The sequence below is a fragment of the Paenirhizobium daejeonense genome, assembly GCF_014280875.1.
GTDB classification, from domain to species: Bacteria; Pseudomonadota; Alphaproteobacteria; order Rhizobiales; family Rhizobiaceae; genus Allorhizobium; species Allorhizobium daejeonense.
Window position 1 is genome coordinate 574,927 of record NZ_JACLAL010000002.1, and the last position, 113,240, is coordinate 688,166.

Annotated in this window: 103 protein-coding genes and 1 pseudogene (2 of these 104 only partly in view); 50 read left to right on the forward strand and 54 right to left on the reverse strand. The window is 60.6% G+C overall.

Going from position 1 to position 113,240, the window contains the following annotated elements; translation table 11 throughout:
* The 4 genes from H4I99_RS06290 to H4I99_RS06305 all read left to right on the forward strand — a co-directional run.
* A protein-coding gene (locus tag H4I99_RS06290) for a DUF58 domain-containing protein (protein ID WP_163900164.1) crosses the window boundary here: on the forward strand, positions 1–495 show its 3' portion. 426 nt of this gene lie to the left of the window's left edge; 495 of the gene's 921 nt are visible here — the last part of the coding sequence; its start codon lies beyond the left edge, outside the window; the stop codon is at positions 493–495.
* Positions 492–3,293, forward strand: a complete 2,802-nt coding sequence (locus H4I99_RS06295) for a DUF4159 domain-containing protein (protein ID WP_163900166.1) — start codon at positions 492–494, stop codon at positions 3,291–3,293. The genes H4I99_RS06290 and H4I99_RS06295 overlap by 4 nt, the downstream gene beginning before the upstream one ends.
* 1 nt (position 3,294) lies before the next feature.
* Positions 3,295–5,367: a hypothetical protein gene (locus H4I99_RS06300; protein WP_163900168.1), complete on the forward strand. Its 2,073-nt coding sequence runs from the start codon at positions 3,295–3,297 to the stop codon at positions 5,365–5,367.
* Positions 5,368–5,475: 108 nt separating this feature from the next.
* Positions 5,476–5,895, forward strand: a complete 420-nt coding sequence (locus H4I99_RS06305) for a GNAT family N-acetyltransferase (RefSeq protein ID WP_163900170.1) — start codon at positions 5,476–5,478, stop codon at positions 5,893–5,895.
* Here the strand turns inward: H4I99_RS06305 and H4I99_RS06310 are convergent.
* On the reverse strand, positions 5,879–6,442 hold the full coding sequence (locus H4I99_RS06310) for a GNAT family N-acetyltransferase (protein ID WP_163900171.1): 564 nt from the start codon (positions 6,440–6,442) through the stop codon (positions 5,879–5,881). The genes H4I99_RS06305 and H4I99_RS06310 overlap by 17 nt on opposite strands.
* 259 nt (positions 6,443–6,701) lie before the next feature.
* Between H4I99_RS06310 and H4I99_RS06315 the strand changes: the two genes are divergently transcribed.
* On the forward strand, positions 6,702–7,682 hold the full coding sequence (locus H4I99_RS06315) for a glutathione S-transferase family protein (RefSeq protein WP_163900173.1): 981 nt from the start codon (positions 6,702–6,704) through the stop codon (positions 7,680–7,682).
* Between the two features lie 9 nt (positions 7,683–7,691).
* Here the strand turns inward: H4I99_RS06315 and H4I99_RS06320 are convergent, their stop codons facing one another.
* Positions 7,692–8,183, reverse strand: coding sequence for an NUDIX domain-containing protein (locus H4I99_RS06320; protein ID WP_163900175.1), 492 nt, complete (start codon positions 8,181–8,183; stop codon positions 7,692–7,694).
* A 41-nt stretch (positions 8,184–8,224) separates the two neighbouring features.
* On the opposite strand from H4I99_RS06320, the gene H4I99_RS06325 reads away from it, so the two are divergent.
* Positions 8,225–9,133, forward strand: a complete 909-nt coding sequence (locus H4I99_RS06325; RefSeq protein ID WP_163900177.1) for a metallophosphoesterase family protein — start codon at positions 8,225–8,227, stop codon at positions 9,131–9,133.
* 57 nt (positions 9,134–9,190) lie between these two features.
* Here the strand turns inward: H4I99_RS06325 and H4I99_RS06330 are convergent, their stop codons facing one another.
* The 4 genes from H4I99_RS06330 to H4I99_RS06345 all read right to left on the reverse strand — a co-directional run bounded on the left by H4I99_RS06330 (position 9,191) and on the right by H4I99_RS06345 (position 14,090).
* Entirely contained in the window at positions 9,191–9,859 is a 669-nt protein-coding gene (locus H4I99_RS06330) for a CerR family C-terminal domain-containing protein (RefSeq protein WP_163900179.1), read from the reverse strand.
* A 162-nt stretch (positions 9,860–10,021) separates the two neighbouring features.
* Entirely contained in the window at positions 10,022–10,804 is a 783-nt protein-coding gene (locus H4I99_RS06335) for an alpha/beta fold hydrolase (RefSeq protein ID WP_163900181.1), read from the reverse strand.
* Positions 10,805–10,807: 3 nt separating this feature from the next.
* Complete coding sequence (leuA, locus tag H4I99_RS06340; protein ID WP_163900182.1) at positions 10,808–12,532, reverse strand: 2-isopropylmalate synthase; 1,725 nt, start codon at positions 12,530–12,532, stop codon at positions 10,808–10,810.
* Between the two features lie 373 nt (positions 12,533–12,905).
* A complete protein-coding gene (locus H4I99_RS06345; RefSeq protein WP_163900184.1) occupies positions 12,906–14,090 on the reverse strand; it encodes a benzoate/H(+) symporter BenE family transporter in 1,185 nt (394 codons plus the stop codon).
* 370 nt (positions 14,091–14,460) lie between these two features.
* Between H4I99_RS06345 and H4I99_RS24675 the strand changes: the two genes are divergently transcribed.
* The 5 genes from H4I99_RS24675 (at position 14,461) to H4I99_RS06365 (ending at position 18,652) form a co-directional block, all read left to right on the forward strand.
* A complete protein-coding gene (locus H4I99_RS24675) occupies positions 14,461–14,592 on the forward strand; it encodes a hypothetical protein (protein WP_257791081.1) in 132 nt (43 codons plus the stop codon).
* Positions 14,593–14,720: 128 nt separating this feature from the next.
* Complete coding sequence (locus H4I99_RS06350) at positions 14,721–15,821, forward strand: carboxynorspermidine decarboxylase (RefSeq protein WP_163900186.1); 1,101 nt, start codon at positions 14,721–14,723, stop codon at positions 15,819–15,821.
* A 38-nt stretch (positions 15,822–15,859) separates the two neighbouring features.
* On the forward strand, positions 15,860–17,098 hold the full coding sequence (locus H4I99_RS06355) for a saccharopine dehydrogenase family protein (protein ID WP_163900188.1): 1,239 nt from the start codon (positions 15,860–15,862) through the stop codon (positions 17,096–17,098).
* 320 nt (positions 17,099–17,418) lie between these two features.
* The gene (locus H4I99_RS06360; protein ID WP_163900190.1) at positions 17,419–18,069 is read left to right on the forward strand and encodes a DUF5343 domain-containing protein; all 651 of its coding nucleotides are present in this window, start codon (positions 17,419–17,421) and stop codon (positions 18,067–18,069) included.
* Positions 18,062–18,652 carry a Swt1 family HEPN domain-containing protein gene (locus H4I99_RS06365; protein ID WP_163900192.1) on the forward strand — a complete coding sequence of 197 codons (591 nt, stop codon included), beginning with the start codon at positions 18,062–18,064 and terminating at the stop codon, positions 18,650–18,652. Before H4I99_RS06360 ends, H4I99_RS06365 begins: the two co-directional genes overlap by 8 nt.
* A 519-nt stretch (positions 18,653–19,171) precedes the next feature.
* Here the strand turns inward: H4I99_RS06365 and H4I99_RS06370 are convergent.
* Together H4I99_RS06370 and H4I99_RS06375 are read right to left on the reverse strand one after the other, a co-directional pair.
* Positions 19,172–19,756 (reverse strand): ATP-dependent Clp protease proteolytic subunit, encoded by a 585-nt coding sequence (locus H4I99_RS06370; RefSeq protein ID WP_163900194.1) that lies wholly within the window; start codon positions 19,754–19,756, stop codon positions 19,172–19,174.
* A 171-nt stretch (positions 19,757–19,927) separates the two neighbouring features.
* Positions 19,928–20,359, reverse strand: coding sequence for an Lrp/AsnC family transcriptional regulator (locus tag H4I99_RS06375; protein ID WP_163900195.1), 432 nt, complete (start codon positions 20,357–20,359; stop codon positions 19,928–19,930).
* Between the two features lie 123 nt (positions 20,360–20,482).
* On the opposite strand from H4I99_RS06375, the gene H4I99_RS06380 reads away from it, so the two are divergent.
* Entirely contained in the window at positions 20,483–21,586 is a 1,104-nt protein-coding gene (locus H4I99_RS06380) for a saccharopine dehydrogenase family protein (RefSeq protein WP_163900198.1), read from the forward strand.
* A 153-nt stretch (positions 21,587–21,739) separates the two neighbouring features.
* Here H4I99_RS06380 and H4I99_RS06385 read toward each other — a convergent pair whose 3' ends face one another.
* Positions 21,740–22,855, reverse strand: a complete 1,116-nt coding sequence (locus H4I99_RS06385; RefSeq protein WP_163905765.1) for an acyl-CoA dehydrogenase family protein — start codon at positions 22,853–22,855, stop codon at positions 21,740–21,742.
* 233 nt (positions 22,856–23,088) lie between these two features.
* Between H4I99_RS06385 and H4I99_RS06390 the strand changes: the two genes are divergently transcribed.
* Entirely contained in the window at positions 23,089–23,781 is a 693-nt protein-coding gene (locus H4I99_RS06390; RefSeq protein WP_163900199.1) for a winged helix-turn-helix transcriptional regulator, read from the forward strand.
* A gap of 98 nt (positions 23,782–23,879) precedes the next feature.
* Here H4I99_RS06390 and H4I99_RS06395 read toward each other — a convergent pair whose 3' ends face one another.
* Together H4I99_RS06395 and H4I99_RS06400 are read right to left on the reverse strand one after the other, a co-directional pair.
* A complete protein-coding gene (locus H4I99_RS06395; protein WP_163900201.1) occupies positions 23,880–26,447 on the reverse strand; it encodes a GcvT family protein in 2,568 nt (855 codons plus the stop codon).
* Between the two features lie 180 nt (positions 26,448–26,627).
* Positions 26,628–28,091 (reverse strand): protein adenylyltransferase SelO, encoded by a 1,464-nt coding sequence (locus H4I99_RS06400; RefSeq protein ID WP_163900203.1) that lies wholly within the window; start codon positions 28,089–28,091, stop codon positions 26,628–26,630.
* Between the two features lie 303 nt (positions 28,092–28,394).
* Here H4I99_RS06400 and H4I99_RS06405 point away from each other — a divergent pair, with 303 nt between their 5' ends.
* Positions 28,395–28,892 (forward strand): hypothetical protein, encoded by a 498-nt coding sequence (locus H4I99_RS06405; protein WP_163900205.1) that lies wholly within the window; start codon positions 28,395–28,397, stop codon positions 28,890–28,892.
* 264 nt (positions 28,893–29,156) lie between these two features.
* The gene (locus tag H4I99_RS06410; RefSeq protein WP_163900207.1) at positions 29,157–29,729 is read left to right on the forward strand and encodes a HupE/UreJ family protein; all 573 of its coding nucleotides are present in this window, start codon (positions 29,157–29,159) and stop codon (positions 29,727–29,729) included.
* 172 nt (positions 29,730–29,901) lie between these two features.
* On the opposite strand, the gene queF is transcribed toward H4I99_RS06410, so the two are convergent.
* On the reverse strand, positions 29,902–30,366 hold the full coding sequence (gene queF / locus H4I99_RS06415; RefSeq protein ID WP_163900209.1) for a preQ(1) synthase: 465 nt from the start codon (positions 30,364–30,366) through the stop codon (positions 29,902–29,904).
* Positions 30,363–31,280, reverse strand: a complete 918-nt coding sequence (locus tag H4I99_RS06420; RefSeq protein ID WP_163900211.1) for a cation diffusion facilitator family transporter — start codon at positions 31,278–31,280, stop codon at positions 30,363–30,365. The genes queF and H4I99_RS06420 overlap by 4 nt, the downstream gene beginning before the upstream one ends.
* 274 nt (positions 31,281–31,554) lie before the next feature.
* Between H4I99_RS06420 and H4I99_RS06425 the strand changes: the two genes are divergently transcribed.
* Both H4I99_RS06425 and H4I99_RS06430 read left to right on the forward strand, forming a co-directional pair.
* Positions 31,555–32,121, forward strand: a complete 567-nt coding sequence (locus H4I99_RS06425) for a dual specificity protein phosphatase family protein (protein ID WP_163900213.1) — start codon at positions 31,555–31,557, stop codon at positions 32,119–32,121.
* Positions 32,122–32,346: 225 nt separating this feature from the next.
* Positions 32,347–32,808, forward strand: a complete 462-nt coding sequence (locus tag H4I99_RS06430) for a hypothetical protein (protein WP_163900215.1) — start codon at positions 32,347–32,349, stop codon at positions 32,806–32,808.
* A gap of 33 nt (positions 32,809–32,841) precedes the next feature.
* Here H4I99_RS06430 and H4I99_RS06435 read toward each other — a convergent pair whose 3' ends face one another.
* The gene (locus tag H4I99_RS06435; RefSeq protein ID WP_163900217.1) at positions 32,842–35,031 is read right to left on the reverse strand and encodes an anthranilate synthase; all 2,190 of its coding nucleotides are present in this window, start codon (positions 35,029–35,031) and stop codon (positions 32,842–32,844) included.
* 181 nt (positions 35,032–35,212) lie between these two features.
* Here H4I99_RS06435 and H4I99_RS06440 point away from each other — a divergent pair, with 181 nt between their 5' ends.
* Positions 35,213–36,229 carry an extensin-like domain-containing protein gene (locus H4I99_RS06440; RefSeq protein WP_244624929.1) on the forward strand — a complete coding sequence of 339 codons (1,017 nt, stop codon included), beginning with the start codon at positions 35,213–35,215 and terminating at the stop codon, positions 36,227–36,229.
* A 60-nt stretch (positions 36,230–36,289) separates the two neighbouring features.
* On the opposite strand, the gene H4I99_RS06445 is transcribed toward H4I99_RS06440, so the two are convergent.
* The gene (locus H4I99_RS06445) at positions 36,290–38,473 is read right to left on the reverse strand and encodes a TonB-dependent hemoglobin/transferrin/lactoferrin family receptor (RefSeq protein WP_163900219.1); all 2,184 of its coding nucleotides are present in this window, start codon (positions 38,471–38,473) and stop codon (positions 36,290–36,292) included.
* Positions 38,474–38,724: 251 nt separating this feature from the next.
* Positions 38,725–40,404 (reverse strand): formate--tetrahydrofolate ligase, encoded by a 1,680-nt coding sequence (locus H4I99_RS06450; RefSeq protein ID WP_163900221.1) that lies wholly within the window; start codon positions 40,402–40,404, stop codon positions 38,725–38,727.
* A 234-nt stretch (positions 40,405–40,638) separates the two neighbouring features.
* On the opposite strand from H4I99_RS06450, the gene H4I99_RS06455 reads away from it, so the two are divergent.
* Positions 40,639–41,154 carry a TIGR00645 family protein gene (locus H4I99_RS06455; protein WP_163900223.1) on the forward strand — a complete coding sequence of 172 codons (516 nt, stop codon included), beginning with the start codon at positions 40,639–40,641 and terminating at the stop codon, positions 41,152–41,154.
* Positions 41,155–41,185: 31 nt separating this feature from the next.
* Here the strand turns inward: H4I99_RS06455 and H4I99_RS06460 are convergent, their stop codons facing one another.
* A complete protein-coding gene (locus H4I99_RS06460) occupies positions 41,186–42,181 on the reverse strand; it encodes a COG3904 family protein (RefSeq protein ID WP_163900225.1) in 996 nt (331 codons plus the stop codon).
* A gap of 201 nt (positions 42,182–42,382) precedes the next feature.
* The gene (gene putA / locus H4I99_RS06465) at positions 42,383–45,502 is read right to left on the reverse strand and encodes a bifunctional proline dehydrogenase/L-glutamate gamma-semialdehyde dehydrogenase PutA (protein ID WP_163900227.1); all 3,120 of its coding nucleotides are present in this window, start codon (positions 45,500–45,502) and stop codon (positions 42,383–42,385) included.
* Between the two features lie 110 nt (positions 45,503–45,612).
* Here putA and H4I99_RS06470 point away from each other — a divergent pair, with 110 nt between their 5' ends.
* From H4I99_RS06470 to H4I99_RS24435, 3 genes are all read left to right on the forward strand, one after another.
* Positions 45,613–46,074 (forward strand): Lrp/AsnC ligand binding domain-containing protein, encoded by a 462-nt coding sequence (locus H4I99_RS06470; protein ID WP_099058513.1) that lies wholly within the window; start codon positions 45,613–45,615, stop codon positions 46,072–46,074.
* A 149-nt stretch (positions 46,075–46,223) separates the two neighbouring features.
* Entirely contained in the window at positions 46,224–46,955 is a 732-nt protein-coding gene (locus H4I99_RS06475) for a helix-turn-helix transcriptional regulator (protein WP_163905769.1), read from the forward strand.
* Positions 46,956–47,004: 49 nt separating this feature from the next.
* On the forward strand, positions 47,005–47,463 hold the full coding sequence (locus H4I99_RS24435; protein ID WP_163900228.1) for a PAS domain-containing protein: 459 nt from the start codon (positions 47,005–47,007) through the stop codon (positions 47,461–47,463).
* Positions 47,464–47,547: 84 nt separating this feature from the next.
* On the opposite strand, the gene H4I99_RS06485 is transcribed toward H4I99_RS24435, so the two are convergent.
* The 7 genes from H4I99_RS06485 to H4I99_RS06515 all read right to left on the reverse strand — a co-directional run bounded on the left by H4I99_RS06485 (position 47,548) and on the right by H4I99_RS06515 (position 55,371).
* Entirely contained in the window at positions 47,548–48,657 is a 1,110-nt protein-coding gene (locus H4I99_RS06485) for a DUF2333 family protein (protein WP_163900231.1), read from the reverse strand.
* Complete coding sequence (locus tag H4I99_RS06490) at positions 48,650–49,948, reverse strand: DUF6638 family protein (RefSeq protein ID WP_163905771.1); 1,299 nt, start codon at positions 49,946–49,948, stop codon at positions 48,650–48,652. The genes H4I99_RS06485 and H4I99_RS06490 overlap by 8 nt, the downstream gene beginning before the upstream one ends.
* On the reverse strand, positions 49,945–51,867 hold the full coding sequence (locus tag H4I99_RS06495) for an AAA family ATPase (RefSeq protein WP_163900233.1): 1,923 nt from the start codon (positions 51,865–51,867) through the stop codon (positions 49,945–49,947). Before H4I99_RS06495 ends, H4I99_RS06490 begins: the two co-directional genes overlap by 4 nt.
* Before the next feature lie 4 nt (positions 51,868–51,871).
* Complete coding sequence (locus H4I99_RS06500; protein ID WP_163900235.1) at positions 51,872–53,020, reverse strand: hypothetical protein; 1,149 nt, start codon at positions 53,018–53,020, stop codon at positions 51,872–51,874.
* 108 nt (positions 53,021–53,128) lie between these two features.
* On the reverse strand, positions 53,129–54,217 hold the full coding sequence (locus tag H4I99_RS06505; protein WP_163900237.1) for a hypothetical protein: 1,089 nt from the start codon (positions 54,215–54,217) through the stop codon (positions 53,129–53,131).
* A gap of 153 nt (positions 54,218–54,370) precedes the next feature.
* Complete coding sequence (locus H4I99_RS06510; protein WP_163900239.1) at positions 54,371–54,823, reverse strand: pseudoazurin; 453 nt, start codon at positions 54,821–54,823, stop codon at positions 54,371–54,373.
* A 161-nt stretch (positions 54,824–54,984) separates the two neighbouring features.
* Positions 54,985–55,371 (reverse strand): c-type cytochrome, encoded by a 387-nt coding sequence (locus H4I99_RS06515; protein ID WP_163900241.1) that lies wholly within the window; start codon positions 55,369–55,371, stop codon positions 54,985–54,987.
* Between the two features lie 374 nt (positions 55,372–55,745).
* Between H4I99_RS06515 and H4I99_RS06520 the strand changes: the two genes are divergently transcribed.
* The 7 genes from H4I99_RS06520 to H4I99_RS06550 all read left to right on the forward strand — a co-directional run bounded on the left by H4I99_RS06520 (position 55,746) and on the right by H4I99_RS06550 (position 61,784).
* Positions 55,746–56,627, forward strand: a complete 882-nt coding sequence (locus H4I99_RS06520) for a choline ABC transporter substrate-binding protein (RefSeq protein ID WP_244624956.1) — start codon at positions 55,746–55,748, stop codon at positions 56,625–56,627.
* Between the two features lie 95 nt (positions 56,628–56,722).
* Positions 56,723–57,583 carry a choline ABC transporter permease subunit gene (gene choW / locus H4I99_RS06525; RefSeq protein WP_163905773.1) on the forward strand — a complete coding sequence of 287 codons (861 nt, stop codon included), beginning with the start codon at positions 56,723–56,725 and terminating at the stop codon, positions 57,581–57,583.
* On the forward strand, positions 57,580–58,629 hold the full coding sequence (choV, locus tag H4I99_RS06530; RefSeq protein ID WP_163900244.1) for a choline ABC transporter ATP-binding protein: 1,050 nt from the start codon (positions 57,580–57,582) through the stop codon (positions 58,627–58,629). Before choW ends, choV begins: the two co-directional genes overlap by 4 nt.
* Positions 58,630–58,672: 43 nt before the next feature.
* Positions 58,673–59,422: a HugZ family pyridoxamine 5'-phosphate oxidase gene (locus tag H4I99_RS06535; protein WP_163900246.1), complete on the forward strand. Its 750-nt coding sequence runs from the start codon at positions 58,673–58,675 to the stop codon at positions 59,420–59,422.
* Between the two features lie 115 nt (positions 59,423–59,537).
* On the forward strand, positions 59,538–59,855 hold the full coding sequence (locus tag H4I99_RS06540) for an ArsR/SmtB family transcription factor (RefSeq protein ID WP_099058525.1): 318 nt from the start codon (positions 59,538–59,540) through the stop codon (positions 59,853–59,855).
* A 172-nt stretch (positions 59,856–60,027) separates the two neighbouring features.
* Positions 60,028–60,552: a ClbS/DfsB family four-helix bundle protein gene (locus H4I99_RS06545; RefSeq protein WP_163900248.1), complete on the forward strand. Its 525-nt coding sequence runs from the start codon at positions 60,028–60,030 to the stop codon at positions 60,550–60,552.
* A 125-nt stretch (positions 60,553–60,677) separates the two neighbouring features.
* Positions 60,678–61,784 (forward strand): branched-chain amino acid ABC transporter substrate-binding protein, encoded by a 1,107-nt coding sequence (locus H4I99_RS06550; protein ID WP_163900250.1) that lies wholly within the window; start codon positions 60,678–60,680, stop codon positions 61,782–61,784.
* Between the two features lie 116 nt (positions 61,785–61,900).
* Here the strand turns inward: H4I99_RS06550 and H4I99_RS06555 are convergent, their stop codons facing one another.
* Both H4I99_RS06555 and H4I99_RS06560 read right to left on the reverse strand, forming a co-directional pair.
* Positions 61,901–63,067 (reverse strand): DUF3095 domain-containing protein, encoded by a 1,167-nt coding sequence (locus tag H4I99_RS06555; RefSeq protein WP_163900252.1) that lies wholly within the window; start codon positions 63,065–63,067, stop codon positions 61,901–61,903.
* A 185-nt stretch (positions 63,068–63,252) separates the two neighbouring features.
* Positions 63,253–64,092 (reverse strand): alpha/beta fold hydrolase, encoded by an 840-nt coding sequence (locus H4I99_RS06560; RefSeq protein WP_244624958.1) that lies wholly within the window; start codon positions 64,090–64,092, stop codon positions 63,253–63,255.
* A gap of 290 nt (positions 64,093–64,382) precedes the next feature.
* Here H4I99_RS06560 and H4I99_RS06565 point away from each other — a divergent pair, with 290 nt between their 5' ends.
* The 3 genes from H4I99_RS06565 to H4I99_RS06575 all read left to right on the forward strand — a co-directional run bounded on the left by H4I99_RS06565 (position 64,383) and on the right by H4I99_RS06575 (position 67,564).
* Positions 64,383–64,826, forward strand: a complete 444-nt coding sequence (locus H4I99_RS06565; protein WP_163900256.1) for a MarR family winged helix-turn-helix transcriptional regulator — start codon at positions 64,383–64,385, stop codon at positions 64,824–64,826.
* Between the two features lie 141 nt (positions 64,827–64,967).
* Positions 64,968–66,662 carry an adenine deaminase gene (gene ade / locus H4I99_RS06570; protein WP_163900257.1) on the forward strand — a complete coding sequence of 565 codons (1,695 nt, stop codon included), beginning with the start codon at positions 64,968–64,970 and terminating at the stop codon, positions 66,660–66,662.
* Between the two features lie 113 nt (positions 66,663–66,775).
* On the forward strand, positions 66,776–67,564 hold the full coding sequence (locus H4I99_RS06575; RefSeq protein ID WP_163900260.1) for a potassium channel family protein: 789 nt from the start codon (positions 66,776–66,778) through the stop codon (positions 67,562–67,564).
* 26 nt (positions 67,565–67,590) lie between these two features.
* On the opposite strand, the gene H4I99_RS06580 is transcribed toward H4I99_RS06575, so the two are convergent.
* Both H4I99_RS06580 and H4I99_RS06585 read right to left on the reverse strand, forming a co-directional pair.
* Positions 67,591–67,962 carry an Atu4866 domain-containing protein gene (locus tag H4I99_RS06580; RefSeq protein WP_425314359.1) on the reverse strand — a complete coding sequence of 124 codons (372 nt, stop codon included), beginning with the start codon at positions 67,960–67,962 and terminating at the stop codon, positions 67,591–67,593.
* Positions 67,955–68,092, reverse strand: a complete 138-nt coding sequence (locus tag H4I99_RS06585; RefSeq protein ID WP_163900262.1) for a hypothetical protein — start codon at positions 68,090–68,092, stop codon at positions 67,955–67,957. The genes H4I99_RS06580 and H4I99_RS06585 overlap by 8 nt, the downstream gene beginning before the upstream one ends.
* 207 nt (positions 68,093–68,299) lie before the next feature.
* On the opposite strand from H4I99_RS06585, the gene H4I99_RS06590 reads away from it, so the two are divergent.
* Positions 68,300–69,202: an AraC family transcriptional regulator gene (locus H4I99_RS06590; RefSeq protein WP_163900264.1), complete on the forward strand. Its 903-nt coding sequence runs from the start codon at positions 68,300–68,302 to the stop codon at positions 69,200–69,202.
* 22 nt (positions 69,203–69,224) lie between these two features.
* Here H4I99_RS06590 and bglA read toward each other — a convergent pair whose 3' ends face one another.
* Positions 69,225–70,925: a beta-galactosidase BglA gene (gene bglA / locus H4I99_RS06595; protein WP_163900266.1), complete on the reverse strand. Its 1,701-nt coding sequence runs from the start codon at positions 70,923–70,925 to the stop codon at positions 69,225–69,227.
* A gap of 136 nt (positions 70,926–71,061) precedes the next feature.
* Here bglA and H4I99_RS06600 point away from each other — a divergent pair, with 136 nt between their 5' ends.
* The gene (locus H4I99_RS06600) at positions 71,062–72,069 is read left to right on the forward strand and encodes an Ldh family oxidoreductase (protein WP_163900269.1); all 1,008 of its coding nucleotides are present in this window, start codon (positions 71,062–71,064) and stop codon (positions 72,067–72,069) included.
* 147 nt (positions 72,070–72,216) lie between these two features.
* Complete coding sequence (locus H4I99_RS06605) at positions 72,217–73,284, forward strand: glycosyltransferase family 4 protein (RefSeq protein ID WP_163900271.1); 1,068 nt, start codon at positions 72,217–72,219, stop codon at positions 73,282–73,284.
* Between the two features lie 9 nt (positions 73,285–73,293).
* Here the strand turns inward: H4I99_RS06605 and der are convergent, their stop codons facing one another.
* The 3 genes from der to H4I99_RS06620 all read right to left on the reverse strand — a co-directional run bounded on the left by der (position 73,294) and on the right by H4I99_RS06620 (position 76,144).
* Positions 73,294–74,718 (reverse strand): ribosome biogenesis GTPase Der, encoded by a 1,425-nt coding sequence (gene der / locus H4I99_RS06610; RefSeq protein WP_163900273.1) that lies wholly within the window; start codon positions 74,716–74,718, stop codon positions 73,294–73,296.
* A gap of 38 nt (positions 74,719–74,756) precedes the next feature.
* On the reverse strand, positions 74,757–75,428 hold the full coding sequence (locus H4I99_RS06615) for a tetratricopeptide repeat protein (RefSeq protein ID WP_163900275.1): 672 nt from the start codon (positions 75,426–75,428) through the stop codon (positions 74,757–74,759).
* Between the two features lie 137 nt (positions 75,429–75,565).
* Positions 75,566–76,144, reverse strand: a complete 579-nt coding sequence (locus H4I99_RS06620) for an NnrU family protein (RefSeq protein ID WP_163900277.1) — start codon at positions 76,142–76,144, stop codon at positions 75,566–75,568.
* A 127-nt stretch (positions 76,145–76,271) separates the two neighbouring features.
* Here H4I99_RS06620 and H4I99_RS06625 point away from each other — a divergent pair, with 127 nt between their 5' ends.
* The gene (locus tag H4I99_RS06625) at positions 76,272–77,321 is read left to right on the forward strand and encodes a polysaccharide deacetylase family protein (protein WP_163900279.1); all 1,050 of its coding nucleotides are present in this window, start codon (positions 76,272–76,274) and stop codon (positions 77,319–77,321) included.
* Positions 77,322–77,699: 378 nt separating this feature from the next.
* Here the strand turns inward: H4I99_RS06625 and sbmA are convergent, their stop codons facing one another.
* The 4 genes from sbmA to H4I99_RS06645 all read right to left on the reverse strand — a co-directional run bounded on the left by sbmA (position 77,700) and on the right by H4I99_RS06645 (position 82,261).
* Complete coding sequence (gene sbmA / locus H4I99_RS06630) at positions 77,700–78,977, reverse strand: peptide antibiotic transporter SbmA (protein ID WP_163900281.1); 1,278 nt, start codon at positions 78,975–78,977, stop codon at positions 77,700–77,702.
* Between the two features lie 149 nt (positions 78,978–79,126).
* Entirely contained in the window at positions 79,127–80,308 is a 1,182-nt protein-coding gene (locus tag H4I99_RS06635) for a YbfB/YjiJ family MFS transporter (RefSeq protein WP_163900282.1), read from the reverse strand.
* 84 nt (positions 80,309–80,392) lie between these two features.
* Positions 80,393–81,142, reverse strand: a complete 750-nt coding sequence (map, locus tag H4I99_RS06640) for a type I methionyl aminopeptidase (protein WP_163900284.1) — start codon at positions 81,140–81,142, stop codon at positions 80,393–80,395.
* A gap of 72 nt (positions 81,143–81,214) precedes the next feature.
* The gene (locus H4I99_RS06645; RefSeq protein ID WP_163900286.1) at positions 81,215–82,261 is read right to left on the reverse strand and encodes an LLM class flavin-dependent oxidoreductase; all 1,047 of its coding nucleotides are present in this window, start codon (positions 82,259–82,261) and stop codon (positions 81,215–81,217) included.
* Positions 82,262–82,495: 234 nt separating this feature from the next.
* Here H4I99_RS06645 and H4I99_RS06650 point away from each other — a divergent pair, with 234 nt between their 5' ends.
* The 4 genes from H4I99_RS06650 (at position 82,496) to xdhC (ending at position 88,427) form a co-directional block, all read left to right on the forward strand.
* Entirely contained in the window at positions 82,496–83,269 is a 774-nt protein-coding gene (locus H4I99_RS06650) for a 3-hydroxybutyrate dehydrogenase (protein WP_163900288.1), read from the forward strand.
* 78 nt (positions 83,270–83,347) lie between these two features.
* A complete protein-coding gene (gene xdhA, locus H4I99_RS06655; RefSeq protein WP_163900289.1) occupies positions 83,348–84,817 on the forward strand; it encodes a xanthine dehydrogenase small subunit in 1,470 nt (489 codons plus the stop codon).
* A gap of 161 nt (positions 84,818–84,978) precedes the next feature.
* Complete coding sequence (gene xdhB, locus H4I99_RS06660; protein ID WP_163900291.1) at positions 84,979–87,315, forward strand: xanthine dehydrogenase molybdopterin binding subunit; 2,337 nt, start codon at positions 84,979–84,981, stop codon at positions 87,313–87,315.
* A 251-nt stretch (positions 87,316–87,566) separates the two neighbouring features.
* Entirely contained in the window at positions 87,567–88,427 is an 861-nt protein-coding gene (xdhC, locus tag H4I99_RS06665) for a xanthine dehydrogenase accessory protein XdhC (protein WP_163900293.1), read from the forward strand.
* On the opposite strand, the gene H4I99_RS06670 is transcribed toward xdhC, so the two are convergent.
* The gene (locus H4I99_RS06670; RefSeq protein ID WP_163900295.1) at positions 88,400–88,630 is read right to left on the reverse strand and encodes a hypothetical protein; all 231 of its coding nucleotides are present in this window, start codon (positions 88,628–88,630) and stop codon (positions 88,400–88,402) included. The genes xdhC and H4I99_RS06670 overlap by 28 nt on opposite strands.
* Before the next feature lie 109 nt (positions 88,631–88,739).
* Here H4I99_RS06670 and H4I99_RS06675 point away from each other — a divergent pair, with 109 nt between their 5' ends.
* Both H4I99_RS06675 and H4I99_RS06680 read left to right on the forward strand, forming a co-directional pair.
* Positions 88,740–89,669 carry a LysR family transcriptional regulator gene (locus tag H4I99_RS06675; protein ID WP_163900297.1) on the forward strand — a complete coding sequence of 310 codons (930 nt, stop codon included), beginning with the start codon at positions 88,740–88,742 and terminating at the stop codon, positions 89,667–89,669.
* Between the two features lie 403 nt (positions 89,670–90,072).
* On the forward strand, positions 90,073–90,972 hold the full coding sequence (locus H4I99_RS06680; protein WP_163900299.1) for a LysR substrate-binding domain-containing protein: 900 nt from the start codon (positions 90,073–90,075) through the stop codon (positions 90,970–90,972).
* Here H4I99_RS06680 and H4I99_RS06685 read toward each other — a convergent pair.
* Positions 90,963–91,193: a hypothetical protein gene (locus H4I99_RS06685; protein ID WP_163900301.1), complete on the reverse strand. Its 231-nt coding sequence runs from the start codon at positions 91,191–91,193 to the stop codon at positions 90,963–90,965. The genes H4I99_RS06680 and H4I99_RS06685 overlap by 10 nt on opposite strands.
* 94 nt (positions 91,194–91,287) lie before the next feature.
* Here H4I99_RS06685 and H4I99_RS06690 point away from each other — a divergent pair, with 94 nt between their 5' ends.
* Positions 91,288–92,208: a LysR substrate-binding domain-containing protein gene (locus tag H4I99_RS06690; protein ID WP_163900303.1), complete on the forward strand. Its 921-nt coding sequence runs from the start codon at positions 91,288–91,290 to the stop codon at positions 92,206–92,208.
* A gap of 21 nt (positions 92,209–92,229) precedes the next feature.
* Here H4I99_RS06690 and H4I99_RS06695 read toward each other — a convergent pair whose 3' ends face one another.
* Complete coding sequence (locus H4I99_RS06695) at positions 92,230–92,565, reverse strand: hypothetical protein (RefSeq protein WP_163900305.1); 336 nt, start codon at positions 92,563–92,565, stop codon at positions 92,230–92,232.
* Between the two features lie 230 nt (positions 92,566–92,795).
* Here H4I99_RS06695 and H4I99_RS06700 point away from each other — a divergent pair, with 230 nt between their 5' ends.
* The 4 genes from H4I99_RS06700 to H4I99_RS06715 are packed head-to-tail and all read left to right on the forward strand — an operon-like array spanning position 92,796 to position 96,988.
* On the forward strand, positions 92,796–94,031 hold the full coding sequence (locus H4I99_RS06700) for a urate hydroxylase PuuD (protein WP_163900307.1): 1,236 nt from the start codon (positions 92,796–92,798) through the stop codon (positions 94,029–94,031).
* Positions 94,028–95,335 (forward strand): guanine deaminase, encoded by a 1,308-nt coding sequence (gene guaD / locus H4I99_RS06705; RefSeq protein WP_163900309.1) that lies wholly within the window; start codon positions 94,028–94,030, stop codon positions 95,333–95,335. Before H4I99_RS06700 ends, guaD begins: the two co-directional genes overlap by 4 nt.
* 27 nt (positions 95,336–95,362) lie before the next feature.
* Positions 95,363–95,803: a potassium channel family protein gene (locus tag H4I99_RS06710; RefSeq protein WP_246225615.1), complete on the forward strand. Its 441-nt coding sequence runs from the start codon at positions 95,363–95,365 to the stop codon at positions 95,801–95,803.
* A 39-nt stretch (positions 95,804–95,842) separates the two neighbouring features.
* Entirely contained in the window at positions 95,843–96,988 is a 1,146-nt protein-coding gene (locus H4I99_RS06715; RefSeq protein ID WP_163900311.1) for an alpha-hydroxy acid oxidase, read from the forward strand.
* 21 nt (positions 96,989–97,009) lie between these two features.
* On the opposite strand, the gene H4I99_RS06720 is transcribed toward H4I99_RS06715, so the two are convergent.
* The 9 genes and pseudogenes from H4I99_RS06720 to H4I99_RS06760 all read right to left on the reverse strand — a co-directional run bounded on the left by H4I99_RS06720 (position 97,010) and on the right by H4I99_RS06760 (position 102,646).
* A complete protein-coding gene (locus H4I99_RS06720) occupies positions 97,010–97,798 on the reverse strand; it encodes an anti-sigma factor family protein (protein WP_163900312.1) in 789 nt (262 codons plus the stop codon).
* Positions 97,795–98,397 (reverse strand): RNA polymerase sigma factor, encoded by a 603-nt coding sequence (locus H4I99_RS06725; protein ID WP_163900314.1) that lies wholly within the window; start codon positions 98,395–98,397, stop codon positions 97,795–97,797. The genes H4I99_RS06720 and H4I99_RS06725 overlap by 4 nt, the downstream gene beginning before the upstream one ends.
* Before the next feature lie 170 nt (positions 98,398–98,567).
* Entirely contained in the window at positions 98,568–99,125 is a 558-nt protein-coding gene (locus tag H4I99_RS06730) for a tetratricopeptide repeat protein (RefSeq protein WP_163900316.1), read from the reverse strand.
* A 180-nt stretch (positions 99,126–99,305) separates the two neighbouring features.
* Positions 99,306–100,046 carry a metallophosphoesterase family protein gene (locus tag H4I99_RS06735; RefSeq protein WP_163900318.1) on the reverse strand — a complete coding sequence of 247 codons (741 nt, stop codon included), beginning with the start codon at positions 100,044–100,046 and terminating at the stop codon, positions 99,306–99,308.
* A gap of 3 nt (positions 100,047–100,049) precedes the next feature.
* The gene (gene uraH, locus H4I99_RS06740) at positions 100,050–100,406 is read right to left on the reverse strand and encodes a hydroxyisourate hydrolase (protein ID WP_163900320.1); all 357 of its coding nucleotides are present in this window, start codon (positions 100,404–100,406) and stop codon (positions 100,050–100,052) included.
* Positions 100,403–100,894, reverse strand: a complete 492-nt coding sequence (locus H4I99_RS06745; protein ID WP_425314365.1) for an ureidoglycolate lyase — start codon at positions 100,892–100,894, stop codon at positions 100,403–100,405. Before H4I99_RS06745 ends, uraH begins: the two co-directional genes overlap by 4 nt.
* Before the next feature lie 15 nt (positions 100,895–100,909).
* Positions 100,910–101,275 carry a HepT-like ribonuclease domain-containing protein gene (locus tag H4I99_RS06750; RefSeq protein ID WP_163900323.1) on the reverse strand — a complete coding sequence of 122 codons (366 nt, stop codon included), beginning with the start codon at positions 101,273–101,275 and terminating at the stop codon, positions 100,910–100,912.
* A 5-nt stretch (positions 101,276–101,280) separates the two neighbouring features.
* Positions 101,281–101,379: pseudogene (locus H4I99_RS06755) on the reverse strand (nucleotidyltransferase); the annotation flags it as partial.
* Between the two features lie 232 nt (positions 101,380–101,611).
* Entirely contained in the window at positions 101,612–102,646 is a 1,035-nt protein-coding gene (locus tag H4I99_RS06760; protein WP_163900325.1) for a glutamine synthetase beta-grasp domain-containing protein, read from the reverse strand.
* A gap of 404 nt (positions 102,647–103,050) precedes the next feature.
* Here H4I99_RS06760 and H4I99_RS06765 point away from each other — a divergent pair, with 404 nt between their 5' ends.
* The gene (locus H4I99_RS06765) at positions 103,051–103,233 is read left to right on the forward strand and encodes a DUF2735 domain-containing protein (RefSeq protein WP_163900327.1); all 183 of its coding nucleotides are present in this window, start codon (positions 103,051–103,053) and stop codon (positions 103,231–103,233) included.
* A gap of 342 nt (positions 103,234–103,575) precedes the next feature.
* Here the strand turns inward: H4I99_RS06765 and uraD are convergent, their stop codons facing one another.
* From uraD to H4I99_RS06785, 4 genes are all read right to left on the reverse strand, one after another.
* Positions 103,576–104,076, reverse strand: a complete 501-nt coding sequence (uraD, locus tag H4I99_RS06770; protein WP_163900329.1) for a 2-oxo-4-hydroxy-4-carboxy-5-ureidoimidazoline decarboxylase — start codon at positions 104,074–104,076, stop codon at positions 103,576–103,578.
* Between the two features lie 4 nt (positions 104,077–104,080).
* Entirely contained in the window at positions 104,081–105,001 is a 921-nt protein-coding gene (gene puuE, locus H4I99_RS06775; RefSeq protein ID WP_163900330.1) for an allantoinase PuuE, read from the reverse strand.
* Positions 105,002–105,229: 228 nt separating this feature from the next.
* Positions 105,230–105,937, reverse strand: coding sequence for a DUF1045 domain-containing protein (locus H4I99_RS06780; RefSeq protein ID WP_163900332.1), 708 nt, complete (start codon positions 105,935–105,937; stop codon positions 105,230–105,232).
* A gap of 106 nt (positions 105,938–106,043) precedes the next feature.
* A complete protein-coding gene (locus H4I99_RS06785; RefSeq protein ID WP_163900334.1) occupies positions 106,044–107,240 on the reverse strand; it encodes an NAD(P)/FAD-dependent oxidoreductase in 1,197 nt (398 codons plus the stop codon).
* On the opposite strand from H4I99_RS06785, the gene mnmC2 reads away from it, so the two are divergent.
* Complete coding sequence (gene mnmC2 / locus H4I99_RS06790) at positions 107,239–107,976, forward strand: tRNA (5-methylaminomethyl-2-thiouridine)(34)-methyltransferase MnmC2 (RefSeq protein WP_163900335.1); 738 nt, start codon at positions 107,239–107,241, stop codon at positions 107,974–107,976. The genes H4I99_RS06785 and mnmC2 overlap by 2 nt on opposite strands.
* Before the next feature lie 6 nt (positions 107,977–107,982).
* Here mnmC2 and H4I99_RS06795 read toward each other — a convergent pair whose 3' ends face one another.
* Positions 107,983–112,023 carry a PAS-domain containing protein gene (locus tag H4I99_RS06795; protein ID WP_163900337.1) on the reverse strand — a complete coding sequence of 1,347 codons (4,041 nt, stop codon included), beginning with the start codon at positions 112,021–112,023 and terminating at the stop codon, positions 107,983–107,985.
* Between the two features lie 226 nt (positions 112,024–112,249).
* Between H4I99_RS06795 and H4I99_RS06800 the strand changes: the two genes are divergently transcribed.
* Positions 112,250–113,240, forward strand: the 5' portion of a protein-coding gene (locus tag H4I99_RS06800) for a trimethylamine methyltransferase family protein (RefSeq protein ID WP_163900339.1). Its footprint extends 596 nt past the window's final position; the window shows 991 of its 1,587 coding nt (coding positions 1–991); the start codon lies at positions 112,250–112,252; its stop codon lies off the right edge, out of view.

Here is a 113,240-nt window from a genome sequence, read left to right on the forward strand (position 1 = left end):
GGCGTCATGGAGCCGGTTTCCGCCCGCAACGCCGCCGAACGGCTCGCCGCAGCGCTCATTCATGCGCCGGCGACCAGCGGCCTGCCGGATACCGGCATGATCCGCGGCATGAGCGATATCGTTCTGATCGGCGACTTCCTCGATGACGCCGACCGCATCATGGATCGTATCGGCCCGCTTGCCCGTCGCGGCCTGCGTGGCCACGTGGTCGAGATCGCAGACCCGGCAGAGGAAAGCTTCCCCTATACCGGCCGCACCGAGTTCACCGACCCTGAAACCGGCGAAAAGCTGACATCCGGACGTGCCGAGAGCCTGCGCGAAGATTACCGCCGCGCCTATCTCGCCCGCCGCGACAATCTCGGCGAAGCGCTGCGTCGATTGGGTTGGAGCTTCGTGCCCCACCGCACCGACCGCCTGGCCTCCGAGGCACTGGTCGCCGTTCACATGTATCTCTCGGGCACGCCGCCACGCGTGAGTAGGAGCAATGCCTCATGAGCGCTTTGCCCTTTGCCTTCGCCGCCCCTGCCGTTCTGATTGCCCTTGCCGCCCTGCCATTGATCTGGTGGCTGCTCAAGCTCACCCCGCCGCGCCCCAAGGCGGAGGTGTTTCCGCCGCTCGGGATTTTGGCCTCGGTCCTCAAGCGGGAGGAAACGCCGTCGAGAAGCCCGTGGTGGCTGACCCTGTTGCGTATGGCGATTACCGCGCTTGCGATCTTCGCGCTCGCCGATCCGGTGATGAACCCTCGCAACGCCTCCGTATCGGGCGATGGCCCGCTGGTTCTCGTCATCGACAACGGCTGGTCGACATCGACCGACTGGGACCGCCGGATCGCGACCGCCGAGGCGCTGATCGGTGACGCGTCCGACGCGAGCCTGCCGGTATCGCTCGTATTCACCGCCGATCCAAGTCACGATCCCGTGCCCGTTGCCGCCAGCACCGCGCTCGAAAGACTGCATGCAGCCGCGCCGAAGCCTTTGCGGCCCGACCGCGAGCGCGCCATCGGTGCGCTCAGAGAAGCACTCCAGTCCACCCGCCCCGGCACGCTTGTCTTCTTCTCCGACGGCCTTTCGTCGCGTGAGAATGACACGACCATGGCCGACCTCGCGGCCCTTTCGCCCTATCAGTTCAGGCTGGCCGAGGGTGACGGCAAGGCAGCAGTCGCCATCACCGGCGCGACCAACGGATCCAACGCTCTGGAAGTCAACCTTTCCCGGCTTTCAACGAATAGCGCGGCCAGCGTGAACATCGAGGCGCAGGATAGGCAGGGCCGCGTGATCGCTACCGGCATGGCCAATTTCCGCAGTGGAGAAAACGTGGCAAAGGCTGCGGTAAACGCACCGTTCGAACTGCGTAACGATTTCGCCCGGCTCTCCGTCGTCGGCCTCGGCACCGCCGGCGCCACGCATCTGCTGGACGACGGCTTCCGCCGTCGCCGTGTCGCGCTGATCTCCGGCGAGGCAGGCGACGAATTCCAGCCGCTGCTTTCGCCGCTCTATTACATCGAACGCGCGCTTGCCCCCTATGCCGATCTGATGAAGCCCGACGTCACGGATCTTGCCGTGTCGATTCCGGAGTTCCTGTCGCGCAATCCCTCCGTCATCGTGCTCGCCGATGTCGGTCGTCTGCCTGCTGAAGTCTATGATCCGCTGCAGCGCTGGATTTCGCGCGGGGGAACGCTGATCCGCTTTGCCGGCCCGCGTCTTGCCGCCGCCCCCTCTGGCGACCCCCTGCTTCCCGTCATCCTGCGTCAGGGCGAGCGCGCACTCGGCGGCGCCCTGTCATGGGCAGAGCCCCAGCCACTGGCGGATTTCCCGCGCTTTGGTCCCTTCGCCGGCATGGCCCGCCCGCAGGACATCCTCGTCAAGCGACAGGTGCTTGCCGAGCCTACGCCCGACCTCGCGGAACGCACCTGGGCAAGCCTTGCCGATGGAACGCCGCTCGTCACCGTCCGGGAAAACGGCGCAGGCCGCATCGTGCTTTTCCATGTCAGCGCGGAAGCCACATGGTCGGATCTTCCGATCTCCGGCCATTTCGTTGAAATGCTCCGCCGCCTCATTCAGCTTTCCCGCGTCGGCACCGCCGCCGAAGGCGGCGACGCGACCGCTCCGGCCCTTCCGCCCTATCGCCTGCTGACGGCTTCGGGCACCATGACCAGCGAAGCCGGAACCGCCCGCCCCTTAAGCCTTGGCAACAAACGTCCTCTGGCATCTACCTTCGACAATCCGCCGGGCCTCTATGGCACCGAGGACGGCTTCGTCGCCCTGAACCTTCTGCCTTCGGACAGCGAACTGACCCCGCTTCCTCAGGATGCCAATGTGCAGGTCTCGCGCGAGCGACTTGCCGGCTCTGCCGCCAAGCCGCTGAAACCGGCGCTCCTGTCGATCGCCTTTGCCCTGCTCGTGCTGGATAGTGTTGTGGTGCTTTTCATGAACGGCGTCTTTGCCCGCCTTCCCGGCCGCACCACCACGACCGGTATAGCCATGACGATAGCCGCATTGCTGATGCTCCCTGACGACCTGCTCGCTGCCGATGCGAAACCCGGCGACGAACTGATCCTCGAGCGGCTCGACAACACCCATCTCGCCTATGTCATCACCGGCGAGCCGGAAGTGGACCGTATCTCGGAACGCGGGCTTATAGGCCTCACCGATTTCCTCACCTACCGGACGACGCTCGAACCCGCCCCTCCGGTGGGCCTCGACATTTCCAAGGACGAGCTGTCCTTCTACCCGATCATCTTCTGGCCGGTATCGGCGACCGCACCCATGCCCTCGGCCGCCGCCATCAGCCGCATCGACGCCTATATGCGCGCCGGCGGCACGGTGCTCTTCGATACCCGCGACCAGATCTCCGCCCTTGGGGGAGATGCCGGCCCGAGCGCCAATGGAGAGCGTCTCCAGGCGATCCTCGCCACCATCGACATTCCGCCGCTGGAACCCGTTCCGTCCGACCACGTACTGGCGCGGTCGTTCTATCTTCTATCGAATTTCCCCGGCCGCTACACCGGCAGCCCCCTCTGGGTCGAGGCAAGGCAGGAAGCGAAAAAAGCGGATAGCGCCGTCGCCTCCGCAGGCGATGGCGTCTCTCCGATCCTGATTACCGGTAACGACATGCTCGCCGCCTGGGCAATCGAGGACAACGGCGCCCCGATGATGCCGACCGTCCCTCCGGACGAGATGCAGCGGGAAATGTCTTACCGCGCCGGGGTGAACATCATGATGTACATGCTGACCGGCAACTACAAGGCCGATCAGGTGCACATTCCCGACCTCCTGGAACGGTTGGGCCAGTGACATGACGATCGAATTCGCCCCCTTCATTCCTTGGTCCGTTCTGGTAATCCTCGCAGTGCTGATCGCGCTGCTGCTGGGGGTTGGCCTCCTGAAACGGGTGCGCGGCACGGTCCTCCGCTTCGTCGCCTCCGCCGCCGTGCTTGCCGCTCTCGCCAATCCGCTGCTGTTGCAGGAAGAGCGCGAGCCGCTGAGCACCATCGTCCCCGTCATCGTCGACCGCAGCCAGAGCCAGGAAGCGCCCGGACGCACGGCCATGACCGACGAGGCGTTGAAGGCATTGACCGATCGCCTGTCTCGCTTTGCCCGCATCGAGCCGCGTATCATCGAGGTGAAGAACCCGCCAACCAACGATTCTCCCTCAACAAGGCTTTTCGAGGCGCTGGCGTCTTCCATCACGGACGTTCCGCCGACCCGCGTCGGCGGCGCGATCATGCTGACAGACGGTCAGGTGCACGACATTCCGGCAATCGGCCAGTCCCTCGGCTTCGAGGCCCCCCTGCATGCGCTGATAACCGGCAAAGCGGATGAATTCGACCGCCGAATCGAAGTCCGTCAGGCCCCGCGCTTCGGCATTGTCAACGACCCGCAGGAGCTAACCTTCCGCGTTTTCGACGATGGCAAGAAGACGGATGCGCCGGCGGAAGTCACAGTACTGATGAACGGCGAGGAGATCGCAAGGCTCAATGCTGTTCCGGGCGTTGATACGCCGCTTTCCTTCAAGGTGCCCCGCGGCGGCACCAATGTGCTTGAGTTCGATGTCGCCGGTGCGCCGGGCGAAGTCACCGACATCAACAACAAGGCCATCCACCTGATCGAAGGCATTCGCGAAAACCTGCGGGTGCTTCTGGTATCAGGTTCGCCCCATGCCGGCGAACGCGCCTGGCGCAACCTGTTGAAGTCGGACGCCTCCGTCGATCTGGTGCACTTCACCATTCTTCGCCCGCCGGAGAAGCAGGACGGCACGCCAATCAACGAATTGTCGCTGATCGCCTTCCCGACCCGCGAACTGTTCGTCGAGAAGATCAACGATTTCGACCTGATCATTTTCGACCGTTATCAGGACCGGAAAAACGTCCTGCCGATCCTCTACTACGACTACATCGCCGAATATGTGAAGCGCGGCGGCGCTCTGCTGATCGCGGCCGGCCCGGAACTGGCAAGCGAGGATTCGATTGCACTGACGCCGCTCTCCTCCGTCATTCCCGCCACCCCCACCGGCGAGATGCACGAGGCGGCCTTCTATCCGCGCCTTTCCAAGGAAGGCGAACGCCACCCGGTCACCCGTGGCCTCGATGGCTCCGCAAGCGAACCGCCGGCCTGGGGTCGCTGGTTCCGCAGCGTCGATGTGGCCAATCCCGATGGGGAAACCGTCATGACGGCGGATGGCGGTCGTCCGCTGCTGGTGCTCAACCGCTCCGGCGAAGGCCGCGTCGCCATGCTGCTGTCGGATCAGGGCTGGCTCTGGGCGCGCGGCTTCGAAGGCGGCGGCCCGCATGTTTCGCTCTACCGGCGCATCGCCCACTGGCTGATGAAGGAACCGGAACTGGAAGAAGAAGCGCTGAAGGCGCGCGCCATAGGCCGCACGCTGGAAGTGACGCGCCAGACCATCGGCGACAAGCCGGGTCCAGCCACCATCCGCACACCCTCGGGCAAGACCGAAACGCTCGACCTGACGGAAACCATTCCCGGACTCTATCGCGGCGAACGGCGGATGGACGAAATCGGCCTGTTCACCGTCAGCAACGGCGATTTCTCGACGCTGGTGCATGTAGGTGCGGTCGATGCGCAGGAATTCAAGGCCATGGTTTCCACCACCGAGGCGCTGGCGCCCGTTGCTGCCGCCGCCAAGGGCATGGTCGCGCGCCTCGATAATGGCAATGGTGGCATCCGCGTGCCGGACATTGTTCCGGTCAGCAGCGAGGTCCGGGTGACCGATAACCGGCGCATGTTGATCCGCCTCACGGATGAAACCGTGCTCAAGGGCGTAAACACCCTGCCCCTGTTTGCCGGCTTTGCGGGCCTTGCCGTCCTGCTCTTCGCAGTCTCCGCCATGTGGTGGCGCGAAGGACGATAGTCCTTCCGCCGTTTTCGGATCACTTTAGAGACCCGCTGCTCTTGTCATCCTGCATGCCGCCGTCGCAAAACGGTGAGCAAGACTGCACGACATGACCCGGGATTAGCCATGCCTTTGGAACTGGAAGTATTCGACAGTGCCGCAGACGAGGATCGCGCCACCATCCGCAAGGGAATTCTCGACTACAATGAGGGAATGCTCGGCCCGACGGACCGGAAAAACATATTCATCCCGTTGAAGGATGGCGAGGGCAAGATCGAAGGCGGCCTGATCGGCTATACGGGGCGCGGCTGGCTTTATACCGAAATGCTGTTCGTACCCGAGCATATGCGCGGTCAGGGCCTTGCCGGAAAGCTGCTGGAGCGGGCGGAAATAGAAGCAAGGGAGCGCAACTGCGTCGGCGCCTATATCGACACCATCAATCCGGAAGCCTGCCGCGTTTATCAGCGGCAGGGCTACGAGATCTGTGGCAGGATCGAGAATTTCAGCGGCGAATACGCCATCACCTGGCTCAGGAAGCGATTTTGAGAGCTTCCGTCTCGGTTTCAGCTTCGGACGCCGGCTCTTTCCACTGGCATTCCCGCCAGGCGATCACACCCTTCAGGCGCTCATGCACGCCTTCCGCCATCGGCACCACCAGAACCCGCGCGGGATCGACCGGACCCGGAAAATCAAGCGCCTTCCACGCCACCTTCTCGAAGCCGAGCGGCATGTAGTACGGCGGATCACCGACGAGAATGACCGCCTCGGAACCCTTCCGCCGGGCAGCCTCGATGGCGATACGGACCAGTTCGCGCCCGATGCCCTTGCTCTTGTGCGAGGGCCGCACGGCAAGAGGTCCGAGCAGATGGCCTTTAACGTCGCCAGCTATCACCGGCGTCATCCGAACCGATGCGATGGTCTCGCCGTCGTCGGCGCAAATGAAGGAAAGCGACCGGTCGTGCGGTCCCTGCTCCCGAATGCGGGCGGCAGCGCGGGTGAACCGGCCGGGACCGAATGCTTCTTCGTTGATGAGTTCGATTACGGCGTCGTGCGACGCATCCTCAGTGAGGTAGACGAGGTCGTGATTTTTCATGAAATGACCGAAACCAGCAGAGCAGACGTAGATATGGGTTCTCGTTAACGCCTAGGGGCGTTCGGGAAGCATCAGCGTCGTCGCAGGGTCCGTGGTACGGTCATGGGGCCTTCATCCTTGAGGTGGAAATCCGGATAGCAGCATTTTTTCTCTCCGTCCAACGGAAAAACACACCGTTCATCCTTTCGCGTCTCGCAATCGCGGCGCCAAACCGTATTTTCAGCCCACGACACGGGAAGAAACTAGAAGGAGTTACCCGATGGGCATGCTGATCGAAGGTACCTGGCATGACGTCTGGTACGACACCAAGGCAACCGCTGGACATTTCCGTCGCGGCGATTCGACTTTTCGCAACTGGGTCACCGCAGACGGCAGTGCCGGCCCGACCGGACGCGCAGGCTTCAAGGCAGAGGCCGACCGCTATCATCTTTATGTCTCCTACGCCTGTCCCTGGGCGCACCGCACGCTGATCTTCCGCAAGCTCAAGGGCCTTGAGGACCTGATTTCCGTCTCGGTGGTGGATCCGCTGATGCTGGAAAACGGTTGGGAATTTCATGACCGCGACGGCGCAACCATCGACCACCTCTTCGGCTCGCGCGCGCTCTGGGAAATCTATGTGAAGGCCGATCCCGCCTATAGCGGTCGCGTCACCGTTCCTGTCCTCTGGGACAAGCAGACGGGCACTATCGTCTCGAACGAGTCCTCCGAGATCATCCGCATGTTCAACAGCGCCTTTAACGGCCTGACCGGCAACACGCTGGATTTTTACCCGGAGATACTGCGCGGCGAGATCGACGAACTCAACAAGCGCGTCTACGATACCCTCAACAACGGCGTCTACAAGTCGGGCTTCGCCACCACGCAAGCCGCCTATGAGAGCGCCGTCTATCCACTGTTCGAAACCCTCGACTGGCTGGAAGAGCGGCTGGCCAGACAGCGCTACCTGTTCGGCAACAGCCAGACGGAAGCCGACTGGCGGCTGTTCACCACCCTCGTCCGCTTCGACGCTGTTTATGTCGGTCACTTCAAATGCAATATCCGCAGGATCGAGGATTATCCGAGCCTGTCAGCCTACCTCCGCGATCTCTACCAGACGCCGGGCGTGGCGGAGACGGTCAACATGCGCCACATCAAGGACCACTATTACCGCAGCCACAAGACCATCAACCCGACAGGCGTCGTGCCGGTCGGCCCGGCTCTTGATTTCAATCGCCCGCATGCGCGAGAAAAGCTCGCCTGAGTTTTCCGGTCACCAGATATCGGCGGGGTTTACCTCGCCGTTGATCTCCGCCAGACGCCGCAAGGTCGCGGTGGTGGTATCGACCGGAAGATCATGGAGATCGAAGAAACCGGATTCGGCGATCTCGCGATCCGGCCGGCGTGGAGCAGTTTGCCTCACCTTCGCCCGGTAGAGCATGACGTGATCCCGCACGCTCGCCTTGCTGTTGTAGTAGACATGAAAGAGCTGCGGTGGCTCGGTCATCACCAGATTGCCCTCTTCACGCAATTCCTTTTCCAGCGCCTGCGGCACTGTTTCCCTGCGCTCCACCCCACCGCCCGGCATGTACCAGCCGGGCACATAGGTGTGGCGCACGAGGAAGATCCGGCCCTCTTCGTCGAAACAGGCCGCCCGGACACCCAGCGTCATGCCGCGCGAGATTGCGAAGTAACTGTGCAGAATACGCAACACGAACCGGGTAGTTGTCCCGGATACTTCTTCTGTTCCTTGCTGTTGCGTCATTGTCCTTGCCCGCAGGAAGTGCGCTCTTTAAGAGAAGCACCATGTTCAAGCTCGCGCATATATCCGACGTTCACCTTGGGCCATTGCCGAACCTGACGATCCGTGAACTCGCTTCCAAGCGCATTACCGGATATGTGAACTGGCACCGCAACCGGCGCAAGCACCTTTTTGCCAATGCGCTCGATCTTGTGATCGATGACCTGCGCCGACAGGAGCCCGATCATCTCGCCATCACCGGCGACCTCGTCAATCTCGCCTCGGGCATCGAGATCCGCCGCATAGCGGAATGGCTCCACGAGACCGGCGCACCGCTCGATACTTCCGTCGTTCCCGGCAATCACGATGCCTATGTGCCCGGCGCTCACGACAAGGCGGTGCAGGCCTGGTACGACTACATGCGCGGCGACGACGACCCGATGATCTGGCGCGAAGGCCACAAGCTCTTTCCCTATATCCGCCGGCGTGGGCCTGTGGCGCTTATCGGCTGTTCCACCTCCATCGCGACGCCGCCCTTTTCCGCCAGCGGCTTCTTCAGCGCCCGACAGGCGCGGGAAACCTCCGACCTGTTGAAGGCGGCCGGCGAGGAAGGCCTCTTTCGGGTAGTGATGATCCATCACCCGCCCATTCGCGGCGCCACCTCCTCCTACAAGCGGATGATCGGCATCCGGCGTTTCGCGGCCGCCATTTCCACGGGCGGCGCGGAACTCGTATTGCACGGCCACACCCATCTCAATACGCTCTACTGGCTCGACAACGGACAACAGCGCGTGCCGGTGGTGGGTATTGCGTCTGCCTCCCAAGGCCCGGGCGGTCATAAGCCCCCAGCAGGCTACAATCTTTTCACCATCAACGGAGAACCCGCCAACTGGCGCCTGCAGTGGGACCGCTACGGCCTTACAGAGAGCGGAACCGAACTACGCCGTGATCATCACCAGTTTCTGACTGGATAGGTCCCGGCCTGTTTGATGTGTGTTTGCACAGGCGCATCGCGCAAGCACGCGTCCGCTTCAGGTCTCGAACCCGTTCAGCTTGCGGTGATAGGCGACGATCGCCTTGAGGTTCTGCGAGATGATGACGTTTGCAGCCTGCGCCTGTTCCAGCCCGAAACCCGGCCAATCCATATGTTTGACGATGACCGGCTTGCACAACCGGAAGAACATCGATTGGCCGAACAATGAAAACACCGTCAGGGCAAGATCCTTGCCCTCGCCCGGTTGGCCGATGGCGATGGCGAGCAATTGCGAGAAACGTTCGTGCAGGGGTTCGGCCAGTTTGTCGTAAAGCAACGCGTCGAACGTCCCCGGCATCACCAGTTCCCGGGTCATGAAATTCGAGATCTGGTCAGCATCCGGCCGCGTCGAACCGATCAGCAGCAAGGTCGAGAACATGCGGTCCATCATGTCAAGCGCATCGTCTGGACTGAGATTGACCGGGAGCGGCTGCCATGCAGCCGGGCCGAGCGTCTCCTTCACCACCGCGATCACATATTCGATGCAGGCGATCCGAAGTCCTGGCTTGCTTCCGAAATGATAGGCTATGCTGCCAATATTGGCGGCCGCATGATCGGCGATCTGGCGTGTTGACACGGCATCGTAGCCGTAGTCGCCGAAAAGTTCGAGCGCTGCGAATACCAGGGATTCGCGCGTGGCAGCCGCGCCGGAAGCCTGCCTTGCCATCTACATCCTGCCTTAAAGCTGTCAGATCATCCGCCGACCTTGTTCGGACACATGATGACCTATGAAATCAATACGTTACTTCCCGCAATCGCTCAAGGCGCTCAATCGAGTTAGAACCTGTCGGTTAAGAGAAAATGCTCAGGTAGAATGTCAATAATCGGATCAGTCCGTGCGTTTAACTGTCTGAAGGATTTCTTCGGCCACGATATCAGGGCATTCATCGACCAGCATATGACCGCCCCCCGGAAGACGATGAACGGCGAGATTGCTGCCGGACACCGCGCTTTGATGCGGCGGCAGGATGCAATCCTCAAGGCCCCAGAGCAATGCCTTCGGCATCGGCAAAGCGAGGATATCGGCAAGCGGCAACTGACCTTGAGCCGTTCCAGCCTCGCCATGGACTGAGACGATTGCCGAAAAGACGGCGCTCAAGGCCTCCCGCGCACCTTTCCCACGGCGCGCATCGAGCGTGGTCTCAACCATGGTCTCGGGGATATCGAAGTTATAGCCGACCATGATCTCTAAGGCAGAGCGGAGCTCTTCAGCCGTATCGGCAAGACCGAAGCGCTTAAGGACCCGGTGATTGATTTCCGGTCCGAAGCCGCCGGGCGCGACCATGGTCAGGCTCGGCACCGCCTGCGGCTGGCGAAGGGCAATCAGCGCTGCGGCCGCTCCGCCGAGCGAATGGCCGGCAAGATGAAAGGCGCCGATGCCCCGTCTGTCGAGATCGGAGAAGATGGCTCTGGCCATGCGGCCCGCGCCACCGATGCCATCAGCATGCAGCGAACCCGCATGCCCCGGCAGATCGTAAGCGATCACCGGCAGGTCTGCCGGCAACCGGTCAATCACGTCACGCCAGACAAAGGCACCGCCGCCGAAACCATGCAGCAGCACCAGAGGCACTGCTGCATGAGGATCACCGGTAATGACGGCGTGAAGCGTCACGTGTCAGGCCTTCGCAGCCCGCTCTTCGAGCACCCGGTTGGCAGCCGAAACGATCGCTTCCAGCGAGGCCGTCACGATGTTGGTGTTGATGCCGGCACCGAACAACTTGCCGCCCGGATGCACCATCTCGACATAGGCGATGGCCGATGCGTTCGAACCATGCTGCAGCGAATGCTCCGAGTAATCGGCCACCGAGAGATCGATGCCCAGATAGGTCGACAGCGCATTGATGAAGCCGTCGATCGGACCGGTTCCCTGCCCCTCGATCCGCTTGAGTTCACCATTGTCGGTAATCTCGGCGGCAACGATGCGCCGGCCCTTCTGGGCAGTATCCGGGTAGGTGTGGTGATCGACGAACTTCAGGCGCGCGCCCGGCTGTTCGACATAACGCTGGATGAAGCGCTCGTGGATACGCTTCGACGGCAGCTCCACGCCTTCCTCGTCGGTGATCCGCTGGATGTCCTCGCGGAACTCGACCTGCAGGTTGCGCGGCAGGTTGATGCCGTAGTCCTGCTGCAGGATGTAGGCGATGCCGCCCTTGCCCGACTGCGAGTTGATGCGGATGATCGCCTCGTAGGTGCGGCCGACGTCCTGCGGATCGATCGGCAGGTAGGGCACTTCCCACACGCCGGTATTCGACTGCTTGATCGCCTTCATACCCTTGTTGATGGCATCCTGATGCGAACCCGAAAACGCGGTGTAGACCAGTTCGCCGACGTAAGGATGGCGCTCCGGAATGGTCATCTCATTGGAATATTCGTAAACGGCCTTGATCCGCTCGATATCCGAGCAGTCCAGTTCCGGATCGACACCCTGCGTGAACATGTTCAGGGCCAGCGTCACGACGTCGACATTACCGGTGCGCTCGCCATTACCGAACAGGGTGCCTTCCACGCGGTCAGCACCAGCCATCAGGCCGAGTTCGGTCGCGGCGATGCCGGTGCCGCGGTCGTTATGCGGATGCAGCGAGATCAGCACGTTCTCGCGGTTGTCGATGTTGCGGCTCATCCACTCGATCATGTCGGCATAGATGTTCGGCGTCGACATCTCGACGGTCGAGGGCAGGTTCAGGATCAGCTTGTTGTCAGGCGTCGGCTTGATGATCTCGATGACGGCGTTGGAGATTTCCAGCGCCACCTCCAGCTCGGTGCCGGTGAAGCTTTCAGGAGAATACTGGAAGCGATAGCCGCCACCGGCCTTCGCAGCCATGTCAGTAATCATCTTGGCGGCGTCGACGGCGATCTGCTTGATGCCACCCACGTCCTTGCCGAACACCACGCGGCGCTGCAACTCGCTGGTCGAATTATAAAAATGGATGATCGGACGCGTGGCGCCTTCCAGCGCCTCGAAGGTGCGGGTAATCAGCTCAGGCCGGCACTGCACCAGCACCTGCAACGACACGTCGTCAGGCACATTGCCCTGCTCAACGCACCAGCGGGCGAAGTCGAAATCGGTCTGAGAGGCCGAGGGGAAGCCAATCTCGATTTCCTTGAAGCCCATATCGAGCAACAGCTGGAACATGCGGGCCTTGCGGTCGTGGCCCATGGGATTGACCAGCGACTGGTTGCCGTCGCGCAAGTCTACGGAGCACCAGATCGGTGCCTTGGTAATCGTCTTCGAGGGCCAGGTGCGATCCGGAATGTTCACCTGCGGATAGGGCCGGTACTTGGCCGCTGCATCAGGCATGCCGTGTTTCACGATGGTGTGGGCTGCGCTCGCGTCGTTCATCTTCTTCCTCTTCCGCATCTGCCCGCCATCTCGATTTTGGGGCTGGTACAGACGCCTTGGCCATCACAGGCCGTTCATGGTCAAAACTGGGATTTTATCCGAGGAGCTGTGCCACGCGGCTAACCGGCCGCCGGGCGCTCCTCAAAGGACCCGGCAACCGCGGATAAGGCTAAGAAGAAGCGAGTTTAGGGCGAGAGTCGACGCACCGGCCGGAATGCGGCCTGCGTCGAATGAAGCGGTGATGTGTTCGCCCGAGATCTTCATGCGAGCCTTATAGCCACCCTTCGCCGCAGTTGGCAAGTACGTCATTCGTATGTTTGCCCATTGGTTCGCCCATGAGGTGGCCAAGTGTGACGCACCCGATATCCCCGCCTCAGCCCCGCCAGGCCTTGGCGACATTGAGCAGGCCGAGCATCAGCCCGCCCGCAACAAGCCCCCAGAAAGCGCCGGAAATGCCACCGAACGACACGCCGGAAGCCGTGATCAGGAAGGTGACCGCCGCCGCTTCGCGCGTTTCGGCGTCCTTGAAAGCGGCAAGGGCGGAGCCGGAAAACGCCCCGATCAGCGCAAGCCCGGCAACGGCCTGAATGAGGATGGGCGGAGCGAGCGAGACGAAAGCCGTCACGGCTCCGGCCAGAAGGCCGAGAATCACATAACCGACACCACCGATGATCGCCGCCCAATAGCGCTTCTTCGGGTCCGGATGAGCATCCTCGCCGGCGCACATGGCCGCCGTAATGGCTGCCAGATTGACGGCATGCCCGCCGAAAGGTGCCGACAGCAACGAGAAAAACCCCGTCGTCGCAAACAGCGGGCCGGGATTTGGATCGTAGTGATTGACCTTCAGCACCGCGATCCCCGGAATGTTCTGCGACGCCATGGTGACGATGAAGAGCGGCAGCGCAATCGAGATCAGCGATGGCATGGTGAAGGCAGGCGTCACCAGTTCCATCGGCGGCGCAAGCGATGCGGCCCAATTCGCCATGGCTCCCTCCGGCAGCTCCACCCCGAACATCATCACCAGAACGAAGGCGAGAAGTGCGGCAGGAACGGCATAGAGCCGCTTGAAGGCCGCAACCACCGCCCAGGCGCCAAGGATCGGCAGTCCGAGCAGCGGATCGAAGGCGATCGCCTTGAAGGGCGCGAAACAGAGACCGAGGATGACGCCCGACAGCATGGCATTGGCAAGCGGTGCCGGAATGGCGGCAACGGCCTTGCCCAAAGGCTTGAACAGGCCGGCGATGATGATCAGAACGGCGCAAACCAGAAACGCACCGACAGCAACCGGAAATCCCCCCTCCGGCACGCCTGCGGTCGCCAGCAGCGCAGCACCGGGCGTGGACCAAGCGATGGAAACCGGAAGCTTCGTCCAGACACTGAGCACAATGGCGCAAAGCCCCATCGAAACGGAAAGCGCCATCAGCCCCGAGGCGGCCTCGAAATCGGTCGCCCCGACCCCCTTCAGCCCCTGCAGCACCACGGCGAAAGAACTGGCGAAGCCGACGAAAGCGGTCAGGCAGCCCATGAAGAAACTTTGGGGGGAAAGGTCTTTCAGCATGACGGACTCGGGGTGCGGGATTTCGAAAGCTATCGAACAGCAAAATTCGCCCTGGCATGCAAGGCTGGTTTGTCGAAAAAGGTACGGCCACAAAGGGAAAACAGACACCGAGACACCCCTTCCGGCGACTTGCAGCGCAAAGCGGCATCCGTATCCGGCAACCTGACAGGCACACGGGTCGGCGAATGACATGTTGTATTCGCCGGAAGCGTCATGTATAGGCCGGCCAACAAGTTGCAGGTTTCATCTGCTGGTTGGAGAGGACGCCATGTCTAGCGACGCCCTCTTCCAATCGGGGATGGGCCCAGTCGGACTGGATGCCCCCCGAACGGAAGAACTCTTTACGACGCCCGTAAAAGGAGCGTTCCCGGTGGTATTTCGTCTCGTTTTCACGAGGACGAAGCGCATCGCGATAGCGCTTGTGCGCACGGCCCTGCGCCAGCGCGGCGGCCTGCAGAAGCGGCTCGTCCCGCGCCGGATGGCCTTTACCATCCCCTCCTGAACCATCCGAACCAGGTTTCAATCGACATCGGTTCATGCGCGCCTCGCCATGCCCCGATGCCTGTTTCACGTCGCCGTCACATGCCGATGGCAAATCAGCACCACCTTGAAAACGAGCAGGTTCCCAAGATGCAGCTACAGACCCCCTATTACCTGATCGACAAGTCGAAGCTCCTGCAGAACATGGAGAAGATCGCAAAACTGCGCGAACTCTCCGGCGCCAAGGCGCTGCTGGCGCTGAAATGCTTCGCCACATGGTCGGTCTTCGACCTGATGCGCGAATACATGGATGGCACGACGTCTTCCTCGCTGAACGAAGTCCGTCTCGGCCATGAGCGTTTCGGCAAGGAAACCCACGCCTATTCGGTGGCCTACGCCGACTACGAGATCGATGAAGTCGTGTCCCATGCCGACAAGATCATCTTCAACACCATTGGCCAGTTGCAGCGTTTCGAGAAGCAGTCGGCCGGCATCATCCGCGGGCTTCGCCTCAATCCCGGAGTCTCCTCCTCGAGCTTCGATCTCGCCGACCCTGCCCGCCCCTTCTCCCGACTCGGCGAATGGGACATGGCCAAGGTCGAGCCGGTCATGGACATGATCTCCGGCTTCATGATCCACAATAACTGCGAGAACGGCGATTTCGACCTGTTCGACCGCATGCTGACCGCGATCGAGGAGAAGTTCGGCCCGCTCCTGAAGAAAGCCGGCTGGGTCAGCCTCGGTGGCGGCATCCATTTCACCGGCGAAAACTATCCGCTGATAAAATTCGCCGAGCGTCTGAAGCGCTTCTCCGGCGAATTCGGCGTGCAGGTCTATCTCGAACCCGGCGAGGCCTCGATCACCCGGTCGACCACGCTGGAAGTGACCGTTCTCGACAAGCTTTACAACGGCAAGGACCTTGTCGTGGTGGATTCGTCCATCGAAGCGCACATGCTGGATCTCCTGATCTATCGTGAAAACGCGAAGGTTCATCCCAACCAGGGACCACATCGTTACATGGTCTGCGGCAAGTCCTGCCTGGCTGGCGACATCTTCGGCGAGTTCGATTTTCCGAACGAACTGAATGTCGGCGACCGGATCTCGATCCAGGACACCGCCGGATACACGATGGTCAAGAAAAACTGGTTTAACGGCGTGAAAATGCCGGCAATCGCCATCCGCGAACTGGATGGCAGCATCAGAACGGTCCGCGAGTTTTCCTACGCGGACTACGAACAAAGCCTCTCGTAAGGCTTCTGACGATTGGACATAAGGAGTTGGTCCCCATCATGAAGAAGAACGTGCTTATCATCGGCGCCGGTGGCGTCGCCCAGGTCGTGGCGCATAAATGCGCCCAGAACAACGATGTGCTCGGTGATATCAACATCGCCTCGCGCACCAAGGCCAAGTGCGACAGCATCATCGCATCGGTCCATGAAAAGAAGGCAATGAAACAGCCCGGCGTGCTCGAAGGCCACGCGCTGGATGCCCTCGATATCGAGGCGACCAAGGCCCTCATCAAGTCGACCAATTCTCAGATCGTCATCAACGTCGGCACCGCCTTCCTCAACATGTCGGTGCTGCGCGCCTGCATGGATACCGGCGTCGCCTATATCGACACCGCCATCCACGAAGAGCCGAACAAGATCTGCGAGACCCCGCCGTGGTATGGCAACTACGAGTGGAAGCGCGCTGCCGAATGCGAGGAAAAGGGCATCACCGCCATCCTCGGCGCCGGCTTCGATCCGGGCGTCGTCAACGCCTATGCCAAGCTCGCGAAGGATGAGTATCTCGACAAGGTCACCGACGTCGACATCGTCGACATCAATGCCGGCAGCCATGGCAAGTACTTCGCCACCAATTTCGACCCGGAAATCAACTTCCGCGAATTCACCGGCGTGGTCTATTCCTGGCAGAACGGTCAGTGGCAGACCAACAAGATGTTCGAGATCGGCAAGGACTACGATCTGCCGGTCGTCGGCACCCGCCGCGCCTATCTCTGCGGTCATGACGAAGTGCACTCGCTGGCCAAGAACATGGATGGCGCCGACGTGCGCTTCTGGATGGGCTTCGGCGATCACTACATCAACGTCTTCACCGTGCTGAAGTCGATCGGCCTGCTCTCCGAACAGCCGGTCAAGCTCGCCGATGGTTCCGAAGTCGTGCCGCTCAAGGTCGTCAAGGCCTGCCTGCCCGACCCGGCATCGCTCGCTCCCGACTACGAAGGCAAGACCTGCATCGGCGACTATGTGAAGGGCTTCAAGGACGGCAAGGAAAAGACCGTCTTCATCTACAACGTGGCCGATCACAAGGAAGCCTTCAACGAAGTCGGCAGCCAGGGCATTTCCTACACCGCCGGCGTTCCCCCGGTTGCAGCAGCCATGCTGGTGGCCACCGGTGAATGGGATGCGAAGAAGATGGTCAATGTCGAGGAACTTCCGCCGAAGCCGTTCATCAACCTCCTAAACAAGATCGGCCTGCCGACCCGCATTCAGGATGAGGATGGCGACCGGGCCGTGGAGTTCTGAGAGCGCGGATAGCGCTTGAGGATTGAAGGAATGCGGACCCCGCCGGAGCGATCTGGCGGGGTTTTTCATATGCCCACCTACACCCACCGCCGTCCTCCTCGGGCCTGTCCCGAGGATCTACTGCCGCTAACGGCAGGCGGCGAGGTCACAGATAGGATGCCGCGGCAGACGCTCGGAACGAGCGCGGTGCATGACGACCGAGTGCAACGAGAAGCGGTAAAACGCAGCACTCAGACTTGGGCCACCCTTCACTTACGGTGAATTCTACCGCAGAGTGCATCTTATCGTGCCGATAGCATTTGGATGGGTGGCCAAATCAGATGAGTAACGTTCCTTACCTAGCTTCACCAGGAAACATAATTAAGGCATTCGCTGCCATTAAGACTGCCGCGACCCCTCCTAAGGTTTCGCAAGACTTTGTGAAAACAAAACTAGGAATAACCGGCAGTTCTGGGGACCAAATGACCACATTTCTGAAGCGGCTTGGTTTCGCCTCGGCAGATGGAACACCCACTGACCTGTATAGAGGGTATAGGGGGGTCGGCGGAGGACGCGCATTGGCAACAGCGATCAAGAGCGCTTACAGCGCGTTATATCAACGTAACGAGTACCTGCATGAGTGCGATGAAAAATCACTAAAAGAGATAGTAATGCAGGAAACAGGCTACGCGAAAGACGCGAGGCCGCTCGGTCTCACAGTCAGTACTCTAAGGAATCTGATTTCTTTGGCAGACTTTTCTGAACCGGAAAATTCTGCCAGTAGCGACGACCGATACAACGACGCCGCCTACTCCATTTCACCCCAGGCACAGATCAATCACGACATGGTTTCGAAGACGAAAGGCGAAAACGTCAGATTAAACCTAGGATACACCATCAATCTAAACTTACCAGAGACGACCGACATCGAGGTTTTTAACGCGATATTTAAAAGCCTTAGAGCAAATCTACTGAGTAGCTCAGATGACTGAAAAAACCGATCTCTATCTGCGGGCGTTCGGTATGAGCGGGGCCCAAATTTCGTCTGAAATGCGGAAGATTGAGCGCGAAAAGGGAGTAACCCTGAGGGCGACAAAAGAGGCAAGGAAGGCTAGAAAGCACGAGGATTATGCGAATTTCGAGCAATCCATTCGAGACGATGCGTCCTGGATGTCTGAGTATTACGAGATCTTCTACTGCCTGGAAGTTTCAATCAGAAAACTCATAAATGATACTCTTACGGAGGCAGAGGGCGCGGATTGGTGGAACACCGACCGAGTAGCGGTCGGCATCAAGAATGAGGTTCAAGCCATAAAGAATAAGGAAGAGCAGGCTGCCATAACGCTGCGATCCGATAACCCAATCGATTACACGACGTTCGGACAGTTATCACAGATAATTACTGATAATTTTGATCTTTTTGTTCCAATTATTTCATCAAAGGGTGCAGTAAGTCGGGTACTCAACCAACTAAACTTGTTACGAGGGCCGATAGCTCACTGCTGTCCGCTTGCCGCGGATGAACGCGACCGGCTAAAGCTGGCTGTTAGAGATTGGTTCCGTCTGCTAAGCTGAGTGTTGCGGGGAAGTCGGAAGTACAGGCAGCAGCGACGAGAAAGTGGTCAGTTATCGCGATCGCGCTAGATAGCTTTTCATCGCGCCTCGCTCACCCCCATCACCCCAACCCCAAACACCCGAAAATGCCGTAGATTCCGCGTTACCACGGTCAGCCGTGATATACCGCCGTCCCGGCAATCATCGCATCCGACGCACCCGGCCTCGCGCTGTCCGCGATGGCCTTCGCTTCGAGAACTCCCAAAACCCTCACCACCTCAGCGTCCACTGGGAGAATGAAACTCCCGAGTCGTGTCACGGAGCGTTCGCAACCAACCCTCAAGGGCGCGCGCCTTCCGCGTCACCGCTTTGGCATCGAGAAGGCGGATGCCCTTTTCGATCTCATGGATCGAAACAGCCGAAAGATGCATACGACCCAAACACTCCAGGGCCTCGGCCCATGGCACGCCCCACTTCCAAACCAAAAACCCCGCCGGATCGCTCCGGCGGGGGTCTCCATAAACTTCAGACCGAAAGCGATCAGCCGATGTCGGACTGGCTTTCGATGATCCTGCCGGCGAGACCGTAGGCAACGGCTTCTTCAGCCGACAGCCAGTAGTCACGGTCGATATCCTTGGCGATCTTCTCTTCTGTCTGGCCGGTGGCCTTGGAATAGATCTTGATCAGGCGCTGGTTCATCTTGATGATTTCGCGGGCCTGGATCTCGATATCGGATGCCATACCGCGGGTGCCGCCAGAGGGCTGGTGCATCAGGAAGCGCGTGTTCGGCAGGCAAAGGCGCTGTTCCTTCGGAACCGACACGAAGATCAGCGAACCGGCGGACGCAGCCCAGCCCGTCGCAATGATCCACACCTTCGGCTTGATGAACTTGATCATGTCGTGGATCGCGTCACCCGATTCCACATGACCGCCCGGCGAGCTGACGTAGACGCGAATGTCTTCGTCGCTGGCAGCAGCCAAAGCCACGAGCTGGGTGCAGACCTTCTGCGCCAGTTCCTGTGTGATCCCGCCAAAAATGAAGATCGAACGCGACTTGAAAAGATTCGCTTCCGTTTCCTTGCCGAGCGGCAGTTCCTTGCTCTTGTCGTCTTCGTCTTCGTTCATACGGATCATCTCCACTTGGGCTTCGTTCTCCCGCACATAGTGCGACTCATGTCCTAAAACAATGCGGGAAAAAGACAAGGCACGGAACCGGTGAACAGCCCGTTAGCGCCGTGCCCCACAGGCTTCGGCGCAAAACGCATTCGCCACACCTATCATGCTTAAGTTTGGACCCTAACGCGAGATGCGCGTCGACAGGATGATGGAGGATAGCGTCCGCTCGACACCGGCGAGTTCGCCGATGCGGTCGATCAGCCGGTCGAGTTCCGCAATGGACGGAGAGGCGATGATGGCGATCAGGTCATAGGAACCGTTGACCGAATGCAGCGCCGTCACCTCGCGGATCGCCGCAAGCTCGTTGGTAACGGCCGAAAGCGACTTCGGTGCGATAGTAATCAGCACATGCGCCCGGATCAGGTCCCGGACATAGCTGTCCGACAGCCTGACCCCGTAGCCGGTGATGACCTGCCCTTCCTCCAGCCGTTCCAGCCGCGCCTGCACCGTGGTGCGCGACAACCCCAGTCGCCGCGCGAGGGTAGCGACCGGCATGCGGGCATTCTCCCCGAGCAGGGAAATCAGTTCGCGGTCCTTGTCGGTCAGTTGCATTGTGACAAATCCATTCGGCAATTAGACCATTTTCATACCACGAATAGCGCTTTTCGCCACTATGAATCGACCAGACACCACGGCATCCTGTTCACATCTGACAAATTTCAAGAGGGTCATATTATGAAAGATATCGTGGTCATGGGTGCGGGCAAGATCGGTGGAGCGATCGCCCTGATGCTGGCGGCAAGCGGCGATTACCGCGTTACCGTCGCTGACAGGAGCGAAGCGCAGCTGGCCGCCATCGAAGCCCATCCGGCGATCACGACCGCCGTCGTCGACATTGCCGACGCCGCCGCGCTGGACGCGCTGCTCAAGGGCCGTTTCGCAGTTCTCTCGGCCGCCCCGTTCCACCTGACGGGCGCAATCGCCGAAGCCGCCGCCCGCACCGGCACGCATTATCTCGACCTCACCGAAGACGTCGCCACCACCCGCAAGGTGGAAGCCCTGTCTGCCGGCGCAAACAGCGCTTTCATTCCCCAGTGCGGCCTCGCTCCGGGCTTCATCTCCATTGTTGCTCATGATCTGGCAAAGAATTTCGACAGCCTCGACAGCGTTCGCATGCGCGTCGGCGCGCTGCCGCAGTACCCGTCCAACGCTCTCAACTACAATCTGACCTGGAGCACCGATGGCCTGATCAACGAATACATCGAGCCCTGCGAAGCCATCGTCGAAGGTCGCCTCATCACTGTTCCGGCCATGGAAGAACGCGAGGAATTCTCCCTTGACGGCGTGACCTACGAAGCTTTCAACACGTCGGGCGGCCTCGGCACGCTGTGCAAGACGCTGGAAGGCCGGGTGCGCACGATGAACTACCGCACCATCCGCTATCCGGGCCACCAGGCCATCGTGAAGGCGCTGCTGAACGACCTGAACCTCAAGAACCGTCGCGATGTGCTGAAGGACCTGTTCGAAAACGCCCTGCCCGCAACCATGCAGGACGTCGTCGTTGTCTTCGTCACCGTCTGCGGCACGAAGAACGGCCGCTTCATGCAGGAAACCTATGCCAACAAGGTCTATTCCGGCGTTATCGGCGGTCGCTTGATGAGCGCCATCCAGATCACCACCGCCGCCGGCATCTGCACGGTCCTCGACCTGCTCGCCGATGGCAAGCTGCCGGCCAAGGGCTTCGTTCGTCAGGAAGAAATCGCCTTCTCCGATTTCCTCGCGAACCGCTTCGGCCACGTCTACGACCCGGAAGCCACCAAGCTGGCGCGGGTCGGCTGATCGATTAAACCGAAGTTCTCCGTGCCGCTGGCGCGGAAGATTGAAAACGTATTGACCTTCTCTGCGGGGAGAAGGGTGGGCTGAAAAAGCCCGTGATGGGGCGGAGTGACCGGCATAACGACCGGCCTCCGCCCCAGCTTTATCGGCTATACGTCAAAAGATCCGGTCGACCTGTTGGCCGAGCGCCATCGCGCCTGCGTAGCGAGCCTGCGACCCCGTCTGCAGCGGATGGAACCGGGCACCCTGCACGTCGCGGAAACGCCGTTCCAGCCCGTTTGCCCGGTAGAAGGATGCCCCGCCGGCAAGCTCCATCGCAAGTTCCGTCGCCTTGATCGCGTATTGCGCCACCAGCGAGCGGCCAATCATGATCTCGTTCACCGTATCGGCAGATGGCGCGTTCCGATCGACGACATCCAGCATGAAACGATGCGCGATCTGCGCAGCCCTCAGTGCTGTGTCGACCTGGCCGGCAAGTTCGGTGACGCAATCACTCTGCGGCCGTTTCCTTGCCATGTCCATTGCGATATCCCGCGCGCTTTCGGCAACGCCAAGATAGACGGCGTAGATCAGCGGAAAAGCGATGGTGGAGATGATCTGGAAGACCGGATGCCACTCTCCCGCCTTGCGGGAAAACGCGACGTTGGCATCGGGGATGAACAGGTTCTCGATGGAGACGTCATTCGATCCCGTGCCGCGCATGCCGAGGCTGCGCCATGTGTTCTCGATCTTGACTTCCGGCGCCTTCATCGGCGCGCCGAAATGGATGACGGAACGCGACCCGTCCTCCGCCTCGTGGATCGCCCCGGTCATCAATACCGCACCAGCCTCGGCACCGGAGGTGAACACCTTGCGTGCCGTGACACGGTATCCGCCCTCGACCCGCTCAGCCCGCCCCGAACCGCCGATCCAGTCGGAACCGCCGCTGGAGAGCAGGATCAAGCGTTCCGCCGCCACCCGCCGCAGAAGCGGCTCGACCACGGAAACCTTCTGATGACGCCAGCGCCAAGCCGGGATCGCCACCTGATGGGTGTGCATGGAAAAGGCGAGAGCTGTCGAACCGCAGGAATGCGCGAGGATGCGCAACATATCCGCAAGTTCCCGAACCTCGGCTCCACGTCCTCCCAGTTCAACCGGCACACCGGCCTCGACCAGTCCGGCCTCCTTGAGAAGCGCATAGTTCTCGCCGACGAAGCGGTCGTTCTCATCATGTGAGGCCGCGCGCTCCGCCAGAACCGGCGCAAGCCGCCGCGCAATCTCGGTAATGCTCATTTCAGTGTCGGTGCCGGCGTCTCTCGCCGATACCGTTTCAGCCATGCCGTGCATGTCTCTTTCCTCCCATTGACTTGCAACGATGAGGAGTCTGCGCGCCCTGCCCGGCTTTATCCAGTTCAGGAAATGTACCTCCTCGATTTCCCTGAAGGGCCGCCGGAGAACCCGGATGATTGGCAGCAGCGCCGTTTTTGATTATTGTGATCCATGGCACGACCACAGGAGGGCCCCACATGAACGATCATGGCGGGTATGGGCAGTTCTGCCCGGTGTCGATGGCTTCGGAAATTCTCTGTTCCCGCTGGATGACACTCGTCGTCCGCGAACTTCTGTGCGGATCGACTCATTTCAACGAGTTGCGAAAGGGTGTGCCGAAAATGTCCCCGACCCTGCTCTCCAAGCGGCTGAAGGAGCTGGAACAGGCAGGTGTCATCGTCATCGACCGCCTGCCCAACGGCACCACGGAATACCGCCTTTCAGCATCGGGCGAGGAATTACGCCCCCTTATCATGGGTCTCGGCATATGGGCGCAGCGATGGATCGAATCCCGGCTCTCCCTGAAGAACCTCGACCCGTCGCTGCTGATGTGGGACATGCGCCGCAATCTGGACCTGAGCCACCTGCCCCGCCGCCGCTGCACGATACAGTTTCTGTACCCTGAGCTTACGGCCACCCAGAAAAGCTGGTGGCTGCTCATCGAAAACGGCGCGACCGATGTCTGCAATTTCGATCCGGGTTACGAACTCGACCTGCTCGTGAGAAGTTCTCTGCGCTCGATGACAGCCATATGGATGGGCCTGACCACCGTTCGCCGGGAAACCGAAAACGGCGATCTCAGCATCGAGGGCGACCCCTCCATCGCCCGCAACATGCAGGACTGGCTTGGCCTCAGCAAATTCGCCCCGGTTGCGCGGATGGTGCAGTAGGTTCGCCCCACTTGCGTCCCATAAGAAGAGAAAACCCGCCGGCCTTTCAGCCGACAGGTCATAAATGCATTCCGCCTTTGCAATCCGACCCTTGAGCCTTAGCTGCGCGGCTTCAGGTTTTCGGGGTCGTAGAGCGGCTTGTAGCCGACGGCGACGACTTCGACCGGATAGGTCTCGCAGAAGTATTCGACGTTCAGCTTGCGGCCGACCTGGCAGTATTCCTGCGGCAGATAGGCGAGCGCAATGTTCTTGCCGATGGTGGGGCCATAGGCAACCGAGGTCGTGTAGGAGATGCGGCCGAGGCTGTCGACCAGCGTCTTGCCCGTTGCCGGATCGATAACCGGCATTGCGCCGACCGGATAACGCTTCACGCCGTTGGCATCGGTGTTCTCCGTCATCACCAGCGTGCAGAGCATGGCCGGCTGCTGTGCCCGGGCCTTGTACTCCAGATGCTTGGCCTTGCCGCGGAAATCGGCCTCCTTGACCTTCGGACGGGCAAGATCGGCTTCGATCAGGTTGTACTGGGTCGTAAGGTCGGCATTCTGCAGGCGCAGGCTCTTTTCCATGCGGCGCGAGTTGGCATAGGTCTCGACGCCGAAGGCCATCACGCCGGTGGCGCGCAGTGCGTCCCAGACGGCGAGGCCGTCCTCGTACTTCATGTGCAATTCCCAGCCCTGCTCGCCGACATAGGAGATGCGGAATGCAGAGACGGACTTGCCGGCGATCTCGATCGGTTTGATGGCGGCGAAGGGGAAGTTCTCCACATCGAGGCCAGCCGGATCGGCAACCACCTTCTTCAGCGTCTCGCGGGCATTCGGACCCCAGATGCCGATGGTGATGAACTTTTCCGACACGTCGGTGATGGTGACATCGAGGCCGCGATCCTCGGCCACGCGCTTCATATAGTGGAAGTCACGCGGGCCGGCATCGGCACCGTTCACCAGACGGCAGCGGTCCGCCATGCGGAACACGGTGAAGTCAGCGCGCACCATGCCCTCGTCGTCGAGGAAGTGGGTATAGATGCCCTTGCCGATATTGGCGTCGCCACCGACCTTGGCTGCGCAAAGCCATTCCAGCAGCTCGACATGGTCAGGACCTTCAATGTCCACCATGTGGAAATGCGAGAGGTTGACGATGCCGCAATCGTCGCTCATGGCGAGATGTTCGGCGTTGGAAACGCGCCAGAAGTGACGGTTGTCCCACTCGGCCTCGCGAACCGGCACCTTGTCGCCGTACTTCTCCAGGAGATGTTCATTGGCCTTGTAGCCATGGGCGCGTTCCCAGCCGCCGAGCTCCATGAAGTAGCCGCCAAGTTCGACTTCGCGCTCATAGAAGGGCGAGCGTTTGATGTTGCGGCCGGTGGCATAGGGTTCGCGCGGGTGAACGGCGGGGAAGTAGATCTTGCAGGCAGCCTCGGAGCAACGGCCGAGGATGAAGTCTTCCTGCATCTGGTGCGGATAGAAACGGGCGAAATCGATCGAGGAATGGTCGACTTCGGTGCGGCCGTCGGTGATCCAGTCGGCCAGAAGCTTGCCGTAGCCCGGAGCGTCCTTGACCCAGATGCCGACGCAGTACCAGAGACCGCGCACCTTCTGGCTCTCGCCGCAGGAAGCGCCACCGGCGGCGGATACCTGCAGCAGGCCGTTGAACGAATGGCTCTCGTTGTAACCGAGTTCGCCGAGGATCGGCGTAAGCTCGATGGCCCGCTCCAGGCCTTCCATCAGGCCGTCTGCCTCGAGATCGAGGTCACGCTGCGAAGGCGACAGGCGGGCCTGTTCCTTCTCGAGCAGATCACGCGGATGGCACATGCGCGGGTTTTCGGTGTTGTAGTAACCCCATTCGAGCTGGCCGCCCTCGGTGGTCTTCGGGTCGCCCGTATCGCGCATGTAGGCGGAGTTGCCCTGATCGCGCAGCAGCGGATAGCCGATTTCCTTGCCGGTGCCTTCGAACTCGTTGAACGGACCGAAGAAGGTGAGCGCGTGGTCGACCGGCATGACCGGCAGGTCTTCACCGACCATGCCCGCGATCATGCGGCCCCACAAGCCGGCGCAGACGATGACGTGATCCGCCATGATCGTGCCGCGATGGGTGACGACGCCCTTGATGCGGCCATTCTCGACGATCAGCGACTGTGCCGGCGTATTGCCGAACATCTGCAGCTTGCCGGACTTTTCGGCGGCATCGACCAGCTTGCCGGCAACCGTCTGCGAACGCGGAATGACGAGGCCTGCATCCGGGTCCCAAAGCCCGCCTGCGACCACCTCTTCCTCGACCAGCGGGAACTTTTCCTTGACTTCCTTGGCACTGATGATGCTGGCGCGCGTACCGAAGGCCTTGCCGGAGGTCACCTTGCGCTTGACCTCTTCCATCCACTTGTCGTCGCCGGCCCGAACCACTTCAATACCGCCGATGCGGGCGTAATGGCCCATCTTCTCGTAGAATTCGAGCGAGTAGAGCGAGGTCCAGACCGACAGGAAGTCGTGGCTGGTCATGAAACAGAAGTCGGAGGCATGCGCCGTGGAACCGATATCGGTTGGAATACCCGACTTGTCGATGCCGACGATGTCGTCCCAGCCGCGTTCGATAAGGTGATGGGCGACTGACGCGCCCACGATACCGCCCAGCCCGATGATGACGACTTTAGCCTTTGTCGGAAACTCTGCCATAGGAACAAACCCTGATTGATGATTTGCGCCGATCTTAGGGTTTCCGGAAGCGTCATCGCGTCCTTAATGCGACATTCTACAAATACTGCACGACCAGTTTCCGACGCGAAATCGGTCCGCCAGCGGCACAGCTCGAACGTCGGATGTCGGAGGATCGACAGCGAGGGAACGCCTCGGGCGTTACGTGCCGCAGAACGTCCGCATCACTTTCTCGGCCGGCATCGGTGGCAAGGCATAATCTGCACGGGCCGGATCCTCTGCATAAGGTCGCTGCAACGCTGCGTGCATCTGCTCGAAAGGCTCGAAATCGCCGGCGATGCCCGCCGCGATCACCTCTTCGATGCGATGGTTGCGCGGGATGACGGCGGGGTTCACTGCCTCCATCGATGCCTGCCGTTCCGCCGGCGTCAACCGGCCGCCATGGCGTTTCCGCCAGCGTTCGAGCCAGTCTGCGACGCCCCACCGCTCCTTGAACTGGGTAAGCAAAACCTCGTCATCGGCACCGCCGGCAACCTTGCCCAGAGCACGGAAGGTCAGCGTGAAGTCCGCCTCCCCCTCATGCATCAGCGACAACAGGCCGTTCACAAGCTCGACATCTCCCTCCACCTCGCCGGCAATGCCGATCTTCCGGCGGAAGAGATCGATCCAATGGCTCTGGAATACACGACCGAAATCGACCAGCGCGGCATTGGCCGCTTCGATGCTTTCATCTTCCCGCGCGGAAAAGAGCGGCAGCAAGGCCTCGGCGAAACGCGCGAGATTCCATTGCGCGATGCCCGGCTGGTTGGCATAGGCATAACGGCCCCGCTGGTCGATGGAGGAGAAGACCTTGCGCGGATCGTATTCGTCGAGAAAGGCGCAAGGGCCGAAATCGATCGTCTCACCCGAGACGGCCATGTTGTCGGTATTCATCACACCATGGATGAACCCGACCGAGAGCCAGCGCGCCACGAGCTCTGCCTGCCGGGCTGAAACCGCATTCAAAAGCGCCAGATAACGGTTGTCGTCGTCCGTCGAGATCTCAGGATAATGCCGCGCGATCACGTGATCCGCGAGCATACGAAGACCGTCTGCGTCGCCCCGGACAGCGAAGAACTGGAAGGTGCCAATGCGGATATGGCTTGCAGCAACACGCGTCAGCACGGCCCCCGGCAACAGCGTCTCGCGCACCACCGGCTCACCGGTCAGAACGGCAGCAAGCGCGCGCGTGGTTGGAATACCGAGCGCATGCATTGCCTCGGAAACGATATATTCGCGTAGCACCGGACCAAGTGCCGCCCGCCCGTCGCCATTGCGGGAAAAGGGCGTGGCGCCTGCCCCTTTGAGCTGGATGTCGCGGCGCACGCCGTTGCGGTCCACCACCTCGCCGATGAGGATCGCCCGTCCGTCGCCGAGCTGTGGTACGAAATTGCCGAACTGGTGCCCGGCATAGGCCATGGCAAGCGACGCCGCCCCTTCCGGCAGGTCATTGCCGGAGAAGATCTCGGCCAGCCGCGCCTCGCCGATATCGGAAAAGTCCAGACCAAGCTCGCTTGCCAACTCCGTATTGAACCGGATCAGCCTGGGAGCCCGGACAGTCGCGGGCTTCACAGCCCGAAAGAAACGCTCCGGCAGCCGCTGATAGCTGTTGTCGAATGCGAACACGCTCTGTCCTCCTGTCTTGCGGCCGAACACTTTCGTCCATCGCTTAAATATGGGACGGGCTTTCCATGGAGCAAGCGGAAAGAACCCCTTGCGCAGGTTTCCGCATCTTCAAGCCACTCTCCACGGCCAAATCTGGGCGCATGGACGCCCCCCTATTGTCTCACGGATTTCCAGATACTTAACGTGTCGCCCATTCGGCGCAGCGCCATCGCCTTGTCGGCGGCGTGCACCAAGCCTTTGCCTGCGTCCGACCATAGACAGCAGAACCGCCATCGTATCGCTGATTGAGAGGGGTAATCAGACATGAGACTTCGCCTTGCCGCGGCTGCTGCCGTCGCCATCATTCTTTCCGGCTGCACCACCACGGAAGAAGCCAATACCGTGATCCAGTCCCGATGGGTCGGTCAACCGGTGGAGGTTTTCTTCACCCAGTATGGTCCGCCTGTCTCCGAGTTTCCGATGGCAAGCGGCAACGTGCTCTACACCTGGCGCGGCGGAGACAAGACACGCTACATCGCGCCAACCTATTCCACACCAACGCCGGCCCAAACCACTACCCGCACCGAAACCAAGGAAACCAAACCCGGCGTCACCGTCACCAGGACGACCACAACCGGCATCTATCAGCCACAACCGCAAATGATCTCACCACCGCGCTACGAGGAACTGTTCTGCGAACTGCAGATCACCGCCGACCCCTCCCAGCGAATCGTCGCGATCCGCGCATCGAACGACACGGATGGTGAAGGACTGAGTTTCTCGCGCTGCGCAGAAGTGCTCAACGCTCATCCACAACGCTGAAGCAACGCCAGAAGCTTCTTCAAAATCCGGACAAGAAAGCCCCGCCCAAGATGGGGCTTTCTCGTTTCACTTGATGATATCCCGGCTGCGCCTTGCCTTGCCGCGATCCCGCCTGCGCCGGAAGCGAACAAGCTCCATTGTGCGACGCAGCTCTTTTGTCATGGACAGTCACAAAACCCTTACGCTAGTCTCTCGCATGACATATAGACGAAGGCCGGCGCGACTGACTTCCAGGCGCCGTGTCGACCAAAAAGAGGGACAAACATGTTCAAACGCCTTTCACTCACCGCTGCCATTTTCGCGGCCGCAGCCGCCCCCGCTTTCGCTCATCTTAATCCCGAGGAGCACGGCTCCTTCATGGCCGGCATTTCCCACCCGCTGTTCGGCGCGGACCACATTCTCGCCATGGTCGCAGTCGGCCTCTGGGCCTCGCAGATCGGCGGACGTGCGCTGATCGCCGTTCCCGCCGCCTTCGTCGGCACCATGGCGCTCGGCTTCGCGCTCGCCGTCGCCGGCGTAAACCTGCCCTTCGTCGAGCCTGCCATCCTCGCTTCCGTTATCGGTCTCGGCTTGCTGGTTGCTTCTGCCGTCCGCCTGCCGGTTGCGGCTTGCGCAGCCATCGTCGGCCTCTTCGCCCTGTTCCATGGCCATGCCCATGGCGGCGAACTCGGCTCTGCCGGCGCGCTGCAATTCGGCCTCGGCTTCGTGGTTTCCACCGCCCTGCTCCATGTTGCAGGCGTAGGCCTCGGCATCACCCTTTCGCGCCTCGGCCCGCTGGTAACCCGCCTTCTCGGCGTTGCCACAGTGTTCGGCGGCGCGGCTATCGCCTTCGGTTGATCGAAACTCATCCGGACATGAAAACGGCGGCTCCCGGAGCCGCCGTTTTTGTTTGTCTCCGGGAAAAGAAGCGAAGCCTGCGGGACGGAATCAATTTCTCCGCTTCCACTCCCAGACCGCTGAAACGACTCGCCTTTCAAGACCGGCCGTCCCTTAAAGTAATGAATGAGCCTCAGCCGCGTCCGCGATAGGAGGCCACGCCCTGTTCCGGCAGCCACACGCCTTCCGGCGCAGCACCCGTCTGCCAGAAGACATCGATCGGAATGCCGCCGCGCGGATACCAGTAGGCCCCGATCCTCAGCCACTTGGGATCGAGCAACTCGACGATGCGCTTGGCAATGTAGATCGAGCAGTCCTCGTGGAACGCCCCGTGATTGCGGAACGAGAACAGGAAAAGCTTCAGCGACTTGGATTCCACCAGCCAGTCGCCGGGAATGTAGTCGATCACGATATGGGCAAAATCCGGCTGCCCGGTCATCGGGCAGAGCGAGGTGAATTCCGGTGCCGTGAAACGCACGACATAATCGGTGCCGGCATTGCCGTTCGGCACCCGCTCCAGCACAGCAGCCTCGGGACTGGTCGGCGCCTCGACATTGCTTCCGAGCTGCGACAGTCCGCTGATATCGGTCTTGCTCATGGATTTTGCTCCTGGACGGTGACGCCGACCCCGTGCGGCATCTCGTTTTCGGGCTCGACGTGAATAGTAACGCGCGCACCCGGTAGCGCATTATGGATGGCCATTTCAAGCCGGTCGCAGATCACATGGGCCTCGCGAACGGTCATCTTCGCCGGCACCACCAGATCGAAGGCAACGAAGGTTACGGATCCGCCCCGGCGTGTGCGCAGGTAATGGGCACCGAGGGAACCAGCAGAGTTTGCGGCGATCGCATGCTTGATCGCCTCTTCCTCAGCCGGTTCCACGGCCTTGTCCATCAGGCCGTCGACAGAGTGCGATATCACCTTCCATCCCTGGAAGATGATATTAATCGCAACCAGAATGGCGAGGACAGGGTCGAGGATCGCGTAACCGGTGAGAAGCGCAAGCACCAGCCCGATGAGTACCCCAATCGACGTCACCACGTCGGAAAGGATATGCTGCCCGTCGGCAGAAAGCGCCGGGGAGCGATGCGACTTGCCGACACGGATAAGCATCGTGGCCCATAGACCGTTGATAATGGCAGCAACAGCATTGATCGCAAGGCCCAGAACCGGCGCTTCCGGCATCGCGGGCGCCGACAGATGTCCGACCGCCTCATTGACGATCAATAGCGCCGCCACAACGATCAGCACACCTTCCAGAACCGCGGAGATATATTCCGCCTTGTGGTGCCCGTAGGGATGATCGGCATCCGCAGGTTTCTGCGCATAGCGTATGACAAAATAGGCGATGAAGGCAGCAACCACATTGACGGTGGATTCCAGACCGTCCGAAAGCAGAGCCACCGAGCCTGTCACGTACCAGGCAAGCAGTTTCAGTCCCATGACACCGAAGGACAGCGGTATACCCCAGAAGGCCAGCCGCTGGACGAATCCATTCTTTTCGGCGGACATCCATCTCTCCTTTGCAGTTGCAAGCGATTAGCACGAGGCATTGCCAAAACGACGAAACCGCCCGCGACGAGCGCGGACGGTTTAGCTGGTGCTCATTAGGACATCCGCCTTACACGGTCAATCCATTCGCCCTTATCTGATCGCCTGTTGCGACAGGAAGTGCTTTTCGATACCACTTTATAACGGGAAATGGCGCTCGTCACAGAAACGCCCGCATGCGCAGCTACCGGGCCTCCAGAGGTCATGACAGAAACGTGGATCGGGACAAGGCGGAATGAAGCTTCATATAATTGCCCGCCGGATCGGCGTTGCCACAGGTGCACTCGCGTTGGGCCTCGGTGGATACCTTGGGGCATTGCAGCTCACGGGCAATTTTCACGAGGTGATTGCAGGCAAGTTCTATCGCTCCGCTCAGCTTTCACCGGATAAACTTGCCGCCTACATCGACCGCTACGGCATCAAGACAGTCATTAACCTGCGCGGCGAAAGTCCCCAGAGTGAATGGTATCGTCGTGAAGTGGAGACGATACGTGCCCATAATGCCGGCATCGTCGATTTCCACATGTCTGCCAGACGCATGCTGACGATCGAGCAAAGTCGGGAACTGATCGCCTTGATGCGCAATGCGCCGGGCCCGATCCTCATCCACTGCAGCGCCGGAGCCGATCGCACCGGTCTCGCCTCGGTGATGTACATGCAGCAGATTGCCGGCGTCGACGAAGAGACGGCGGAGTGGCAGCTTTCTCCGCTCTATGGCCATCTGAACCTACCCTTCCTCTCAGTCTATGCCATGGACGATACATGGGAGAGTTTCGAAAAGGCGATCGGTTTGGATAGCTGAGAAGCCGGCCGGAAAATGTCCGCAAGCCTCTGGTGCATGACGGAGGCCGGAACCCCAGCCTCCGCAATCCACGCGTGAACGGCCTCAGGCCGCCTTTTCCTTCGCCCGCCGCGCCAGATGCGCAACCACGTTCTCGATCATCCGCATACCGGCGTCGCCATCAGGCCGCCGATTGATTGTCGGAACAAACGATGAGAGCCTCTTCGAATCCTTCAGGAGTGGAAAATGGCATCAACCCACCCAACTCCCATCAGCTTTCTGCGGAAGGCGCGATTGATTTATCTCGCTGTACTCCGGCCTGCGGACTTCGCAGAGGAAGAAAAAGCCGATTCTGAATTGCAGAATAAGCAGGAGAGCGGCACACCAACTGATCCGCCGATTTCCCAAATCCGACGTGCCCTTGCTGAATCCCTAGCTTGGTGCATCGGTGCAGTCTTCATTGGCTTCATCGCCGGCGAAATCTGCGTAATCTTGCTCGGTCCTCGGACTGGACTATCTGCCGCTTTTATTATCGTGGGGACCACAATTCTACTTTGGGCGACGTTGGCAATACGAGGATGGAGCATTCAGTCGTTTGGCGGCATCACACTCAGCGAGCGCCTTAACCAATGGATATTTCGAACACTCTATGCAGTGGGCACAATCGCGGTAGTGTTTGGCACGACGTGGAGCGTGTTGACGACATAGAGATGAGCCAGCTCAAGGCTGGCTCTCTCCCCCTCAGGCCGCCTTTTCCTTTACACGCCGCGCCAGATGCGCGACCACGTTCTCGATCATCCTCATGCCGGCGTCACCGCCGAGCGTCATGATCGATTCCGGGTGGAACTGTACGGCGGCGACCGGTTCCTTGGTATGCTCGATACCCATGATCGTGCCGTCTTCGCTTTCGGCGGTGATCATGAAGTCGCGGTTGAGCGTCGCCGGATCGGCGAAGATCGAGTGGTAACGACCGACAGTCACTTCCTTGGCAAGCCCGGAAAAGACGATGCCCGGCTCCAGAACGCGGATGCGCGACGGCTTGCCGTGCATCGGTACTGCGAGATGGCGAAGCTCGCCGCCATAGGCCTCCGCAAGCGCCTGCAGGCCGAGGCAGACGCCGAAGATCGGCAGATTGCGAGCCCGCGCCTTCTTGATCGTTGCCTTGCAGTCGAAATCCTTCGGATTGCCCGGTCCGGGTGACAGCACGACGAGATCCGGTTTCATCCGGTCGAACACCTCTTCCGGCACTGGGCTACGGACCGTCGAAACAGTCGCGCCCGTCTGGCGGAAATAGTTGGCTAGCGTATGCACGAAGGAATCCTCGTGGTCGACGAGCAGGATCTTGACGTCCTGCCCGACCTTGGCGACGCCCCGCTTGGTCTTGGTGTCGTTGCCGGCCTTGGCATCGCGGATCGCCGCGACCATGGCGGAAGCCTTGAGTTCGGTCTCGGCCTCCTCCTCATGAGGATCGCTGTCGTTCAGGAGCGTGGCACCGGCGCGCACTTCGGCAATGCCGTCCTTGATGCGCACGGTGCGCAGCGTCAGGCCCGTATTCATGTCGCCGTTGAAGCCGACCATGCCGATGGCGCCACCATACCATGCGCGCGGGCTCTTCTCATGCGCCTCGACGAAACGCATGGCCCAGAGCTTCGGCGCCCCCGTGACGGTCACCGCCCAGGCATGCGACAGGAAGCCGTCGAAAGCGTCCATGCCATCGCGCAGGCGTCCCTCGATGTGGTCGACCGTGTGGATCAGGCGCGAATACATCTCGATCTGGCGACGGCCGATGACCTTGACCGAACCCGGCTCGCAAACACGGCTCTTGTCGTTGCGGTCGACGTCCGAGCACATGGTGAGTTCGGACTCGTCCTTCTTGGAGTTCAGCAATTTGAGGATCTGTTCGGAATCCGCGATCGGATCGTCACCGCGCTTGATGGTGCCCGAAATCGGGCAGGTCTCGATGCGCCGGCCGGACACGCGCACAAACATTTCAGGCGAAGCCCCGACCAGATATTCCTGGTTTCCGAGGTTGATGAAGAAGGAATAGGGCGACGGATTGATTTCCTTCAGCCGCTTGGAGATCTCGGAAGGCTTGCTGTCGCAGCGCTCCATGAACTTCTGTCCCGGAACCACTTCGAACAGGTCGCCACGCCGGAAGCTTTCCTTCGCCTTGACGACGAGTTCGGCATATTCGCCGGGACGATGATCGCCGCGCGGCGGGATCTTGTCGGTATGCAGGAAGGGCTCGGCCGGAATGTCCGCCGACTTGCCGTCCGTGGTCACGCCGCCCTTTTCGAAGTCGTAGCGGTCGATCCAGGCCTTGGCCGAATAGTGGTCGACGACGAGGATTTCGTCGGGCAGGAAAAGCACCATGTCGCGCTGGTCCTCCGGACGCTCCAGCGAGAGCTTGATCGCGTCGAACTGGAAGGCGAGATCGTAGCCGAAGGCGCCGAACAGGCCGATGGAGGAATCCGCATCCGAATAGAAGAGATCGACCACCGCGCGCAGCGCCGTGAACACGGTCGGGATCTTGGAACGCTCTTCCTCGGTGAAGACGCGGTCGGGTTCGTTGACCACGAGATCGAGCCGCCGGGTGGTGCGCTCGCCGAGCGTCAGGTCGGAGACGGTCTTAAGCTTGTCGGCTATGAAACCCAGAAGCACCTCGCCCCGCCCGTTATAGGCCTCGATCCACATCTTGCGGCCGAAGCAGGAAATGCCGAGCGGCGGATCGATTATGGCCGTATCCCAACGGGTATAGCGGCCGGGATATTCGTAGTTGGAGGAGAAGACCGCGCCACGATGGCTGTCGAGCCGGTCGATATAGCTGCCGATGGCATCCGCATAGGGGGTGGCCCTCCGCTGCCGGGTTACCTTGATCCCCCCGCGGGTCTCGTAGATTTCCCCGCCATCATCCCGAATGATCGTCGCCATGCTTCTGCTTCTCCGTTTTCAAGGCCCGGTTCGAGGCGCCTGAATACAAAAAAGCCGCCTCAGGTTTTCCGGGCGGCTTTGGGTCACTTGTCTTTGGACATGACTGGTCAAGGCCGCGTTAGCGTGCCCACCACCAGTTGCCAATGTTCAAAGACTTGATCATGGCGAAACACATACCGTCATGCAGCGGTATGCGCAAGTACCTCGCAATCGAAAGCCCTGCAAACGCTGGAGGAAAGTGAAGCGGAGAAACTTCCCGCTCCCTTGGCCGTTATCCCCTGTCCGCAACAACGGAGACGGCCTATTGCGAAAAACGACCCTGCTCCTCTGCCTCCTGCTCTCGACTGCGCCCGCCGCAGTCAGCGCGGATGACGTTCCAGTACCGGAACCGCGCCCCGAGCATTCGACGCCGGCTCTACCGGTTCCCGAGGAAAAGCCAGCGGTCCCTGCCACTGACGCAGTGAAGACGGTCCCGGCGGAGAAGCCCACCGAAACACCGCCGGTACCGGCACCGCCAACGCCGACAGCGGCACCTCCAGCGCCGGCAACACCACCGCCAGGGGAACCAACTCCCGCCCCCGCCCCCGCACCAGCACCAGCCCCGGCCCCGCCACCTCCGACGCCCATCGAGAAAGAGGACCCCGCCGCGTTCGAGGCATGCACCAAGGAGCTGTCTACCCTCGGAGTGCAGTTCAAACCCCTCGCCCGTATCGACGATGGCGAAGGATGCGGCATCGATCGGCCGCTCAGCGTGACCTCGCTCTCCTCAAAGGTGAAGCTTGAACCGGAGGCAACGCTCCGCTGCGATACCGCACTTCAGCTTGCACGCATGACCCGCGACATGCTGGAGCCGGCAGCCCGCCTCGCTCTGCCCGAGAAGGGAGCGCTGACATCAGTCCACCACGCCTCGGCCTATGTCTGCCGCAACCGCAACGGCGCGGACGACGGCAAGATTTCCGAACACGCACGCGGCAACGCCATCGACATTTCATCGCTCGAATTCGAAAAGGGAACCGCGCCGATGAGCATTGCCAAGCCAGAGGATTCCGACGTTGCCGCCGCCTTCCAGCGCAGCCTGAACGCTTTCGCCTGCCTCTATTTCCGAACGGTACTTTCCCCGGGCAGCGACGCCGCCCATCAGGACCACCTGCATCTCGACATTCTCGAACGCAACGGCAACTTCCGTTATTGCCGGTAGTCACTAAACGAAAGACGGCGCCGAAGGGCGCCGTCCTGAGGACTATGTTCCAGATACTGCTCAGAACCTCTGGGTGAGCGAAACCTTGAAGTAGCGGCCGGCTTCCGAATAGAGCTCGGAAGCATTGGCGACATCCTTGACTTCGAGAGCATCAAAATATGTCTTGTCGAACACGTTGTAGACGCCGGCCTGAACACGCAAACCCTTCACCTGTTCCGGTTCCCACCAGCCGGTGAGGTTTACAACGCCGTAGCCTGCAGGCCTGGTGCTTGCCGTGGAGCTGTCCCGGACCGCCGCGGATGCAACGAGGGTGGCGTCTGCTCCCCAGGTTTCCGTCTCATAGCCTACGCCCAGGATTGCCTTGAGCGGCGCAACCGAACCCAGGATTTCGTCGGTATCGAGATCCTCGCCATAAGCATAGGCAAGCGAGCCGTGTATGTTGAAGCCGTTGGCGAACTTCGTCTGGCCACGTGCCTCGATACCCGAAATGCGAACATTGGCACGGTTGAAGAACTCGTAGCTGCCGAGCCGGTATCCAGCAAGCGCCACCGTATCGACATCGATGAAGTCCTTGTAGCGGGTGGTGAATGCGGTAATCCGGCCACCGAAATCGTCGTCACCAAGGTTTACGCCCACTTCGAAGCCATAGCTGCTTTCCGCTTCGAGATCAGGATTGCCGACCTGACGATAAAGCGGTGCGTTATCGTAGTTCGAATAAAGCTGCGAAACGTTTGGCGCCTTGAAGCCGGTAGCAAACTGCGCAAACAGTTCGACGTCCTGACGTACCTGCCAGCCGGCGCGCAGTTTCGGCGAAAGCGCCCAGTCGGACTGGCCGTCCGGCAGACCGGCATAGCCACTGTTGTTCTGGTAACCGGCGGTGTCCTGCGGATCGTAATCGTACCAGTCGAAGCGCAAGCCAGGCGTCAGCGAGAAGCCGCTGGAACCGATGTCGATGCGATCCTCGGCATACAAACCGAACTTCTTCGCATCCGTCTCGGGCATGTCGGCCTGATTGGTGTGCAGGAACGCGCAGCTGGAGACGTAGGTCACATCGCAGCTATCCTCACCCTTGGCAAACTGGGTCGTCGTCGCGAAACTCAGGTCCGTTCCAACAGTCAGCTTGTGCTGCAAGGCGCCGGTGGCGAAATCGCTGTAGACATAGCCGGCAAAGCCGATGGCCTTTTCCTCATTGGTGCTGATGCGGCTGTATTCGCCGATCGGCGCCGTGTTACGATAGCCGTCGGTCCCGTCCCTTTTCTCGGTCTTCTGCCAATAGAGCGTGGCGAAGACCGAATCGATCAGGCTGTCTGCGGAAATCGCATCGTAGCGATAGTCGAGCGAGACGCGATCGCGGGTCAGGTCGGCGATTTCATCGTAATTGTCCCGGGCGTAGGTAGTGCCCTGGGTGCTCCTCAGATTGGTGGTCGAGTCGAATTCATAATGCTCGGCGGTAATCCCGATCTGGTGGCCGCCCTCCAGATCCTGCCGGATCTTGAAGAGCACGTTTTTCTTGTCGTAATCTTCCGGGTCAGCCTCGGTGCGGGTGGAGCCGTACCCGCCGACGTCGCCGCCGGTATCCTGCTCGTGCCCTTTCTTGTAGCTGCCCTGCAACAGGACGGAGGTGTCCTGGATCTTCTTGGTGATGGCGAAGGAACCGCCGAAGGATTTGTCGGAACTGTCATAGGTCGTCTTGGCGATGCCGCCGTAGTCCTTACCTTCGCCGATCAGATCCTCCGGCTCGAGTGTGCGCAGCAGCACCGCGCCACCCAGTGCGCCCGAGCCTGCACGGCTGGAGTCCGAGCCGCGAAGAATATCGATGCTGGAAAGCGATGAGAAGTCGTAGCTGTTGGCACCGCCGAATGAGGTGCGCACGGCATCGGAAAGATAGGGGATCGGAATACCGTCGATGGTGGTCAGCACGCGGTCGCCTTCCAGACCGCGAATGTTCACGCTCTGCGAGGTTTCGACAAAGCTCACACCCGGCTCGGTCGTATTGCCGAGATCGTCGAGATCGTCGATTTCCTTCTTCGCGATATCGTCCTTCGTCGTCTGAGTTGCAAGCGGCGTATCGGAGACGGCGCCCTTAGCGGTGCGCTTACCTTTCACGACGATGGTCTGGAGCTGAGTTTCGCCGGCAGCTGCAGACGTCGTATTGGCGTCCTGGGCCAGAGCCGGAATCCCGGGAGCGATGGCAACAAGGGCTGTGCAAGCAAGAAGAAGCGGTCGAAAATGCCGGGAGACCATGAAATATATGTCCTTTCACCGGCAAAGCTCCTCCACCCCTAAAACGCGAAGCGTGCAGGGCCTAGCCGATCGAGTTGTTATCAAAACCTGGGCAGACAGCGGTTACCCGCCTTGATATCGCCACGTATAAAACATGATGTTTTGAGTCAACATATAAAACATGATGATTTTATTCATGATTTAACACGTCGGAAAGTCCGTGCAGAAAAGCAACACTTTCACGAAATGCGTCGCTACGGAAGACCGCCGCTTCAGAACAGCCCTTCGATATAGCCCTGCTCGTTGAGGAAGATCCGCTCTGAGGATGGCGACCTCGGCAGCCCCGGCATCGTCATGATCTCTCCGGTGATCGCGACGATGAAACCTGCGCCGGCGGAAAGCCGCACCTCGCGCACATGCACGACATGTCCCTCGGGCGCGCCGCGCAGGTTCGGATCGGTCGAGAAGGAATACTGGGTCTTGGCGATACAGACCGGCAGGTTTCCATACCCCTGCTCTTCCCAGGTCGCGAGTTGGTCGCGCGCGGCCTTGTCCGCAGTCACCTCGGCCGCGTGATAGATCTTCGACGCTACGGTTTCGATCTTCTCCATGAGCGGCATGTTATCCGGATAGAGCGGCTTGAAAGCCGACTGGCCGGAATCTGCGACTTCAGCAACCCGCCTTGCCAGTTCCTCCACACCGGCCGACCCCTCGGCCCAGTGACGGCAGACGATAGCATCCGCCCCGAGCCGCGACACGTATTCCCTGACAGCAGCGATCTCGGCTTCCGTATCGGAAATGAAGTGGTTGATGGCAACGACCACCGGCACGCCGAAGCGCCGGACATTGGCGATATGGCGTCCGAGATTGGAGCAGCCGCGCGTCACCGCATCCACATTCTCATGGCCGAGATCTTCCTTGCTGACGCCGCCGTTCATCTTCAGCGCCCTGATCGTCGCGACGATGACGGCCGCAGCCGGCTTCAAACCCGCCTTGCGGCACTTGATGTCGAAGAATTTCTCCGCCCCGAGATCGGCTCCGAAGCCCGCTTCCGTCACAACATAATCGGCAAGCTTCAGCGCGGTTTTCGTCGCCACCACCGAATTGCAGCCATGGGCAATGTTGGCAAAGGGACCGCCATGCACGAAGGCCGGATTGTTTTCGAGCGTCTGCACGAGGTTCGGCTGCATGGCATCCTTGAGCAGGACCGCCATGGCGCCGTCCGCCTTGATGTCGCGGGCAAAGACCGGGCTCCTGTCGCGTCGGTAGCCGATGATGATATCGCCGAGCCGCCGCTCCAGATCTTCAAGGTCCACGGCAAGGCAGAGGATCGCCATAACCTCGGAGGCGACGGTGATGTCGAACCCGGTTTCGCGTGGATAACCGTTCGTCGCCCCACCGAGCGAGCAGACCACTTCCCGAAGCGCCCGATCGTTCATGTCCATGACACGCCGCCAGCTCACCCGCCGGCTGTCGATGCCCTGCTCGTTGCCCCAGTAGAGATGGTTGTCGATCAGCGAGGCAAGCAGGTTGTGGGCCGAGGTGATGGCATGGAAATCGCCGGTAAAATGCAGGTTGATGTCCTCCATCGGCACCACCTGCGCATAGCCGCCGCCGGCAGCCCCACCCTTGACGCCAAAGCACGGACCCAGCGACGGCTCGCGCAGACAGATCAGCGTCTTCCGACCGATCCGGTTCAGCCCGTCGCCAAGCCCGACCGTCGTGGTGGTCTTGCCCTCGCCTGCCGGCGTCGGGTTGATGGCAGTAACGAGAATGAGCTTGCCGTCGGGACGGCCGGAAAGAGAACGGATAAACTCCGCCGACACCTTCGCCTTGTCATGGCCATAGGGCATGATCTGCGCGGCAGGAATGCCGAGCTTTTCGCCGATGGCCTGTATCGGCAGCTTGCGCGCCGCGCGTGCGATTTCGATGTCGGTTTTGACGTCACCCATGGACTGCTCCCATACCCCGTGGCCTTTTTCCGGCGATTGAACCGTGCAGATAGCCGAACAATGGCGCAAATGGAAAAGAAATTGTTCAACTGACACCTTGCAGCCGGGTAAACGACCCCTGACTTACCCACGGGGACAATTGGCCTCTTGCAGTGCAGCATGGCCCGCCTTATGTCTCGCCGCGTGCCATCCGCCCAAGCATTTGCCCGCAAAAGACAATGGAGAACCCGGAAGATGAAGTCCCTGGAACTGCTGGTTGAAAAGATCATCCTTTCGAGCCGATGGATCCTCGTCGTCTTCTATCTCGGCCTTGTTGCAGCGCTTGCCGTCTATGCGGTGTCCTTCGGCTACAAGTTCCTGAAGGTTGCGGGAAATGTCTTCGAATATGGCGAAGCGGAAATGATCCTTGCCATGCTCGGCCTGATCGACGCTGCACTCGTCGCCAGCCTGATCGTGATGGTGATGATTTCCGGCTACGAGAATTTCGTCAGCCGCTTCGACGAAACCGATGCGGAAGTCTCCTTCCTTGGCAAGCTCGATGCCGGCAGCCTCAAGATCAAGGTCGCCTCCTCCATTGTCGCCATTTCCTCGATCCACCTGCTGCAGGTCTTCCTCAACGCCAACCAGTTCACCGACGGCAAGATCATGTGGCTGACGTTGATGCATCTGGCCTTCGTCATTTCCGCCGTCATGCTCGGATTCCTCGAAAAGCTGATGTCCAAGGGCAAATACGAAGAAAAGGGTTTGTAAGCGCGAACGCGCGGCGGCGAACTCAAGTGGCCTAACCTCCCTGCGCTGCAGCCGTGACGGTCGATACCGTCTCGCCCGCCGGCTCGATTGGGGCGACCGCAGGCGCGGCCTGCGGAGCGACCGGAGGTGGTCCACGGCGGTGACAGCGGACATCGATCCCGTCCTTGTCCGTGCAAAGCAACATTCCCGGCGTCTCGTAAGATGCCAGCATGTCCGTGAGCAGCCCGATCTTCAGCGCTTCCACCGGACTTAGAATGCGCAGATTCTTCGGGTCCGCGCTGCTGACGAAGTCCATGATGCCGAGATCCACCCCCATCTCTGTGAAGTAGGTGTTGAGCTTCGTCCTCGCCTTTTTGGAAAGCTTCGTGCTTTCGCCTTCGTTCCGGAGTTTGCGCTTCACCTCCTTGCGCGAGACCTCCGTCTTCTTACCGTTCACCATCTTGTACTGGATTTCATAGGTCACCATAACGCTCCGCTGGATCGTGGTGATCTGATGAACACCGAGTGTCGCCCATTGCGAAGCCGAGCGCACGGTCCCGCCGGCCATCATGAACGGACAGGCTGAAACGCAATAAGCACCCCATGAAAAGGCCTGCCCTTCCGATGCGCCCTTTTTGGCAATCCCGGCTTTGCATCTGGGATCAGCGGTCGGACAGTCCTTGAGCCGTGTCGCTCCCACGGCTGTTTCCAGTCCGGCCTTGCGGATCATCCGCCCCATCTGCAGCAATGCGTCGACATCACCGCCCTGCGAAAGCAGCACCACCGGCGGCTTCTTGTTGCCCAGCGTCTTCAGCATCTTCTTCAGGCGCGCCGGCGTGTCTGGTGTGATGCGTCCCTCCGCAGAAATCCACTCCGGGCAGTTTTCCTGGCAACCGGCAGTGCGCACCAGAATGAAGCTCATCGGCGGATCATCGTCCTTTGGCTTCACCTTGCTGTCGGCGGCCCATGCGGCAACGCCAGAAGCAAGAAATGCAAGCAGAACGAGGAATATGGAAGAGAGGATTTTGCGAAGAACAGCGATGCGCACGTGCCGAACGCCCTGATTGCGAATAAGGCACGCTAGCGCACTGTCAAAAAAAGCGAAATCGATTTTCGGGAAACTGGATACCTCACGTCAAGACGTCCGGGCATCCTCTGCCGTTCGAACGGACACAGGCGCTCGGGCAACTGAAAAAGCTGGTGGCAAGCGGCATCCCCATGCCACTTGCCACCAGCTTATATTGGTCGATCAGCCCTCGCCCATGGCTATCAGGCTGGCATTGCCACCGGCCGCGGCCGTATTGACGGAGACTACCTGTTCCAGAGCAAAGCGCATCAGATAGGCAGGACCGCCGGCCTTGAAACCGGTGCCCGAGAGACCAGAACCGCCGAAGGGCTGGGTACCGACAACAGCACCGATCATGTTGCGATTGATGTAGACATTGCCGGTGTCAAGCGCGTCAGTCACCGCACGGATCGTCGCCTCGATACGGCTGTGAACGCCGAGCGTCAGGCCATAGCCGGTCGACGCAACAGACTCGATCACCTTCGGCAGATCCTTCGCCTTCCACCGCACCACATGCAGCACGGGACCGAAGACTTCCTTGGTGAGCGCCTCGGGCTTGTCGAGCTCGATGATCTGAGGAGCGAAGAAGTTCCCGGAATTCGGCACCTGTCCCGAATAGCGTACCTTCTGCGTCTTACGCATCTCATCAACGTGGCTCTTCAACATCGCTGTCTGTTTCTCATCGATGATCGGGCCAACATCCGTGGTCGTCATGGCGGGATCTCCCAGATTGAGTTCGCGCGCCGCGCCCTCGATCATCTCCAGCATGCCGTCAGCGATATCCTCCTGGAGATAGAGGATGCGCAGCGCCGAGCAGCGCTGGCCGGCGGAACGGAAGGCCGACATCACGACGTCGTCGGCAACCTGTTCGGCAAGCGCCGTGGCGTCGACGATCATCGCATTGATGCCGCCAGTCTCGGCGATCAACGGCACGATCGGACCGTTCTTTGCGGCAAGCGTCCGGTTGATCGCCTGCGCCGTTCCGGTCGAACCGGTGAATGCAAGGCCGGCAAGCTGCGGATGGGCGGAAATGGCCGCGCCGATATCGGGACCGCCGGGCAGGAACATCAGCACGTCGGCCGGAACGCCGGCCTTGTGGAAGAGCTTCACCGCCTCGAAGGCGATGAGCGGCGTCTGCGGCGCGGGCTTGGCGACGACCGCGTTGCCGGCCACGAGTGCGGCCGCGATCTGGCCGAGGAAGATCGCCAGCGGGAAGTTCCAGGGCGAGATGCAGGCGAAGACGCCACGACCGCGCCAGAGCAGCCGGTTGCTCTCCCCGGTCGGGCCGGGCATAGCCTCGGGCTCGGCAAACAGTGTGCGTGCCTGCTCGGCATAATAGCGGCAGAAATCGACCGCTTCGCGGATTTCGGCGATACCGTCATCCAGCGTCTTGCCGGCTTCTGCAGCCAGAAGCACCAGCAGCCGATCGCGGTTCTGCTCCAGAAGGTCGCCCATCTTTTCGAGGCAGGCCGCGCGCGCTTCTGCCGGCTGCCTGGACCACGAGGCAAAACCCTTGCGACCCGTGACAAATGCGCGATCGACATCGGCAAGGGCCGCGTTACGCACGGTACCGACTTTGCGGCTACGATCCGACGGAGAAAGAACGTTGACGACTTCGGTCTGACCCGCGGCACCGGGAACGAGCGGAGCGGCATCGACGGATTTGTTTTCGGTGGCAAGCCGCGCCATCAGTGCCGCAAGGCTCTCGCGATGGCCGAACTCGAAGCCGGCGCTGTTGCGGCGCTTGCCATAAAGCTCCTTCGGTAGCGGGATCTGGCTGTGCCGGGCGCTCGCGCCCTGATCGAGCCCGAGCCGCTCTGCCGGCCGCTCGAGCAGCTTGGCGATCGGTACGTTTTTGTCGCCGGCAACGGCAACGAAGGACGAGTTGGCGCCATTCTCCAGCAGGCGGCGTACCAGATAGGCTAATAGATCGCGATAGCCACCAACCGGCGCATAGATGCGGCAGGCGATACGTTCGTTGCTGGACAGGAGGCTGTCATAGAGAGCTTCGCCCATGCCGTGCAGGCGCTGGAACTCGAAGCCGCTGCGGTCAGCGCCAGCAAGTTCGAGAATGGAGGAAACCGTCAGCGCGTTGTGTGTCGCGAACTGCGGGAAGATCCGCGCCCGCTTGTCGAGCAGTTTGGAAGCGCAGTTGAGATAAGAAAGATCCGTCGCCGGTTTGCGGGTCCACACCGGGTAGTCGTCGAGACCACGTTCCTGCGCCCGCTTCACCTCGGTATCCCAGTAGGCGCCCTTGACGAGACGCACCATCATCCGCCGGTTATAGGTCTGGCAAAGGCCGTCGATGTAATCGATCACCTGCGGTGCGCGCTTCTGGTAGGCCTGAATGGCGAGGCCAAAGCCGTCCCAGCCGGCAAGCGAAGGATCGGCAAAGACGGCGGCGATCACATCAAGCGAAAGCTCCAGCCGGTCGGCCTCTTCCGCATCGACGGTGAAATTGAGTTGATGGGCCTTGGCCATCTGCGCAAGCTTCAGGAGATCAGGCACCAACTCGCGCATTACGCGGTCATGATGGGTGGCTAGATAGCGCGGATGCAGTGCGGAAAGCTTCACCGAAATCCCCATGCGATCCGGCAACTGCTTGCTCTTGCCGTGCTTGGTCATGAACGCGCCGATCGACTGAATCGAATCCGCATAGGACTTGAAATAGCGCTTGGCGTCTTCGGCCGTACGGGCGCCCTCGCCCAGCATGTCGAAGGAATGGCGATAACCCTTCTCCTCGCTCTTGGCGGCGCGGCTCAGTGCATCCTTCATAGTCTCGCCGAGAACGAAGTGGTGGCCAAGGAAACGCATCGCCTGCTTGGTGGCGCTGCGAACAGTGGGAAGTCCGAGCCGTTTGACGAGACCGCGGACCACTCCCTCTGGCGTCTCACCAGGGCGGATGACGCGGGCGGAAAGTCCGAGCGCCCAGGCCGAAGCCGATACGAACCAGCTGTCGCCATGCGCCTCATGCTCGCTCCAGCCGCCTTCCTTCAGTTTGTCTTCGATCAGCCGGTCCTGGGTCAGCGCATCGGGCACACGCAGCAGCGCTTCGGCAAGCACCATCAGTGCCAGACCTTCGCGCGTGGAAAGGCCGTATTCGCGCAGGAAATCCTCAACCCCGCCGACCGAACCGGAGTTCCCTCGGATCGCTTCGATGAAGCGGGTGGCGCGGCGATCGATCGAGGCATTCCGACTGCCCGACAGCGAAAGCCGTGCAGCAAAGGCCCTGACAAGGCTGTCGTCGTCGCCCGCAAAAGGCGCATTGAATTGCGGAAAATCTGGCATGGCATTCTTGAGCATCGTCACCTCCGTGTTATCGGCAACCTACAGAGAGATTAATAGCATTTCTCACTGATTTTTGGCATAAATACCGCTGCTACCCCTGGGAAACTTGAAAAAGATAGAGACTAATGAAAGAGCTGGACCGCCTCGACCGCAAGATCCTCCGTACCCTGCAGAAGGAAGGGCGGCTCACCAACATCGAACTTGCCGAACGCGTCCACCTTTCACCGACAGCAACAGGCGAGCGCGTCAGGCGACTGACACGGGACGGCTTTATCACGGGCTACATGGCGGTGCTCTCTCCGCAGAAGCTGGGACGAGGTCTGCTCGTCTTCATCGAGGTCAAGCTGGACCGCACCACGCCCGATATCTTCGACGCCTTCGCCGCCGCCGTCAAACGCTCCGATGACGTAATGGAATGCCATATGGTGGCGGGTGGTTTCGACTATCTGGTGAAGGCGCGCGTCGCCGGCATGGAGGCCTACCGCCAGTTTCTTTCGGAAGTCATCCTGCCTCTTCCGGGCGTGCGCGAAACGCATACCTATGCTGTTATGGAAGAGGTAAAATCGGGCTCATCCCTGCCAATTTAAGTTTACAGCAACACTCTGATTTTGCCCAAGAAATTAACAATTCACCAATGCTGCTTGAATTTTAACCTATGGAGTATGAAAAAACGCTGGCTTTTCGTTTCAACTGATATATTTGTTAACGTTAACATACTTGTGTTTATCAACTTTCGATAGTCTTCATTATGATCGCGGAACGTCAGTCGCTCCTCAGCGACGAAATTTCGAATAGTAGGACGCGTCCAGATTTCATGCGCGGAATGGTGCGTGTCTCACGGGAGTTCGGCCTCGATCACATAACGATTATGTCTAGCCCTGGGCCGAGCGACAGGCTTCTGGCTCCATTCATGCTTGAAAGCACGCTGCCCGCGCAATTCGGCCGTGAATTCGACAAAAACTACTTCCTCCGCGCATGCCCCATCCTGCCGCGCCTCAGTCAATCGATCCTGCCTCAGACGTGGCACCTGAAGGATGACGATTGCCCGAACGGCCGCAGTTTTCCGCCTGCGATGAAAGACCTGATGGAGCGTTACGGCGTTGTTATGGGAATGATCTTCCCGGTGACGTCTGTCGATGGCAACCGCTTCCTGCTCCGATATGATGGCGACCGCCCTCGCCTGTCGCAGGTGGAGCTGAATGAGCTCAACATGATCAGCCTGCATGCCTTCGACGTATTCGATCGCATGCGCCGCGCCGAGGTTGCCAATCCCAACCTCCTCTCCGCCCGGGAACTGGAAGTCCTGCGTTGGACCGCCCAGGGCAAGACCTCCATCGAAATCGGCCAGATTCTTTCCCTCTCGGACCACACGATCAATGCCTACATGACGAATGCCATCAAAAAGCTTGATTGCGTGAACAGGACACAGTTGGTGGCCAAGGCCATACGTCTAAAGCTCATCAACTAGCTGCTGTTTCGTCCCGACATGCCGTGGCCAGCAGGGGGGAACAGTCGTCGTGCCGCTTCGTTTTGACCAGTTCGTACAACGGGAATTTCAGGATTGCGCAACCGTCGGGCTGGATGAGCGCGAGGTCGTAGACCTCATGCAGGAATTTCGGCTGTTTGGTTTCTGGCGCATCGACCTCGATACGGGCCTGTTTTACGCGACGCCCGATGTGTTTCGGATCTATGGCCTGAAGGCGACAGACGGCAAGATGAGCCTCGTAGAGTTCGGCTCCCGCATTCATCCCGACGATCTTCCCCTGCTGATGGAGAGCTTCGAGCGAACCTGTCTGCACAAGCAGAGCTATCACAACATATATCAGGCACTCGGTGAAGACGACCGATACAAATACGTGCGAACGGTGGGGCGCTTCCGGGAAAAGCCGGGCACCTCGGGTGAAATCATCGGCATCACCTATGAATTCTTCGAGCGTCTGCGGACTGTTGCCTTCTGCGACGATCCCCAGGTCTGACCCAATATTCACCCAAGCCCAACTGAAAAGGCCGGTCGGCGGGGTACGCCGACCGGCCTTTTGCTTTATGTATTCCCGTTCCCGTCAGCGTTCGAGAACGGCGCGTAGTTCAACCATGTTGGAGCGAACGCGAAGGATGTAGAAGCCCATCGTCGAGAGATGGTTGGGCATGATCCAGCCGTCCTCGGCACCGTTGGAAATGATTGCCGGCTGAATCCGGAGAGCAGATTCCAGCTGCTTTTCCATTTCAGTCCAGATTGCGGTCAGGTTCCGTTCGCGGATCACATCCAGGAAATCCGCGCGGGTCGCGCGCAGCAGCGCATACTGGGCATAAAGCTGGCCATAGGCGAACCAGAAACGGTCGTCGGCGCGCGTGTCGAACCAGCCGGCATGATACTCCTCCGAACGCCGGCGAAGGATGTCGGACGTGTTGCCGAGATCGCTCGCCATGCGATCGAGCACCTGGGTCAGGTTATCCGCGCGGGCGTCGAAAACGGCCTTGCAGGTTTCCAGATCGGAATTGAACTTGCGCCAGCTGCTGACGGCCGAGCGGTAATAGGCCGGCGTCGGCGTCTTGAAGCCGAAGGGATTGGTACCGAAGTACCAGGTGCCCTCGTCGAACTGGATATTGCCGCGCGCGTCCTGCAGGTCGTTGTTGATACCGGAAGTACCACGCACACGGCCGAGATTGTCCGCAAGCTCGATCGCGACGCGACGAACCACCTGGTTCACGCCGCGCTGGAACGAGGCCTTGTTATCGAAGAAGGGCGTATGATCCCAGTCCATGCCGAAGAAGCCCAGCTTGTAGAGCAGTGTCGATGAGATCCAGATATTCTGGTTGACGTTGAAATCGGTAAGGTCGGCGGCAATCGTCACGATCGCCGAATTCTGGCAGGTGTTCGGCTTGTCGGGAACCGCGACGCCAGCGGCAATGGTTCGCTGGCTGAAGTCGTAGCCATTGACCATTTCGGGATTGAAATTGTGCCAGGCCTGGGTCCGCCAGACGAACTGTCCGTAGAACACGAGCGCAATGACGATCAGCAGCAGGATCGGCCCCTTGATCATCCAGTTGCGGCGTTGGTACCAACCGTGCGCGGCCAGGAATGGCCACAGCAACCAAGCGATCACGAGCCCTATGCCGCGGCCGAGGGCGGCAAAGACGCGCTGAAAAAACGCGATGACCGGATCAAGCATTGTCGTCGTCTCCTATGCCGTAGAGGCGTTTGCGGAAGGCAGCTTTGTCCTGGAGATAGGTTTGCGTAAGTCGCGTTACAACGAATTCGCGAAATACGTCGCTATATCCTTCATAAGCTTCATAAAAGCCCTGCTTGTCGAAAATGAACCGCGACACGAAGTCCGACGGCACCATTTGCGAGATCAGCCGGTTGGTCAACCACTGGTCGGCATGGTCGGGGCGGGCCCGGATCAGCAGAAAGCGGCGCTCGGGCGCCACATCGGCGATCTTGATGCTGCCGGTCGCCGCGATCTGTCGCAGCATTTCCTGCAGGAACGGATAGGTGCCGTCCCGCGCGATCAGTTCAGCGTTGCGGTGGAGGAAGGTCTGCAGCCACACCGCATCGATACGGGAGAAATCAAGCGCCGGATCGGCCTGATAGGCGAGCGCCAGCGCCGCCATTTCGGCTCGATGGGCAAGGAGACCGGACGCATCCACCCAGCTTGCCCGCGGCAGCTCGATCCGCCCGGTCTTCGCCAGAAAATCGAAGATCGTCGCCGGGTCCTTGGCTGAGATATAGCTGACCTGCCACGGACGCGACCGACGAAAACCCGGAGCTGACGGATCGCAGATGACAGTGGTGATCTTGTCGTCGACGAAAACATAAACCCCGCCGAAATGATTGGCCCAGAAGGCATCGTGCCGGAAAACCAGCTTGTCGGGCACCAGCATGTTCTGACGGATATCCCCCGTCAGCTTCGCAAGCTCCACCATGCGGTTCAGCATCGCATCGTCGCGCCATGCCTCGGGATCGGTCTGCAGCCGGTCGGCGAGCTGTCGCAGTTCGCCCGCCTTTCCGAGCAGATCCTCCGCGGAAAGCACCCGGAATTGTACCTCGTTGATCGACAGAAGATCTTCGAGGCTTTCCACCGTGGAGACGGAATCCTCGATCTCGCCGTAAAGCGCATCCTTGATGGTGATCGCATTGATCGCCCGCGCGTTCGCCCGGTAGAATTCGTGCATCAGGCCAGCGGTATTGGAAAAGCTCGTATGGACGACCGGCAGGTTCTCCTGATCCGGCGTCATGATCACGAAACGCCGGTTGACACGGTTGGGATCGAGATAGTCGTTATCCCCAAGCTCCGCCGCGATCTGCGGCGAAAAGCCGGTCATATCGATATCGAATTCGGCGAGCGCCGTAGGCCTCAGGCCAAAGCCCGAAAGCGCCTTGTTGTAACGCTCGATCAGATGCGGCTCACGGATGGTCAGCAGCCTGCCATAGATGAGTTCGGCTTCGAGAAGACGATTCACGGCTGCCATTTCCCTTCCCGCTTCAGCGTCTCGATCTCGCCGACCGCCCTTTCACGCAGACGTTCGCGGCGCACGATGTCGGCGACCGCGGCATCATCGGACTTGTCGGAATAGCGGAATTCGCTGTCGGCGTAGCGGTTGATCTCCTGAAGGATCATCTCCATCGTCACCGGACCGCGAAGCTCGGCGATCATCGCTTTCTTCTCGTCGTAGCTGCGATGCATGAAGGCTTCGGGTGCTGCAAACCACTCGTCCGGCAGCTCCACATCCATCACCCGCATCTTGATCGCGTCGGTAATGTTCTTGATCGCGCGGCCGGTGAAGCGAGGTTCCGCCAGCTTGATCTCGTGAAGATAGGCGCCGATATCGGCCAGCGTCTCGATCCTGCCATGGTTCTTCTCGAACCGCTGCCAGACAGCCACCAGCCCATCCTCTTCCGGACGGTTATGCTTGTCGTAGGAAACGGACACCGCCCGCTTGATTTCCTGATTGGCGAAAAGCTGGTGCTCGCCGAGCGGGATCGAATGGTTCTTGCCGATCAAAAGCGCGAAGATGTCGATATAGTCGGCCTCGCTCTGCGGCCCGTCGATCAGCCAGCGCGCGCCGGCCCGCTGACGCAGGGCGTCGTCGACATTCTCCGGATAGTTGGAGAACATGCCGAAGCAGCAATTGCCGCGCACCATGGTCGAAGCGCCGGCAAAGCTCTCCATCAACACCGCCGTCACCTCATGCTGGCCCGCCGACGCCCGGTCGTCGGAACGCTTCGCCGCTACCTGATCGACGTCGTCGATGGTGCCGAAGCCAATCACGCGCGGATTGGTGACGTTGTCGATGAAGGCCTTGCAGTTCTGGCCGGACTTGCCCTGATAGGAGGAAATCTGGTCGACGCCGAAATTCTCGTAATGGAAGGCATAACCCGCCACCTGGCAGTAATCGTTCAGAAGCCCCGCCAGCATCTGGATCAGGATGGTCTTGCCGGTGCCCGGCATGCCGTCGCCGATAAAGGTGAAGAGAAAACCGCCCAGCTCCACGAACGGATTCATCTGCCGGTCGAAGTCATAGGCCATCATCATCTTGGCAAGCTTCATCGCCTGGAACTTGGCGATGTGGTTGCCGACGATTTCCTCCGGCTTCTTGAAGGTCATGGAAAGCGGCTTGCGCCGCGCGCCCGGCGCGACATCGAAACCATCCAGCGTGAAATCGTCCTGATCGATGCGAATATGGGTGTTCTCGAAGACCGAGAGGCCAGTGAACCGCGCCTTCCGACCGATCAGCCCGTCGATGGCCGCGCGTGCAAAACCTCTGGTACGTCCGACCAGCGTCGCCTCGTCCGCCGATCCGGCAATCGCGGCGTCGAGCCCGGCGACCATGCTTTTCAGCGCATCCTGCGGGGTATCGAACAGGAAATCCGGCTCATGCGCGTCGTTTACAGGCTCACCCTCGCCCTGCAACGTCGATAGAAGATAGGCGGCGAGAGAAAACGCCGCGACATAGGCCGATGCGGAAAGCAGCGCCTTGAACCGGCCGGCATCCTCCCCCTGCAAGGGGGCGGAAAGATTGCGTGCCTGCAACTGCTCAAGATCGGTCTGACGCGCGAACACATCGGCAATCGCCAACGCCACCTGAATGCCGCGGCGAACACGATAGAGCACCGCATGCTGCTGCGGCGTCATCAGCGGATCGCCGCCACCGCCGACCGACTGAACCGTCTTCGACAGCTCGATCTCCCGCGTGCGGCGGACCGATCCCGTCGAAACCGTCGGAACGAAGCGCCTGCCGGTGCCGGCAAGCGGCGTACCACCCGCCCCGTCTCCCGCATCGATCACCACGGCGCGGGTCACGAGCCCCTGCGCTACGGCCAGATGCTTGCGGATCTCGTCCTCGCGGATGGTCGTCAACCCGGCGTTCAGTCCGTTCATGATGCTAGACCTCGCTGACCACGTTGTTGCCGGAGATGACATGGACCTTGTAGTCTCCGAAGATGGCATTGGCCTCGCCAGAGGCATAGAGCGCCTGATAGGCGTCATGCGGCACCAGCGCATGCTTTTCATAGGACGAAACGCCCATGCGCGCCGCCTCGAGATCGCCGGTCTCGATGTGGAATTCCTGCGTGGCCGGCGTCGAGGAGAAGAAGCCGCGCTGCGCCGGACGCTCCGCCTTGGAGAAGACTTCCTGCATCGTCCAGGTCAGCAGCCAGGCGTTCTCCGGCTTGCGCACCCGTGATAGGATCTCGTTGATCCGGGCATTGTTTTCCGTGATCCCGGCCGAGTAGAAGGGACCGAGCACGATACGCCGCAGAAGCTTCGGATGCAGCGTCGGGAAATCCTTGTCCATGTTGGTGGCGATCGTCGCCGGCGTCAGCGAATAGGCGCCGTTCTTGCCGGCGAAATCGTCGAACTGCGCGGCAAGTTCCGGGTTCAGCAGCCCCCCGACTGGAAGCGGGATATCGACGTCGGGATTGAGCTTGCCGTCCTCTCCCACCAATAGTTTCGCGACATTGGCAGAACTGTCCTCAATGCCGGCGATATAGATCATAGGCAGCGTGTTAGTACCGTCGAACACGGCCCAGTTCACCACGTAATAAGGCCTGCGGCTCGCCTCATTGACCGTCACGCGAACGGTTTCCGGCAGCACATAAGGCGAGAAGATCGCTCCCCGGCCGATCTGCTCCAGATAAAGCCGTTCCGCCATCCGCGATTGCAACGCCTCGGGAAAAGCCTTCTGCCGCAGGATGAAATCGACCATCTCTGTCCGTAGCGCCGCCGCCTCGGGTATTTCGGCAAGCCGCTTCTCGGCGCTCGTCCGGTCGTTTTCCAGCTCCAGCACGTTCTGGAAAACGGGAAAACCGCTTTCCGCCTTTGAAATGCGGAACTGCTCGGTAAAGCCGAGACGGTTTTCCCAGCAGGCGAAGGAATTCTTGAGACGGTCCACATAAGGCAGTAGCAACGCTCCCGCCACCCCGCTGCCGGGCAGCATGAGGTCGGGATTGCGCAGGTAGATCTCAAGCCCGCCAAGCGCGGCCCGGATCGACTGGAAATACTGGGCGACCGGCCCATCAACCGCATTCAGCATGGCACCGGCCCTATTGTTCTCTTCAGTTCAAGGGCAACGGGGAGTATTTCCGACACGCTTGCGTCTCCAATACGCCAGACATCAAAACTCGGCATGACGCCCGGCCGATCAGGACTTCACATAATTCGCCGCGTTATGCTTTTCGAGCACTGCCTGGAAGCGGCGGGCGAAAGCTTCGTCGGCCAGCTTCTTGCGGCGCTGGATGTCCTGCGTTGAAAGCATGTTCTTCTCGTGCAGCTCGAGAAGATCGCCGATATGGCGCTGGGCGGCGGAGCCGATGCCGGCCATGGTCTCTTCCGCGGCGGTGTCGACCTGGCTGCCGAGCGTGTTGATCTTGTGGGCCACATCCTGCTGGGCGGCGGTCTTCAACGAATCTTCCAGCGCCTTGTAGAGCACGATGCGCTGCTCGGTATCGATCGTCAGCTTGTTGATCAGCGTGTTCTGCGCGGCAATCTGGTTGTTGAGCGAATCGACGAAGGTCTGGAACATCGAGGTGTAGCGCTCGAGCGTCTGGCTTTCCGCCAGCAGTTCCTGCTCCTTGGCCTGCATCTGGTTGTATTCGGTGGCAAGCTTCGAGCGTTCGCCTTCCAACTCGGTGCGGGCCGACTGGTCCGTCGAGGCAGCGATCTTGTTCTCGATGTCGAGCAGCATCGGGTTGAGTTCCTCGATCCGCTTCTGAGTCGTTTCAAGGCTCGCTATCGTGCCCTTGCGGCGCTCGATCACCTGGATCAGGCTGGCCTCGGAACTCTTGTACCGCTGGTCGAGCACGCCGCGCTGATCCTTCAGGATGCCGACGATGCTGTCGGACTTGGAAAGCAGTTCCTGCAGGTTTCCGGCGAGCGACATGTTGCGAACGCGTTCGGTCCGCATGCGCTGCGCGCTCTGCTTGGAAAAGATGCCGATGAACTTTTCGTAGCCGGTATAGCTCTTCATGCTCTCGAATTCGGAGCCGAAGACATTGGTCGCATCCTCCAACCCGATGATCAGGTCGGCGATATTCGCCTCCATCACCTTCTGCTGGTTGATGACATCCTGGATACGGGCGTTCTCGATATCGAAATTGACGTCGCCGAGCTTGGTTTCAGCCTTGGCGAACTGGTCGAGAACGACGCTGGACTGCTCCAGCTTGCCTTTCATATCGTTGACGATACCGCGGGTCTTTTCGATTTCGCTGTCGAAGGACTGTAGCGAGGCCATGCTGGTTCATCTCCCGAAATGAATAAATGAGCGGAAAAACCGCCGCTTTCTATCTGGCGAACTTATCTTATTTCTTTCATTTGAAAACCCGATAACGGCAAAAGCCGGACACTTGCCGCCCGGCTTTCCGTGAAAAAACAAAGCCCGAAGAGATCAGAGGCCGAGAGCGGCAATCTCTGCATCCAGCCGCTCGCGAGCCTTCTTCGGCAGCTTTCCGGTCTTGATGGCATCCAGATTGGCCGGCGCACCCTCACCGACCACGACCAGCGCCACCATGCCCATTCCAACATGCGGCGTGCACTTCACGACGTAGGCGCCTTCCTTGTCGACCGTAACCTTGAAGGCCTCGTTCATCTTGCCTTTGGCGAGTTCGACGCCTTCCGGAACCATGTCCTTCATGTAGGCGGCGTCATGCCCTTTGTCGGTCGGAACGAAGGTGATGGTGTCACCGACGGCAGCCTTCACGGTAGCCGGTTCGAACACCATGGCATCGCCGTTGGAGCCCTTGTTCAGCATCTTCACTTCGATATCGGCGGCAAGGGCCGGAAAGGCGAAGAGACCGGCAACCGCCGCGGCGCCGACGAAACGAATGATCCTGTTCTGCATGTGTCACTCCTGAGCAAAGAAACCGCACCTCGCGGGTTATCCGGATGCGTTTCTAGAGGAGCGAACAGCGGCCATCCTTGACTAGAATCAAATGCGGCAAGCCGACGCATCCGGCCAGTACGGCCGGCCGGATGCGGCTTTCATCAATTTCGGTTGCAGCTTCAGTTTCCGCCCGCTGCCGGATCCTTGAGATAGGCGATCACGTTGGCGATATCGTCAGGCTTCTTCAGGCCGGCAAAGGCCATCTTGGTGCCGGGGACAAGATCCTTCGGCTTCGGCAAATAGGCCGCGAGCTCCTCCTCGCTCCACACCTTACCCTGGCCGAAACTGGTCATGGCCGGAGAATATTTGTAGTCGGCAACGCTCGCCACCGGACGGCCGATGATACCCATCAGCGTCGGGCCGACCTTGTTCTTCGCCTCGGTCGCCGTGTGGCAGGCCATGCATTGCTTGAAGACCTTGGCGCCGGCGACCGGATCGCCATCGGCAAACGCCACACCCGCGGGAAGAACCATGGCCGCGGCCATGATCAGACAGTGAAGTTTCATGATGTCTCCTCTCTCGAAAAACCGGCATCGGGCACCGGCGGCATGAGCCATTTGCGAGCCTACCCCTATCCGGGGACATTGACCACAGGACGCTTTGATGCAGCCCCCCCCAACGCGTCAAAACGCCCCCAGCAAAGAGTCGTTCCGGCTTGTGGGCAAGAGTTTTCAGCGGCCTGTCGTAAAAAAATCGCTGCGTCGCAAACAGGGTGTGCGATCCGCCGCAAATGCACCGGGTGCGCTTGCTTTTGTGGGGTATTGAATGTTGACTTGGGAACATCAAAAAACATTGGGAGTCAAAAATGACGAAATTCAATTCCTATCGGCTGGCGCTTGCCGCCGCCGCATCCGTTTTTGTTCTGGGCCTTGCACCGGCCATGGCGGCGGAAGCCGAAAGCTGCAAGGCCGTGCGTTTCTCCGATGTCGGCTGGACCGACATCACCGCGACGACAGCGACGGCTACCGTTGTTCTCAAGGCTCTCGGTTACGAGCCGACCACCACCGTTCTTTCCGTTCCCGTCACCTACCAGTCCCTGAAGAACAAGGACATCGACGTCTTCCTCGGCAACTGGATGCCGACCCAGGAGAACGACGTTCGCCCCTTCCTCGACGACAAGTCGGTCGAATCCTTCGGCCCGAACCTCGAGGGCGCGAAGTACACGCTCGCCACCAACGCCAAGGGCGCTGAACTCGGCATCAAGGACTTCAAGGACATCGCCGCCCACAAGGACGAGCTGGAAGGCAAGATCTATGGCATCGAGCCGGGCAATGACGGCAACCGCCTGATCCTCGACATGATCGAGAAGGACACCTTCGGCCTCAAGGGCTTCGAAGTCGTCGAATCCTCCGAACAGGGCATGCTGGCCCAGGTCGCCCGCGCCGAAAAGGACGGCACTCCGGTCATTTTCCTCGGCTGGGAACCGCACCCGATGAACGCCAACTACAAGATGAGCTACCTGACCGGCGGCGACGACATCTTCGGGCCCAACTTCGGCGGCGCCACCGTCTTCACCAACATTCGCGCCGGCTACACGACGGAATGCCCGAACGTCGGCAAGTTCATCACCAACCTGAAGTTCTCGCTTCCCATGGAAAACGAAATCATGGGCAAGATCCTGAACGACGGCAAGGATCCGGAAGTGGCGGCAACCGAATGGCTGAAGGCTAACGGCTCGGCCGTCGAGCCCTGGCTTGCCGGCGTGACGACCTTCGACGGTGGCGATGCCGCCGCTGCGGTCAAGAGCTCCCTCGGCCTCTGATATCCGAATGCACCGTGGTGGCGTATACTGGTCGACACCACGGTGCGTTTTGACAGTCGAATTTCCCGAAACTTGAGACGGATGGCAACGACGTGATCTCGTTACCCGATTGGCTCGCCGATTCCAGCGGCAAACTGAACATCGGCCCCTGGGCCAAAACCGGCGTCGACTGGCTGACGAACAATGGTGAGTGGTTTTTCGACCTGCTCTCCTATTCGCTGGATCGCGTCATCAAGGCGCTTCTCTATGTGCTGCAGGCACCGCCGCCGATTGCCGTCATCATCGCGATTGCCGCCCTTGCCTACTGGCTACGCCGGTCCATCGCAATTACCCTCTTCACCTTCGTCGGCCTGCTGCTCATCATGAACCAGGGCTATTTCAAGGAAACCATGGAGACGCTGGCACTGGTTCTTGCCGCGACGGCCGTCAGCATGCTGCTTGGAATACCGCTCGGCATCGCCGCCGCCCGCCGCGCATGGGTCTATGCCGGCATGCGTCCTGTCCTTGACCTGATGCAGACCATCCCGACCTTCGTTTACCTGATCCCGGCGCTGATCCTCTTCGGCCTCGGCATGGTTCCGGGCCTGATCGCCACGGTCATCTTCGCTATCCCCGCCCCGATCCGCCTGACGCGGCTGGGCATCATCTCGACGCCTCCGGCGCTCGTCGAGGCCGCGATCGCCTTTGGCGCCACTCCGACGCAGGTGCTGCGCAAGGTCGAACTGCCCTTCGCCATGCCGCAAATCATGGCCGGCCTCACCCAGACCATCATGCTGTCCCTGTCGATGGTGGTGATCGCCGCCCTCGTCGGTGCAAGCGGTCTCGGCGTACCCGTCGTTCGCGCCCTCAACACGGTGAACATCGCCAAAGGCTTCGAAGCCGGCCTCTGTATCGTCATCCTCGCGATCATCCTCGATCGCATGTTCCGCAGCTCCGAATCGGGAGACGACGCATGACCGACGCCGTCATTTTTGGAAACGTCGATATCGTCTTCGGCGACAATCCCGAGAAGGCGCTCGCGCTCGTAGACCAGGGCAAGACCCGCGACGAGATCGGTGCCGAGACCGGCCTCGTGCTCGGCGTCGCCGGTGCGTCGCTCGCGGTCAAGGAAGGCGAAATTCTCGTGCTGATGGGCCTTTCCGGCTCGGGCAAGTCGACGCTGCTGCGTGCCGTAAATGGCCTTGCGCCCGTGGTGCGCGGCAATGTCAGCGTCAGAACTGCCAACGGCAACGTCGATCCTTATCGCGCCAGCCCGAAGGCCCTGCGCGACCTGCGCATGCACACGGTCTCCATGGTGTTCCAGCAGTTCGGCCTGCTGCCGTGGCGCACGGTTGCGGAAAACGTCGGCTTCGGCCTTGAGCTTGCAGGCGTTCCGGAAGCCGAGCGGGCGAAAACGGTGGCCGAGCAGCTCGCACTGGTGAACCTCACCAAGTGGGCGGACCGTAAGGTCAACGAGCTCTCGGGCGGCATGCAGCAGCGCGTCGGCCTCGCCCGCGCCTTTGCCACCGGCGCGCCTATCCTGCTGATGGACGAACCCTTCTCCGCGCTCGACCCGCTGATTCGTACCCGCCTGCAGGACGAGCTTCTGGAATTCCAGTCGCGGCTCAAGAAGACGATCCTGTTCGTCAGCCACGACCTGGACGAAGCTTTCCGCATCGGAAACCGCATCGCCATCATGGAGAGCGGCCGTATAATACAATGCGGAACGCCTCAGGAAATCGTACAGAATCCGGCAGACCAATACGTCGCGGACTTTGTCCAGAACATGAACCCGATCAACATGTTAACGGCCAAGGACATCATGGCCTCCGGTCTCCACACTCCCACCAGCCAGGGCACTGTTGCCGGCACCGCCAAGCCGGAAACCCCGCTGGTCGAGATCCTCGACGCGCTTTCCCGCCATCCGGGAACGATCGGCGTTGTTGACAATGGAGCCGTCATCGGCACCATCTCCTCCCAGGATGTTGTCAACGGTCTGACTCGGCACCGCCGAAAGAGCTGACCGGGGTCAAGGGGCGTAATGCGCCCCGAGGGAATGGGAATACATGTCGGACAAACCATCTGTCATTCGCGAAACGGATGACGAGGCGCGCGCCCTTGCGCGCCGACTTCTGCGTTCGGCGCGCTATGTCGCGCTTTCCGTTATAGATCCGGACAACGGCTTTCCGTCGGTAAGCCGGGTCCTGCTCGGAACGGACACGGACGGCTCTGCCATCATCCTGGTCTCAGGACTTTCGGCTCACACCAAGGCGCTCCTCGCCGATAGCAGGGTTTCCCTTCTGGCCGGAGAACCTGGCAAAGGCGACCCTCTTGCCTACCCACGCGTTACCGTCCAGTGCCTTTCGGAAACAGTCGAACACGGAAGCGCCGAGCACGCTCGCCTGCGCGCCCGCTTCATCGCGCGCCATCCGAAGGCGAAGCTCTATATCGACTTTCCCGATTTCCGTTTCTTCCGATTAGTGCCGCAGAACGCGAGCCTCAATGGCGGTTTCGGCAAGGCCTATCTTCTAACCGGGGGAGACTTCTTGATTCCCTTCGAAAAGGCCGGCGACCTCCCAGATCACGAAGACGTGATACTACAAGAATTAAGGGTCAACTTCCCCGAAGCGGCCAGCCTTATCGCAACAACCAGATGCGGCCAGAAGTCAGGAAAATGGGCTTTTTGTGGCGTGGACAGGGCAGGAATCGACCTTATTTGCGGCGATTTACTGGTTAGATACGAATTTGGGTGTCTAGTGGCCTCGATGTCTGAGCTGAATTCAGTCATATCTAATTCAGCATACCCGGTACCTTAAATTTAGGCATATACAATTAGCCGCTTCTTGTTAGAGTTTGATCATAGCTAAATTGAATGATTGCAAACGGTCGCCCTCTTCCCAAGGAGGGCTCCGACAAAGGAAAGTTGAAGTCATGAAAACCAAAGCTTTGTCCGAACAGTCGATTGCTGCAGCCGGTCTTCTCTCCGCAATGGCCAACCCCAAAAGGCTGATGATTCTCTGCTCGCTCGTCGAAGGTGAAGTTCCTGTCGGCGTTCTTGCGACGCAGGTCGGCCTGAGTCAGTCGGCTCTGTCCCAGCACCTCTCCAAGCTCCGCGCCCAGAAGCTGGTGAAGACCCGCCGCGACGCGCAGACGATCTATTATTCCAGCACCTCCGAGTCGGTTATCAAGATCCTCGAAACGCTGGAAGACATTTATTGCCAGACCAGCGCCAGCAAGACTGCGGCCTGATGACAGCGCTGCCATGCCGGCGGCAATAACCTGCATGTCATCAAGACGGTCGGACTGTGGACACGTATCTTTGGCATAACCAGACCTGATCATTCCTGACCGGCGGATCCGCGATCCGCCGGTTTCGTTTTCCGGCGACCCGGGAGATCGTTCCTTACGAAGGGAAAAGAGAATGGCGGTTCCAGCCACCAAGGATGAGCTTCTTCAGGCGATCGAGCGGGAATACGGCAAGCTGAAGCGTGAACTCGGCCAGACACCGTTTGCCCGCTGGCGGGAAAAAACCTTGGAAGGTCATGCGACGGGAACATGGATTAGCATTCACGATCTCATCGCCTATCTCGTCGGCTGGAACGAACTCGTCCTCAAGTGGCATGAACTCAAGGCGGCCGGCGAGCCGGTGGACTTTCCCGAAACGGGCTACAAATGGAACGAACTCGGTCGCCTCGCGCAGAGTTTCTATCGTGATTGCGAGATGCTTGGAGAAAGGGAGCTGCTGGAAAGGCTCGATAGCGCGAAATCGCGAATCGTGGCGTTGATCGAACAGGGGGATGGCGACACCCTATATGGCAGGCCCTGGTACGAGAAGTGGACGCAGGGGCGAATGATCCAGTTCAATACCTCGTCACCCTATGCCAACGCCTGCGGCCGGCTGCGCAAATGGCGCAGGAACAATGTTGCCCTATCGGATAAGGCGTGATCCGTACCGCGAACAAGACGCTCGACCTTTCTCCCTCTGCGTGTTTCCGCTAGGCTCCCGCAAAACAAAAAAGCCCCAGGGGAGTCTCGAAGGTTCGCCTTCGTAACATTCAAGGAGAAACGGAAATGAAACTGAGACTGCTGGCGGGTTCCGCCATCGTTGCATTCATGGCGACCGCGCCTCTGGCGCACGCCGAAATCGTGATCGGCCTGATTGCGCCGCTGACTGGACCGGTCGCCGCTTATGGCGAGCAGGTCAAGAACGGTGCCCAGGTGGCCGTCGATGAGATCAACAAGAAGGGCGGCATTCTCGGCGAGACCGTCATTCTCAAGCTGGCCGACGATGGCGGCGAACCCAAGCAGGGCGTTTCCGCCGCCAACCAGCTCATCGGCGAAGGCATCCGCTTCGTCGTCGGTCCGGTCACCTCCGGCGTTGCTATTCCGGCCTCCGACGTTTTTGCTGAAAACGGCGTACTGATGGTCACACCGACCGCGACCGCACCGGACCTGACCAATCGCGGCCTGACCAATGTGCTGCGCACCTGCGGCCGTGACGACCAGCAGGCCAACGTGGCTGCGAAATACGTTCTTGCCAACTTCAAGGACAAGAAGATCGCCATCATCAACGACAAGGGCCAGTACGGCAAAGGCCTCGCCGACGCCTTCAAGGCAACCCTCAATGCCGGTGGTGTGACGGAAGTCTTCAACGACGCGCTCACGGCCGGAGACAAGGATTTCAGCGCGCTGACGACCCGCCTCAAGGCCGAAGGTGCCGAAGTCGTCTACTTCGGCGGTTATCATCCCGAAGGCGGCCTTCTGGCCCGCCAGCTTGCAGATCTGGGCATCAAGGCCCTGATCATCGGCGGCGACGGCCTGTCGAACAGTGAATACGCTTCCATCGGCGGCGATGCTGCGAACGGCACGATCTTCACCAACGCCTCCGACGCTCTCAAGAACCCGGATTCCAAGGCGGCAGCCGACGCGCTCGCCGCGCGCAATATCCCGGCAGAAGCCTTCACGCTCAATGCCTATGCTGCCGTGGAAGTTCTGAAGGCCGGCATCGAGAAGGCCGGCAGCGCTGAGGATGCTGAAGCCGTCACCACCGCGCTGAAGTCGGGCGAGGCAATCCCGACCGCCATCGGCAAGGTCACCTACGGCGAAGCCGGCGATCTCACCTCGCAGGCCTTCTCCCTGTTCAAGTGGGATGCCGGCAAGATCGTTGCCGTGGAATAAGCCACGTCTTGTGCAGAAGAAAATAATGGAAGCGGCCGGCAACGGCCGTTTTCTCGTTGAGGGACACAGCCTGACATCAGCCCGACACCACCACCCGCCCTATCAGGCGCGATCCCTCAGGCCTTGCCCATCTGCGCCTTGAGATAGGTTGCAGCAGTGGCATAGCCTCCCATCGCACCATCGACGAAATGCATGTGATTGCGCCGCACCGCCGAGGGAACGATACAGGTCATCAGTGCCTCATCCTGCTCGTGCAGTCCGAAGTGACAGACCCCCGCAGCCCTCGCCTCATCCAACCGAGCGCGGATCTCCGCCAACCTCCCCGGCCCGATGTCGACCGTCATCTTCAGGCCATCCTCGAACTTGCGGAAGTCGGTGTTGCGGGCCACGCCTCGCCGATACTCGTTAGCGCTGAAACGTCCGAGAGACCCGTCGAACTTCGACAGGGTCTTGACCAGCATGATCTGGGCGAGGATCCCGACCATCTTCCTGACCCTGTCCCAGCCAGCGCCGTAAGGGGAAAGTGCCTTGCTTTCGAGAACAACCCCCTCATCCGCAAAGCTGACGTCGGGGCCTGATGCCGGTACCGGATGGCCATCGCGTCCATCGACATTGGAAAGGTCCGCGAGTGTATGGACCAGACGCCTGAACGCCTCCATGTCACCTGCAGGCTGAGGCATGACGATGATCGAGACGATCCTGCCCTGAGTGGCGGCTATTGGATCCCAGCGGCAGGAGAGCCCGGAGAGATCGGGACGGGAGCCTGCGGGTGCCGACGCGATGCCATAATCGCCCGCTTTCATACGAGCTTCCGCCCAGCTGCTGCCGCCGCCGGAAAACATCGCGTAAGAGACATCGTCGCTGGCCTGGAACCGAGCCACCCGCACATCATGCCCATGGCGCCTGATGTCCTCTACCGGCACAATCGATGCTCGCATGGCAAGCTCCATGTCGTCGCGTACCCAACTCAGAACACGAGCCAGAGTTTCCCTCGCAGCGTCGATCGAAGCGGGAGGAATGGCGACGACAGCCCCGTCACCACCAAAGACGAAAGGCAGATCGAATTTTTGAAGCGCGTTGAGAAGCGCGGAGATGACGCCGGCTCCAGCCATGTTGACCGCCTTGTATCGACCACTGTCGATGGCTCCCGTGGAGTTGATGACATCAGCAACAGCCAAGGCCCAGCCGTCAGGCAAGGGCTCGTATTTCAACGTGTCGGCGACATCACCGAATTCACGCAGAACCGGCAGGCGTTGAAGGAATTCGTCATCCGCGTTGGCCATGGGATAAATATCGTCTCCTCCCGGCAAAAATCCAGTGCTTGCGGCGCCCATAAATATCCTGCGCCGCAGCATCGTCGCAACGGACAACAGCCATCGGCCTCTTTCGAAAAGGATGGCCCGGAGGTGGGATTTCTCCTCGCCTGCGGGCCACCCGATATCGACGGATCCCTGTCCGTCACTCGTCCTTACGCCTTGAAGAAAGCGAGCAGATCCGCATTGATGATGTCGGCATGGGTCGTCGCCATGCCATGCGGCAGGCCTTCATAGACCTTCAGCGTCGCATTCTTTAAAAGCTTGGCTGCAAGCAGCGCGGAGTCGGCAATCGGCACGATCTGGTCGTCGTCGCCATGCATGACCAGCACCGGAACCTCGATCGTCTTCAGGTCTTCGGTGAAGTCCGTTTCCGAGAAGGCCTTGATGCAATCGTAATGGGCCTTTGCGCCGCCCATCATGCCCTGCCTCCACCAGTTGTCGATGGAGCCCTGAGAGACCTTCGCGCCCGGCCGGTTGAAGCCGTAGAACGGACCTTCCGGAATGTCGCGGAAGAACTGCGCCCGGTTGGCGACCAGCGCCGCGCGGAACCCGTCGAAGACTTCGAGCGGCAGGCCGCCCGGGTTCTTGTCAGACTTGACCATCACAGGGGGAACCGCGCCGATCAGGACGGCCTTGGCGACGCGGCCGTTGCCGCCGTGACGGGCGACATAACGGGCCACTTCGCCGCCGCCGGTCGAATGGCCGACATGGATCGCGTTCTTCAGGTCGAGATGGGCAGCGAGTTCAGCGACATCGGCGGCGTAGGTGTCCATTTCATTGCCGGTGTCCGTCTGGCTGGAGCGGCCATGACCGCGACGGTCATGGGCGATGACCCGGTAGCCATGCTGCAGGAAGAACAGCATCTGGGCATCCCAGTCGTCGGACGAAAGCGGCCAGCCGTGATGGAAAACGACCGGTTGCGCGTCCTTGGAACCCCAGTCCTTGTAGAAGATCTGCGTGCCGTCCTTGGTAGTGATGGTGCTGCTGCTCATGATGTTCGTCTCCTTCTGGTTGGAATGCGTGGCTGCGGATGCCTTGGCAAGGTCGAGGAAAGGCGGGATCGCCGTCGAGGCGGCAAGACCCATCCCCGCGATCAAAACACGCCTGCGTGTCGTTTTGTTAATCTGGTCAGTCATCTGCCGTCTCCATTTTTCCGTTCGCGATATTTGTTATCGCGATATCGATATGCATAACGGCACTTGAAATCCATGTCCATAGAAAAAATTATCGCGATATCATTTTTCGTGGTAAAAGAACTCAACAGCCAACTTGGGAGTTCCCCATGACCAGCCAAACTTCACCGGTCCCCTTGGACAACCAGCTCTGCTTTTCGCTCTACATGGCCAATATCGCCATCAACCGCACCTACAAGCCGATGCTCGACGCGATGGGCATCACCTACCCGCAATATCTCGTGCTGAACGCGCTTTCGGAGAACGATGGCCTGACGGTCGGCGCCATCGCGGACCGGCTGTCGCTCGAATCCAGCACCATCACCCCGCCGGTCAAACGCCTTGAGCAGGCGGGCCTGGTGGAGCGACGCCGCAGCACCACCGACGAACGGCAGGTTCACGTCTGGCTCACGGAAGCCGGCCGGGCGCTTGTCCGGGAAAGCCGATGCCTCGGCGAAACGCTGACCGCACGCTCCGGCATGACGCCCGAGCAGCTTCAGGCCTTCAACCGGCAGGTCCTGACCTTTCTCGGCGCGCTCACGGCAGAGGACTGAGCGACGGCCGGAGATTTGCCGAAGGATCGGGATTGCCTCGCCTTGCGCTTTCCCTTTCGGCCGTCTGTTGGGTAGACTGGCGGTCAGGAGATTCCGGCCGGCGGCGACCGGCCGGCCTCACGGCAATCGGAAGGAACCCGCATGACTGCACTTGAACGCCGCATCGACCAGGGCGTGGGCCGCGAGCCAGCCGACATCGTTCTGAAGGGCGGTCGTTTCTTCGACCTCGTCACCGGTGAACTCGTCGCCTCCGACATCGCCATCTGCGGCGACACGGTGGTCGGCACCTGCGGCAGCTATTCCGGCCGCGAGGAAATCGACATTACCGGCAGGATCGTGGTGCCGGGCTTCATCGACACCCACCTCCATATCGAAAGCTCTCTCGTCACGCCGCATGAGTTTGACCGCTGCGTCCTTCCCTACGGCGTCACCACGGTCATCTGCGACCCGCACGAGATCGCCAATGTACTGGGCACCGAGGGCATCCAGTATTTCCTCGATTCCTCCGAGCAGGCGATCATGGATATCCGCGTGCAGCTCTCTTCCTGCGTTCCCGCGACCCATCTGGAGACGTCGGGCGCCGATCTGCCCATAGAGAGGCTCTTGCCCTTCCGCAACCACCCCAAGGTGATCGGCCTTGCCGAGTTCATGAATTTCCCCGGCGTGATCCACAAGGATCCCGTCTGCATGGCCAAGCTCGAGGCCTTTCAGGGGCAACATATCGATGGCCACTCGCCGCTTCTCTCCGGCAACGACCTGAACGGCTATCTCTCGGCAGGCATCCGCACCGACCACGAATGCACCAACGTACCGGAGGCGATGGAGAAGATCCGCAAGGGCATGCACATCCTCGTACGCGAGGGCTCCGTTTCGAAAGACCTGCACGCGCTGATGCCGATCATCACCGAACGCCTCTCGCCCTTCCTTGCGCTCTGCACCGACGACCGCAACCCGCTCGATATCGCCGAGGAAGGCCATCTCGACTACATGATCCGCACGGCGATCGCCCATGGCGTCGAACCGCTCGCCGTCTACCGGGCAGCTTCCATCTCGGCCGCCCGCGCCTTCGGCCTCAAGGACCGCGGCCTCGTTGCCCCCGGCTGGCGGGCGGACCTCGTCATCATCGACAGCCTTGAAAACTGCAAGGCCGATATCGTCTTTGCCGCCGGCCGTCGTGTCACCCCGGAACTCTTCGCGACCCGCAAACCGATCGCGCCCGTCGGCCTCGACAGCGTCAAGGCGCGGATCGTCAAGGCCGCCGATTTCGGCGTTCCAGTCACGGAAGGCGAAACGCCTGTGATGGGCGTGCTTCCGGGCAAGATCATCACCGAACACCGCCGCTACCGTCTGCCCACCTCCGGCAACCAGACCAGCGTCGATCTAGACCGCGACGTCATCAAGGTCGCCGTGATCGAGCGCCACGGCAAGAACGGCAACCACGCCAACGGCTTCGTTCAGGGTTTCGGCCTCAAGAAGGGCGCAATCGCCTCCACCGTCGGCCATGACAGCCACAACGTCTGCGTCGTCGGCGTCTCCGAGGACGACATGGCGCTCGCCGCCAATCGCCTCGGCGAGATCAAGGGCGGCTTCGTCGTGGTAGAGGACGGCAAGGTTACCGGAGAGATCCCGCTCCCCGTCGCCGGCCTCATGAGCCTCGAACCCTATGAGGCCGTGCGCGACACGCTGCACAACTTGAGAAAAGCCGCTTATGCCCTTGGAACGACTCTGCAAGAGCCATTCCTCCAGGTCGCCTTCCTCCCGCTTCCGGTCATTCCGCACCTAAAGATTTCGGATAAGGGCATGGTCGACGTGGATCAGTTCCGCCTGATAGGGTGAGGACTGGAGAAATTCCGATCCTGTACCATCTTATCGAAACAGGCGAAGGTGTCACCACGTGATACCGCCTTCCCTGCTGCCAGTCATAAGCTCCGCCACGGACCAGGAATTTGATGACAACCCCTGCAGTTGACGCCTCGCATCCGACCATACGCCAGAGGATGACAAGCCTTTATTATGGTCGCGGCAAAGCAGCGGTCCGTTTTCAATTTGCCATGATGGTCATCGACCTCGCCATCATTGGCTTCTTTCTCGCCGGCCCTTATCTGCGCAACCGACCATCCTATCTCGTGATCGACTATGCAATCGCGCTCTGGATGGCACTGGAGTTGGCCGCCCAATGGTCTGCATCGACCTCTACCCGCAGATGGATGGCGAAGCCGATCACATGGCTCGACATCTTCGTATTTTGCACACTGCTCTTTCCCCAATGGCTGTTCAACTTTGCATTCCTGCGCGTGGTCCGCATCTGGGCAGTGGCGCAACGGCCGATCTTTCGGCTGATGCTGAAGCGTCTCGGCCTTCGAGAGCAGATCGATGTCGTCAAGGCCTTCCTCAACTTCATCGTGTTCCTGTTCCTCGTCACCGGCTTCGTCTACAGCTTTTTCTTCTATCATGAGGATTTGGGAAGCGGCTTCATCGATGCGCTTTATTTCACCGTGGCGACGGTGACGACCACAGGCTTCGGCGACGTCACTCTTCCCGGGACCTTTGGGAAGTTGACTTCGGTCATCACCATGATCATCGGCATCTCGCTGTTCGTACGCCTTGCGCAGGCCATCGTACGGCCACACAAGGTGACCTTTCCCTGCCCGCAATGCGGCCTCAACCGCCACGATACCGATGCCGTGCATTGCAAGGCCTGCGGACACATACTCAACATACCGGACGAGGGCGCCTGATCCCGTCCGGTATATTCTGAAAAGGCTCAGTGCCGGTAAAGCACCATGCCTGCGTGATGAAGGATATCGCTGCGGAAATCGCCATCGGCGGTAAAGCCGGTGTCGTCCCAATATTCGATGTGGCTGCCGCTTACTTCGTAGCGGCCCTCATAGGCATGCTCGCGATTTCCGCGGGCCTCCACATAGCGCCCGTTGGGCAGAAGCTCGTGACGAACATGGCCGTCACCCGTTACCCACAATCCTACATAGGGATGGCTCTTCATGTCTCTCTCCTGAATCTCGGTAATCTCGCCGGAGAAATTCCCGGCTCTTGGCGGCGTCATCACGAAAAGGGTGATGTAGGCGATGGCGGCAACAAGCGCGATCATCGCCGGTGTATCGTTTGAAAAATCAACCATTCAGCCCATATCTCCGTTCCAGACGATCCTGTCGTTCGGAATGGATCCGCTCGATCGTCGCAAGAACGTGCCGGGCACCAGCAGCTACCCAGCGCAGAGGGCTTTCCAGAACATATTGAAGTGCAGACATCTTCCCATCCTCCTGGATTTTGCATCTCGCCGCCCGTCGGCGATTGACGGTGATATGGGGATCAGGATCGGAGAAGTGGTAGAACACTTGGCCGCAAGGATTGCACAATCCTCCGAATTGCACGATCCTCCATTTGGGGTTTCAGGTAAGACATCCTAGCTAAGACCCGAAAAGCCAGAACACTCAGGGCTCAGGAGCATCCTCGCCATGAAACCGCATATCGAATTGAAAGAGCTGATTGCACGACACGCCACGCAGGAAGGCTTGCAGGCGACGCCCGTTCCGCGCCTGACGCTGATCCGCGCCAGCCAACCGACCGAGCCGATGCATGGTGTGCACAAGCCATCGATCTGCATCATCGCCCAAGGGCGCAAGCGCGTTCAGGCCTGCGAGCGGGTGTTGGAATACGGTGCGGGAAACCACCTGATCGTCTCCCTCGACCTGCCGGTGCTCGGCCATGTCATCGATGCGACGCCGGAGGAACCCTATCTCTGCCTGCGGCTCGATCTGGACCTGGCTCTTCTCGGCACGCTGGTGCTGGAGATGAACACGCCGATCCTGCAGACGGCGCCATCATGCAAGGCGCTCGGCGTTGCGGAAACGCCCGACGCGCTCCTGCAGGCCGCTATCCGCCTCGTCGGGTTGCTGGACAGGCCGCAGGACATTCCCTTCCTCGCCCCGCTGATCGAACGGGAATTGCTGTACCTGCTGCTGCGCGGCGAACATGCCGGCCTCCTTCACCAGATGCTAACACCGAACCACCGCCTGCAGAACGTCAACCGTGCTATCAACTGGATCCGCACCAATTTCCATCGTCCCTTCTCGATAGAAATCCTTGCGGCGGAAGCCCGCATGAGCAGTTCGTCCCTGCACGAACATTTCCGCGCCATGACCAGCATGAGCCCGCTGCAATACCAGAAGCAACTCAGGCTTCAGGAGGCACGCCGGTTGATCCTGACCGAAGCGATCGACGCGGCAACGGCTGGTCGCAAGGTGGGTTATGACAGCCCATCCCAGTTCAGCCGCGAATATCGCCGGCAGTTCGGCGCACCGCCGCTCTCCGACGTGACGCGTCTCAGAACCCGCCCCGGTGATCTGGCGGAGGCCTGAACTTCAGGCCCGCCCGGAGCCTTCACAGGATCGCGCAGAAGCCGTCGAGCGGCGCAAGGTGAAGGCTCTTCTTCTCCACGGTGCCTCCGTGACCCGGCAGGTCCAGCACCTGCTTCACGGAGACGGCGGCCGGCAACGCCACCTTGTGGGCCTTGCGCCCCATGTTGAAGGCGAAGAGCAACCGCTCTTCGCCGTTGGCCCGGATGAAGGCCAGAACGTCATCTCCCGCATCGAGAAACTGCATGTCGCCATCGATCAGCGCCCCATGCGTCTTTCGGAAGGCGAGCATAGCGCGATAATGCTCGAGCACCGATGCCTGCTGTCCATCCTGCACATCGACCGCAAGCGCCGCATGTTCGGTCGGCACCGGGAGCCATGGTTTCGAGGCCGTGGTGAAACCGGCATTCGCCATCTCTCCCCTCCAGGGCATCGGCGTACGGCATCCGTCGCGCCCCTTGAAGGCCGGCCAGAAACGAATGCCATAGGGGTCCCGCAGATCCTCGAAAGCAAGTTCGGCCTCCGGCAGTCCCAGTTCCTCGCCCTGATAAAGGCAAATGGAACCGCGCAACGTCGCAAGCACGCTGATAGCCAGCTTCGCCACCTTGGCGCGCTCCGCCTCACTTTGCGCAAACCGGCTCGCATGCCTCGTGACATCGTGGTTGGAAAAGGCCCAGCAGACCCAGCCATCCGTCACCGAGCGGAAGAAATCCTCGACGCAGCGGCGAATGTGGGATGGCGTGAAATCCGGTCCGAGAAGGTCGAACGTGTAGCACATGTGCAGTTTGTCGCCGCCGGCTGTATAGGCCGCAACCGTCTTGAGCGATCGCGCACCGTCGCCCACCTCACCGACACTGGTGCGGTCGGGATATTCATCGAGCAGCGCCCGGAAACTCTTCAGGAATTCAACGTTTTCCGGCCGCGTCTTGTCATAGAGGTGGTTCTGCATCCCGTATGGATTGACGTCGGGCGCATCGAGGCCCGCATCGTCGCTATCGGGAGCATGAGGCGGGTTGTCCCTCAGTTTCTCGTCATGGAAATAGTAGTTCACCGTATCCAACCGGAAGCCATCGACACCCCGTTCCAGCCAGAAGCGCACCGCCTTCAGGAGAGCGTCGCGCACCTCGGCATTGTGGAAGTTCAGATCCGGCTGCGAGGCGAGGAAGTTGTGCATGTAATACTGCTTGCGCACGCCATCCCATTCCCATGCCGGCCCGCCGAACACCGAGAGCCAGTTGGTCGGCGCCGTGCCATCGGGCTTGGCCTCCGCCCAGACGAACCAGTCCGCCTTTGGATTGTCGCGGCTCGACCGGCTTTCCTTGAACCAGGGATGCTGGTCGGACGTATGCGACAACACCTGATCGATGATGATCTTTAAGCCCAGCCGGTGCGCCTCGGCCATCATCGCATCGAAATCGGCGAGTGTCCCGAACATCGGATCGACGTCGCAGTAATCGGATACGTCATAGCCCATGTCCGCCATCGGCGAGGTGAAGAAGGGCGACAGCCAGATCGCATCGACACCAAGCGATGCAATGTAGGGCAGCTTCTCGGCTACCCCCTTGAGGTCTCCGATGCCATCGCCATTGGTGTCCTGAAAGGACCGCGGATAGACCTGATAGATCACAGCCCCGCGCCACCAGTCGGCAGTGCCAACGCCAGATTTCGTCTTGTCATGAGCCTTGCTGGGGGCCTTGTTGGGGGCCTTGCTGTGACTTGAGGTCATGGAGAGTTCCTGAATGGAGTTTCCGGATCGGCGGGAATCGTGATCTGAATAGTACCGCCTCGCGACAAAAGGCCAAGCGGCGGCCGGGACCAATTCCATCGACGAGCGCCCACCGGGGAATATATCGGGGTAGAGGATGAGCGAAACCGAAAGACTAACGCTTGAGGAAGCGGAAGCCCGCGTTGCCGCGGCCTGCCTCGGAGCCGGCGCAAGTCCGGCTGCTGCCGCGTCGCTCGCTCGGGCGACGATATCGGCCGAAGCGGCCGGCAACACCCCGGTCGGCTTCGCTCACCTCGTCGATTACCTCTCGGCGTTGGGCGAAGGCCGGATCAACGGCAACGCAGCACCCATGATCACATCGCCCGCCCCCGCCCTCATCCGCTCGGATGCCGATGGCGGCATTGCCCAGCTCGGCTTCGACCTCGCATTCGACGATCTGGTCGAAAAGGCAAAAGGCCTTGGCATTGCCTTATTTACCCAGCGCAACAGCTTCACCTCGGGAGAACTCGGCTACTATCCGTTCCGGCTGGCGGAGCAAGGCCTCATGTCCTTCGCCTTCACCACCGGTCCCGCGCTGCTCACGGTGGAAGGCGCGTCGAGGCCGCTTTACTGCACCAACCCGATGGCCTTTGCCGCGCCCGCGGGCTCTTATGGTCCCCTCCTGATCGATCAGGCGTCGAGCAGCACGGCTTACGTCAATATCCGTAGCGCCGCCGAGCACAACGAAACCATTCCGCTTGGTTGGGCGGTCGATAGTAAGGGCCACCTGACCACCGATCCGCATGAGGCAATGCGCGGCGCACTTCTGGCCTTCGGCGGATCGCGCGGCGCCAACATCGCGCTGATGGTCGAAGTTCTGGCTTCCGGCCTTTCCGCCGCCAACTGGTCGATGGACGCGCCGTCTTTCACTGAAGGCGACCAGAGCCCCGGCGCGGGCCTCACCATCATCGCCATCGCACCCGCTCTTCTGGACGAGGATTTCGAAACGCGCCTCGAAGCCCAGCTGAAACGGCTGGCAGAGGAAGGCGTGCATGTGCCGGGTATGACCAAGGCGAAACGGATGAAGACTGCGGCATCCACAGGCATCACCGTCGGGAAATCCCTCATGGCCCGCATCGACGGATGCGTGCCCCACCGCGGCTGACATCAACCTGTAATACTACCATCACATAAAGCCGGGGAACGAAGAAAGCGGGAGTCGCATGACCGCGCTCCCTGATGTGCGGGCTGCCGCGCGGCGATCATCCGGGCGAAAGAACGGGGCGCGGCCGATCCCGGAGGTGGCGAGAACATGCCCAGACTGACCATCGTGACCGATGCCTGGCATCCGCAGGTGAATGGGGTGGTGCGTTCCATCGAGAACACCAACCGCGAACTGGCGGCAATGGGCGTCGAGGTGTCGATGCTGACGCCCCAACCCTTCCCCAGCATTCCGATGCCGACCTATCCGGAAATCCGCCTTTCGCTCGCCCGCTACACTCAGGTCGCCCGCTTCATCGAGGACCACAAACCGGACTACATGCACATCGCCACCGAAGGCCCGCTCGGGCTGTGGGCCCGTCGCTGGTGTCTCAGGCATGGCATGCCCTTCTCCACCAGCTATCACACTCGCTTTCCAGAATATGTCGCGGCACGCGCGCCGATCCCGGTGTCCTGGCTCTATGCCTATGTCCGCTGGTTCCACAATCGCGGTGGAGCCTGCATGGTCGCAACCGAAAGCCTGCGCCGCGAACTCTCGGAAAAGGGCCTGAACAACCTCTGCCTCTGGAGCCGCGGCATCGACACCACACTTTTCCGCCCGCGCCCAAGGCAGGAGAACCCGATGAACCTGCCGCGCCCGATCTTCATGACGGTCGGTCGCGTGGCGGTGGAAAAGAACCTGCCGGCCTTCCTCGATCTCGACCTGCCGGGTTCAAAGGTGGTGGTCGGCGACGGCCCCGCCCGCGCCGAGCTTGAAGCCCACTATCCGCACGTCCATTTCACCGGCGTGAAGACCGGCGAGGATCTCGCCGAAACCTATGCCCAGGCCGACGTCTTTGTGTTCCCCTCGAAGACCGACACCTTCGGCAACACCATCCTCGAGGCCATGGCCTCCGGTGTTCCGGTCGCAGCCTTCCCCGTCACCGGTCCGGTCGATATCATTCCGGCGGAGAGCGAAGCGGGCGCGCTGGACGACAACCTGAAAAACGCCTGCCTGAAGGCGCTCGACTGTTCGCGGGAGAAGGCGCGTGCGCTTGCCGAAACCTTCTCGTGGCAATCCGCTACGACCCAGTTTCTCGACAACGTCATCGAGGCGAAGACGCAGGCCCGACGCAAGCGTCTGCCACTGCGCCAGTCCGGCCGCCAACTCGGCGCCTGATCAGAAAGATCAGCGCTTCTTCTTGCGGTTTTCGAACGGGTTGTCCGATGCCTTGAAGTGAATGCGGATCGGCACGCCGGGCAACTGGAAATCGTTGCGCAGGCCGTTCGTCAGGTAACGCACATAGGATTCCGGCAGCGCATCGGCGCGCGTGCAGGAAACCATGAAGGCCGGCGGACGCGCCTTCACCTGCGTCATGTACTTGAGCTTGATGCGCCGGCCGGAAACTGCCGGTGGCGGATGCTGGATCTGCTGATGCTCCAGCCAGCGGTTGAGCTTGGCGGTCGAGATGCGACGGTTCCACACGCGGTCGGTGTCGATGATGTTCTGCATCAGCTTGTCGAGACCGTAGCCGGTCTGGCCGGAAATCGGCACGGCGCGGATACCACGGGCCTGCGGCAGCAGGCGCTCGGTCTTCTCGCGCAGGTCGGCAAGCACGGCCTGCGGATCTTCCACAAGGTCCCACTTGTTGAAGGCGAGCACGGCGGCGCGGCCTTCGCGCAGCACCAGATCGGCGATCTGCAGGTCCTGTTTTTCGAACGGGATGGTGGCGTCGAACACAATCACCACCGTTTCGGCAAAGCGGATGGCGCGCAGCGCATCGGCAACGGAGAGCTTTTCCAGCTTTTCCTGCACCTTCGCCTTGCGTCGCATACCGGCGGTGTCGAACATCTTGATGGTACGACCGCGCCAGTCCCATTCGACGGAAATGCTGTCGCGGGTGATGCCGGCCTCAGGTCCCGTCAGCAGGCGGTCTTCGCCGAGGAACCGGTTGATGAGCGTCGACTTGCCAGCATTCGGACGACCGACGATCGCCACGCGCAGCGGCTTGGTCTCGTCGTATTCGGGCTCTTCCTCTTCGTCGCCCTCTTCGAGGCCGCCCGGTGCAAGCGAGACATTGGTTTCCGCCTCGTCAATCTCTTCCGGGAAAGCGCGCTCTTCGCCGATCGCCGCAACGATGGCGTCGCGCAAGTCGATCATGCCCTGCCCATGCTCCGCCGAAATCGGGCAAGGCTCGCCAAGGCCGAGCGTGAAGGCGTCATAGAAACCGCCGTCAGAGCCGCGGGCTTCGGACTTGTTGGCAACGAGAACAACAGGCTTGCCGCTGCGGCGCAGGAGTTCACCGAACGTCTTGTCGAGCGGCGTCAGGCCGGACTTGGCATCGACCACGAACAGCGTCAGGTCCGCTTCGTCGATGGCCGCCTCGGTCTGCGCGCGCATGCGGCCTTCAAGCGTGTCGGGACCGGTCTCTTCAAGACCGGCGGTATCGATGATCGTGAAACGCAGATCGATGAGCTTGGCGTCGCCCGGCCGGCGATCACGCGTCACGCCGGGCGTGTCGTCGACAAGCGCCAGCTTCTTTCCAACCAGACGGTTGAAAAGCGTGGACTTGCCGACATTCGGACGGCCGACGATGGCGACGGTGAAGCTCATGCGGTTTTATCCTTCCGGGCGAAAGCGCCCAAAACGGCTCAGGGCGCCTTGCCGGAGGCGATGATGTTGTCGAGCAGCATGCGGGCCCGGTTCGCCACGTTGCGCGGAGCTTCCGCGTCTTCGGTGATCTGTTCGAACCATTCGCGCGCGCGCGCCATGTCGCCGGCCTTGTAGGCGGCAAGCCCAAGCGCTTCGCGAGCCGAATGGCGCATCGCGTCGGTCGGGGTTGCCATGGCTTCCACCTCGGCGGAAACCTGCTCATAGGTGCCCGCGTCGATCAGCAGCCATGCAGCGCGCATATGCGCCACATCGCGGATCACCTGCGGAACGGAATTATCCTTGCCGATTTCGGTAAAGGCGGCAATTGCCGCGGCGGCATCGCCCTTCTGTGCCTGAACGGTGGCCGAACGCATGCGCGCCAGAACAGCATAGGCGCCGTAGCCGTCCTTCTCCAGGGCGGCAAGCGCCGCGGTGGCCTCGTCGTTCTTGCCTTCGTTGGCAAGGGTCAGTGCGGCAAGGAACTGGTCGCCAGCGCCCGACGAGCGGTGGGAATGCCAGTATTCATAGCCGCGATAACCCGCGGTGCCGAGAACGATCAGGAGAGCAGCACCAATGATGACCGGTGCGAATTTCCGCCAGGCCATCTTGACCTGCTCCGAACGGAGCTCGTCATTGACTTCGCGAATAAAGCTGTCGTTGTTATCCACCATGTCTCGTTCCGGAAGGCCGGCCTTTCAACTGCATTCTGCTGCGTAAGCGGCCTTCCTAGAGCAAAGGATGCTCAAATGGAAGCATCCTTTGCGGTCACAAGGGCGGCACCGGCGGGGAAAATGCCCCAAACCGGGCATTACATCGGGATGGGAGCCACGCCGATCAGCCACAGGTGGAGCTTCCAGACGAACAGCGCCCAGATCACCGCACCCACGCCGATGGCGATCACGTCGTACTTTGCCGAAACGAAAGCACGCGGCGTGACGAGGCCTGCTCGCTCCCGGCGCTTCAGCGCAATGCGCAGGATGACGCCCCAGGCGAGGAACGAGCCGAATAGCAGCACGGAAGCAAGATCGCCATTGGCGAGCAGATGGGCGAAGGCCCAGATCTTTACGCCGAGGATCATCGGATGCTTGGTCTTCGTCGCGATATAGCCTGCGGGAAGTTCGGCGGCGGCAAGACAGATCATCGACAACAGCATCAAAGTCACGGTGAGATGCGACATGCCGGCCGGCGGGAACCAGAGATTGATGGTCGGCGAAATCGACCATCCATAGATCAGAACGACAATCGAGACGATGCTGACGAGGGAATAGATGCCCTTCCAGCCATTTTCGCCGAACTTGTCGACCATTCCCGATCTGAAAGCCGGGGCAACGACCCGAACCAGATGCAGGCCAAGAAACAGGATGATCCCGAGAATCAGGATTGCCATCGATAAGACCTCGTCTTGATAATGTTCATCATGGAATAGTGATCTCCGTCGTCAATTTCCAGTGTGTTCAAAGCTTCGCCGCATTTGGATGACAGGACGCCCGCTTGATTTGATTACGGGTTCCAGCATGCTTCGTTCGTCCGCCATCCTTTCGCTCGCCTTTTTCCTGCCTCTGCCGCTGATGGCCGAGCCGCTTCAGGAGGCCGGGCAGAAGGCAGACCAGACAGCATCAGTCCCGCAGGAACAGGCGACGCCCGCCCAGGAAAAGCCGAAGCAACTGCTGCTGATCTCCTTCGACGGCGCTCATGACAACGCGCTGTGGACGAAGAGCCGCGATATCGCGCGGCGCGCCAACAACGCCCACTTCACCTATTTCCTCTCCTGCACCACGCTCATTCCGCGCTCTGCCTCCAAGGGTTATCAAGCGCCGGGCAAGAAGGCCGGCCGTTCCAATGTCGGCTTCGCGCCGACTGTGGAAGACGTGACGACCCGGCTCGACAATCTGTGGAATGCCCACCTTGAAGGCCACGAGATCGGCAGCCATGTCTGCGGCCACTTCGATGGCAAGGATTGGTCGAAGGCCGACTGGCTTTCGGAATTTTCCACCTTCCGCACGACACTCGCCAATGCATGGAAGGCGAACGGCGTGGGGGACAAGGAGCCCCAGGGCTGGCAGGATTTCGCCGCCCACGGCGTCAAGGGCGTCCGCGCGCCCTATCTTTCCGCCCCGGACAGCCTCGTCGAAGCCGAGAAGGCCTTCGGCTTCGCTTTCGACGCAAGCCTCGTGACCAAGGGACCGGCCCTGCCGCAGCAGGATGGTTCGGTCACCCGCTTCGGCCTGCCACTTATTCCCGAAGGACCACAGAACCGCCGCATCATCGGCATGGACTACAATCTCTTCGTTCGCCACTCCGCCGGCATCGACAACCCATCCCGTTCGCAGGAATTCGAGGAACGCACCTATGCGGCCTTCAAGTCGGCCTTCGAAGACCAGTACAATGGCGAACGCATCCCGGTTCAGTTCGGCTTCCATTTCGTGGAGATGAACGCCGGCGCCTACTGGCGCGCCATGGAACGGCTGGTCACCGACGTCTGTCAGCGGACGGATGTCGCCTGTGTCAGCTATTCTGAGGCGATGGATATCCTGGCGAAGCGGCAGGCGCCTCCCCGTTCCTGACCGTTCCTGACGCCGGGCGAGGATAACTCCCGCCCCTTCCCGAAAAATACTCCAGCATCATCAAGCGCTTGACGAGAGCGCCCCCTCTATGGCGTCCCCGTGCGACCGCAATCGCCTAACCTGATGAAGCCATCGGATGGGAAACCGGCTTCGCGAACCGGCGCACCAAGGATCATGAACCGGTTGCCGATGGCGGCTGCAATCAAGGTCTTTCGGAACCCTGCGACGATAACCGAGGACCGAGGCGAAGATTGTAGCCGGGGCAGGCGGAACGCCTGATACCAATACCCAAGTTCAACCCCGCCTGCCCTTCTCCCAAAACAAAACCGCGCCGGAGTGATCCGACGCGGCTGAAGGTGCTGACGAAGCAAGTACCGATCAGTGCTTGTTCGCCTCGATCTCGCCGAACTGCTGTTCGCGCTCGAGATATTTCTGGTCGATTTCCGGTAGCGCCTCATTGTCGATCGCGGCTTCGAATGTGCGCAGACGTTTGTAGATCGAAAGCAGCTCGACGATCGTCGGCCACACGTTGACGAGATACTGGAACGAGTTCGACACCTGACCAAAGGCGGTCGCGATCTGCTGGTAGATACCATAGGTGATCTTCACCGCGACGATGGTCGGCACCAGCATGAAGATCAGGAACAGCGCGTCGGCCTGATTGTAGAACGACCGCGCCAGGTTGAAGTAGGTGTAGTGGAAATAGAGGCGGAAATAGTTTTTCCGCACATTGGAGAAGAGCTCGGCAACGGTCAGCGGCTGGGCCCTGTCCGCATGATCCTCGCCATAGACGAGTTCCTTGCGGTAGGCCGCCTCGACACGCTGGTTGCGGAATTCGAGACCCGGCAGCTTGATGCCGACAAGCGCCAGCAGGCCGGTACCGAAGACGGACCAGACCAGCGCCAGCCAGAACAGGCTGTGAGGAATCTGGCCGATGATCGGCAGATCGGTCACATATTTCGACAGCACGAACAGGATCGGCAGGAAGGCGACGAGGTTCATCACCGCATCGATCAGGCTGACGCCCAGTCCTTCGAAGGTGGTGGCGAAGCGCATGGTGTCTTCCTGCACACGCTGGGACGCGCCTTCGATATGACGGACCTTCTGCCACTTCGACATGTAGTAGTTGTTCATCGCGGAGCGCCAACGGAACACATAGTGGCTGACGAAGAAACGCACCACGACGAAGACCGCCACGTTCAAGAAGGCAATGCTCCAGAACGTGATCATCAGGCTGTAGAAGTCCCATTCCGTGATGCCGGGCTTGCCGGTCAGTGCGTTCTGCAAGAGGTCGCCGAAGGGACGGCGCCAGTTGTTGAGCAGCACCGACACCTGAACGTCGAAATAGGTGGTGAAGATGATGAAGTAGGATCCCCAGATCGCCCAGTGCCGCCAGGGATGATCCTTGGCGTAATATTCCCAGAACAGGCCGAAGACCGCCGCCCACGCTGCCGCATAGAGGTAGAACCACAGGTAGTCGGTGGTGATGAAGAAGCTCAGGTTGATGATCGGTTCTGCATCTTCCGGCATCGGCTGGAAGCCGAGTGCCGCACCCATCTGCGCGCCCGCCAGATACCAGATGAGGATGGCAAGCAGGGTCCAGATGGCAAAGGATGAGAAGAACAGTTTCGGTTTGGGAAAGAAGGATTGAAACACGGGGCAGGCTGCTTTCTCGGCGTGAAACGGGAGGGCGTTTGAAACCCGGTCTGTCGCGCGAAATTAGGGCAGAACAAAGAACCCGGCAACGCCATTACCAAAATGTAACCGGACCGGCCAAAGCCAATTCACAGCTTAGCCGCGACGGCTCAGGCGAGCCGCCGGTAAACCGGCATAACCAACAGCGCCGCGACGACAAGCGCGAAGGCCGCAGCAATGGTTCCGGCATCGTAACTGCCCGTCCATTCGGCAAGCGAACCTGCGACCAGCGGACCGATGATCTGACCGACACCGAAAGCGGCGGTCAGGAAAGCAAGCGCACGGCGCTGGCTTTCCGGCGCAAGCTGGCGCCCGATTCTCAGGGCATAGGCGGTTATGATCATGAATGTCGCGCCGAGCATCAAACCGCCGACGATCGGCGCATAGGGCGAAGGCAGCAGCACCGACCCTAGAACACCTGCCGCCTCGATCAGCAGGCTCGCCACATAGGCTCCACGCAACCCGATTCGAATCATAATCGGCCGCCAGACGAACAAGGAGACTGCCGCTGTGCAGCCCGCCAGGAACCATGTCAGGAATTCCACCATCGGCCCGGCGTCGCTCATGCGCGCCATGGCAACGACGAACGTGGCGGTGACCACGTAGCCGAAGCCGAACAGCGCGTATGAAATCGTCAGCAGCACCAGTGGAAGCTTCCAGACGAGCGGCGGCTCGGGACTGGGTTTCGCCTCGAATCTCGGAGCCGATGGCAGAAGCGCGATGACGACCAACAGGGCAATCAGGCTGATGGCGGCACCCGCCAGCCAGTCCACCTGCCACGAGGCAATCCCGAAGGGACCGGAGTAAGCCACGATAGCCACCATCAGCGAGGAAATGGCAATCCCGAAGCCCACACCACCGAAGTGGGCCGACTGGACCGCCTCGCTTCCGGCCAGCGCGGCATGGCCGAGAACGACGGTCGTGATAAAGATCAAGGCAAAGGCGCTGGCGAGGCCGGCAAGGAAGCGCAGCACACAAAAGGCCCAGACGGTTTCGACGCCGGCCATGGCCGCCAGCAGAAGCGTGCTGACGGCCAGCGCGGCAAGCCCCGCGCTACGCTCCCGGCCGGAAACCCAGCCATAGGCTGCAAGGATCGCCCCCACCAGATAGCCGGTAAAGTTCGCCGCCGCGATCAACCCCGCATCGCCGCTAGAAAGGCCGAGATCGGTCACCATGCCCGGCAGGATCGGCGTGAAAGAGAAACGCCCGAAACCCATGGCCGCCGCCATTGCCAGCGCGCCGGCGAGAGCCGTCTTAAACAGATCGAAGCCTTGGGAATTGCCGTTCGTCATAGGCGGTTTATCGCACCGCAACAACTGAACGACAAACCACAAATACTGATCGCCGGCTCAACGCAGCTTGATGGAAAGCGGGGATCAATCCGCCAGCGTCAGGATGATCGGGCCGTTGCGGGTGACGACAAGGGTGTGTTCGAACTGCACGGTCGGCGCCTTCGGTTCGCTGAAAAGCGTCCAGGGATCGTCGCCATCCTCGGCCCAGAGCCCACCGATTGAAAGGAATGGCTCGACGGTGAAGACCAGTCCCTCTTCCATGATCCGCGTCTCGTCCGGGTCCGGCCAGGTCGCCAGCTCCTTCGGTTCCTCGTGCAGCGAATGGCCGATGCCGTGGCTCGCAAGGTTCTGGATCAGCGTATAGCGGTTCTTCCTCGCAAATGTGCCGATGGCGTTGCCGATATTGGCCATGGGCTGGCCGGTGCGAACCTGATTGATCCCCACCCACATCGCCCGCTTGCCGTCGCGTACCAGCCGCTCGAGCTTCGGTGTTACCGGCGGCACGATGAAGGACGATCCGGTATCGCCGAAGAAGCCCGCCTTCTCGCCGGAAACGTCGATATTAACGAGATCGCCGGCGAGGATCTTGCGGTCACCCGGAATGCCGTGGGCCACTTCTTCGTTGACGCTGATGCAGGTCGCGCCTGGAAACTGGTAACAGAGTTCCGGTGCCGACTGCGCGCCAGCATCTTCCAGAACCTTGCGGCCGATCTGGTCCAGCTCCCGCGTGGTGATGCCCGGCTCCAGCGCCGCCGCCATCGTCTTCACGGCCACGGCACAGATATGGCCGATCTCCTTGAGGCGGGTCAGGTCGTCGTCGCTGGATACAATCATCGTTGGTCTTTCGGGCCATCCGGCCCCGTCTTGTCAGAAAGGGCCTTCTTATTTTGAAGGAATGCGGGGTGCTTACGCCCCAGCTTCCGACGGGGTCAATGCCTTTCGCACCAGAGGCGCGACTTTTGTGCCGTAAAGCTCGATGCCGCGCATGATGTCCTTATGTGGCATCGGGCCGATCGCCATCTGCAGCATGAAGCGGGTATTGCCGAAGAGCTTGTGGTTGGCGACGATCTTTTCCGCAACGGTTTCGGGATCGCCGACGAACAGCGCGCCTTCCGGCCCGCGCGACATGTCGAAATGGGCCCGGCTTGTCGGTCCCCAGCCACGCTCGCGGCCGATTCGGTTCATGACGGTTGCCTGTGGCTCATAGAAAACGTCAGCCGCCTTCTCCGTCGTGTCGGCGATGAAGCCGTGCACATTGATCGAACTTTCCAGCGTCTTCGGGTCGAGACCAGCCTTGGCCGCGCTCTGGCGGTACAGATCGAAGAGCGGCGCGAAACGCCGGGGTTCGCCGCCGATGATGGCCAGCGCCAGCGGCAGGCCAAGATAGCCGGCCCGCGCCGCCGATTGCGGCGTGCCGCCAATGGCGATCCACAGCGGTAGCGGATCCTGCAGCGGTCGGGGATAAACGCCGCGGCCGGCAATCGGCTTGCGGGTCTCGCCTTCCCAGGTCACCACCTCGTTTTCGCGGATCTCGCCGAGCAACTGCAACTTTTCGGCAAACAGCAGGTCGTAATCCTCGAGGTCATAACCGAACAGCGGAAAGCTCTCGATGAAGGACCCACGTCCCGCCATGATCTCGGCGCGGCCGTTCGACAACAGGTCGACGGTGGCGAACTGCTGGAACACACGCACCGGATCGTCGGAGGAAAGCACGGTAACGGCGCTCGTCAGGCGGATGTTCTTCGTCTTGACGGCAGCAGCAGCAAGAATGGTGGATGGCGACGACGCCATGTAATCGGGACGATGGTGTTCACCAAGACCGAAGACATCGAGACCCACCTCGTCGGCCAGCTGGATCTCCTCCAGCAGATCGTCGAGGCGGCGCTTGGCTTCCGCGCCCTTGTTGGCGGCATTCGGATCAACGTCCGCAAAGGTATAAAGTCCGAGTTCCATGACGATCTCCCGTTGAAGTCACGACACAAATAGAGATCGGAAGGGACAAGGGCAAATCACCGGAAAGACAACACAGTGTTCGCTCGTAGGCGGGTGGACGTCCCGACCCATTGCAAAAAAGGCAACAGGGTGCCCTCCAAAAACCCGATTGCCAGCATGCGCGGTTTGCGCGTAACTTTTCATTGTCTTTCGCGGCGCAGCAGAACGTCGGTTTTATGTGGGAGAGAGGTAAAGATGGGCAGAACAGTCGTCGTCACAGGCTCGACCAGCGGTATCGGCCTTGCAATTGCAAAAGCCTTTGCGGCAGAAGGCGATAACGTCGTCATCAACGGTTTCGGCGACGCGGCCGAGATCGAGACGATCCGCAAGGGTCTCGAAGCCCATGGCGGCCGCGCCATCTATCATGGCGCAGACATGACGAAGCCCGCCGAGATCCGCGATCTGATGGCGACCGCCGCCCGCGAGTTAGGCATGGTCGACGTGCTCGTCAACAATGCCGGCATCCAGCATGTCTCCCCGGTCGAGGATTTCCCGGAAGAAAAGTGGGACCAGATCATCGCGATCAACCTCAACAGTTCCTTCCACACGATCCGCGCCGCCGTTCCGGCGATGAAGGAAAAACGCCACGGGCGCATCATCAACGTTGCATCCGCCCATGGACTGATCGCCTCGCCGTTCAAATCGGCCTATGTGGCTGCAAAACATGGTATCATGGGCCTCACGAAGAGCGTGGCGCTGGAGCTTGCCGAATTTGGCGTGACCGCGAACGCGATCTGCCCGGGCTATGTTCTGACGCCGCTGGTGGAAAAGCAGATCCCCGACACCGCCAGGGCCCGTGGCATCACGGAGGAACAGGTGAAATCCGAGGTCATGCTGAAGTTCCAGCCGACCAAGGAATTCGTGGCAGTCGAGGAGGTCGCAGCCACCGCGCTGTTCCTCGCAAGCGACGCGGCAAGGCAGATCACCGGCACCCATATCTCGATCGATGGCGGCTGGACGGCACAGTGAGACGGCGCGTCAAGACGCCATATCAGAGGGAAATGCGGGGCATGCAGGCGACGAGCACCCCGTCAGAAAAGGCATTCAATGACCGATAGCATCCGCTTCATCCTGAACGGCGAGGACATCGCCCTTTCGAGCTTCGAGCCGACCGAAACGCTTCTCGATTTCCTGCGTCTCAAGCGCCGGATGACGGGTACGAAGGAAGGTTGCGCCGAAGGCGATTGCGGCGCCTGCACCGTGCTGGTCGGCCGTCTGGTCCACGGCAAGCTGACCTATGAGACGGTCAACGCCTGCATCAGGTTCATGGGCTCGCTCAATGCCACCCATGTGGTGACCGTCGAACACCTCGCAGCAGCCGACGGCCAGCTTCATCCCGTCCAGCAGGCCATGGTCGAATGTCACGGCTCCCAGTGCGGCTTCTGCACGCCGGGCTTCGTCATGTCGCTCTACGGTCTCTGGCTGACCAATTCCAACCCGTCCCGCGCCGAGATCGAACGCGCGCTGCAAGGCAACCTCTGTCGCTGCACGGGTTACGAGCCGATCGTCAAGGCGGCCGAACTCGTGTCGCGCACACGGCCAAGCTCGCTCTTCGACCCGCTGGAGCGCGACCGCGCCAACATCATGGCACGCCTGTGGAACCTGCAGACGGCCGAGACGATCACCGTCGTCAAGGACGACCGTCGTCTCATCGTGCCGGGTTCGGTCGCAGCGCTTGCCGATATCCTTGCGGAAGAGCCACAGGCCACCGTGGTTGCCGGCGCGACCGATGTCGGCCTCTGGGTGACCAAGCAGATGCGGCCGATCAATCCCGTGGTCTTCATCAACCACCTCGCGGACCTGCAGACGGTTACCGTCGACGACAAGGGCATCGCGCTTGGCGCCGGCGTCAGCTATGCGCAGGGCTTCGAAACGCTTCGCAGGGAAATCCCCGCCTTCGGCCGTCTGATCGAACGCATCGGCGGCCAGCAGGTGCGCAACATGGGCACCATCGGCGGCAATGTCGCCAACGGCTCGCCGATCGGTGACACCCCGCCTGCCCTGATCGCGCTTGGCGCAAAAGTCAGGCTGCGTTCCGCCGCCGGCAGCCGGGAACTGCTGCTCGAGGATTTTTTCATCGACTACGGCAAGCAGGACCGTCGCACCGGCGAGTTCGTCGAGAGCATTTTCGTGCCCCGGCCGGAGGCCGATGCCCATTATGCGGTCTACAAGATCTCCAAGCGGCGCGACGAGGACATCTCCGCCCTCTGCGGCGCTTTCCATCTCTCGCTCGCCGCCGATGGCAGCGTGTCCGGTATTCGCATCGCCTTCGGCGGCATGGCCGCAACCCCTAAACGCGCCCGTGCGGTTGAAGCCGCCCTATTTGGAAAGCCCTGGACACAGGCGACGGTCATACAGGCCCGCGATGCCTTCGATCAGGACTACAAGCCGCTTACCGACTGGCGCGCCACGGCGGACTATCGCCAGCTCACGGCAAAGAACCTCCTGACCCGGTTCTTCCTGGAAACATCGGGAACGCCGCAGGAACTGCAGCGTTTCGAGCAGGAGGAAGCGTGATGAGGAACCGCCTTGTCGATTTGCCCCTCACCCTGCCCCTCTCCCCGCAAGCAGGGAGAGGGAATGCAAACGTCGCGGCATCTCCCTTCTCCCCGTTTCCACGGGGAGAAGGTGCCGGCAGGCGGATGAGGGGCAGGAACGCAGACGCAGGAATTTGACCCATGGATAAGGCGAGCTACGAACTCTACAAATATATCAACGGCCCGATGCACCAGCCGCTGCGCCATGATTCAGCTCATAAGCATGTCAGCGGAAGTGCCGAATATATCGACGATATTCCCGAACCCGCCGGCCTTCTGCATGGCGCGCTCGGCATGGCCGATCGCGCGCACGCGGAAATCGTCTCGATGGATCTTTCCGCGGTGAAGGCCTATCCGGGCGTCGTCTGTGTGCTGACCGGCAAGGATGTGCCCGGCGTCAACGACGTCTCGTCCGGCGGACATCACGACGAGCCGCTGCTGGCTGAAACAAAGGTGGAATTCCACGGCCAGCCGATCTTCGCCGTCATCGCCGAAACGCGCGATGCCGCCCGCCGTGCCGCGCGCCTCGCCAAGGTCGAATACAACGATCTGCCCTTCTGGACCGATGTCGATGGCGCTCTTGAAAACGGCGCTCCGCTTGTCACCTCCGGCATGACGCTGAAACGCGGCGAGCCGGAAGAGGAACTTGGCAAGGCCGAGCATCGCATTCAGGGCACGATGCGGATCGGCGGACAGGAGCATTTCTATCTCGAAAGCCACATCGCTCTCGCCGTTCCGGGCGAGGACGAGGATGTGACCGTCTGGTCCTCCACCCAGCACCCCTCCGAAGTGCAACACGTCGTCGGCCACGTGCTCGACATCCCGTCCCACGCGATCACGGTCAATGTGCGCCGCATGGGCGGCGGCTTCGGCGGCAAAGAGACTCAGGGAAACCAGTTCGCGGCCCTTGCGGCGCTTGCCGCCAAGAAGCTCAACCGCGCCGTCAAGTTCCGTCCCGACCGGGACGAGGACATGACCATGACCGGCAAGCGCCATGACTTCCGCATGGACTATGATGTCGCCTTCGACAACGAGGGCCGCCTGCATGCGATGGTCGCCAACTTCGCCGCCCGCGGCGGTTATTCGGCCGACCTCTCGGGTCCCGTCACCGACCGCGCGCTCTTTCACGCGGATTCGAGCTATTTCTATCCGCATGTGAAACTCACCTCCCAACCGCTTAAAACTCATACGGTTTCCAACACCGCCTATCGCGGTTTCGGCGGCCCGCAGGGCATGCTGGGCGGCGAGCGCATCATCGAGGAGATCGCTTATGCGCTGGGCAAGGACCCGCTCGAAATCCGCAAGGCAAACTTCTACGGCGACCTCGGCTCCGACCGGGTTCTGACCCCCTATCACCAGACGGTCGAAGACAACATCATTGCGCGCGTGGTGGAAGAGCTTGAGACTTCCTGCGACTATCAGGCACGGCGCAAGGCGATCATCGAGTTCAACAGGACAAGCCCGATCATCAAGAAGGGCATCGCGCTGACCCCGGTGAAGTTCGGCATTTCCTTCACGCTGACCGCCTTCAACCAGGCCGGAGCGCTGGTGCATGTCTATCAGGATGGCTCGATCCACCTGAACCATGGCGGCACCGAAATGGGTCAGGGGCTCTACACCAAGGTCGCGCAGGTCATCGCCGACAGCTTCCAAGTGGATGTCGAGCGGGTGAAGATCACCGCCACCACCACCGGCAAGGTGCCGAATACCTCAGCCACCGCCGCCTCCTCCGGGACCGACCTCAATGGCATGGCCGCCTATGATGCCGCCCGGCAGATCAAGGAACGCCTCGTCGCCTTTGCCGTCGAGAAATTCGAGGTGCCGCCGGACGAGGTGGAATTCCTGCCGAACCGCGTGCGCGTCGGATCGAAGGAAATCCCCTTCCCGGATTTCGTCCGTCAGGCCTATTTCGCCCGCGTCCAGCTTTCGGCGGCGGGCTTCTACAAGACGCCGAAGATCCACTGGGATCGCGCCGCCGGCCGCGGTACGCCCTTCTACTATTTCGCCTATGGCGCCTCCTGCTCGGAAGTCTCCATCGACACGCTGACCGGCGAATACCTGATGGACCGCACCGACATCCTGCACGACGTCGGCAAGTCGCTGAATCCGGCGATCGACATCGGCCAGATCGAGGGCGGCTTCGTGCAGGGCATGGGCTGGCTGACGACGGAGGAGCTGTGGTGGGACGGCAAGGGACGGCTGAGGACGCACGCGCCCTCCACCTACAAGATCCCGCTCGCCTCCGACCGCCCGAAAATCTTCAACACGCGGCTTGCCGAGTGGTCGGAGAATGTCGAACCCACCATCGGCCGCTCCAAGGCCGTCGGCGAACCGCCCTTCATGCTGGCGATCTCCGTCCTGGAAGCGCTCTCCATGGCCGTCGCAAGCGTCGCCAACTACAAGGTCTGCCCCCGCCTCGACGCACCGGCGACGCCGGAACGGGTGTTGATGGCGGTGGAGAGGTTGAAGGCGATCTAGGAAATGTTGTCTTCGAGAAGAATTCCCCTCTGGCCTGCCGGCCATCTCCCCCACAAGGGGAGAGAGACCAGGAGGAAATCTCTCGCTTGCATCCAGAAGGATGCAAGCAGACAACCCTCGCGAAGCCAACCGTGGACGGGGGCGACCTCCCGCCTTGAGGGGGGTGAGGAGCGGTCCGCGCAGCGGAGCAATCGATCCAGTGAATCGATTGCAGCGACGAACACCGGCAGGCCAGAGGGGGGTGGCCACACATGAGGCCCGTGCCCGGCAAACCATCCCTTCCCGCCTTCCTCACCGCCCACCCGAACGCCGTCCTCGTCGAAGTCGCCGAAGCAAAGGGATCGACGCCGCGGGAAGCCGGCGCCTTCATGCTCGTGGCCGCTAACAGGTTGTTCGGCACCATCGGCGGTGGTCATCTGGAATTCATCGCCATCGACCACGCCCGTGCGTTGCTCGCAGGCAAGGCAGCCGACGAGACGCTGGATATCCCGCTTGGACCGGAAATCGGTCAATGCTGCGGCGGCCGCACGCTGCTGCGTTTCACCCGGATCGATGAGACGGTTAGCGAAAGGCTCCTGCAGCAATCATCGAGCGAGCAGCAGGCCTTTCCCGATGTCTTCCTCTTCGGCGCCGGCCATGTCGGACTTGCCCTAGCGACCGCACTTGCGCCCCTGCCCTTCAATGTGACGGTGGTGGAGACCCGCCAGATCGAGGCCGGGGCCTTGCCCGAGCCGATCGCCTTTCGCCATGTCCCAATGCCGGAGGCCGAGGTCGCGGCGATCCGGCCGGGGGGCGCAGCCGTCATCCTCACTCATGACCACGCGCTCGATTTCCTGATCGCCCGGGAAGCGCTTGCACGTGACGATCTCACCTATACCGGCATGATCGGCTCCGCGACCAAGCGGGCCACCTTCTCCCGCTGGCTGATGCGCGAGGGCGGCGAAGCCGCATGGCTCGAGCGACTGACGTTGCCGGTCGGCGGCAACATGGTGAAGGACAAGCGGCCGGCAGTCATCGCAGCGCTGGTTACGGCGGAACTCACCACCCGATTGCTCGGGACCAAGCAGGCAAAATCTTCCGCCCGTCAGGACGAGCGCGTCCTCGGCCGGTAGGAATGCCGGTTCGAAAGCAGCCAATCTGCCTCCCGGCGATCCGTGATCGTCCGATCCTGATTCAGCCCCGTATCGCGCAGCAGCGATTCCGGCAGGTCGTCGATGGACATCCGCCCGCCATCGACGAGATGCCGAAAAGACCGGAAGATCGCAGCGAAAATCTGGTTCCCCGGAAGCAATACGGTACGGATCGCGGACAGCATGGTCGCCTCCACTTGCGAAATATTCTGTTGATGCATGACAGGACAAGTGCACTTGAATTGCGGGAGTTTCCAATTCAAACTGAGCGCAGCACCATAAAGAGAACTTATCATGAAGCTGTCGCGTCAGTTCCCGGTCAATTCTCTTCGCGTGTTCGAGGCGGCGGCGAAACTCGGCAGTTTCAGCAAGGCGGCGGAAGAACTGGGCATGACCCAGACGGCGGTGAGCTATCAGATCAAGCTGCTGGAGGGCTATGTCGGGGAAGCACTGTTCATCCGCCAGCCACGACAGACGATCCTGACGGAAACCGGCGCACGCATGCTGCCGAAGGTCATCGAGGGGTTCGGATGTCTGGCTGAAGCCGTACAGATCGCCCGGCGTTCCAACAGCGAATCCCTTGAGGTGAATGCCATTCCGACGGTGGCGTCACACTGGCTCGCGCGGCATCTCGGCAGCTTCCAGCTTGCCCATCCGGAATTCTCAGTCCGCCTGCAGCGCGTGGCGCTCATGACGGATTTCAGGACCAGCAGCGCGGACCTCTCGATCGAATGGATACTGGGAGAGCGTCCCGATCTTTCCATCGTCGAACTGAGGGAGCCGGTCTTTTCTCCCCTGCTGTCGCCGGAACTCGCCGCTAGGTTCGGCGGCTTGAAGGAACCCTCGGATCTCGTGAAACTGCCGCTCGTCAGCCCCCGGGATCCGTTATGGCCGAACTGGTTCGCCGCAGCCGGTGTCACAGCGCCGGATATTCGTGGCGGCGGGAGCGGTAGCGACAACGATTACGAATCCCAGGACCTCGAAGTGAATGCGGCGCTTGCCCATCAGGGTGTGGCACTCGTCTCGCCGTTCTTCTTCCGCGACGAACTGGCCTCGGGCCGATTGATCCAGCCATTTCGGATCGCGATAAGAGCGCCCTATACTTTTGCGCTGGTCTGCCCCCATGCCCGGCGCAATGCTGGGAAGATCAAGACCTTCCGCAACTGGCTGACGACCACGCTCAATGCCGACATGAAGGCCTTCGAAGAGGCATCGCGGCGGTGAAGAAGACTGAGGAAATGCTTCAGACAGAGTTCTCCGACGGGACGGTGGCAGAGGGCTTAGCTATAGATCTGCGAGGCAAGACGAATAAAAGTAGCCGCCCCGCAGGAGTTGGTTCGCGACACATATCGGCGACAGGTGTGTCGGCCGGTCGCTCGACGGTCGGGGAGACTTCGGCGACCGGCCCATCGACAGGCGGATTGTCGAAAAGGTTAATCCGCCGGCCGAAAAGACCGCGAAGCGTTTCGTATGGATTGCCCGAAAAAAGCAGAAAAGGCCCGAATGCGGACAAGGCGAAAACCTCCGCGTTGCATCTGTTGATCTGTTGCGTTCGCGGAAAAATTGCCTCGTCGGGCAGATTCAATCCAATTCGAAATCGGATAGGGGGTATGAAGAGGCTTTATCCATGAAATTGTCTCGCCAGTTCCCCCTGAATGCCCTGCGTGTCTTCGAAACCGTTGCACGGCTGCAGAACTTCACCCGTGCCGGCGATGAACTCGGCATGACCCAGACAGCCGTGAGCTATCAGATCAAGCTTTTGGAGGAACACCTCGGAGAAGCGGTGTTCATTCGCAAGCCGAGAGCGCTGCAGCTGACGCTTGCCGGCGAACGCCTGTTGCCGAGGGTGACGGAGGCCTTCGGCCTGCTCAATGATGCGGTCAATCAGGCTCGTCACGGCGCAGATGAAATCCTCGAGATACACTCGACCCCAACTTTTGCCTCCCATTGGCTGGCGCGAAATCTCGGTGCATTCCAGCTCGAATATCCGCATATCGCGGTCCGTCTACAACGCGGTACGCAACTGACCAACTTCAACCGGGAGCCGGCCGATGTCGCGATCCGAATCGGCATCGGTCCCTGGCAAGGTCTGGTGTGCCATCCGCTCATCCGGCTGTCCTACACCCCCATGCTCAGCCCGCGCCTCGCCAAAAGCATCGGCGGCGTAAGCGAACCGGGCGACCTCCTGAAACTGCCGCTGATCTCCGACGACGACGACGGCAGGTGGAAGGTATGGTTCGCGGAGGCCGGCGTCGATACCCTGCAGGGCAATACCCGCCGCCTCAACGCCTTCGGCGCGCTCGACCTCGAGACCGGAGCAGCGCTTGCCGGCCACGGCGTGGCGATGCTGAGTCCCTTCTACGTGCAGGAAGAGCTGGCTTCCGGCCGGTTGATACAACCCTTCGACCTCAGTTGGACCGACGATAACACCTATTGGCTCGTCTATCCCCATGGACGCCGCAACCTGCCCAAGATCAAGGCCTTTCAGGAGTGGCTCACGAGAGCACTACCCGCACTTCAGAGATAACGCGGCGGGTCGCGGACGACGGACCAGGTGTCGTGGTCGTACCGCTCTTTGCCGCCACCGGGTGTCAGGTGACCGTCCATAAGTCCGATGTCGCGCATCAAATGTTCAGGCATCAGCTCCCGCCTGCGAACCAGCGCCGTCAGAAAGCGCATGCTCAGGGCAACGGTCCCGCTTTTCCAGCGATAAAGGCGCAGGAAGCCATCCGGCATAACATATGTCATGGCAGACCTCTCGTTGATCATGAAGAATTAGAATTGATCTATGGGGATAGAATGCGCGCGTTTATCGCGGTATTCCAACGAAAGATCCGTCTGCATGGATCAAGAGGACTTATCCATGAAACTGTCCCGCAATTTCCCGCTGAACGGTATGCGGGTCTTCGAGGCCGCGGCCCGGCACCTGAGCTTCACCAGGGCGGGCGAGGAACTGGGAATGACGCAGACTGCCGTCAGCTACCAGATCAAGCTGCTGGAGGAGATGCTCGGCGAGCCGCTTTTCCTGCGCCGGCCAAGGCAGGTCACCCTGACGGAAGCAGGGGCGAGCCTCGCGCCAAAGGTGGCGGAAGCCTTCGGCCTTTTGCAGGAAGCCGTCGCCAATATGCGCGAGACGGCGCAGGTCACGCTCACCATCCACTGCACAGCGACATTCGCCCAGCAATGGCTGGCACGGCGGATCGGTGATTTCCAGATCAGGCATCCGAACATCGCGGTGCGCCTCGAGGCATCATCCGCACTGATCGACTTCAACAGCACGGAAGCCGACATCGCCATCCGCACCGGCGACGGAACATGGCCCGGCCTCTACAGCCAGTTCCTGATGTACAGCGGTTTCACGCCTATGCTCAGTCCGGCACTTGCACAAAGCGTCGGAGGTCTGCACCGGCCGGAAGACCTCCTGAAGCTGCGCATCATCGATCCGAGTGATCCCTGGTGGCGCATCTGGTTCAGTGCCGCCGGCGTCGCCGATCCTGATCTGGACAGCCGCCCACGCAGCCGGCTCGGGGCCCAGACATTCGAGGCGAATGCCGCCATGGCCGGTCAGGGCGTCGGCATCCTGACCCCGAAATTCTATCGTGACGAGATCGCCATGGGCCGCCTTTTCCAGCCTTTCGATATCATGGGTCGCGACGGCCACGACTACTGGCTCGCCTACCCGGAAGCCAAGCGCAAGCTGCCGAAGATAAGGGCATTCCATGCCTGGATCGTGGAAACGCTGGAAACGGACGGCCTCACCTGAGCTTCGCCGATCAGTCTTGGCTTAGAAGGACATGTCCGGTGCATAGAAACATCGGGGCGTGTTTTCGTCCGGAAAGAGACACAGGTGATATTCGCTGTCCTGGGATCGGCGGGTGGTGCTCTGTGGGAACTTGAAGATGTGTTTGCGGGTGATAAGCCGGTGATCGCCCGGCGCAAGTGTCAGCTGATATCCACCCGGCACGATCCTGACGCTCGACGACGGTATCTCTTGACAGTCGCCGGTGTGACCATCCCCGTTGCAGCAATAGAGATCGTAGCTCCAGCCGGAATGAGCATCGTGAGCTTCGACAGTGAACGCATAGATTGTAATGCTGACGAGTATCAATGCCAAGCGCATGGGCGGCTTCTCCATTGAATGAAGGCCTCCGCCGGTACGCACGACCACCTCCCGGCGGGTTTGCATCACCAATGTAACAGCTAACGAATATTAGAATAAGAACATAAATTGAGGGATGGGTTTTCGCGGTGCACAAATCACCGGGGAAAGCGTCGATTTCGCCCCCTGCCCCCTTTCAATCCAAAGGCTTTTTCGACAAGGTTTCAGGTCGGGGAAGAAAGGGATTTTCCATGTATGAATTTGCCATAGCCTGGGAATGGCTTGCCTTTGCCGTTCGCTGGCTGCATGTCGTGACCGCCATCGCCTGGATCGGTTCGTCCTTCTACTTCATCGCGCTCGATCTCGGCCTCGTGAAGCGAGACCACCTGCCTGCAGGCGTTTACGGCGAGGAATGGCAGGTTCACGGGGGCGGTTTCTACCACATCCAGAAATATCTGGTCGCGCCGGCCTCCATGCCGGAACATCTGACCTGGTTCAAATGGGAAGCCTATACCACCTGGCTTTCGGGCTTCGCCCTGCTCTGTGTGGTCTATTACGGCGGCGCCGATCTCTTTCTGATCGACCGCCATGTCCTTGATGTAGACCAGTGGCAAGCGATCGGCCTTTCGCTCGCGTCCCTCGGCGTCGGCTGGGTACTCTACGACCTCCTGTGCAAGTCGCCGCTTGGCAAGAACACCTGGGGCCTGATGGCATTTCTCTATGTCGTGCTGGTCGCCATGGCCTGGGGCTACACCCAGATCTTCACCGGCCGCGCTGCCTTCCTGCATCTCGGTGCCTTCACGGCGACGATCATGTCGGCCAATGTCTTTTTCATCATCATTCCCAACCAGAAGATCGTCGTCGCCGACCTCATCGCCGGCCGCACGCCGGATCCGAAGCTCGGGGCACAGGCCAAGCAGCGCTCGCTGCACAACAACTACCTGACGCTTCCCGTCATCTTCTTCATGCTGTCGAACCACTATCCCCTGGCCTTCGGCACCGCCTACAACTGGATCATCGCCGCGCTGGTCTTCCTGATGGGCGTCACCATCCGCCACTGGTTCAACACCACTCATGCCCGCAAGGGCCGCCCGCTCTGGACCTGGATGGTCACGACCGTTTTGTTCATCGTCATCATCTGGCTTTCGACCGTGCAGAAGCCCGTTTCGGAAGATGAAGTATCGGTGGCTCCCGTCTACCAGCGCTTCGCCGTGAACGCTCATTTCCCGGCCGTGAAGGACGTCGTCGCCAGCCGCTGTTCCATGTGCCACGCCGCGGAGCCCGTCTGGGACGGCGTGGCGCGTGCGCCAAAATCCGTGAAGCTCGAAAGTGACGCCGAGATCGCCGCACACGCCCGCGAGATCTATCTGCAGGCCGGCCGCGCCCATGCCATGCCGCCCGGCAACATCACCGAGGTCAGCGCCGAAGAACGCGCGCTTCTCGTTGCCTGGTATGAAAGCTCAGTCTCCGGGGAAAGCAGCCAATGACAGCCACCCTCTATCGCGGCCGCCTTCTCTCCTTCCTCCGCACGCCCGAAAGCGTGGCCGACGAGGGAAGCTACCGTTATGAGAGCGACGGCGCGCTGGTGGTCGAGAACGGCCGGATCGCCGCAATGGGTGACTACGCCTCCGTGAAAGCCGAAGCAGCCCCCGATGCCATCGAAATCGATCATCGGCCGCATCTCATCCTGCCCGGCCTGATCGATACTCATGTGCATTTTCCACAGATGCAGGTGATCGGCTCCTATGCCGCCAACCTGCTGGAATGGCTGAACACCTACACCTTCCCCGAGGAATGCCGCTTCGTCGAGACCGCCCACGCTGAACGTATCGCCCGGCACTTCTTCGACGAGTTCTTCCGCAACGGCACGACGACCGCCGTCGCCTATTGCTCCGTGCACAAGGCCTCCGCCGACGCCTTCTTCGCCGAGAACCTTCGCCGCGGCAGCCTGATGGTCGCCGGCAAGGTGATGATGGACCGCAATGCCCCGCAAGGTCTGCTGGACACCCCTCAGATGGCCTATGACGAGACGCGGCAGGTGATCGCCGACTGGCACGGCAAGGGCCGCAACCACGTCGCCATCACGCCGCGCTTCGCCATCACCTCCACCCCGGAGCAGATGGCCGCCACCCAGGCGCTGGCCGAGGAATTTCCCGAACTCCACATCCAGACGCATCTTTCGGAAAACCGCGAGGAGATCGACTTCACCTGCTCGCTCTATCCGGAAGCGACCGACTATACGGATATCTATGCCCGCTACGGCCTGCTAGGCCGCAAGACCCTGCTCGGCCACGCCATCCACCTCTCCGACCGGGAGGCGGACGCCATATCGGAAGCCGGTTCGATCGCCGTCCACTGCCCGACGTCCAACCTCTTCCTCGGTTCCGGCCTCTTCCCGATGAAACGCTACCAGCGCCGCGACAAGCCGGTGCGCATCTCGGTGGCAACCGACATCGGCGGCGGCTCCAGCTATTCCATGCTCAAGACCATGGACGAGGCCTACAAGATCCAGCAGTTGCAGGAAGAACGCCTCAACCCTCTGGAAAGCTTCCACCTGATGACACTCGGCAATGCCGAGGCGCTGTCGCTCTCGGACCGTATCGGCACGCTGGAGATCGGCACCGATGCCGATTTCATCGTGCTCGATTCCGCTGCCACGCCCGCCATGGCGCTGCGCATGGAAACGGTCAAAACCCTTGCGGAAGAACTCTTTCTGCTGCAGACGTTGGGAGACGACCGCTCGGTGGTCGAAACCTATGTGGCCGGATGCGCCGTGAAGGGCAGAAGCTAGCCGCCATACCTGAAGACTGGTCGAAACGTGCTGCAGCTCTTTCTCAATCTAGCGGTCGGAACGCTGGTCATTTCGCTGACCGTTATCATCCACACCTTTGGCCTCATGGCGGTCACACACGCAATGAGCTGGGTCACGGCGCATATGCGCCTGCATGCCCGCCGCAGCCGTATCCTGGCGATGAATACCGTCGTACTGGGCATATTTGCCGTGCTGACGACCGAAGTGTGGCTCTGGGCGCTAACCTTCCATGAGATCGGTTTTTTCAACGATTTCACGACATCGCTTTATTTTTCCACCGTCACCTTCTCGACCATCGGCTACGGCGACGTCTTTCCTCATCCCGAGTGGCGTATGCTGGCGGGACTGGAAGGCGTGAACGGTTTCCTACTGATCGGCTGGTCTACCGCCTATCTCGTCGCGGCCGGCATAAGGGTCGGTCCCTTTCGCTCCGGAGAGCATTTCTGATGGCTCTCTGTCGCTAATTTCCAACTAAAGGCAATAGAAGTGTCCACTATTCTCGAAATCGCCGATCTCAAGGCGCTGGCGAAGCGTCGCGTTCCGAAGCTTTTCTTCGATTATGCCGATAGCGGTTCCTATACAGAATCCACCTATCGGGCCAACGAGTCGGATTTTTCCAGGATCAAGCTGCGTCAGCGCGTACTGGTCGACATGAGCGGCCGCTCGCTCGAAACCACGATGATCGGCGAGAAAGTCTCGATGCCGGTGGCGCTTGCCCCGACCGGACTTACCGGCATGCAGCATGCCGATGGCGAAATGCTGGCCGCGCAGGCAGCCGAGGAATTCGGCGTCCCATTCACGCTTTCGACCATGAGCATCTGCTCGATCGAGGACGTGGTGTCGGTGACCAAAAAGCCGTTCTGGTTCCAGCTCTACGTCATGCGCGACCGTGATTTCGTGATGAACCTGATCGACCGCGCCAAGGCCGCGAAATGCTCGGCGCTGGTGCTGACCGCCGACCTTCAGATCCTCGGCCAGCGCCACAAGGACCTGCGCAACGGCCTGTCCGCGCCACCGAAGCTCACGCCGAAGCATCTCTACCAGATGGCGACCCGCCCGCGCTGGTGCTGGAACATGCTGCAGACCAGCCGCCGCACCTTCCGCAACATCCACGGCCATGCCAAGGGCGTAACCGATCTCGCCTCCCTCAACGCCTGGACCACGGAACAGTTCGACCCCCAGCTTTCGTGGAAGGATGTCGAGTGGATCCGTGAACGCTGGGGCGGCAAGCTCATCATCAAGGGCATTCTCGACGCCGAAGACGCGACGCTCGCCGCACAGACGGGTGCGGATGCGATCGTCGTTTCCAACCACGGCGGCCGCCAGCTCGATGGAGCGCATTCCTCGATCTCCATGCTGCCGAGGATCGTCGATGCCGTTGGCGACAAGATAGAAATCCATCTCGACGGCGGCATCCGCTCCGGTCAGGACGTGTTGAAGGCCGTGGCGCTCGGCGCAAAGGGAACCTTTATCGGCCGCCCCTTCCTTTACGGCCTCGGCGCCATGGGCAAGCCCGGAGTCACCAAGGCACTGGAAATCATCCGCAAGGAGATGGACACGACCATGGCGCTCTGCGGCAAGCGACGGATCGAGGACATCGATCGCCGGATCCTCGCGGAAAACCCGTACTGACAACAGATCGGGCACCTGACATCAGGCGGAGAGCCTGTCGGCCAGCGCCTCCGCCAGATCCAGCATGCGTGTCTCGGGCGCATGCCCGATCAGCATCAACGCATGGCTGCCATCCGCCCAGTGAACGACGGTCATGCCATTGCGTTGCTCTGTCCGCATCGCAGCGGGTTTTCCATCCGAGCGAACGATACAGAAGGCAAGCGGGCCGCTATCCGGATCGAGATAAAGGATCTGGGCCAGCGGCTTGCCGTCATAGGCCAGAACCTGCGCGCGCTTGTAGTCGAGACCGTCGAAATCAAGCTGCTCAGGCGTCATCCGCATGTCGAGACGCCGATTGATGTCCGAAAGCTCCGCCGCCTGCTCGGCGGCCGTCGGTAGTACTCTGGAAAGTGTCTGTGAATCGTAGAGTGACATGTATTGCGCCACACGGCCTCGCCACTCCTCCGGTCCCTCTCCATCCTTCTCGAACCAATCAAGACCGACCCTCCCCACAAGGACACCGGCCATCACCGACGCAGCGATGGCGCCGAGAAGACCACGGCGACTGATACTGCCGACCATGATCGGCTGCGGCTTCATATTGATCGCCACAAGCATGGACTGTAATCGCCCAACTGGCGCTTCCCCAAGCAGGGGCGCGAACGAATGGCGATAATCGAGATTGGCGCGCATCAGGAATTCCAGCCGCTCGGCAACACCTGCGTCCTGTTCCAGCAGGCGCTCGATGCGGTCGCGCTCATCGCCGTCCAGTTCTCCATCGATGAAGGCCGTCAGGAGTTCGTCCGATGGCATGATGTCTTCCTCGGTCATTGCCCCTCCTCCCCCCTGGCTTCTGCAAGCTTTGCCCGCGCCGCCGCCAATCGGCTCATGATGGTTCCGACCGGCACGCCCAGGATCGTTGCGACCTCGCGATAGGACAGCCCCTCGACATAGGCCAGAAACACGGCGGTCCGTTGAGCCTCCGGCAGGGCATCGACGAGACGCATGACCTGATTGGCCATGACCTTGCGGTCTGCCTCCGCCCGGCCATCGAAGGAAAGAACGTCGGCGGCGTCGGCCAGCCCCGCCCCTTCGCGCACCCGCTGTGCCCGGACCTCGTTCAGCCAGATCGAATGGAGGATGGCGAGAAGCCACTGGTCGATCCGCGAACCCGCGACAAACTGCGCCGCCCGCTCCAGCGCCCGGACACAAGTTTGCTGCACCAGATCGTCGGCCATGTCCCGCCGACGCGACAGCACGAAGGCATATCGCCACAGCCGGCTCAGATTCGCCGACAGACCGTTTCGCACATCCGCCTCGCTCGCGATGGCAGCCTCCCTCCCCGTGAATAAAACGGGCGCGATCGCCCGGTCCTGTTGCGATGAGGGGGCGGCGCTGTTCAGCGGATAATCACAGGATAGGCTCGACATTGGCAAGATACCGATTTGACGACAGACGGAGCCACGAAATCGTGGCCCGACCCGTCATCTGCTCCCTAGCGCATCGGCCCGAAAATCGGGATCGATATTCGGAAAGCTCAATGCGTAGATTCAAGATGTTAGAGCGCCGTGCGTCCAAATGGACGCACGGCGCTCTAGCGTCAGATCTTCGGAGCCGCGCTGATGGCGGCATCGAGGTCGCGATATTCCTCGCACGAGGTGCCGCAAAGCCCTGAGATCGCCTTCAACTGCGCCTTGGCCAGCTCTATCTCGCCCTTCAGGACATAGGCCTCACCGAGATATTCCCGCACCTGCGCATATTGCGGGTCGGCGGCCACGGACTTCAGGTAATAGCCGATGCCTTCATCGAGACGGCCGAGCTTGCGGGTAGCGTAACCACGATAATTCAGTACTACAGGGGAATTCTGATCCTTCACCGTATCGAGTACATCGAGGGCGTCCTGGTATCGCTCGGCCTTCGCCAGCGCATAGGCATAATCCGCAAGGTTCTCATCCGTGAGATTGGCGCCGCTTTGCTTGACGCATTTCTGCGACTTCCGGTCATAGACGCTGCCCTTCTTGCAGACGGGTGTCGTCTCCGATCCGGAATCAGACCCACCTCCATAACCACCGGCCGCGAATAAGGGACCGGCAAGGGCGACGGAAAAGAGGCAGACGGCGGACAGGGTGGCAAAGCGAAGCTTTTGAACGCGGGGCATGGCTTGATCCTCTGCAAATACGACAGCGCCGGAAGCCACCTACGATGAACGGCGGACGCTGCGAGTTTGATTTCCCCGCATGAACCCGCGCCGAACTCTTTCGGCGGAAGCGATCATGCGGCGTTGCAGGAGGTGAACACCCCGGAGGGTGCTTCTATTCGACGGAATCTGAAATTTTCTTCAGGCGATCCAGCCGCCCGAAAGCGCGCTGACCCAATCGGCCATGCCATGAGCTGCTGCCATTTCGGCTGCGGCCTCGTTGTCGTAGCGTACCTGCCGGAAGGTCGGCTGCCAGCCACGGCCGGTCTTTTCCAGCACGGCATAGGCCGCAAAAGGCGTGCCCTGCTGGGCCTTGTGATAGAAGGGCTGGTCATAATCGAAGCCCGGACAACCAACGCTGCCCGGATTGACGATAAGGCGGCCACCGGAAAGCTGGACAGCCCTCGCGATATGGCTGTGACCGCAGAGAATGAGCGGCTGTTCGATACCATTGGCAAGCCCCTCGATTTCATCGAGCGGCTTCAGATGGAAGATGCCATCCGGCGAAAGCGTCTCCATCCAGTAGGTGTTATCGTCCTGCGGCGTCGCGTGGCAGAGATAGGCCTCGTCGCGATAGACCTCGCTGAACGGCAGCGCGCGGATCCAGTCGAGATGGTCCGTGGTGAGCTGCGGAAAAACCGGCTGCTCCCAATCACCCATTTCCTCGAACGACCTGTCAATCAGCGCCCGATCGTGGTTTCCCCGAACACTCACAGCCCCGAGCGGCAACAACAGATCCGCCGTGGCACCGGCGTTCAGAGGACCGGAAAAGCTGTCCCCGAGATTGACGATCTCGGAAATCCCCTGCCGGCGGATATCCTCCAGCACGGCTTCCAGCGCCAGATGGTTGCCGTGGACATCGGCGATTGCAGCGAAGATCATCGATCAGCTACCCCGGTAGGTGGAATAGCCATAGGGCGAAAGCAGAAGCGGCACATGATAGTGAGCCTCGGAATCGCTGATGCCGAAGCGGATCGGGATGACATCGAGGAACGGGGGCGAAGTGAGCGGCGCACCCTGCGCCTTCAGGTAGTCGCCGGCATGGAACAGCAGTTCGTACTGCCCGACCCGGAAGCTCTCGCCCGAAAGGATCGGTCCGCCATCGACGCGACCGTCGGAATTGGTGATCACGGTGGTCACGAGCTCGGCATCCTCGCCCACGATCCGCATCAACTGGATCTTCAGGCCTTCCGCCGGCTTGCCGAGCGCGGTGTCGAGGACATGGGTGGTAAGGCCGGTCATAGATGGGGCTCCAGAATCACGAAAGGCGTGTCGAAAAAGAACTCTTCGAGATTGTTGCCCGGCCCGTCACGATCGACAACCAGAAAATCCGAGATTTCCCCTATCGCCATCAGCGGATGATGCCAGACGTTACGCCGGTAATTCACGCCCTGATCGGGTCGCGCCAGAAAGACCTGCGGACGTCCAGGCCTGCCATCCTCATCGGGTGAAACGGCGACCAGAAACGGCCGACCGGAGAGCGGCGAAAAGCTCTGGCTGCCGAACGGATGCCGCTCCATCATTCCGACTTGATAGGGAAAGGCGCGCGGCTGGCCGCGGAAGATGTTGACGATAACCCGTGCCCCTTCGCCCGTTACCTCCGGCGAAAACAGCGCATGAAACCGCTCCGTGGTGCCGCCATTGATCAGGCGCATTGTTTCGGGCCTGGCGGAAATCACCTCGCCGAAAGGAGCGAATTCTTCGGGGGTAAGAGGCTGGATGGAAAGCATGTCGGACAACAGGAGTCATTCTCCCTGAATATGCGGATGGCGTAGCTGGTTGATCTGGCGGATCAGTGCCGGCAGGTCGGCTTGAACGGTGTCCCACACCAGTCGCCAGTCGAGTGGTTCGTGCTCATGGACAACCATGTCGCGCCAGCCCCTGATTTTCCGCCAGTCGATGTCAGGATATTCGGAAGCGGCAGACGGAGAGCCGGCCAGTACCCTCGCAGCCGCGGCGGCGATCAGCACGAAGGTCATCGCAACCGCGCGCTGGATCAGGATATCCCGCTCGAATGCCTCTCCGGTCACATCCTTGACAAAACCGACAGCCTCGGAGGCCGCCTCCTGCATGTCGCGAAGATCTTCGAGAAAACGCTGCTCTGGAGTCATATGACCGCCACCGAACCGAAGACACGCGGGTTCGCCGCATTGAAGCGCTCACTCGCCTCGCGGATCGCCTGCCTGTTTTTATCCAGCACTTCCGATGGCCGCATGACCGAACCTCCGTTTTGGGCAATATAGAGCATGTCCCGCAAAAGTGGGAACCAGTTTCAGGACAAGGGCATAAGCCCAAATATGCAGAGAGAATTCGAGCAGTCACAACACGCTTTGTGGAAGCGCCCTACCGGAGGAAATCGGGAACCTCACCAAAACGCGGCAGGCCGCAGACGAAAACAGCGCCGGCTTTCACCGGCGCTGTCGTGATCAATGGTCGATCTTCGAAGATCAGGCTGCTGCAGAAGCAGCGAACGGAACTTCCGAGATCGTCTTCAGGACCTGCGAAGCGATCGCATAGGGGTCGCCCTGGGAGTTCGGACGACGATCTTCCAGATAGCCCTTGTAATCGTTCTTGACGAAGGAGTGCGGAACGCGGATGGAGGCGCCACGGTCGGCAACGCCGTAGGAGAATTTGTTCCACGGAGCCGTTTCGTGCTTGCCGGTCAGACGCATGTGGTTGTCCGGGCCGTAAACGTTGATGTGGTCCATCAGGTTCTTATCGAACTGCGCCATCAGGCGTTCGAAATAGTCCTTACCGCCAACTTCGCGCATGTACTTGGTCGAGAAGTTGCAGTGCATGCCAGAACCGTTCCAGTCGGTGTCGCCGAGCGGCTTGCAGTGCCATTCGATATCGATGCCGTACTTTTCGCAGATGCGCAGCAGCAGGTAGCGAGCCATCCAGATCTGGTCGGCGGCCTTCTTGGAGCCTTTGCCGAAAATCTGGAATTCCCACTGACCCTTTGCCACTTCGGCGTTGATGCCTTCGTGGTTGATGCCGGCTTCGAGGCACTGGTCCAAGTGCTCTTCCACGATCTGGCGCGCGATGGAGCCGACGTTCTTGTAGCCGACGCCGGTATAGTACGGACCCTGCGGAGCCGGGTAGCCGTGTTCCGGGAAGCCGAGCGGGCGGCCGTCTTCGTAGAAGAAGTATTCCTGCTCGAAACCGAACCATGCATCTTCATCGTCGAGGATGGTCGCACGGGTATTCGACGGATGGGGGGTAACACCGTCCGGCATCATGACTTCGCACATCACGAGAGCGCCGTTCTTGCGGGCCGGATCGGGATAAATGGCAACCGGCTTGAGAACGCAGTCGGAGCTACGGCCTTCGGCCTGCTCGGTCGACGAGCCGTCGAAACCCCAATAGGGAAGCTCTTCCAGCGAGGGGAAGTTGTCGAATTCCTTGATCTGCGTCTTGCCACGCAGGTTCGGCACCGGCTTGTAGCCATCGAGCCAGATATACTCGAGCTTGTACTTGGTCATTCTTGGTCTCTCTTCAGTCAAGCGCCCGCCCATGGAGCGCAACAGAGGGGGCGATTCTCCGGTTGTCCGGCGAGTCGTTTTCATAGAAGCAGGAAGCATGCCAACTGATGCAAACCGTCATTCGGCTGACACAATGACGCACCCGCAAAGCCCTGTGACTGTGGATCGACAGCGGGAATCCTTAACAGTTTCAGCTTATTGTGTGGGAACATGACACAGCCATACCGTGTTCTCCTGTGTCGCGGGCATCATGCTGGAATGTGATGATTTCGCAATCACGCATGTTTTCAGCCCAAAAATGCCTATATTTTATGCATTTTGCACTTTTCGTGTGCATCTCATTTAAAAACCTGTTAGGGAATGTCATCGGACTTGAAAACCGATGAACAACGAAAGGCAGAAGCATGACAACGAACATGGTTCGGGAATCGGCGAAGATCCTGCAGTTCCCGGTAAGAAACGTTCAGAAGATGATGGAAATTCGCGAGCGCGACGGACGCTCACGCCCTGTGATTTACGAAAGCGGCGCTGGCAGCTGGTATCACGAGGAAGCGATCCGCGAAGTGGATGAGGCGCGCAAGCAGTAGCAAGCGCGCCAGAATGCCCTGCTCACTCAGACCTGAAGGTTCTTGAGGCGTGGAGCGTTGCGCCATCATCAGAGTGAGAGCAACAAGGGCGACAATCCTCGCTCGGCGATAAAATTGCCGACAATAGATGGCTTGAACGGTCTACCTTCATTTGCGGAACATCTTCAGCTTCCAATCTCCGGAAGCATATAACATTCCGGCCGGAACTATCGTCGGCCCACCGTCGATCCGCTTCGAAAACCCGCCAGCGCGATAAACTCCTTTGAGAACATCAGGACTACTCCACGCCGGCCTCACGCAGACCGGGTGAAGAATACTCGTTTGCACGGGGGCTGCGGGGCCTCAGACATTCTCCGGCAGGAGGTGTCCAAGGCGAATGCGAGCGATCTTCTCCACTTGCGCGCAGGCGGTCGCAAACTCAGTTTCGCGATCGTTGTCTATGCGCGTCTCAAAAGCGGCAAGAATGTCTTCCTTGGTGAGGCCTGTCACCGCGATAATGAACGGAAAGCCGAATTTCTCGGTGTAGGCGGAATTGATCTCGGTAAACCGCGCAAACTGTTCGGGACTGAGCCGATCAAGGCCCGCACCGCTCTGCTCCCTGCGGCTTTCCTCGGTCAGTTCGCCGGCAACGGCCAGACGCCCGGCGAGATCGGGATGCGCCCGCAGAACTCTCAACCGTTCGGCTTCGCTGGCCTTGCGAAACTGTTCGGCGAGCGCGGCATGCACGCTCGAAACCGTCAGCGGCTCACTGATTGCCCCGGCCTCGAAGGCCCGCTCGGCTATGAAGGGAGAATGCTCGAACACGCCGCCGAAGGTGGAGATGAAGTTGTTTCGCGTCACCATGTGCTCACCACGTCGGCTTGTGGTTCTTGTGCCAGTGCTCGGCGATCTCGATACGCTTAGGGATCCACACCTTGTCATGTGACCGCACATAATCAATGAAACGCGCGAGTGCCGCGGCCCGGCCCGGACGGCCCACAAGGCGGCAATGCAGCCCGATCGACAGCATCTTGGCGCTGCCGGCCTTGCCCTCTTCATAAAGCACGTCGAAGGCGTCCTTGAGATAGGTGAAGAACTGGTCGCCGGAGTTAAAGCCCTGCGGCGTCGCAAACCGCATATCGTTGGTTTCGAGCGTATAGGGGATGATCAGGAACGGCTTGCCGTCGATACCCTTCACCCAGTAGGGCAGGTCGTCAGCGTAAGAGTCCGACGAATAAACGAAACCACCCTCTTCCATGACGAGCCTGAGCGTGTTGTCGGAGGGCTTGCCCTGATACATGCCGAGCGGATGGGAACCGGTCAACTCCTTGTGCAGCCGCACCGCCTCGAGGATGTGCTCGCGCTCCTCCTCCTCGGAAAAATCCTTGTATTCCAGCCAGCGATAACCGTGGCTGGCGATTTCCCATCCGGCTTCCTTCATCGCCGCGACCGCTTCCGGGTTACGTGCCATGGCGAGCGTCACGCCATAAACGGTCACCGGCACACTGCGCTCGGTGAACATCCGCCAAAGACGCCAAAAACCGGCCCGCGAGCCGTATTCGTAGATCGATTCCATGTTGAGATTGCGCTGTCCGCCCCAGGGCTGCGCACCGACGATCTCCGACAGAAGGCATTCCGAGGCCTTGTCGCCGTCAAGAATGCAGCTTTCGCCGCCCTCTTCGTAATTGACAACGAACTGCACGGCGATGCGGGCATCACCGGGCCACTTCGGGTCTGGAGTGTTGCGGCCATAGCCGACGAGGTCGCGCGGATAGGTATCGGTCTGCATCAAATCACCCTATGGAGACATGCCGCGCGAGCGTTTGCCTGCTCACAGGACACGACATCGGAAAAGAACAACAACTGCAACGCGGGAGCGAATCCGGAAGATCGCGACGCGCCTGAATGCGTTGCGCAAACGGTAAGCAGCGTGAAGGCCGATGTCGAGATGGAAACGAAAGAGCGGGGCGTTGCCTTTTTGGCGACACCCCTCACCGACCCGCGACTGAACCGGCATTCAGGCGATCTTGCGGGCGGAAATGCGTCCCATCGGATGCAGCGAGTGAACCTGGAACGGCGCTCCCGGCTCCTTCTCGACAAACAGGGCGAGATTGGAGAAATCCACCGGTTCGGACAGGACTGGCGCGAAATGCGCCCGCAGCGCTTCTTCTATCCGGGGGAATTCAAAAGGCGCCAACGGACCGGTGAGCGGCATATGGAAACGGAATTCGTCCATCACGTAAGGATGGCCCCAGCGATAGAGATTGGCGAACTGCGGAGCCGACAGCCCCTCCGGATTGCGCCGCTCGATTTCCGCTTCGGTCAGCGGCGCCCGGAAGGCGTCGAATTCCTGCACCACGGCGGCGGCCAGATAGTCGAGTTCAGGACACGGACGCTGCAGCACGAGGCCGAAGAAATCCCCGAGCCGGGCAATTTCGAGTCGCGGCAGTTCGAAGGGCTCCAGCGTTCCGGCAAAACGCATCAGGTCGCGAAGCATGGCGGCTTCGACAAGGTCGCTGTGCAGATGAAAGGGAGCTTTCAGCGTGGCGTGGAAGCCATAACGACGCGGCAAGGCGGTATGAAAGGCAATCTCGTGCACCCCGAGACCGCGCAGGGCGGGATGCTCGACGGCCTCGCCGGAATAGACATTGCGCCCGAGCCAGCCTGCGGCAGCAAGCGTCAGCGGGTCGCCCGAAGGGGGCGTGAAATGTATGGCATAGCGCATGCGAATACCTCACCCTCTTGTTCGTCGCCAATTTTAGCAATCGACGTTACAACACGGAGGTAGGTGATTTGCATGACAGGATCACGACGAGAGACCTGTCCCAGCCTCACGCATTGCGAGCAGCAATCACGATATGATGATGAAGCGTGAAGGATTGCGGCAACCCGTTGGCATCATTCTCCAGCCGCCCTGCGATGCCGGCGACTGCAGCCTCCGCAAGCCGGTGCGCAAGACCGAAACTGACCTTGAAACCTCCGGTCAGCGCATGAATGCGCGGATGATCGGGATGCGGTCCCACCATCGGGTCGCGATCGATCGCCTTGGGCCGCAGCCCGGCCCAGCGCTCGACCACCTCCGCATCGCGGAGCGCCGGTGCAAGCCCCCTCGCCCGACCGATCAGCTCTTCGAGCTGCTCGTCGGTCGAGCCCGGATCGTCGAACCTGTCTTCGCTGGTGCTGCCGATGGCGGCATAACCGCCCTCATGCGGCACGATGTAGAGACCATCGAGATAAAGCAGCGGCAAGGCGGGATCGATATCCGCCTTCAGCAAGGCGGCCTGCCCCTTAACCGGTTGACCGAGCGGCAGCGGAAGCGGCGCTCCGAGCGACTCGAGCATGGGGAAAGACCTGTGTCCCGCCGCGATGATGCAGTGCCCGAAGGCAACCGTCCGACCATCCGAAAGCCGGGCGATGTGGGTCTCGGGATGGAGAAGAGCGACCCCGGAATTCTCGATGATGCGGACGTGCAAGGCCTCATTCAGGCGAGCGGTGAGCATTGCGGTCAGGCTGCGCGGCGAGACCCGCGCGGCAAACGTGTCGTAGACGATGCCCGCCGCCATGAACTCTTCCGAAGGCCAGTCGGTTCCGGCCGGCGAGGCATCGAGCGGTGTCCAGGAGAATGAACGAGCGCCATGATGCCAGTGCGTTTCCGCATCCTTGCAATGACGTTCGGCAATCACCCTCAGGTGCGGCTTCGGCAGCGGAATCAGCCGGCCGCTGCGACGATAACCGGCCGACAGCCCGGTCTCGGCTTCCATACGTCCGACTTCTTCCTCAAGGCCGATAAGCGCATCGAACTGGAACTGCTTCTTCTCCGACCAGCGATCCGGCATGTGGGGCATCAGCGCGCCCAGCAATCCCCCGCTCGCGCCGCGGGCAAGCGGCCCCTCATCGACCAGCAGCGTATCGATGCCCTGGCGCTCCGCATGCAGCGCGGCCCAGAGCCCCATGATGCCGCCGCCAACGATCAACAGCTCGACGCGCAATTGACCTGATTGCGGCGCGGCAGTATCCGATTTGACCATGACAGCTTCCCACACGATATCGCCGACCGAAGGGCCGGATGCGAGCCAGGGGCAGAGCCTCACCTGGAACGAGGGCGATATGCCCTATTCGACCGCCTTTGGCGATCATTTTTATTGCCAGACCGATGGCCGGCTGGAATGCGGCCATGTCTTCCTCTCCGGCAATGGACTGCCCGACCGCTGGACGGGTTCCGGCACCTTCCGCATCGGCGAGCTCGGCTTCGGCACCGGCCTCAATGCCTGCGAGACATGGCGCCATTGGAAGGAAACCCGAACTGCAGGCTCCGCCCTGCACTTCGTTTCCTTCGAGCTTTATCCGATGAAGGCCGAAGAGCTTGACCGGGCGCTTTCCCGCTGGCCGGAAATCGATATGGAACGCAAGGTGCTCGTCGACCTGTGGCCCGCAACGCCCGAGGATGCTGTTGACATCGCATTGGACAACGAGACGCGCCTGACCGTCATTTGTGGCGACGCCATGCAGAATCTGACGGCAAGCCCGCTCACCTTCAACGCCTGGTTTCTCGACGGCTTCGCCCCTTCCCGCAATCCGGCCATGTGGTCGCGGGAACTGATGCAGGCGGTGTTCGACCACGCCGTTCCCGGTGGCACCTTTGCGACCTATGCGGCGGCGGGTTTCGTCCGCCGTAATCTTGCGGGCGCGGGATTTGCGGTGGAAAGAAGAAAGGGCTTCGCGGGAAAGCGCGAAATGCTCTGCGGTGTCAGGCCGGACGAATAGCCGACCTCACTCACCAGCCTCCAGGGCACCGCGCGACGACTGCGAAGACAGCCACTGATTGATCTTCTGCTGCATGCTCTCCGGGCTGATCGGTTTCGGCATGTAATCGTCCATACCGGCGGCAAGGCAGAGTTCCTGATCGAGATCCTGCGCGTGGGCCGTGACGCCAATGATCGGAACATGCTGCCCGTCGCCGAGCGCGCGCTCCTCCTCACGGATGGTTCGCGCCGCCTGATGACCGTTCAGCACCGGCATGGAAACATCCATCAGGATCAGCCGAGGGGAAAGCGAGCGCCACGCGTCCACCGCCTCGCGGCCGTTCTCCACGATCCGGTAAGTCAGGTCCGTCGCCTGCATGATCTGACGGAAGACAATCTGGTTGACCTCGTTATCTTCGGCAATCAGCACATCACAGGTACTTGCGACAGGTGCCTCTCGCTCTTCCTTGCGTTCCGAAGTCGCGACCGACGGCGCAGAGGAAGCCGCAGCAGAGACACGGGCGGGGATAGGTGCCGGCGCCATAAAACGCCCGGCATGTGCACGCAACCGCGCTGCGCGAACCACATCGATGACGGCGCTGCGCAAGAGATTGGCCCTTGCAGGCTTCATCAGATGCGCCTGAACATTGAGTTCCTGAAAGATGCGCTCGTCGCCGAGCATATCCATCGACGTCAGGAAAATGATTGCGCTGGCATCGAAGCGACGATCCGCCCTGATGAGACGCGCCACATCGACACCGTTCATCAACGGCATCTGGTAGTCGATGATCAGCGCATCGATGACCACGCCGACATGAGCGGCTTCTTCCAGTATCGACAGTGCGGCCGGGCCGCTTTCAACGGCGAGGCAATCGAAGCCCCACATCGTCAACTGTTCCGTCAGGATCTGACGGTTGACGGCGTTATCGTCAATGACGAGCACATGGGCGTTTCTGACATTGACCGGCATGGCGTTATGCTTATGCCGTTCGCTTGCCATGACAAACGGCAGCTGGACGGTAAACACCGACCCCTTGCCTAGCTCGCTCCGCACATCGATATGTCCGCCGAACAAGTCGACAAGGCCGGCCGTGATGGCAAGCCCCAGACCCGTTCCCTCGTGCCGTCGGGTCGACGAGGTATCAACTTGCGAAAACTTTTCGAAGATCGATACCTGCTTGTCAGCGGGAATGCCGATTCCGGTATCCTCGATCTGCACCGTCAGCAGCGTGCGCCCCTCGGCCAGCGCCTCGCTCGACACGGCGATCAGCACATGCCCCTTCTCGGTGAACTTGATCGCATTACCGACGAGATTGGTAACGACTTGCCGGAAGCGCCCGGCATCGCCGACCACCATATGGCGAACCGTCGCGTCGCCGCGCACGATGAGTTCGATGTCCTTCTCCGAGGCGGAGGCGGACAGAAGCGTCGCCACGTCTTCGATCGCCTCGACGGGATCGAACGGCGTCTTGCGCAGTTGCAACTGGCCTGCGTCGATCCGGGAAAAATCGAGGATGTCGTTGATGATGGTCAGCAACGCGTTGCCGGACTTGACGATGATGTCGACGAATGTCTTCTGCCGCGTATCCAGTGCCGACTTAGAAAGAAGCTCCGCCATACCGAGAACGCCGTTCATCGGTGTACGGATCTCGTGGCTCATATTGGCGAGGAATTCGGATTTCGCCTTGTCCGCCGCCTCGCTGCGCGCGAGCAGGACCTTCAGTTCTTCCTCGCCCTTCTTGATCTCGGTAACGTCGGTCATGACGACCATCCAGTGACCGCGGCCGCTGACGGTCGCTTCCATCTGGACCCAGGTCGTCCGGTTGGCGAGAAAGGTCGTGGAAACGCCGCTCGCCGAACGCACCTTCTCCTGCCACTCACGAAGAGCGGACATTGCGTCCGGTCCGAAATCGCCACGCTTGGCGCAATAGGCAAAGGCGGCGTGCCAGCTCTGTCCCTTCTCGACCATCAGCGGCGGCAGATCCAGTATCCGCACGAGGGCATCATTGCTTTCGATGATCACGCCGTCCTCGATCACCACCAGCCCCTGGGACATGACACGGGTGGCGTCCTGCATGAACTGTCCGAGCCGTTCGAGCTGCGCGCGTGCTTCGCTGATCTCCAGTTCGCGACGGCGCACCTCGGTCAGGTCCGAATAAGTGAGGAGAATCTTCTCGTCGTTCAGCCGGGTAACGGTGCTCAACACATACTTGCCGTCGCCATAAGCAAGGTCGCGCACGACAGTACCCTCGAGCGCACGAAACTCCTCTACCCGCTTCTGAAAGCCTTCCTCGAACTCCATATCGGGCCACAGCCAGCCGCGCTGGCGGTTGAGTTCGCAATAATAGCGGAACGGCATGCCTTCGAAGGGAACGTCCTCCTCCCAGCACCAGATCTTGGCGCATTTGTCGTTTGCGAATTCCACGATCATGTCGCGATTGAGGATCGCAACACCGACAGGCATGATCTGGAAAACACTGAGCAGGTCTGCATAGAGCTTTTCGGCCCGCGCATGGGCCTCTACCAGTTCGCGCTCGCGGGCCTTGAGCAAAGAGACATCGGTAATCGAGCCGACGATATAGCGATGATCATCCGGCGTGACGATGCGGTTGAGGCGGGTTATTACCGATGCCGGAGCGTCATCTGCCAGCACGATGTCCTGCGGACGCTCGAAGCTTTCGCCCGTCGCAAGCACGTGTTCGTTTTCGACGCGAAGCTGTTTGCCGGAATGCGGAAACATCTCGTCTTCGCGCATGCCTAGGAATTCTTCCCGCGGCTTGCCCTGCATGGTTTCATAGGCCGCATTGGCAAAAATCAGCCGGCGATCGCTATCGCGGATGAAGACGGGGACAGGAAGGTGCTCTATCGCCGTGCGGTAGAGGATGGTCTCCTGCTCGCGCTGGTGCAGTTGCGTGACATCGGAATAGGTCATAAGGACCTTGCCATTGGCTAATCGCCGGCTCCTGATGGCCAGAACGCGCCCACCGGGCGTTTCCGCCTGCGAGGTGACACTGTTGCCATCCTCGTCAAACTGCGCGATGCGCGCGTTGTAGATCGCGTCGATATCGACAAGGCTCGTATCACCGTAACGACCACGTCCGAAATTATACTCCAGAAACGCGCGATATGGGCGTCCCACGGGATGATATCCGTCCTCGGCTTCCAGCATGTCGCAAAAGGCGTCGTTGACGTATTCGACCACGAAGCCGTCATCGAGAATCATGACACCGACCGGCAAAGACTTCAGCAGGCTTTCCAGATGCCTGTGCAATGCTTCCGCCTCGCCGCGCGCTTCAATGAGTTCCCTCTCGCGTATCTTGGTCGCGGTGGTGTCTGTGATGGAGCCGACGAGGTAGTGCTTGCCGTTGCTGACGGTGATCCGGTTCTTGCGGGTGATAGCCGGGAGTTCGAAACCGTCGACGAAACGGAACACCTGCTCCGTCTGCAATATCTTTCCGCCCTGCAGAACCTCGCTGTTATCGGCATGATAGGCGCCGGCCTTGTCGCCGAAGGTTTCCCACTCGTCCTTGCCGATGAGATCGTCCCGTTCGATGTTGACGATCGCCGCATAGGCATCGTTGGCGAAGACCATCCGATGGTCGCTGTCGCGTACGAAGGTCGCAGTCGGGAGGTCCTCGAGAATCATGCGGAGGAGCTCTGTCCGGTCCGTAGTGGACGACACAGGGGCCGATGGCGATCGGCCTTCGATGACCCGCCTCGGCATTCCTTCGGTCATGCCGAACAGGAATATGCTGTCGTCTTCATCAAGAAAGCGCTCGACCTTCAGGGCAACCCGCTGAGATCCGCCGGGATTCAGGACCAGCGCGCGCTCATCCTCCCCGAATACCAGCGCACGGCGTTCGCGGTCATCGCGGTCGAGATATTCCGCCGGACCAAAGACTTCCTGATCGTTTTTTCCAACAATGTCTCGCGGATTGACGCGCATGAAACGGGCATAAGCCTCGTTGACCGAGACATAACGCAACTCGCTGTCCTTGACGAAGGCCGGCACGTCGAGCTCGGCGATCTTCTCGCAGGCTAGTCTCAGCAAATCGCCACCCGTATTCAATATGCACCCCTGAAACGACCATGACTTCGAATGGTAAACGCTTCGTAACCAACACCGCCCGCACGACGCCGACCATTCTCCACCGACTCACCCGTCCACCTCCATCTCACCCCGATACGACATGACGACTGTCCCAGTTAAGCCAGTCATTCGTCGCAATTGGCTATGTCATCTACGAGAGGAACCCGGATAGTATTCATGTCGATGATGACACAATGGATAGACCATGAGCGACATTACACCGCCTGCCTTGCCCGAGACTGAAACCCTCTCCGCGCCGGCCGAGCGCCGGCGTCGCAGTGGTGGACGCGGGGCTGAACGGCAGCGTCCGGCTGGTGCTCCGAAATATCGCAACCTCGTCAACCGGCTTGCGAAGACCGAGCTTCTCGACCAGCAGGCGCTCGATGACATTCACGAGGCCTCGCTGACGGTTCTCGAAGAAATCGGCATGGACATCATCCTGCCGGAGGCCCGCGAGATCATGCGCCGCGCCGGCGCCTCCGTGACCGAGGGAACCGAGCGTGTCCGTTTCGATCGCGGCCTCATCATGGATATGATCGCATCGGCGCCATCGCAATTCACACTCCACGCGCGCAATCCAGCCCGCAATGTCGCGATCGGCGGTAACAGTCTGGTCTTCGCCCAGGTCGCCTCCGCCCCCTTCGTCGCCGACCGCGAAGGCGGCCGCCGCGCCGGAAACCAGGAAGACTACCGCAAGCTCATCAAGCTCGCCCAGTGCTACGACATCATCCACACCACCGGCGGCTATCCGGTGGAACCGGTCGATATCCACGCCTCGATCCGCCACCTCGACTGCCTGTCGGATCTGGCAAAGCTCACCGACAAGCCGTTCCATGCCTATTCGCTTGGCAAACAGCGTAACCTCGACGGACTGGAAATCGCCCGAATCGCCCGTGGCATCAGCACGGAGCAGATGGAACAGGAGCCATCGCTCTTCACCATTATCAACTCGTCGTCGCCGCTCAGGCTCGACGGCCCGATGCTTCAGGGCATCATCGAGATGTCGTCGCGCAATCAGGTGGTTGTCATCACCCCGTTCACGCTTGCAGGCGCCATGGCGCCGGTGACGATTGCCGGAGCGCTCGTTCAGCAGAACGCCGAAGCGCTGTGCGGCATCGCCTTCACCCAGATGGTGCGCAAGGGCGCGCCGGTGATGTATGGCGGCTTCACCTCGAATGTCGACATGAAGACGGGCG

What these genes read in the sequence shown, in the direction of transcription:
- H4I99_RS06295 (WP_163900166.1), top strand. Translation starts at nt 492, where the DNA reads ATGAGCGCTTTGCCCTTTGCCTTCGCCGCCCCTGCCGTTCTGATTGCC.
- H4I99_RS06300 (WP_163900168.1), top strand. Translation starts at nt 3,295, where the DNA reads ATGACGATCGAATTCGCCCCCTTCATTCCTTGGTCCGTTCTGGTAATC.
- H4I99_RS06305 (WP_163900170.1), top strand. Translation starts at nt 5,476, where the DNA reads ATGCCTTTGGAACTGGAAGTATTCGACAGTGCCGCAGACGAGGATCGC.
- H4I99_RS06310 (WP_163900171.1), bottom strand. Translation starts at nt 6,442, where the DNA reads ATGAAAAATCACGACCTCGTCTACCTCACTGAGGATGCGTCGCACGAC.
- H4I99_RS06315 (WP_163900173.1), top strand. Translation starts at nt 6,702, where the DNA reads ATGGGCATGCTGATCGAAGGTACCTGGCATGACGTCTGGTACGACACC.
- H4I99_RS06320 (WP_163900175.1), bottom strand. Translation starts at nt 8,183, where the DNA reads ATGACGCAACAGCAAGGAACAGAAGAAGTATCCGGGACAACTACCCGG.
- H4I99_RS06325 (WP_163900177.1), top strand. Translation starts at nt 8,225, where the DNA reads ATGTTCAAGCTCGCGCATATATCCGACGTTCACCTTGGGCCATTGCCG.
- H4I99_RS06330 (WP_163900179.1), bottom strand. Translation starts at nt 9,859, where the DNA reads ATGGCAAGGCAGGCTTCCGGCGCGGCTGCCACGCGCGAATCCCTGGTA.
- leuA (WP_163900182.1), bottom strand. Translation starts at nt 12,532, where the DNA reads ATGAACGACGCGAGCGCAGCCCACACCATCGTGAAACACGGCATGCCT.
- H4I99_RS06345 (WP_163900184.1), bottom strand. Translation starts at nt 14,090, where the DNA reads ATGCTGAAAGACCTTTCCCCCCAAAGTTTCTTCATGGGCTGCCTGACC.
- H4I99_RS06350 (WP_163900186.1), top strand. Translation starts at nt 14,721, where the DNA reads ATGCAGCTACAGACCCCCTATTACCTGATCGACAAGTCGAAGCTCCTG.
- H4I99_RS06355 (WP_163900188.1), top strand. Translation starts at nt 15,860, where the DNA reads ATGAAGAAGAACGTGCTTATCATCGGCGCCGGTGGCGTCGCCCAGGTC.
- H4I99_RS06360 (WP_163900190.1), top strand. Translation starts at nt 17,419, where the DNA reads ATGAGTAACGTTCCTTACCTAGCTTCACCAGGAAACATAATTAAGGCA.
- H4I99_RS06365 (WP_163900192.1), top strand. Translation starts at nt 18,062, where the DNA reads ATGACTGAAAAAACCGATCTCTATCTGCGGGCGTTCGGTATGAGCGGG.
- H4I99_RS06370 (WP_163900194.1), bottom strand. Translation starts at nt 19,756, where the DNA reads ATGAACGAAGACGAAGACGACAAGAGCAAGGAACTGCCGCTCGGCAAG.
- H4I99_RS06375 (WP_163900195.1), bottom strand. Translation starts at nt 20,359, where the DNA reads ATGCAACTGACCGACAAGGACCGCGAACTGATTTCCCTGCTCGGGGAG.
- H4I99_RS06380 (WP_163900198.1), top strand. Translation starts at nt 20,483, where the DNA reads ATGAAAGATATCGTGGTCATGGGTGCGGGCAAGATCGGTGGAGCGATC.
- H4I99_RS06385 (WP_163905765.1), bottom strand. Translation starts at nt 22,855, where the DNA reads ATGAGCATTACCGAGATTGCGCGGCGGCTTGCGCCGGTTCTGGCGGAG.
- H4I99_RS06390 (WP_163900199.1), top strand. Translation starts at nt 23,089, where the DNA reads ATGAACGATCATGGCGGGTATGGGCAGTTCTGCCCGGTGTCGATGGCT.
- H4I99_RS06395 (WP_163900201.1), bottom strand. Translation starts at nt 26,447, where the DNA reads ATGGCAGAGTTTCCGACAAAGGCTAAAGTCGTCATCATCGGGCTGGGC.
- H4I99_RS06405 (WP_163900205.1), top strand. Translation starts at nt 28,395, where the DNA reads ATGAGACTTCGCCTTGCCGCGGCTGCTGCCGTCGCCATCATTCTTTCC.
- H4I99_RS06410 (WP_163900207.1), top strand. Translation starts at nt 29,157, where the DNA reads ATGTTCAAACGCCTTTCACTCACCGCTGCCATTTTCGCGGCCGCAGCC.
- queF (WP_163900209.1), bottom strand. Translation starts at nt 30,366, where the DNA reads ATGAGCAAGACCGATATCAGCGGACTGTCGCAGCTCGGAAGCAATGTC.
- H4I99_RS06420 (WP_163900211.1), bottom strand. Translation starts at nt 31,280, where the DNA reads ATGTCCGCCGAAAAGAATGGATTCGTCCAGCGGCTGGCCTTCTGGGGT.
- H4I99_RS06425 (WP_163900213.1), top strand. Translation starts at nt 31,555, where the DNA reads ATGAAGCTTCATATAATTGCCCGCCGGATCGGCGTTGCCACAGGTGCA.
- H4I99_RS06430 (WP_163900215.1), top strand. Translation starts at nt 32,347, where the DNA reads ATGGCATCAACCCACCCAACTCCCATCAGCTTTCTGCGGAAGGCGCGA.
- H4I99_RS06435 (WP_163900217.1), bottom strand. Translation starts at nt 35,031, where the DNA reads ATGGCGACGATCATTCGGGATGATGGCGGGGAAATCTACGAGACCCGC.
- H4I99_RS06440 (WP_244624929.1), top strand. Translation starts at nt 35,213, where the DNA reads ATGCAGCGGTATGCGCAAGTACCTCGCAATCGAAAGCCCTGCAAACGC.
- H4I99_RS06445 (WP_163900219.1), bottom strand. Translation starts at nt 38,473, where the DNA reads ATGGTCTCCCGGCATTTTCGACCGCTTCTTCTTGCTTGCACAGCCCTT.
- H4I99_RS06450 (WP_163900221.1), bottom strand. Translation starts at nt 40,404, where the DNA reads ATGGGTGACGTCAAAACCGACATCGAAATCGCACGCGCGGCGCGCAAG.
- H4I99_RS06455 (WP_163900223.1), top strand. Translation starts at nt 40,639, where the DNA reads ATGAAGTCCCTGGAACTGCTGGTTGAAAAGATCATCCTTTCGAGCCGA.
- putA (WP_163900227.1), bottom strand. Translation starts at nt 45,502, where the DNA reads ATGCTCAAGAATGCCATGCCAGATTTTCCGCAATTCAATGCGCCTTTT.
- H4I99_RS06470 (WP_099058513.1), top strand. Translation starts at nt 45,613, where the DNA reads ATGAAAGAGCTGGACCGCCTCGACCGCAAGATCCTCCGTACCCTGCAG.
- H4I99_RS06485 (WP_163900231.1), bottom strand. Translation starts at nt 48,657, where the DNA reads ATGCTTGATCCGGTCATCGCGTTTTTTCAGCGCGTCTTTGCCGCCCTC.
- H4I99_RS06495 (WP_163900233.1), bottom strand. Translation starts at nt 51,867, where the DNA reads ATGAACGGACTGAACGCCGGGTTGACGACCATCCGCGAGGACGAGATC.
- H4I99_RS06500 (WP_163900235.1), bottom strand. Translation starts at nt 53,020, where the DNA reads ATGCTGAATGCGGTTGATGGGCCGGTCGCCCAGTATTTCCAGTCGATC.
- H4I99_RS06505 (WP_163900237.1), bottom strand. Translation starts at nt 54,217, where the DNA reads ATGGCCTCGCTACAGTCCTTCGACAGCGAAATCGAAAAGACCCGCGGT.
- H4I99_RS06510 (WP_163900239.1), bottom strand. Translation starts at nt 54,823, where the DNA reads ATGCAGAACAGGATCATTCGTTTCGTCGGCGCCGCGGCGGTTGCCGGT.
- H4I99_RS06515 (WP_163900241.1), bottom strand. Translation starts at nt 55,371, where the DNA reads ATGAAACTTCACTGTCTGATCATGGCCGCGGCCATGGTTCTTCCCGCG.
- H4I99_RS06520 (WP_244624956.1), top strand. Translation starts at nt 55,746, where the DNA reads ATGGCGGCGGAAGCCGAAAGCTGCAAGGCCGTGCGTTTCTCCGATGTC.
- choV (WP_163900244.1), top strand. Translation starts at nt 57,580, where the DNA reads ATGACCGACGCCGTCATTTTTGGAAACGTCGATATCGTCTTCGGCGAC.
- H4I99_RS06535 (WP_163900246.1), top strand. Translation starts at nt 58,673, where the DNA reads ATGTCGGACAAACCATCTGTCATTCGCGAAACGGATGACGAGGCGCGC.
- H4I99_RS06540 (WP_099058525.1), top strand. Translation starts at nt 59,538, where the DNA reads ATGAAAACCAAAGCTTTGTCCGAACAGTCGATTGCTGCAGCCGGTCTT.
- H4I99_RS06545 (WP_163900248.1), top strand. Translation starts at nt 60,028, where the DNA reads ATGGCGGTTCCAGCCACCAAGGATGAGCTTCTTCAGGCGATCGAGCGG.
- H4I99_RS06550 (WP_163900250.1), top strand. Translation starts at nt 60,678, where the DNA reads ATGAAACTGAGACTGCTGGCGGGTTCCGCCATCGTTGCATTCATGGCG.
- H4I99_RS06555 (WP_163900252.1), bottom strand. Translation starts at nt 63,067, where the DNA reads ATGGCCAACGCGGATGACGAATTCCTTCAACGCCTGCCGGTTCTGCGT.
- H4I99_RS06560 (WP_244624958.1), bottom strand. Translation starts at nt 64,092, where the DNA reads ATGAGCAGCAGCACCATCACTACCAAGGACGGCACGCAGATCTTCTAC.
- H4I99_RS06565 (WP_163900256.1), top strand. Translation starts at nt 64,383, where the DNA reads ATGACCAGCCAAACTTCACCGGTCCCCTTGGACAACCAGCTCTGCTTT.
- ade (WP_163900257.1), top strand. Translation starts at nt 64,968, where the DNA reads ATGACTGCACTTGAACGCCGCATCGACCAGGGCGTGGGCCGCGAGCCA.
- H4I99_RS06575 (WP_163900260.1), top strand. Translation starts at nt 66,776, where the DNA reads ATGACAACCCCTGCAGTTGACGCCTCGCATCCGACCATACGCCAGAGG.
- H4I99_RS06580 (WP_425314359.1), bottom strand. Translation starts at nt 67,962, where the DNA reads ATGGTTGATTTTTCAAACGATACACCGGCGATGATCGCGCTTGTTGCC.
- H4I99_RS06585 (WP_163900262.1), bottom strand. Translation starts at nt 68,092, where the DNA reads ATGTCTGCACTTCAATATGTTCTGGAAAGCCCTCTGCGCTGGGTAGCT.
- H4I99_RS06590 (WP_163900264.1), top strand. Translation starts at nt 68,300, where the DNA reads ATGAAACCGCATATCGAATTGAAAGAGCTGATTGCACGACACGCCACG.
- bglA (WP_163900266.1), bottom strand. Translation starts at nt 70,925, where the DNA reads ATGACCTCAAGTCACAGCAAGGCCCCCAACAAGGCCCCCAGCAAGGCT.
- H4I99_RS06600 (WP_163900269.1), top strand. Translation starts at nt 71,062, where the DNA reads ATGAGCGAAACCGAAAGACTAACGCTTGAGGAAGCGGAAGCCCGCGTT.
- H4I99_RS06605 (WP_163900271.1), top strand. Translation starts at nt 72,217, where the DNA reads ATGCCCAGACTGACCATCGTGACCGATGCCTGGCATCCGCAGGTGAAT.
- der (WP_163900273.1), bottom strand. Translation starts at nt 74,718, where the DNA reads ATGAGCTTCACCGTCGCCATCGTCGGCCGTCCGAATGTCGGCAAGTCC.
- H4I99_RS06615 (WP_163900275.1), bottom strand. Translation starts at nt 75,428, where the DNA reads ATGGTGGATAACAACGACAGCTTTATTCGCGAAGTCAATGACGAGCTC.
- H4I99_RS06620 (WP_163900277.1), bottom strand. Translation starts at nt 76,144, where the DNA reads ATGGCAATCCTGATTCTCGGGATCATCCTGTTTCTTGGCCTGCATCTG.
- H4I99_RS06625 (WP_163900279.1), top strand. Translation starts at nt 76,272, where the DNA reads ATGCTTCGTTCGTCCGCCATCCTTTCGCTCGCCTTTTTCCTGCCTCTG.
- H4I99_RS06635 (WP_163900282.1), bottom strand. Translation starts at nt 80,308, where the DNA reads ATGACGAACGGCAATTCCCAAGGCTTCGATCTGTTTAAGACGGCTCTC.
- map (WP_163900284.1), bottom strand. Translation starts at nt 81,142, where the DNA reads ATGATTGTATCCAGCGACGACGACCTGACCCGCCTCAAGGAGATCGGC.
- H4I99_RS06645 (WP_163900286.1), bottom strand. Translation starts at nt 82,261, where the DNA reads ATGGAACTCGGACTTTATACCTTTGCGGACGTTGATCCGAATGCCGCC.
- H4I99_RS06650 (WP_163900288.1), top strand. Translation starts at nt 82,496, where the DNA reads ATGGGCAGAACAGTCGTCGTCACAGGCTCGACCAGCGGTATCGGCCTT.
- xdhA (WP_163900289.1), top strand. Translation starts at nt 83,348, where the DNA reads ATGACCGATAGCATCCGCTTCATCCTGAACGGCGAGGACATCGCCCTT.
- xdhB (WP_163900291.1), top strand. Translation starts at nt 84,979, where the DNA reads ATGGATAAGGCGAGCTACGAACTCTACAAATATATCAACGGCCCGATG.
- xdhC (WP_163900293.1), top strand. Translation starts at nt 87,567, where the DNA reads ATGAGGCCCGTGCCCGGCAAACCATCCCTTCCCGCCTTCCTCACCGCC.
- H4I99_RS06670 (WP_163900295.1), bottom strand. Translation starts at nt 88,630, where the DNA reads ATGCTGTCCGCGATCCGTACCGTATTGCTTCCGGGGAACCAGATTTTC.
- H4I99_RS06675 (WP_163900297.1), top strand. Translation starts at nt 88,740, where the DNA reads ATGAAGCTGTCGCGTCAGTTCCCGGTCAATTCTCTTCGCGTGTTCGAG.
- H4I99_RS06680 (WP_163900299.1), top strand. Translation starts at nt 90,073, where the DNA reads ATGAAATTGTCTCGCCAGTTCCCCCTGAATGCCCTGCGTGTCTTCGAA.
- H4I99_RS06685 (WP_163900301.1), bottom strand. Translation starts at nt 91,193, where the DNA reads ATGACATATGTTATGCCGGATGGCTTCCTGCGCCTTTATCGCTGGAAA.
- H4I99_RS06690 (WP_163900303.1), top strand. Translation starts at nt 91,288, where the DNA reads ATGGATCAAGAGGACTTATCCATGAAACTGTCCCGCAATTTCCCGCTG.
- H4I99_RS06695 (WP_163900305.1), bottom strand. Translation starts at nt 92,565, where the DNA reads ATGCGCTTGGCATTGATACTCGTCAGCATTACAATCTATGCGTTCACT.
- H4I99_RS06700 (WP_163900307.1), top strand. Translation starts at nt 92,796, where the DNA reads ATGTATGAATTTGCCATAGCCTGGGAATGGCTTGCCTTTGCCGTTCGC.
- guaD (WP_163900309.1), top strand. Translation starts at nt 94,028, where the DNA reads ATGACAGCCACCCTCTATCGCGGCCGCCTTCTCTCCTTCCTCCGCACG.
- H4I99_RS06720 (WP_163900312.1), bottom strand. Translation starts at nt 97,798, where the DNA reads ATGACCGAGGAAGACATCATGCCATCGGACGAACTCCTGACGGCCTTC.
- H4I99_RS06725 (WP_163900314.1), bottom strand. Translation starts at nt 98,397, where the DNA reads ATGTCGAGCCTATCCTGTGATTATCCGCTGAACAGCGCCGCCCCCTCA.
- H4I99_RS06730 (WP_163900316.1), bottom strand. Translation starts at nt 99,125, where the DNA reads ATGCCCCGCGTTCAAAAGCTTCGCTTTGCCACCCTGTCCGCCGTCTGC.
- H4I99_RS06735 (WP_163900318.1), bottom strand. Translation starts at nt 100,046, where the DNA reads ATGATCTTCGCTGCAATCGCCGATGTCCACGGCAACCATCTGGCGCTG.
- uraH (WP_163900320.1), bottom strand. Translation starts at nt 100,406, where the DNA reads ATGACCGGCCTTACCACCCATGTCCTCGACACCGCGCTCGGCAAGCCG.
- H4I99_RS06745 (WP_425314365.1), bottom strand. Translation starts at nt 100,894, where the DNA reads ATGCTTTCCATCCAGCCTCTTACCCCCGAAGAATTCGCTCCTTTCGGC.
- H4I99_RS06750 (WP_163900323.1), bottom strand. Translation starts at nt 101,275, where the DNA reads ATGACTCCAGAGCAGCGTTTTCTCGAAGATCTTCGCGACATGCAGGAG.
- H4I99_RS06760 (WP_163900325.1), bottom strand. Translation starts at nt 102,646, where the DNA reads ATGACCAAGTACAAGCTCGAGTATATCTGGCTCGATGGCTACAAGCCG.
- H4I99_RS06765 (WP_163900327.1), top strand. Translation starts at nt 103,051, where the DNA reads ATGACAACGAACATGGTTCGGGAATCGGCGAAGATCCTGCAGTTCCCG.
- uraD (WP_163900329.1), bottom strand. Translation starts at nt 104,076, where the DNA reads ATGGTGACGCGAAACAACTTCATCTCCACCTTCGGCGGCGTGTTCGAG.
- puuE (WP_163900330.1), bottom strand. Translation starts at nt 105,001, where the DNA reads ATGCAGACCGATACCTATCCGCGCGACCTCGTCGGCTATGGCCGCAAC.
- H4I99_RS06780 (WP_163900332.1), bottom strand. Translation starts at nt 105,937, where the DNA reads ATGCGCTATGCCATACATTTCACGCCCCCTTCGGGCGACCCGCTGACG.
- mnmC2 (WP_163900335.1), top strand. Translation starts at nt 107,239, where the DNA reads ATGACAGCTTCCCACACGATATCGCCGACCGAAGGGCCGGATGCGAGC.
- H4I99_RS06785 (WP_163900334.1), bottom strand. Translation starts at nt 107,240, where the DNA reads ATGGTCAAATCGGATACTGCCGCGCCGCAATCAGGTCAATTGCGCGTC.